This window comes from Acidovorax sp. GW458-11-26-14-TSB4 (assembly GCF_059423865.1).
Window position 1 is genome coordinate 55,899 of the sequence record NZ_JBWKYR010000012.1, and the last position, 112,119, is coordinate 168,017.

111 protein-coding genes, 2 tRNA genes and 6 pseudogenes (2 of these 119 running past the window's edge) are annotated in these 112,119 nt (G+C 62.1%); 55 read left to right on the forward strand and 64 right to left on the reverse strand.

Features of this window, described 5'->3' with window-relative positions; translation table 11 throughout:
• A protein-coding gene (locus AC07X5_RS21970; protein WP_409956833.1) for a serine/threonine protein kinase crosses the window boundary here: on the reverse strand, positions 1-602 show its 5' portion. Its footprint begins 415 nt before the window's first position; 602 of the gene's 1,017 nt are visible here — the first part of the coding sequence; its start codon is at positions 600-602; its stop codon lies off the left edge, out of view.
• A 75-nt stretch (positions 603-677) separates the two neighbouring features.
• On the opposite strand from AC07X5_RS21970, the gene AC07X5_RS21975 reads away from it, so the two are divergent.
• From AC07X5_RS21975 to AC07X5_RS21990, 4 genes are all read left to right on the forward strand, one after another.
• Positions 678-1,595: a YicC/YloC family endoribonuclease gene (locus AC07X5_RS21975; RefSeq protein WP_494771824.1), complete on the forward strand. Its 918-nt coding sequence runs from the start codon at positions 678-680 to the stop codon at positions 1,593-1,595.
• Positions 1,596-1,631: 36 nt separating this feature from the next.
• Positions 1,632-2,252, forward strand: a complete 621-nt coding sequence (gene gmk, locus AC07X5_RS21980; protein ID WP_409956837.1) for a guanylate kinase — start codon at positions 1,632-1,634, stop codon at positions 2,250-2,252.
• 17 nt (positions 2,253-2,269) lie between these two features.
• Positions 2,270-2,473, forward strand: a complete 204-nt coding sequence (gene rpoZ, locus AC07X5_RS21985; protein ID WP_005794722.1) for a DNA-directed RNA polymerase subunit omega — start codon at positions 2,270-2,272, stop codon at positions 2,471-2,473.
• Between the two features lie 97 nt (positions 2,474-2,570).
• On the forward strand, positions 2,571-4,847 hold the full coding sequence (locus AC07X5_RS21990; protein ID WP_494771825.1) for a RelA/SpoT family protein: 2,277 nt from the start codon (positions 2,571-2,573) through the stop codon (positions 4,845-4,847).
• 8 nt (positions 4,848-4,855) lie between these two features.
• On the opposite strand, the gene greB is transcribed toward AC07X5_RS21990, so the two are convergent.
• The 6 genes from greB to AC07X5_RS22020 all read right to left on the reverse strand — a co-directional run bounded on the left by greB (position 4,856) and on the right by AC07X5_RS22020 (position 8,456).
• Complete coding sequence (gene greB / locus AC07X5_RS21995; RefSeq protein ID WP_494771826.1) at positions 4,856-5,449, reverse strand: transcription elongation factor GreB; 594 nt, start codon at positions 5,447-5,449, stop codon at positions 4,856-4,858.
• A gap of 62 nt (positions 5,450-5,511) precedes the next feature.
• A complete protein-coding gene (locus tag AC07X5_RS22000) occupies positions 5,512-5,958 on the reverse strand; it encodes a hypothetical protein (RefSeq protein WP_494771827.1) in 447 nt (148 codons plus the stop codon).
• Between the two features lie 387 nt (positions 5,959-6,345).
• Entirely contained in the window at positions 6,346-6,543 is a 198-nt protein-coding gene (locus AC07X5_RS22005; RefSeq protein ID WP_494771828.1) for a hypothetical protein, read from the reverse strand.
• On the reverse strand, positions 6,533-6,889 hold the full coding sequence (locus AC07X5_RS22010) for a hypothetical protein (protein ID WP_494771829.1): 357 nt from the start codon (positions 6,887-6,889) through the stop codon (positions 6,533-6,535). The genes AC07X5_RS22005 and AC07X5_RS22010 overlap by 11 nt, the downstream gene beginning before the upstream one ends.
• 166 nt (positions 6,890-7,055) lie before the next feature.
• A tRNA-Arg gene (locus tag AC07X5_RS22015) sits at positions 7,056-7,132 on the reverse strand.
• A gap of 265 nt (positions 7,133-7,397) precedes the next feature.
• Positions 7,398-8,456 carry a hypothetical protein gene (locus AC07X5_RS22020; protein ID WP_409956849.1) on the reverse strand — a complete coding sequence of 353 codons (1,059 nt, stop codon included), beginning with the start codon at positions 8,454-8,456 and terminating at the stop codon, positions 7,398-7,400.
• A gap of 399 nt (positions 8,457-8,855) precedes the next feature.
• Here AC07X5_RS22020 and AC07X5_RS22025 point away from each other — a divergent pair, with 399 nt between their 5' ends.
• The 5 genes and pseudogenes from AC07X5_RS22025 (at position 8,856) to AC07X5_RS22045 (ending at position 13,455) form a co-directional block, all read left to right on the forward strand.
• Positions 8,856-9,434, forward strand: coding sequence for a hypothetical protein (locus tag AC07X5_RS22025; protein WP_494771830.1), 579 nt, complete (start codon positions 8,856-8,858; stop codon positions 9,432-9,434).
• 320 nt (positions 9,435-9,754) lie between these two features.
• Positions 9,755-10,033: pseudogene (locus tag AC07X5_RS22030) on the forward strand (Arm DNA-binding domain-containing protein); the annotation flags it as partial.
• Between the two features lie 480 nt (positions 10,034-10,513).
• Entirely contained in the window at positions 10,514-11,101 is a 588-nt protein-coding gene (locus AC07X5_RS22035) for a site-specific integrase (protein ID WP_494771923.1), read from the forward strand.
• 26 nt (positions 11,102-11,127) lie between these two features.
• Positions 11,128-12,039 carry a hypothetical protein gene (locus AC07X5_RS22040; protein WP_494771831.1) on the forward strand — a complete coding sequence of 304 codons (912 nt, stop codon included), beginning with the start codon at positions 11,128-11,130 and terminating at the stop codon, positions 12,037-12,039.
• A gap of 246 nt (positions 12,040-12,285) precedes the next feature.
• On the forward strand, positions 12,286-13,455 hold the full coding sequence (locus tag AC07X5_RS22045) for an IS5 family transposase (RefSeq protein WP_494771832.1): 1,170 nt from the start codon (positions 12,286-12,288) through the stop codon (positions 13,453-13,455).
• A gap of 499 nt (positions 13,456-13,954) precedes the next feature.
• Here AC07X5_RS22045 and AC07X5_RS22050 read toward each other — a convergent pair whose 3' ends face one another.
• The 3 genes from AC07X5_RS22050 to AC07X5_RS22060 all read right to left on the reverse strand — a co-directional run bounded on the left by AC07X5_RS22050 (position 13,955) and on the right by AC07X5_RS22060 (position 16,699).
• On the reverse strand, positions 13,955-14,962 hold the full coding sequence (locus AC07X5_RS22050) for a hypothetical protein (protein WP_494771833.1): 1,008 nt from the start codon (positions 14,960-14,962) through the stop codon (positions 13,955-13,957).
• A 12-nt stretch (positions 14,963-14,974) separates the two neighbouring features.
• Positions 14,975-15,271, reverse strand: a complete 297-nt coding sequence (locus AC07X5_RS22055) for a helix-turn-helix transcriptional regulator (protein ID WP_494771834.1) — start codon at positions 15,269-15,271, stop codon at positions 14,975-14,977.
• A 411-nt stretch (positions 15,272-15,682) separates the two neighbouring features.
• A complete protein-coding gene (locus AC07X5_RS22060) occupies positions 15,683-16,699 on the reverse strand; it encodes a YagK/YfjJ domain-containing protein (RefSeq protein WP_494771835.1) in 1,017 nt (338 codons plus the stop codon).
• Between the two features lie 535 nt (positions 16,700-17,234).
• On the opposite strand from AC07X5_RS22060, the gene AC07X5_RS22065 reads away from it, so the two are divergent.
• The 8 genes from AC07X5_RS22065 (at position 17,235) to AC07X5_RS22100 (ending at position 23,029) form a co-directional block, all read left to right on the forward strand.
• Entirely contained in the window at positions 17,235-17,513 is a 279-nt protein-coding gene (locus tag AC07X5_RS22065; protein WP_494771920.1) for a tyrosine-type recombinase/integrase, read from the forward strand.
• Positions 17,514-17,950: 437 nt separating this feature from the next.
• Entirely contained in the window at positions 17,951-18,100 is a 150-nt protein-coding gene (locus AC07X5_RS22070) for a hypothetical protein (protein WP_494771836.1), read from the forward strand.
• Between the two features lie 2 nt (positions 18,101-18,102).
• Positions 18,103-18,516 (forward strand): hypothetical protein, encoded by a 414-nt coding sequence (locus AC07X5_RS22075; protein WP_494771837.1) that lies wholly within the window; start codon positions 18,103-18,105, stop codon positions 18,514-18,516.
• Positions 18,517-18,597: 81 nt separating this feature from the next.
• Positions 18,598-19,107, forward strand: coding sequence for a RadC family protein (radC, locus tag AC07X5_RS22080; RefSeq protein WP_494771838.1), 510 nt, complete (start codon positions 18,598-18,600; stop codon positions 19,105-19,107).
• A gap of 81 nt (positions 19,108-19,188) precedes the next feature.
• Positions 19,189-20,175 (forward strand): DUF932 domain-containing protein, encoded by a 987-nt coding sequence (locus tag AC07X5_RS22085; RefSeq protein WP_494771839.1) that lies wholly within the window; start codon positions 19,189-19,191, stop codon positions 20,173-20,175.
• 124 nt (positions 20,176-20,299) lie between these two features.
• Positions 20,300-21,319 carry a YqaJ viral recombinase family nuclease gene (locus AC07X5_RS22090; RefSeq protein WP_494771840.1) on the forward strand — a complete coding sequence of 340 codons (1,020 nt, stop codon included), beginning with the start codon at positions 20,300-20,302 and terminating at the stop codon, positions 21,317-21,319.
• Between the two features lie 116 nt (positions 21,320-21,435).
• Complete coding sequence (locus AC07X5_RS22095; RefSeq protein WP_494771841.1) at positions 21,436-22,386, forward strand: recombination directionality factor; 951 nt, start codon at positions 21,436-21,438, stop codon at positions 22,384-22,386.
• Positions 22,379-23,029, forward strand: coding sequence for a hypothetical protein (locus AC07X5_RS22100; protein WP_494771842.1), 651 nt, complete (start codon positions 22,379-22,381; stop codon positions 23,027-23,029). Before AC07X5_RS22095 ends, AC07X5_RS22100 begins: the two co-directional genes overlap by 8 nt.
• A gap of 8 nt (positions 23,030-23,037) precedes the next feature.
• Here AC07X5_RS22100 and AC07X5_RS22105 read toward each other — a convergent pair whose 3' ends face one another.
• Positions 23,038-23,328 carry a helix-turn-helix domain-containing protein gene (locus AC07X5_RS22105; RefSeq protein ID WP_494771843.1) on the reverse strand — a complete coding sequence of 97 codons (291 nt, stop codon included), beginning with the start codon at positions 23,326-23,328 and terminating at the stop codon, positions 23,038-23,040.
• A 230-nt stretch (positions 23,329-23,558) separates the two neighbouring features.
• On the opposite strand from AC07X5_RS22105, the gene AC07X5_RS22110 reads away from it, so the two are divergent.
• The gene (locus AC07X5_RS22110) at positions 23,559-24,650 is read left to right on the forward strand and encodes a DUF3472 domain-containing protein (protein ID WP_494771844.1); all 1,092 of its coding nucleotides are present in this window, start codon (positions 23,559-23,561) and stop codon (positions 24,648-24,650) included.
• 218 nt (positions 24,651-24,868) lie between these two features.
• On the forward strand, positions 24,869-25,699 hold the full coding sequence (locus AC07X5_RS22115) for a hypothetical protein (protein ID WP_494771845.1): 831 nt from the start codon (positions 24,869-24,871) through the stop codon (positions 25,697-25,699).
• A gap of 72 nt (positions 25,700-25,771) precedes the next feature.
• Here the strand turns inward: AC07X5_RS22115 and ligD are convergent, their stop codons facing one another.
• The 4 genes from ligD to AC07X5_RS22135 form a co-directional block, all read right to left on the reverse strand.
• Positions 25,772-29,176 carry a DNA ligase D gene (gene ligD, locus AC07X5_RS22120; protein ID WP_494771846.1) on the reverse strand — a complete coding sequence of 1,135 codons (3,405 nt, stop codon included), beginning with the start codon at positions 29,174-29,176 and terminating at the stop codon, positions 25,772-25,774.
• Between the two features lie 17 nt (positions 29,177-29,193).
• Positions 29,194-29,379 (reverse strand): DUF3606 domain-containing protein, encoded by a 186-nt coding sequence (locus tag AC07X5_RS22125; protein ID WP_494771847.1) that lies wholly within the window; start codon positions 29,377-29,379, stop codon positions 29,194-29,196.
• Positions 29,380-29,465: 86 nt separating this feature from the next.
• Positions 29,466-29,711 (reverse strand): hypothetical protein, encoded by a 246-nt coding sequence (locus tag AC07X5_RS22130; RefSeq protein WP_409954927.1) that lies wholly within the window; start codon positions 29,709-29,711, stop codon positions 29,466-29,468.
• Between the two features lie 59 nt (positions 29,712-29,770).
• Complete coding sequence (locus AC07X5_RS22135; protein WP_494771848.1) at positions 29,771-30,268, reverse strand: hypothetical protein; 498 nt, start codon at positions 30,266-30,268, stop codon at positions 29,771-29,773.
• A 265-nt stretch (positions 30,269-30,533) separates the two neighbouring features.
• Between AC07X5_RS22135 and AC07X5_RS22140 the strand changes: the two genes are divergently transcribed.
• The gene (locus AC07X5_RS22140; protein WP_494771849.1) at positions 30,534-30,848 is read left to right on the forward strand and encodes a hypothetical protein; all 315 of its coding nucleotides are present in this window, start codon (positions 30,534-30,536) and stop codon (positions 30,846-30,848) included.
• Between the two features lie 77 nt (positions 30,849-30,925).
• Here AC07X5_RS22140 and AC07X5_RS22145 read toward each other — a convergent pair whose 3' ends face one another.
• From AC07X5_RS22145 to AC07X5_RS22160, 4 genes are all read right to left on the reverse strand, one after another.
• Positions 30,926-31,237, reverse strand: a complete 312-nt coding sequence (locus tag AC07X5_RS22145) for a hypothetical protein (protein WP_494771850.1) — start codon at positions 31,235-31,237, stop codon at positions 30,926-30,928.
• 464 nt (positions 31,238-31,701) lie between these two features.
• Entirely contained in the window at positions 31,702-32,334 is a 633-nt protein-coding gene (locus AC07X5_RS22150) for a response regulator (RefSeq protein WP_494771851.1), read from the reverse strand.
• Between the two features lie 789 nt (positions 32,335-33,123).
• The gene (locus AC07X5_RS22155) at positions 33,124-33,543 is read right to left on the reverse strand and encodes a response regulator (protein WP_494771852.1); all 420 of its coding nucleotides are present in this window, start codon (positions 33,541-33,543) and stop codon (positions 33,124-33,126) included.
• A gap of 106 nt (positions 33,544-33,649) precedes the next feature.
• Positions 33,650-35,116 carry a hybrid sensor histidine kinase/response regulator gene (locus AC07X5_RS22160; RefSeq protein WP_494771853.1) on the reverse strand — a complete coding sequence of 489 codons (1,467 nt, stop codon included), beginning with the start codon at positions 35,114-35,116 and terminating at the stop codon, positions 33,650-33,652.
• Positions 35,117-35,509: 393 nt separating this feature from the next.
• Here AC07X5_RS22160 and AC07X5_RS22165 point away from each other — a divergent pair, with 393 nt between their 5' ends.
• The 3 genes from AC07X5_RS22165 to AC07X5_RS22175 all read left to right on the forward strand — a co-directional run bounded on the left by AC07X5_RS22165 (position 35,510) and on the right by AC07X5_RS22175 (position 40,782).
• On the forward strand, positions 35,510-36,955 hold the full coding sequence (locus tag AC07X5_RS22165) for an IS1182 family transposase (protein WP_494771854.1): 1,446 nt from the start codon (positions 35,510-35,512) through the stop codon (positions 36,953-36,955).
• A gap of 602 nt (positions 36,956-37,557) precedes the next feature.
• Entirely contained in the window at positions 37,558-38,025 is a 468-nt protein-coding gene (locus AC07X5_RS22170; RefSeq protein ID WP_057203496.1) for a MerR family transcriptional regulator, read from the forward strand.
• A gap of 588 nt (positions 38,026-38,613) precedes the next feature.
• Positions 38,614-40,782: a hybrid sensor histidine kinase/response regulator family protein gene (locus tag AC07X5_RS22175; RefSeq protein WP_494771855.1), complete on the forward strand. Its 2,169-nt coding sequence runs from the start codon at positions 38,614-38,616 to the stop codon at positions 40,780-40,782.
• Positions 40,783-40,845: 63 nt separating this feature from the next.
• Here AC07X5_RS22175 and AC07X5_RS22180 read toward each other — a convergent pair whose 3' ends face one another.
• The gene (locus tag AC07X5_RS22180; protein WP_494771856.1) at positions 40,846-41,250 is read right to left on the reverse strand and encodes a response regulator; all 405 of its coding nucleotides are present in this window, start codon (positions 41,248-41,250) and stop codon (positions 40,846-40,848) included.
• A 659-nt stretch (positions 41,251-41,909) separates the two neighbouring features.
• On the opposite strand from AC07X5_RS22180, the pseudogene AC07X5_RS22185 reads away from it, so the two are divergent.
• Positions 41,910-43,654, forward strand: a pseudogene (locus AC07X5_RS22185) (methyl-accepting chemotaxis protein).
• Positions 43,655-43,765: 111 nt separating this feature from the next.
• Here the strand turns inward: AC07X5_RS22185 and AC07X5_RS22190 are convergent.
• From AC07X5_RS22190 to AC07X5_RS22200, 3 genes are all read right to left on the reverse strand, one after another.
• A complete protein-coding gene (locus AC07X5_RS22190; protein WP_494771857.1) occupies positions 43,766-43,993 on the reverse strand; it encodes a hypothetical protein in 228 nt (75 codons plus the stop codon).
• Between the two features lie 58 nt (positions 43,994-44,051).
• On the reverse strand, positions 44,052-45,749 hold the full coding sequence (locus AC07X5_RS22195) for a sensor domain-containing diguanylate cyclase (RefSeq protein ID WP_494771858.1): 1,698 nt from the start codon (positions 45,747-45,749) through the stop codon (positions 44,052-44,054).
• Positions 45,750-46,101: 352 nt separating this feature from the next.
• Complete coding sequence (locus AC07X5_RS22200; RefSeq protein WP_494771859.1) at positions 46,102-46,437, reverse strand: hypothetical protein; 336 nt, start codon at positions 46,435-46,437, stop codon at positions 46,102-46,104.
• 202 nt (positions 46,438-46,639) lie between these two features.
• Between AC07X5_RS22200 and AC07X5_RS22205 the strand changes: the two genes are divergently transcribed.
• A complete protein-coding gene (locus tag AC07X5_RS22205; RefSeq protein ID WP_494771860.1) occupies positions 46,640-47,110 on the forward strand; it encodes a hypothetical protein in 471 nt (156 codons plus the stop codon).
• Positions 47,111-47,655: 545 nt separating this feature from the next.
• On the opposite strand, the gene AC07X5_RS22210 is transcribed toward AC07X5_RS22205, so the two are convergent.
• A complete protein-coding gene (locus AC07X5_RS22210; RefSeq protein WP_494771861.1) occupies positions 47,656-48,441 on the reverse strand; it encodes a hypothetical protein in 786 nt (261 codons plus the stop codon).
• A gap of 591 nt (positions 48,442-49,032) precedes the next feature.
• Between AC07X5_RS22210 and AC07X5_RS22215 the strand changes: the two genes are divergently transcribed.
• Both AC07X5_RS22215 and AC07X5_RS22220 read left to right on the forward strand, forming a co-directional pair.
• Positions 49,033-49,428: a RidA family protein gene (locus AC07X5_RS22215; RefSeq protein WP_494771862.1), complete on the forward strand. Its 396-nt coding sequence runs from the start codon at positions 49,033-49,035 to the stop codon at positions 49,426-49,428.
• A gap of 107 nt (positions 49,429-49,535) precedes the next feature.
• Positions 49,536-49,758 (forward strand): annotated as a pseudogene (locus AC07X5_RS22220) (transposase); the annotation flags it as partial.
• A 191-nt stretch (positions 49,759-49,949) separates the two neighbouring features.
• Here the strand turns inward: AC07X5_RS22220 and AC07X5_RS22225 are convergent.
• Together AC07X5_RS22225 and AC07X5_RS22230 are read right to left on the reverse strand one after the other, a co-directional pair.
• On the reverse strand, positions 49,950-50,627 hold the full coding sequence (locus AC07X5_RS22225) for a glycosyltransferase family 2 protein (RefSeq protein WP_494771863.1): 678 nt from the start codon (positions 50,625-50,627) through the stop codon (positions 49,950-49,952).
• Positions 50,624-50,872 (reverse strand): hypothetical protein, encoded by a 249-nt coding sequence (locus AC07X5_RS22230; protein WP_494771864.1) that lies wholly within the window; start codon positions 50,870-50,872, stop codon positions 50,624-50,626. The genes AC07X5_RS22225 and AC07X5_RS22230 overlap by 4 nt, the downstream gene beginning before the upstream one ends.
• Before the next feature lie 306 nt (positions 50,873-51,178).
• Between AC07X5_RS22230 and AC07X5_RS22235 the strand changes: the two genes are divergently transcribed.
• The 3 genes from AC07X5_RS22235 to AC07X5_RS22245 are packed head-to-tail and all read left to right on the forward strand — an operon-like array spanning position 51,179 to position 53,585.
• A complete protein-coding gene (locus AC07X5_RS22235; protein WP_494771865.1) occupies positions 51,179-52,177 on the forward strand; it encodes an acyl-CoA dehydrogenase family protein in 999 nt (332 codons plus the stop codon).
• On the forward strand, positions 52,165-52,965 hold the full coding sequence (locus AC07X5_RS22240) for a PIG-L deacetylase family protein (RefSeq protein WP_494771866.1): 801 nt from the start codon (positions 52,165-52,167) through the stop codon (positions 52,963-52,965). The genes AC07X5_RS22235 and AC07X5_RS22240 overlap by 13 nt, the downstream gene beginning before the upstream one ends.
• Positions 52,962-53,585, forward strand: a complete 624-nt coding sequence (locus AC07X5_RS22245) for an SAM-dependent methyltransferase (protein ID WP_494771867.1) — start codon at positions 52,962-52,964, stop codon at positions 53,583-53,585. The genes AC07X5_RS22240 and AC07X5_RS22245 overlap by 4 nt, the downstream gene beginning before the upstream one ends.
• A gap of 25 nt (positions 53,586-53,610) precedes the next feature.
• Here the strand turns inward: AC07X5_RS22245 and AC07X5_RS22250 are convergent, their stop codons facing one another.
• The 4 genes from AC07X5_RS22250 to AC07X5_RS22265 all read right to left on the reverse strand — a co-directional run bounded on the left by AC07X5_RS22250 (position 53,611) and on the right by AC07X5_RS22265 (position 58,173).
• Complete coding sequence (locus AC07X5_RS22250) at positions 53,611-54,207, reverse strand: exopolysaccharide biosynthesis protein (protein WP_494771868.1); 597 nt, start codon at positions 54,205-54,207, stop codon at positions 53,611-53,613.
• A 95-nt stretch (positions 54,208-54,302) separates the two neighbouring features.
• On the reverse strand, positions 54,303-56,858 hold the full coding sequence (locus AC07X5_RS22255; protein ID WP_494771869.1) for a cbb3-type cytochrome c oxidase subunit I: 2,556 nt from the start codon (positions 56,856-56,858) through the stop codon (positions 54,303-54,305).
• A gap of 2 nt (positions 56,859-56,860) precedes the next feature.
• Positions 56,861-57,730, reverse strand: a complete 870-nt coding sequence (locus AC07X5_RS22260; protein ID WP_494771870.1) for a cytochrome c oxidase subunit II — start codon at positions 57,728-57,730, stop codon at positions 56,861-56,863.
• Between the two features lie 86 nt (positions 57,731-57,816).
• Positions 57,817-58,173, reverse strand: a complete 357-nt coding sequence (locus tag AC07X5_RS22265) for a c-type cytochrome (RefSeq protein ID WP_494771871.1) — start codon at positions 58,171-58,173, stop codon at positions 57,817-57,819.
• Between the two features lie 92 nt (positions 58,174-58,265).
• Here AC07X5_RS22265 and AC07X5_RS22270 point away from each other — a divergent pair, with 92 nt between their 5' ends.
• A complete protein-coding gene (locus tag AC07X5_RS22270) occupies positions 58,266-59,150 on the forward strand; it encodes a c-type cytochrome (protein ID WP_494771872.1) in 885 nt (294 codons plus the stop codon).
• A gap of 8 nt (positions 59,151-59,158) precedes the next feature.
• Here the strand turns inward: AC07X5_RS22270 and AC07X5_RS22275 are convergent, their stop codons facing one another.
• The 7 genes and pseudogenes from AC07X5_RS22275 to AC07X5_RS22305 all read right to left on the reverse strand — a co-directional run bounded on the left by AC07X5_RS22275 (position 59,159) and on the right by AC07X5_RS22305 (position 65,542).
• Positions 59,159-60,289 (reverse strand): catalase family protein, encoded by a 1,131-nt coding sequence (locus AC07X5_RS22275; RefSeq protein WP_494771873.1) that lies wholly within the window; start codon positions 60,287-60,289, stop codon positions 59,159-59,161.
• Positions 60,286-62,658, reverse strand: coding sequence for an FdhF/YdeP family oxidoreductase (locus tag AC07X5_RS22280; RefSeq protein WP_494771921.1), 2,373 nt, complete (start codon positions 62,656-62,658; stop codon positions 60,286-60,288). The genes AC07X5_RS22275 and AC07X5_RS22280 overlap by 4 nt, the downstream gene beginning before the upstream one ends.
• Before the next feature lie 582 nt (positions 62,659-63,240).
• Positions 63,241-63,696, reverse strand: a pseudogene (locus AC07X5_RS22285) (histidine kinase); the annotation flags it as partial.
• Between the two features lie 48 nt (positions 63,697-63,744).
• The gene (locus tag AC07X5_RS22290; RefSeq protein WP_494771874.1) at positions 63,745-64,146 is read right to left on the reverse strand and encodes a hypothetical protein; all 402 of its coding nucleotides are present in this window, start codon (positions 64,144-64,146) and stop codon (positions 63,745-63,747) included.
• Between the two features lie 226 nt (positions 64,147-64,372).
• Positions 64,373-64,966: a cysteine hydrolase family protein gene (locus AC07X5_RS22295; RefSeq protein ID WP_494771875.1), complete on the reverse strand. Its 594-nt coding sequence runs from the start codon at positions 64,964-64,966 to the stop codon at positions 64,373-64,375.
• 13 nt (positions 64,967-64,979) lie between these two features.
• Complete coding sequence (locus tag AC07X5_RS22300) at positions 64,980-65,228, reverse strand: hypothetical protein (protein ID WP_494771876.1); 249 nt, start codon at positions 65,226-65,228, stop codon at positions 64,980-64,982.
• Between the two features lie 80 nt (positions 65,229-65,308).
• Positions 65,309-65,542, reverse strand: coding sequence for a DUF3072 domain-containing protein (locus AC07X5_RS22305; protein WP_494771877.1), 234 nt, complete (start codon positions 65,540-65,542; stop codon positions 65,309-65,311).
• Between the two features lie 235 nt (positions 65,543-65,777).
• Here AC07X5_RS22305 and AC07X5_RS22310 point away from each other — a divergent pair, with 235 nt between their 5' ends.
• Positions 65,778-65,981 carry a DUF3606 domain-containing protein gene (locus AC07X5_RS22310; RefSeq protein WP_494771878.1) on the forward strand — a complete coding sequence of 68 codons (204 nt, stop codon included), beginning with the start codon at positions 65,778-65,780 and terminating at the stop codon, positions 65,979-65,981.
• Positions 65,982-66,109: 128 nt separating this feature from the next.
• Here AC07X5_RS22310 and AC07X5_RS22315 read toward each other — a convergent pair whose 3' ends face one another.
• From AC07X5_RS22315 to AC07X5_RS22345, 7 genes are all read right to left on the reverse strand, one after another.
• A complete protein-coding gene (locus AC07X5_RS22315; RefSeq protein ID WP_494771879.1) occupies positions 66,110-66,418 on the reverse strand; it encodes a hypothetical protein in 309 nt (102 codons plus the stop codon).
• A gap of 13 nt (positions 66,419-66,431) precedes the next feature.
• Entirely contained in the window at positions 66,432-66,626 is a 195-nt protein-coding gene (locus AC07X5_RS22320) for a hypothetical protein (RefSeq protein ID WP_494771880.1), read from the reverse strand.
• A 370-nt stretch (positions 66,627-66,996) separates the two neighbouring features.
• A complete protein-coding gene (locus AC07X5_RS22325) occupies positions 66,997-67,149 on the reverse strand; it encodes a hypothetical protein (RefSeq protein ID WP_494771922.1) in 153 nt (50 codons plus the stop codon).
• Between the two features lie 282 nt (positions 67,150-67,431).
• Complete coding sequence (tnpC, locus tag AC07X5_RS22330) at positions 67,432-68,985, reverse strand: IS66 family transposase (RefSeq protein WP_494771881.1); 1,554 nt, start codon at positions 68,983-68,985, stop codon at positions 67,432-67,434.
• 77 nt (positions 68,986-69,062) lie between these two features.
• Entirely contained in the window at positions 69,063-69,398 is a 336-nt protein-coding gene (tnpB, locus tag AC07X5_RS22335) for an IS66 family insertion sequence element accessory protein TnpB (RefSeq protein ID WP_494771882.1), read from the reverse strand.
• Positions 69,395-69,763, reverse strand: a complete 369-nt coding sequence (locus tag AC07X5_RS22340) for a transposase (RefSeq protein WP_494771883.1) — start codon at positions 69,761-69,763, stop codon at positions 69,395-69,397. The genes tnpB and AC07X5_RS22340 overlap by 4 nt, the downstream gene beginning before the upstream one ends.
• 204 nt (positions 69,764-69,967) lie before the next feature.
• The gene (locus AC07X5_RS22345; RefSeq protein ID WP_494771884.1) at positions 69,968-70,168 is read right to left on the reverse strand and encodes a hypothetical protein; all 201 of its coding nucleotides are present in this window, start codon (positions 70,166-70,168) and stop codon (positions 69,968-69,970) included.
• 262 nt (positions 70,169-70,430) lie between these two features.
• Here AC07X5_RS22345 and AC07X5_RS22350 point away from each other — a divergent pair, with 262 nt between their 5' ends.
• The gene (locus tag AC07X5_RS22350; RefSeq protein ID WP_494771885.1) at positions 70,431-72,851 is read left to right on the forward strand and encodes a catalase; all 2,421 of its coding nucleotides are present in this window, start codon (positions 70,431-70,433) and stop codon (positions 72,849-72,851) included.
• A 55-nt stretch (positions 72,852-72,906) separates the two neighbouring features.
• Positions 72,907-73,239, forward strand: coding sequence for a hypothetical protein (locus tag AC07X5_RS22355; RefSeq protein WP_494771886.1), 333 nt, complete (start codon positions 72,907-72,909; stop codon positions 73,237-73,239).
• Positions 73,240-73,403: 164 nt separating this feature from the next.
• Here AC07X5_RS22355 and AC07X5_RS22360 read toward each other — a convergent pair.
• Both AC07X5_RS22360 and AC07X5_RS22365 read right to left on the reverse strand, forming a co-directional pair.
• Positions 73,404-73,692, reverse strand: a pseudogene (locus tag AC07X5_RS22360) (GlgC family sugar phosphate nucleotidyltransferase); the annotation flags it as partial.
• Positions 73,693-74,749: 1,057 nt separating this feature from the next.
• A complete protein-coding gene (locus tag AC07X5_RS22365) occupies positions 74,750-74,962 on the reverse strand; it encodes a DUF3606 domain-containing protein (RefSeq protein WP_494771887.1) in 213 nt (70 codons plus the stop codon).
• A 218-nt stretch (positions 74,963-75,180) separates the two neighbouring features.
• Here AC07X5_RS22365 and AC07X5_RS22370 point away from each other — a divergent pair, with 218 nt between their 5' ends.
• The 3 genes from AC07X5_RS22370 (at position 75,181) to AC07X5_RS22380 (ending at position 78,535) form a co-directional block, all read left to right on the forward strand.
• Positions 75,181-76,467: a PQQ-dependent sugar dehydrogenase gene (locus AC07X5_RS22370; protein ID WP_494771888.1), complete on the forward strand. Its 1,287-nt coding sequence runs from the start codon at positions 75,181-75,183 to the stop codon at positions 76,465-76,467.
• A 48-nt stretch (positions 76,468-76,515) separates the two neighbouring features.
• On the forward strand, positions 76,516-77,979 hold the full coding sequence (locus tag AC07X5_RS22375) for a superoxide dismutase family protein (protein WP_494771889.1): 1,464 nt from the start codon (positions 76,516-76,518) through the stop codon (positions 77,977-77,979).
• 76 nt (positions 77,980-78,055) lie between these two features.
• Positions 78,056-78,535, forward strand: a complete 480-nt coding sequence (locus AC07X5_RS22380) for a guanylate cyclase (protein ID WP_494771890.1) — start codon at positions 78,056-78,058, stop codon at positions 78,533-78,535.
• 50 nt (positions 78,536-78,585) lie between these two features.
• Here the strand turns inward: AC07X5_RS22380 and AC07X5_RS22385 are convergent, their stop codons facing one another.
• The 4 genes and pseudogenes from AC07X5_RS22385 to AC07X5_RS22400 form a co-directional block, all read right to left on the reverse strand.
• A complete protein-coding gene (locus AC07X5_RS22385; protein ID WP_494771891.1) occupies positions 78,586-78,942 on the reverse strand; it encodes a hypothetical protein in 357 nt (118 codons plus the stop codon).
• Between the two features lie 224 nt (positions 78,943-79,166).
• Positions 79,167-80,459, reverse strand: coding sequence for a phosphoribosylamine--glycine ligase (locus tag AC07X5_RS22390; RefSeq protein ID WP_494771892.1), 1,293 nt, complete (start codon positions 80,457-80,459; stop codon positions 79,167-79,169).
• Positions 80,460-80,500: 41 nt separating this feature from the next.
• A complete protein-coding gene (locus AC07X5_RS22395; protein ID WP_494771893.1) occupies positions 80,501-81,454 on the reverse strand; it encodes a methyltransferase in 954 nt (317 codons plus the stop codon).
• Positions 81,455-81,793: 339 nt separating this feature from the next.
• Positions 81,794-82,282 (reverse strand): annotated as a pseudogene (locus AC07X5_RS22400) (DUF892 family protein); the annotation flags it as partial.
• Between the two features lie 177 nt (positions 82,283-82,459).
• Here AC07X5_RS22400 and AC07X5_RS22405 point away from each other — a divergent pair.
• The 7 genes from AC07X5_RS22405 to AC07X5_RS22435 all read left to right on the forward strand — a co-directional run bounded on the left by AC07X5_RS22405 (position 82,460) and on the right by AC07X5_RS22435 (position 88,792).
• A complete protein-coding gene (locus AC07X5_RS22405; RefSeq protein ID WP_409960764.1) occupies positions 82,460-82,936 on the forward strand; it encodes a (2Fe-2S)-binding protein in 477 nt (158 codons plus the stop codon).
• Positions 82,933-83,970, forward strand: a complete 1,038-nt coding sequence (locus AC07X5_RS22410; protein WP_494771894.1) for an FAD binding domain-containing protein — start codon at positions 82,933-82,935, stop codon at positions 83,968-83,970. Before AC07X5_RS22405 ends, AC07X5_RS22410 begins: the two co-directional genes overlap by 4 nt.
• Positions 83,967-86,312: a xanthine dehydrogenase family protein molybdopterin-binding subunit gene (locus AC07X5_RS22415; RefSeq protein WP_494771895.1), complete on the forward strand. Its 2,346-nt coding sequence runs from the start codon at positions 83,967-83,969 to the stop codon at positions 86,310-86,312. The genes AC07X5_RS22410 and AC07X5_RS22415 overlap by 4 nt, the downstream gene beginning before the upstream one ends.
• Positions 86,313-86,455: 143 nt before the next feature.
• Entirely contained in the window at positions 86,456-86,869 is a 414-nt protein-coding gene (locus AC07X5_RS22420; protein WP_494771896.1) for a hypothetical protein, read from the forward strand.
• Complete coding sequence (locus AC07X5_RS22425; protein WP_494771897.1) at positions 86,866-87,885, forward strand: patatin-like phospholipase family protein; 1,020 nt, start codon at positions 86,866-86,868, stop codon at positions 87,883-87,885. Before AC07X5_RS22420 ends, AC07X5_RS22425 begins: the two co-directional genes overlap by 4 nt.
• Positions 87,886-88,113: 228 nt before the next feature.
• Positions 88,114-88,464 (forward strand): nuclear transport factor 2 family protein, encoded by a 351-nt coding sequence (locus AC07X5_RS22430; RefSeq protein ID WP_494771898.1) that lies wholly within the window; start codon positions 88,114-88,116, stop codon positions 88,462-88,464.
• Positions 88,465-88,522: 58 nt separating this feature from the next.
• A complete protein-coding gene (locus tag AC07X5_RS22435) occupies positions 88,523-88,792 on the forward strand; it encodes a hypothetical protein (protein WP_409961008.1) in 270 nt (89 codons plus the stop codon).
• A 56-nt stretch (positions 88,793-88,848) separates the two neighbouring features.
• Here AC07X5_RS22435 and xseB read toward each other — a convergent pair whose 3' ends face one another.
• Positions 88,849-89,130 (reverse strand): exodeoxyribonuclease VII small subunit, encoded by a 282-nt coding sequence (gene xseB / locus AC07X5_RS22440; RefSeq protein ID WP_409961009.1) that lies wholly within the window; start codon positions 89,128-89,130, stop codon positions 88,849-88,851.
• Positions 89,127-90,872, reverse strand: coding sequence for an exodeoxyribonuclease VII large subunit (locus tag AC07X5_RS22445; protein WP_494771899.1), 1,746 nt, complete (start codon positions 90,870-90,872; stop codon positions 89,127-89,129). Before AC07X5_RS22445 ends, xseB begins: the two co-directional genes overlap by 4 nt.
• 473 nt (positions 90,873-91,345) lie before the next feature.
• Here AC07X5_RS22445 and imuA point away from each other — a divergent pair, with 473 nt between their 5' ends.
• The 5 genes from imuA to AC07X5_RS22470 all read left to right on the forward strand — a co-directional run bounded on the left by imuA (position 91,346) and on the right by AC07X5_RS22470 (position 97,480).
• On the forward strand, positions 91,346-92,131 hold the full coding sequence (gene imuA, locus AC07X5_RS22450) for a translesion DNA synthesis-associated protein ImuA (RefSeq protein ID WP_409961011.1): 786 nt from the start codon (positions 91,346-91,348) through the stop codon (positions 92,129-92,131).
• Entirely contained in the window at positions 92,067-93,383 is a 1,317-nt protein-coding gene (locus AC07X5_RS22455; RefSeq protein ID WP_409961012.1) for a Y-family DNA polymerase, read from the forward strand. Before imuA ends, AC07X5_RS22455 begins: the two co-directional genes overlap by 65 nt.
• Before the next feature lie 28 nt (positions 93,384-93,411).
• Positions 93,412-96,513, forward strand: coding sequence for an error-prone DNA polymerase (locus tag AC07X5_RS22460; protein ID WP_494771900.1), 3,102 nt, complete (start codon positions 93,412-93,414; stop codon positions 96,511-96,513).
• Positions 96,514-96,609: 96 nt separating this feature from the next.
• Positions 96,610-96,921 (forward strand): HU family DNA-binding protein, encoded by a 312-nt coding sequence (locus AC07X5_RS22465; RefSeq protein ID WP_409961014.1) that lies wholly within the window; start codon positions 96,610-96,612, stop codon positions 96,919-96,921.
• Between the two features lie 103 nt (positions 96,922-97,024).
• Positions 97,025-97,480 (forward strand): helix-turn-helix domain-containing protein, encoded by a 456-nt coding sequence (locus AC07X5_RS22470; protein WP_494771901.1) that lies wholly within the window; start codon positions 97,025-97,027, stop codon positions 97,478-97,480.
• A 21-nt stretch (positions 97,481-97,501) separates the two neighbouring features.
• On the opposite strand, the gene AC07X5_RS22475 is transcribed toward AC07X5_RS22470, so the two are convergent.
• The 3 genes from AC07X5_RS22475 to AC07X5_RS22485 all read right to left on the reverse strand — a co-directional run bounded on the left by AC07X5_RS22475 (position 97,502) and on the right by AC07X5_RS22485 (position 99,204).
• The gene (locus AC07X5_RS22475; protein WP_007852765.1) at positions 97,502-97,795 is read right to left on the reverse strand and encodes a hypothetical protein; all 294 of its coding nucleotides are present in this window, start codon (positions 97,793-97,795) and stop codon (positions 97,502-97,504) included.
• Positions 97,796-97,865: 70 nt separating this feature from the next.
• Positions 97,866-98,363, reverse strand: a complete 498-nt coding sequence (locus AC07X5_RS22480) for an ATP-binding protein (RefSeq protein ID WP_494771902.1) — start codon at positions 98,361-98,363, stop codon at positions 97,866-97,868.
• A 163-nt stretch (positions 98,364-98,526) separates the two neighbouring features.
• Positions 98,527-99,204, reverse strand: a complete 678-nt coding sequence (locus tag AC07X5_RS22485) for a cation:proton antiporter domain-containing protein (protein ID WP_494771903.1) — start codon at positions 99,202-99,204, stop codon at positions 98,527-98,529.
• A 434-nt stretch (positions 99,205-99,638) separates the two neighbouring features.
• Here AC07X5_RS22485 and AC07X5_RS22490 point away from each other — a divergent pair, with 434 nt between their 5' ends.
• Positions 99,639-99,896 carry a hypothetical protein gene (locus AC07X5_RS22490; RefSeq protein WP_409956235.1) on the forward strand — a complete coding sequence of 86 codons (258 nt, stop codon included), beginning with the start codon at positions 99,639-99,641 and terminating at the stop codon, positions 99,894-99,896.
• Between the two features lie 621 nt (positions 99,897-100,517).
• On the opposite strand, the gene AC07X5_RS22495 is transcribed toward AC07X5_RS22490, so the two are convergent.
• Positions 100,518-100,754: a hypothetical protein gene (locus AC07X5_RS22495; RefSeq protein WP_494771904.1), complete on the reverse strand. Its 237-nt coding sequence runs from the start codon at positions 100,752-100,754 to the stop codon at positions 100,518-100,520.
• A gap of 178 nt (positions 100,755-100,932) precedes the next feature.
• On the opposite strand from AC07X5_RS22495, the gene AC07X5_RS22500 reads away from it, so the two are divergent.
• Positions 100,933-101,232 carry a hypothetical protein gene (locus AC07X5_RS22500; RefSeq protein ID WP_494771905.1) on the forward strand — a complete coding sequence of 100 codons (300 nt, stop codon included), beginning with the start codon at positions 100,933-100,935 and terminating at the stop codon, positions 101,230-101,232.
• Positions 101,233-101,594: 362 nt separating this feature from the next.
• On the opposite strand, the gene AC07X5_RS22505 is transcribed toward AC07X5_RS22500, so the two are convergent.
• The 4 genes from AC07X5_RS22505 to AC07X5_RS22520 all read right to left on the reverse strand — a co-directional run bounded on the left by AC07X5_RS22505 (position 101,595) and on the right by AC07X5_RS22520 (position 104,090).
• Complete coding sequence (locus AC07X5_RS22505; RefSeq protein WP_409956238.1) at positions 101,595-101,804, reverse strand: hypothetical protein; 210 nt, start codon at positions 101,802-101,804, stop codon at positions 101,595-101,597.
• Positions 101,805-101,896: 92 nt separating this feature from the next.
• The gene (locus AC07X5_RS22510; RefSeq protein ID WP_494771906.1) at positions 101,897-102,400 is read right to left on the reverse strand and encodes a hypothetical protein; all 504 of its coding nucleotides are present in this window, start codon (positions 102,398-102,400) and stop codon (positions 101,897-101,899) included.
• Positions 102,397-103,065: an IS66 family transposase gene (gene tnpC / locus AC07X5_RS22515; protein WP_494771907.1), complete on the reverse strand. Its 669-nt coding sequence runs from the start codon at positions 103,063-103,065 to the stop codon at positions 102,397-102,399. The genes AC07X5_RS22510 and tnpC (AC07X5_RS22515) overlap by 4 nt, the downstream gene beginning before the upstream one ends.
• A 470-nt stretch (positions 103,066-103,535) precedes the next feature.
• Entirely contained in the window at positions 103,536-104,090 is a 555-nt protein-coding gene (locus AC07X5_RS22520) for a hypothetical protein (protein ID WP_494771908.1), read from the reverse strand.
• Positions 104,091-104,248: 158 nt separating this feature from the next.
• Between AC07X5_RS22520 and AC07X5_RS22525 the strand changes: the two genes are divergently transcribed.
• Positions 104,249-104,596: a hypothetical protein gene (locus AC07X5_RS22525; protein ID WP_494771909.1), complete on the forward strand. Its 348-nt coding sequence runs from the start codon at positions 104,249-104,251 to the stop codon at positions 104,594-104,596.
• A gap of 883 nt (positions 104,597-105,479) precedes the next feature.
• Here AC07X5_RS22525 and AC07X5_RS22530 read toward each other — a convergent pair.
• Together AC07X5_RS22530 and hrcA are read right to left on the reverse strand one after the other, a co-directional pair.
• Positions 105,480-105,556: transfer RNA gene (locus AC07X5_RS22530), tRNA-Ile, on the reverse strand.
• 51 nt (positions 105,557-105,607) lie between these two features.
• Positions 105,608-106,606 (reverse strand): heat-inducible transcriptional repressor HrcA, encoded by a 999-nt coding sequence (hrcA, locus tag AC07X5_RS22535; protein WP_409956853.1) that lies wholly within the window; start codon positions 106,604-106,606, stop codon positions 105,608-105,610.
• 179 nt (positions 106,607-106,785) lie between these two features.
• Here hrcA and AC07X5_RS22540 point away from each other — a divergent pair, with 179 nt between their 5' ends.
• Genes AC07X5_RS22540 through rapZ form a run of 3 tightly spaced genes read left to right on the forward strand, consistent with a single transcriptional unit; the run spans position 106,786 to position 110,271 of the window.
• Complete coding sequence (locus AC07X5_RS22540) at positions 106,786-107,688, forward strand: NAD kinase (RefSeq protein ID WP_409956855.1); 903 nt, start codon at positions 106,786-106,788, stop codon at positions 107,686-107,688.
• A 2-nt stretch (positions 107,689-107,690) separates the two neighbouring features.
• The gene (recN, locus tag AC07X5_RS22545) at positions 107,691-109,403 is read left to right on the forward strand and encodes a DNA repair protein RecN (RefSeq protein ID WP_494771910.1); all 1,713 of its coding nucleotides are present in this window, start codon (positions 107,691-107,693) and stop codon (positions 109,401-109,403) included.
• A complete protein-coding gene (gene rapZ, locus AC07X5_RS22550; RefSeq protein WP_494771911.1) occupies positions 109,393-110,271 on the forward strand; it encodes an RNase adapter RapZ in 879 nt (292 codons plus the stop codon). Before recN ends, rapZ begins: the two co-directional genes overlap by 11 nt.
• A 9-nt stretch (positions 110,272-110,280) precedes the next feature.
• On the opposite strand, the gene mutY is transcribed toward rapZ, so the two are convergent.
• A complete protein-coding gene (gene mutY / locus AC07X5_RS22555) occupies positions 110,281-111,351 on the reverse strand; it encodes an A/G-specific adenine glycosylase (RefSeq protein WP_409956860.1) in 1,071 nt (356 codons plus the stop codon).
• Positions 111,348-112,119, reverse strand: partial view of a dynamin family protein gene (locus AC07X5_RS22560; protein ID WP_494771912.1) — the end only. Its footprint extends 1,205 nt past the window's final position; the window shows 772 of its 1,977 coding nt (coding positions 1,206-1,977); its start codon lies beyond the right edge, outside the window; it ends in the stop codon at positions 111,348-111,350. The genes mutY and AC07X5_RS22560 overlap by 4 nt, the downstream gene beginning before the upstream one ends.

Below are 112,119 nucleotides of genomic sequence, written 5' to 3' on the forward strand. Positions count from 1 at the left end.
TACATGGGGCGGATGAAGTTGCCCTCCTTGGACAGCACCTCGCGTGCGGCGCCGAAGTCGATCATCACGGCCTTGTTGTCGTCGGTGATGAAGATGTTGGCCGGCTTGATATCGAGGTGCAGCATCTTGTGCTGGTGCACGATGCGCAGGCCGCGCAGCACTTCGTCGAAGAGGGAGCGGATGGTGGACTCGCGGAAGACCTTCTGCGTCTTGAGGTCGCGCGCGGTAATGATGAAGTCCTGCAGGGTGGCGCCCTCCAGGTAGTTCATCACCATGTAGACGGTTTCGTTCTCGCGGAAGAAGTTGAGCACGCTCACCACGGAGGCGTGCGAGATCTGCGCGAGCGCGCGGCCTTCTTCAAAGAAGCTCTTGAGGCCCAGGCGGTACAGGGACAACTTCTCGGACGGCACCTTGGGCAGCAGTTCGCCCGGTGCCCGTGTGGCCAGGGACGAGGGCAGGTATTCCTTGATGGCGACTTGCTGGCCTTCACTGTCCAGCGCCAGGTACACGACCCCAAAACCGCCCGACGACAACCGGCGCACCACACGATAACCACCAATCGCGGTATCGGGTGGCAAAGGGGCCGGTTTGATTTTTGACATATTTTGCGAAGATGATTCTGGGGTAAGGCGGAACCCGGATAATCGCCGGATCGCAAGCAACCATCAAAAAGTCCAATGCCAGTTTACAGCATGACCGGCTATGCCAGCGCGCAGCACGGCACATCCGCCACCGGCGCTGAAACCGAGGGCCGCGCCACCCAGGCGCGCCGCCTGGGCCTGGAGATCCGCTCGGTCAACAGCCGCTTTCTGGACCTGTCGTTCAGGCTGCCCGACGAACTGCGTGCCATGGAACCCGCACTGCGGGCCCTGCTGACCGCACGCCTCAAGCGCGGCAAGGTGGAAGTGCGCGCCGCGCTGGAGAACGAAGACAGCAACACCCTGCAGGACCCGCCCGCCCGGCTGTTGCAGCGCCTCAATTCCCTGCAGGACTCGGTCAAGTCCTGGCTGCCCAACGCCGCGCCCCTGAGCGTGGCCGACGCGCTGCGCCTGTGCGCCAACGCCCATTCGGGCACGGAGGACTGGAGCGAGGCCGTGCCCGCCCTTGCCGAAGAGGCCCTCACGGCGCTGATGTCCGCCCGCGAACGCGAAGGCAAGCGCCTGGCCGCCATGCTGCAGGACCGCGTGAAGCAGTTGCGCGAACTGGCCCAGCAGGCCGTGCCCCTGGTGCCGCAGTTGGTGGAACAGCAGCGCCAGCGCTTCATGGAGCGCTGGAAGGAGGCCATGGCCCTGACCGACGGCGCCACCCCGCCCGAGGCCGCCCGCGACCGCGCCCTGACCGAAGCGACGGCATTCGCTATCCGCATCGACGTGGCCGAGGAGATCACGCGCCTGGATTCGCACCTGGACGAGATCGAGCGCCTGCTCAAGAAGGGCGGCGAAGTCGGCAAGCGCCTGGATTTCCTGATCCAGGAACTGCACCGCGAAGCCAACACCCTGGGCTCCAAGTCGGCCGCGCTGGACCTCACGCGCATCAGCGTGGACATGAAGGTCCTGATCGAGCAGATGCGCGAGCAGGTGCAAAATATCGAGTAATACTCAGTTTTTGATAGCGCCCGGCGCACACCATCCATGGACTATCCCGGAAACCTCTTCGTAGTGGCGGCCCCCAGTGGCGCCGGCAAATCCAGCCTGGTCAAGGCCCTGCTGGAGCTGGACTCGCACGTGCACCTGTCCATTTCGCACACCACCCGCCCCCCGCGCGGCCAGGAAAAGCACGGCCGCGACTACTATTTCGCGTCGCAGTCCGAATTCGACGCGATGGTCGAAGGCAATGCCTTCGTCGAATGGGCCCACGTGCATGGCAACCGCTACGGCACCTCCAAGAAGGCCATCGAGGAGCGCATCGCCCAGGGCTCGGACGTGATCCTGGAAATCGACTTCCAGGGCGCGCTGCAGATCCGGGAAGCATTTGCCAATGCCATCCTGGTCTTCATCCTGCCGCCGAGCTGGGAAGAACTGCGCTCACGCCTGGAGCGCCGCGGCGAGGATTCGCCCGAGGTGATCGAAGTACGCTTGAAAAATGCGGCCACCGAGATGGCGGAAGTAGGGAAATTCGACTTCGTTATAATCAATGAGTTGTTTGAGCGCGCGCTTTTCGACCTGAAAGCCGTAGTTCACGCCCAGCGACTCAAGTACGCCGCACAGCGCCGCGCCCGTGCTGACACCTTCCAGTCGCTCAATATCACCTGAATCCCCGGAGTACACCGATGGCACGCATCACCGTAGAAGATTGTCTGGAAAAGATCCCCAACCGCTTCCAGCTCGTGCTGGCGGCCACCTACCGTGCCCGCATGCTGAGCCAGGGCCATGCGCCCCGCATCGAAAGCCGCAACAAGCCCGCCGTGACCGCCCTGCGCGAAATCGCCGAAGGCAAGGTCGGCCTGGAGATGCTCAAGAAGGTTCCTGGTTGATTCTGACCAAGGGCCCCGGCCCCGAGAGCACCGCTGCCATGCGGTGCTTTTTTTTGCCCTGCCGACCCGTATCGCGCACCCGCGCTACATTTAAGGCATGAACGCGGTGTTCAACACTCCTTCGGCAGCACCTGCCCGGCCTGGCGACACCATCCACGCTCCGGCCAGTGCATCTGCGGCAGCGGCCAATGCCGCAGCCGCCAGCTTTGCCGCGCTCACCGACAACCTGGACTACCTGGACGCCCACAGCATCGAGCAGGTGCGCCAAGCCTACCGCTTTGCCGACGAGGCCCACCTGGGCCAGTTGCGCAACAGCGGCGAGCCCTACATCACCCACCCCATCGCAGTGGCAGCCCAGTGCGCCACCTGGAAGCTCGACGCCCAGGCCCTGATGGCCGCGCTGCTGCACGACGCCATGGAAGACTGCGGCGTGACCAAGGTCGATTTGATCGAGCGCTTCGGTGCGCCGGTGGCGGAACTGGTGGACGGCCTGACCAAGCTCGACAAGCTGCAGTTCAACACGCGCGAGGAAAACCAGGCCGAGTCGTTCCGCAAGATGCTGCTGGCCATGGCGCGCGACGTGCGCGTCATCCTCATCAAGCTGGCCGACCGCACGCACAACATGCGCACCCTGTCGGACATGCCACGCAGCAAGTGGGGCCGCATCTCGTCGGAAACGCTGGAGATCTACGCCCCCATTGCCCACCGCCTGGGGCTGAACCAGACCTACCGCGAGCTGCAGGACCTGTCGTTCCGCCACCTGCACCCCTGGCGCTACGCCACGCTGGCCAAGGCGGTGAACAAGTCGCGCAACCGCCGCCGCGATCTGGTGCAGCGGGTGCAGAGCGAGGTGGATGCGGCCTTTTCCCGCATCGGCATGCAGGTGCGCCTGGCCGGCCGCGAAAAGACGCTGTACGCCATCTACCAGAAGATGGACCAGAAGCACCTGAGCTTTGCCCAGGTGACGGACATGTATGGCTTTCGCGTCATCGTGCCCACGGTGACGGACTGCTACACGGCCCTCGGTGTGCTGCACCAGATGTACAAGCCGGTGCCCGGCAAATTCAAAGACCACATCGCCATCGCCAAGCTCAACGGCTACCAGTCGTTGCACACCACGCTGGTGGGCCCCTCGGGCGTGAACATCGAGTTCCAGATGCGCACCGACGAGATGCATGTCATTGCCGAGGCCGGTGTGGCCGCGCACTGGCTGTACAAGGCACAGGATGGCGACGGCACGGCGGCCGAGCGCTTGGGCACCAAGTGGCTGCAGTCGCTGCTGGATATCCAGAACGAAACGCGCGACGCCGCCGAGTTCTGGGACCACGTCAAGGTGGACCTGTTCCCCGACGCGGTCTACGTGTTCACGCCCAAGAGCCAGATCATGGCCCTGCCCCGGGGCGCGACCGTGGTGGATTTTGCCTACGCCATCCACAGCAACGTGGGCGACCGCACCACGGCCGCCAAGATCAACAACGAGCAGGTGCCGCTTCGCACCGAGCTCAAGAACGGCGACGTGGTGGAGATCATCACCGCCCCCGTGTCCACGCCCAATCCGGCCTGGCTGGGCTTTGTGCGCACCGGCCGCGCGCGCTCCAAGATCCGCCACTACCTCAAGACCCTGGCGCATGCCGAGTCCGAAGGCCTGGGCGAGAAGCTGCTGACCCAGGCCATCCGCGCCGAAGGCCTGGAGCAGTTGCCCCCGGTGAATGCCGAAACCCAACCCATCTGGGACAAGCTGCTGCGCTTCACCGGCAACCGCACGCGCACCGAGCTCATGACAGACCTGGGCCTGGGCAAGCGCATCGCGAGCATCGTGGCCAAGCGGCTCATGGTGCTGATGAGCGAACACGGCCATCGGCCTGACGCCCTGCTGCTGAGCCGCGAGCGCTACACCTCGCACGAGCGCGTGTCGCAGGGCGCCGTCACGCTGGACGGCAGTGAGAACGCCTCGGTGCAGTACGCCCATTGCTGCCGCCCCGTGCCGGGCGATTCCATTGTGGGCTACCTGGGCCGAGGCGAAGGCCTGGTGGTGCACAACGCCCACTGCGGCGTGGCCAAGCGCCTGCAGCACAAGGACAGCGAGCGCTTCATCGCCGTGGACTGGGCCGACGAGCCCGTGCGCATGTTTGAGACCGGCATCGTCGTCACCATCACCAACAGCAAGGGTGTGCTGGCCCGCGTGGCTGCCGACCTGGCAAGCGCCGAAGCCGACATCACCCATGTGGACATGGACGACGAGGTGGCGCTGGACACCACGGATCTGCGCTTCATCGTGGCCGTGCGCGACCAGGCCCACGTGGAGGCCGCGCTGCGCAACCTGCGGCGCACGCCTGCGGTGATTCGCGCCAGCCGCATCACGCCCGCGGCCTGAGCCAGTGGTCAGGAGGCCGTTGCGGCCTCCTGCGCTGGCGGCGCATCGTGCCGCTCATAGCGCACCTCCAGCACCTCCAGCGAGCGCACACCGCCCGGCGTGGGCAGCGGCACCTCGTCGCCCACCCGGCTCTTGAGCAGCGCGCGCGCCACGGGCGAGACCCAGCTCACCTGGCCTCGGCCGCTGTCGGCCTCGTCGATGCCCATGATGGTGATGGTGCTGGTCACATCTTCTTCGTCCACATAGGTCACGGTGGCGCCGAAGAACACCTGGTCACTGCCGGCATGGACAAGCGGGTCCACCACCTCGGCCACTTCCAGCCGCTTGGTGAGGAAGCGGATGCGCCGGTCGATCTCGCGCAGGCGCTTCTTGCCGTAGAGGTAGTCGCCGTTCTCCGATCGGTCGCCGTTGCTGGCCGCCCAGTGCACCACCTCGACGATCTTCGGGCGCTCGTTGTCGATCAGGTCCAGCAGTTCGCCGCGCAGCCGGGCATAGCCCGCAGGCGTCATGTAATTGCGCGACCCGGCAGGGATGGGAGGCAGCGCCGGCCCTTCGTCGTCATCGGCCTGCGCGTCGGATTCCTTGGTGAAAGCCTTGCTCATGGCGGCATGTTACCCGCGCAACGGCCCGGCCTGCCGGGTATCCAAGACCTCCACCTTCGGCTTCAGCTGTTCGCGGGGCAGGCGGATGCCTTGTTGCCGAACTCCACGAAGTTCTCGTTCATGAGGCGCGTCTTGGCATTGGTGTAGGCGTTCAGGGCCTCCTTGCTCATGTCGGCGCGGATGAACGCCACGATGCCTTCGAGCTGTGCGTCCATGCCCGCCACGAAATACCCCCGGCTTTTTTCCAGGCACCTGGGCAGCGCCAGGGCCTGCACTTCCTGGCGCAAGGCCTGCATGGTGAGCACGGGCGTGGACAGCCCGACGCGCGGCGTGGTCCGGACCACCTGCATGGCCTCCATCCACTGCTTGTGCGCCTTGTCCAGGCGTTCGTTGGCCGCCACGATGGCATGGGCCGCCTCGGCCTTGCGCTGCGCCTTCTGGTAGCCGCCCCAGGCAACGGCGGCCACCAGCAACACGGCCAGGCCACCCATGAAGGCCAGCGTGGACATGCCCCTTGATCCTTGTTCCTTGCCCATTCCCATCCCTCTCGTTGGCGGCAACTCGAAGCGGCTGCGCACCTTGCTGGAGCAGCAGCATAAGGCAGCCAGGGCGGTCCGGGTGCGCCACACGCATCCCCCAAAGAGGTCATGTGCCCCATGCCCAAACACAAATACAAGACCCTCGACATCGAATGGAAGCAAGGTTTTCTGGCGGGCATGAAGGCCGCGCCCCTGCCCGACTTCCATGCCATCCTCAACCGCGAAGGGCAGGAGGGGTCGCGCCTGGTCCAGATACTGTCGCCCGATCTGCAGATGCCATCCAAAAAAAGTACAGACCATGGTGGCCGTCCTCGTGCGGCCGTTTGCCGTCTGACACTCCCGCTGGCTGGCTGGCGCTCACAACCGGGGCGGCTTGCCCACCGGGTCCCCGGCTTCGTTCTCCACTTCGCCCGCATAGGGCCCGGTGCCATCAGGGGACGGTACCTCCGCAGGTGGTGGCTGCGATGGCGCGCTGCCAGGCGGCAGATCACCGGGTGGCCGGGGCAGGTGCTCCGGTACCTTGTGCAGTGGGTGGTCCTTGGGATCAATGGCCATGGTGGAAAGCTCCTGTGGCAAAGGTGTCCTCGGGCACGGCGCCGAATGCGCCCGCTGCGGGCAGGGGCCAGGCAGCATCCTCCACAAAGGCCGTCGCCCGCCACATCAGCCCGAGCGCGCGGCACTGCAGGTCAAGCTCCTGGGTGGCGATCGTGTGCTCCTGCAGATCGCAGCGGAGCATGGCCACCAGCCGCTCGCGGCCGCGCAGCAGCACCTGGTAGCCACGGCCTTCCCGGTCGGTCCAGCTGAACAGCACGGCTTCCGCGTCGACCACCACCGGGGTGGACGCCAGGTGCTCCGTGGCAGGGTCGCGCTGAAATTGGCAGGTGAGGACGTGGGTGGCCATGGGTGAGCGAAGGCAGTGGGTGATTCCGAGAGATCACCCACAGCGTGCGCCGGCCGCGGCCATGGGGGTGTAGGAATACGGCGCAAGGTGCGCTTGGCGCACGGCGCGAGAACACGCGGCACAAAGGAAAAAGCCCTGATACCTTGCGATATCAGGGCTTACCTGTTGGTGCGGCTGGCAGGAATCGAACCCACGACCCCTTGGTTCGTAGCCAAGTACTCTATCCAGCTGAGCTACAGCCGCTAAGCTTCGAATTATAGCATGGATTTTTCAACATTTCAAAAAATCACCGCTTGCTGTGCTTGCCTCCAGTGTAAAACTCCAAGGGCAATCACAGAACTCGTCTGCTGCACGTATTGTAATGCACGCGGAAGGTGCCTCCGGGCAAAACACCAAATTTATTGGCCAGAAGCCCTGGTCGGCAGACTGCCGCTGTGAAGGGAGCCCATGGAAAAAGGCCCCGAAGGGCCTTTTGTACAACAAGAGGACGCGTTGTGCGCCAACCCGGTTACTGGGGCCAGATCTTGCCCTTGCTCACAAAGGTACCGTTGCTGGTCTTGTAGCCGAAGTAGATCTCAATGTTGAAGGCGCGCAGGTCCGTGTCCGCCAGGTCCAGCGTGGGCGTGAACTTCAGGCTGGCGGCATTGGTCCCCAGGCTGGTGTAGGCCACGGTTTCAGGGAAAGGCAGCACCAGTTGGGCCCAGGAATCGGCCTTGCGGAAGAACCAGACGTCCGTCGTATAGAACAGGCCATTGGCGGGGATGCGGGCTGCCACCCAGGTGCTGATCCGCGGGTTGGCAGCGACATCTGCGGCCGCCTGCGTCATCGTGATGTCGAGCTTGAGGGGCTGGCCGGCGGCCGAGACCACCGAGGTGGTGATCGTCGTGCCCGCGGGCGGTGGGTTGGTGGTGCCACCGCCGCCAGGGCTGGCAGCATCCACGGGGTCCGGGAAGGGGCTGGTAGTCCAGCTGATGGCGTTGTAGCCGGCCGCGTACTTGGGCATGTCCACGTCAATGGCGCCCTGGTAGTCGAACAGCGCTGCGCCGCTCAGCTGGCGCACGTAGAGCCACTTGCCCTGGTCGGTGCTGCCGCGGTTGGCGTCGAGCTGGCCGCCCACGAAGCGCAGGGTGCCGCCACCGTCGTGCACGACGAAGTGGTCGACGTCTTCCTTGATCAGGCGCGAGAACGAGGTGTCGATGCGCTCACCGGTCTGCGCATTCTGGTACTCGGCACCGCTCAGGGCAGCGACGCGGGTGGGCTCCTTGCCGTAGCGCAGCACAAAGGCCGATTGGGTACCCTGGGGTGCGTAGCCCGAGAACAGGAACGAACGCGTGCCTGCGGGGATGAAGATCTTGAATTCCTGGTTCTGCATCTGGAAGCCTGTGAATTCAGGCAGGGAGAGAGAACCGCCACCGGGGAACGCACAGCCGCCGGTGCCAAAGCCGATCGCACAGCCTGTCACACCCGTCGGAGCGTACTGCTCCTTGAAGCCGACCTTGGTGTCAAAGGAGTAGACAAAGGTGCCAGGCGCCGGAGGCAGCGCGATCTTGTGCGCCGTCTGGTGCATCGAAACGAAGTTTGCAGCCTGGGCAACCGTGGCCAACGCCGATAAGAACAAAACAATTAGATACCGCATCGAATGGACTCCAAAAATAAAAATAGCCAGGCAAGCGCCCATGGCCTCTTCACCAAAAGGCCACTACTTGCGCAAGAAAGCAGCGCTTGCCAAGGCCGTTCGGCCTATCGCTCTGACATACCCCTGCACACCGACGCACCATCCCCAGGCCCCGAGGGTAGGACAGCAGCGTGACATGGCGTGCGGTTGCATCGTAACGGTAACGTTGCAATGTGGCAGTGATGCGGCGCACAAGTTACGCTCGGCTACCAAATAGCGAGAATCACGCCAGACCAGGGGGCCAGGCATCCGAGGCGGTGCAAAATGGCCAGAACAACGGAGAAATCGACCATGGGGAAGATCATCGGAGCCCTGTTGCTGGCCATGGCGTCCAGCGCCATGGCAGGGCCATTCGGGTTCACGCAGGGGGAGAAACTGGGCGACTTGCAGAAACGCCTGCAGCTCAAACGCGAGAGCCCGACCACCTTCAGCACCGCCCGGGCACCGTCAGGGCACCCGGACCTGGAGGAATACCGCCTGCTCATCACACCAGGAACGGGCCTGTGCAAGATCACCGGCTGGACCACCGACAAGCAGACCAATTCGCAGGGCGTTCAGGTCCAGGACGAGTTCGACCTATGGTTCCAGGCCCTGAGCGAAAAGTACGGGCCAGGCAAGAAGTACGATTTCCTGGAGCAAGGAAGTATCTGGAACGACCCGCAGGACTGGCTCACCGCACTCGCCAAGGAGGAGCGGACACTGGCCGCCTTCTGGACTTCACTGCCCTCCAATGCGGACAACATTTCCGCCATCCGCCTGAAGGCCCATGGCCTGGTGAACGGCAAATTCATGATCAGCATCGGCTATGAGTACAGCAACCACGACCAATGCCTGCGCGAAGCCAAGGCCAAAAAGAACAGCAACCTGTGAGGCTGGAGGGTGGGACCGCCGAGCCGCGTTCCGCAGAGCAGATCGCTGCGAAAAATAGCAAAAGAGCTCGGCGGAATATGGTAGGGCGTGAGGGACTTGAACCCGCGACCAAAGGATTATGAGTCACTTGATCCGACATTCAATGGCGTTTTAAGCTGCCCACGCATGTGTACAACCATCAAATATTTCCAATACAATCAATAGCTTAGAGAGTTTTTCTGTCCAAGATCGATTGAAGAGAAGCTCTTTCATCCAACAACAAACGGCAACCATACGGCAACGAAGTTGCCTGATGTGCTGATCGATGTAGAGAGCTACAAATGGCGGACCTCACGGATAGACAGATTCAGGCAGCGCGCCCCAAGGAACTGGATGGACGGCTGTCAGACAACTGGATTTCAGACGGCGGCGCGAGGGGTAGCGGGAGGCTGTACTTGCGGGTGCAGCCGAATGGGCGAAAGAGTTTCTTCTACCGATATGCGGGACCGTCGGGTGCGCGCGGCGCACTACCGCTGGGTGAGTACCAACAGCGCACTGGGCGCGCTGGCCTCACTTTGAACGAGGCACGTGTCAAGGCTAGCGAATTTTCGCGGCTCTACTTGGATGGAGTGCGCGATCTCCGCGGCTATCTCGAAGCACGCGTCGAAGCCCAGGCGCGCGAGGCAGCAGAGGCTCAAAGGGCGGCGACTGAGAAGACTGAGAACGATCAGCGGGGAAGCCTTCGAAGCCTAGTCGAGGCCTACCTAACATCTCTTACGCAAGCCGGCGCGTCGGACGTCCCAAACGTGCGTAGCCTCTTTAGGCTTCACCTGCTAGAAGCTTTTCCCGATCTGGTTGACTTAAGAGCGTCGGACGTCAGGCCGAAAGACCTTCGAGCACCTCTGGCGCGGCTTGTCGAAGCGAAAAAGGGGCGCACTGCTGGCAAACTTCGCAGTTACTTGAGAGCCGCGTACGCGCAAGCGATTAAAGCCGATTATGACCCAACGGCGCCAGCTTGTATGCTAGGGTTCGGCATTGAAACCAATCCGTGCGAAGCTCTTCCTCCACTGTCCCAATTCAATCGCACTCGCGCGAGAAATTTGAACGAAGTTGAGCTCAAGCTATACATTCAAGAAGTTGAGAAGCTTAACGAGGCGACACGCGACGCGCTGCTCCTTTCATTGTTTTTAGGGGGACAACGGCCAACACAACTTCTACGGACGAGGATGGAAGACATAACTTTGGGCGGAAGATATCCAGAATTGAGAATGCGAGATCCTAAGGGAGCCCGCCAGCAGGCCCGCCTCCACGTCCTGCCACTGACGGGCGTTGCACTTGAAATGGTAACTAGGCTTGTTGAAGATAAAGAGGGCTATATCCTTACAAGTGCCAAACAGAACGGCCAGGTGCCCATACGCATCGAAACATTGTCAAACGCTGTCACAGAAGTTTCAAACCGCTTGATCAGTGCGAAGCGGATCAGTTCACCTTTCAAACTGGGTGATATTCGCCGAACTGCAGAAACAATGCTAGCGCGTGCCGGAGTGTCAAAGGATGTTCGCGCGCAACTGCTAAGTCACGGGCTAGGCGGCGTGCAAGATAGAAATTACGACAGGCATGAATATATGGATGAAAAGCGCGATGCTTTAATAAAGTGGCATGTCACTTTAAAACGCTTAGATACCTGAAATAAAATTTGACACAAGAGAATTAAATGAATTTCAATCAAATTCGAGCTCTGATGGAAATCGATGAGCTGAGCGTCAATGCACCACCACCTGGATCTCGCGCCGTTCAGGTGGCGGAGATGGTCAATGCACATCTGGATGCCTACAGATCGTACAATCTTCCCCTTGAGTATCTCTATTGTGAAAAAGGCCGCCAAAGGCGAAAATTTAATAATGAGGTCAAACGGCTTCTACAAGAGGTCGTGGCCAGCAACCTCTCCTTTCACAAAAAAAGGATGCCCAAGATGCAGACAGCCTTAAAGGAAATTTCGGCGGAAGATATATTAAACAATGAAGAACAGACAATTCATAAAATTGTCTTCCCCGAACTATCCAAAACAGAAGTCGCTGGCGACGCATTTTTCTACTTTTTGAATGCCTTCACCCAGGGTGAAATTTCCATAAAACAATATGCTGAGGACATGGCAAAGCAAGATAGGGGACCTTATGAGACGGTGCTATCTTGGTTCGCTGCGTTGGGACTGATCTCCCAAGCTCAGAGTAAGCGTGCAGCTGGCCGAACCGATGAAGCATGGATTAATTTGATTGATGCTTCTTTTGTGATTGGCTGCCAACATGGATCCGAGGTAACAATGAAAATTGAAGATCTTTCACGTACCGCAAGAACTGCCGCATTGAATGCACTCATAAAAAATGCACCGCTGACCGAACTCAAAGAGTATGCAATGGATCTTTATATAAAGTCCCGAAATGGAGGCGAGAAAAAAAGTGTGCGAAAATTCACAGACGAGGTTTTCCCAATACTAGAGATTAGATTAAAGGAACTATCTCAGTCGCAAATAAATAAACAAAGGAAGGCAATCTCAGTTTCAAAGCCTACAATTTACAAATTTCTTTGCAAAGTTGAAAACACGTTTCGAAATCATTCGATCACTTAGAATTCGGAGTATATTCCAACAATCGTGGTTATTCCGGTACAGCCGCACCTTCTGAAGCATCAATCGCGCGACCGCAAAATTCAAGCTCTCGTTGTTGAAGTTGTTGCTCATACTTTTACGGCCTCACCTCCCGATAAGTTAAGCGGCGGGCACCGTCGCGCATAGCGCCCTAGCAGGCTGAAGAAATACCTCCAGCCCAGCATCCCAACCCGGTAAGCTCACGGCCCTCCCCCCATTGCCAGACCCATGCGCGGCGCCGACACCTTCACCGAGAGCCTGTTCTCTGTTCGCAAGCTGGAAGACTTTGTCCCCGCCTCGCACCCCCTGCGCCCCATCCGCAAGATGGTCAACGCAGCCTTGGCCAGGATGGATGCCCTGTTCTCGCGCATGTACGAAGCAGACATCAAGGGCGGGCGTCCCAACATCGCCCCCGAGAAGCTGCTGCGCGCCATGCTGCTGCAGGTGCTGTACAGCGTGCGCTCGGAACGCCAGTTAATGGAGCAGGTGCAGTACAACCTCTTGTTCCGATGGTTCATCGGCCTGTCCATGGACGATGAGGTCTGGGTGCCCAGCGTGTTCACCAAGAACCGCGAGCGCCTGATCGAACACGACGCCGTGATCGAATTCTTCAACGAAGTGCTCAGGATCGCCGACAAGAAGCACTGGCTCTCGGGCGAGCACTTCAGCGTGGACGGAACGCTCATCCAGGCCTGGGCGGGCCACAAGAGCTTCGTGCGCAAGGGCGACGATGACGCGGGTGGTGATGGTGGTGGCGCAGATGATGGCCCTGGTGCAGATGCCAAAGCCCATAGCGATGGCGGCAACTTCAAGGGCCAGCGGCGCAGCAACGACACCCATGAATCCACAACGGATGCCGACGCCAGGCTGTACCGCAAAGGCAATACCGCCAGCGAACTGCGCTACATGGGACACACCCTGAGCGACAACCGCCAGGGCTTGGTGGCCAATGCGGTGGTCACGCTGGCCGATGGCTACGCAGAGCGCGAAGCGGCCAAGGCCATGGTCAACGACGCCCGGCAGGCGCAGGCCGATCCCACGCGAACCATCACGCTGGGAGCGGACAAAGGCTATGACGCACGCGAATTCATTGAGGCATGCCAGGCCATGAACGTCACGCCCCACGTGGCCCAGAACAAGTCAGGCAGAAGCTCGGCCGTACCCGATGCGATTGCGCAAAGCGAAGGCTACGCGGTATCGCAGCAAAAGAGAAAGCTCATCGAGCAAGGCTTTGGCTGGGCCAAGACCGTGGGCGGCATGAGGCAGGTGATGGTGCGAGGCCTTGAGCGGGTGGACCAGATGTTCGTGCTAACGATGGCGGCCTACAACCTGGTGCGCATGCGCACCCTGGGGCAATTGGAGCAATGGGGGCAGGTGCGTCCGCAGGGCGCATATTGAGGGCAAATGGACGTCGAAGTGGCTCAAATCGAGCGCTAAAGAGCCCGATAGGCCCCTTGCATCCCGGGATGTGAAAACAAGAGAGCCCGCAGGCTGCTGCGGGGCGAGAAGGGCTTGCAATCTGGGAAGTATTTCTTCAGCCTGCTAGGCGTTGCCGATACGCTAGCTCAGCAAATGGTGTTCTACCCATCGATACCAGATAGCTGTCGCGACTTGGCGCCGAACGCGTGGCGCTCAAATCGCCACACCCCGTACCTGCCCTTCGCAGGCGAACGATATTTTGAGTCAACGTCATCGCCCCTCGCCTACTTCAAGGTATTTGGCTCGCTGGCTTCTTCCCAAATAGGCATTGCTCTGCATGCCCTATGCTGTGACGGTACGTATTCCAGCGTCGAGATGAAATGCACCGTGTTGGTCAACGAGCCCCGGGGTTTTTGTCTGGGGCACCATCTGTCAGATAACCAATAGGGCAGGCCGCATTAGCGGCCTGCCAATCTGACTATGGATGTGAAAAGGTAGCTCCCACAGACAAGTGCTTCGAATACAGCGCAGTTGCGCCCATGAACACTGCTGTTCGGCGGATGAACTCAGCTGAGCTACTCTGGAAGTAGGGGCCCAACGGGATAGACAACCCGCGGAATTGGAAAGCCGAATTCGGCATACGGGCGTCATACAGACAGCCAATGCCGGCAGAGATTTCCTTCCAGGCCTGAGCAATCGTCGGTACCGGGTCAGGTGCCGCCTGATCGGTAGACACGAGGATCGCCCAGTAGACTTCGTGTCCGCGGCGTTGGGAGTAGTCACGCGCCCAGACCCGCCCCAGAAGCCGGTTGCCCAAAATCCCCCTGATGGCGGCATCGAAATTGTCAATGTCTATGCTGATTTTTGGCTTGCCGCCCGTCACCGCGTCGAGTCCGCTCGCATCCTGCCCTGAGTAGTTGCAATCGAAACGCACCAGCGTTGCGGCCCCCTGGACTTGGTCGTTGAGGCCGTTGAAGTACTGGTAGACGCGGCGAGCCCGCAGGTGCGCATCAGCGACGAAACGCTTGACGTTCGCCTTAAATGTGGGCCCAGATCCCAGCCGCCCGATTTCGCGCAGGCACCCGTTCATGATGTCAGCAATGCACACCATGGACGCAAGTCCCGGGGAAGTCTGCTCGAGGATGGCGCGGAGATTACGGCGAACCACACATTCCAGCAACAAGCCGAAGCGGGGATCCCACACCGATTGCGCCTCAGCAAGTGTCGTGTCTGTCGTGACACGTTCAACCAGTTGGTGGAAGCGATCACCCAGAGGCGTCACCTGGGTTTCGGGTTGGACAGACGTGCGGCGTACGGTGAACTGATCAACCTTCGTCCGGCCGCTGGCCTCGACGAAATCGCACGCTGAGATCAGTACATTCGCAACAGCAATCTCTTCGTGGATAGGCACGATCGCCTGTCCGCGGAAGGTGTGGAACCGCTCGAAGAAGGCCTTATTCATCTCGTCGTTGGTGTAAAACTTCACGATGTCAAACCCTTATTCAGAGACGGAAGATGCACCAGCAACGCTGCTCGATGCGACCGTCGACTCCGAGGCCGTTTGGACAGGCTGCGCATTGGCAGCCTTGGCATCGACCCAGCTGTTCAAGTCGCACAAGCGCCATGCGTTGCTGCCTGCACCGGCTCCCAGTTTGAAGGGCTTCGGGAAAGTGGGGTCGAAGTAGCGGGACTTAGGATTGAGTGCCTGGAAAACGCTCGAGCGGCTGCGTTTCAGGAATGCGCAGGTCTCCTTGGTGTTCAGGATGGGAGACGGCGGGCTGCTGTGTGCTTGCATGTGTTTTCTTTCGGTTCAGGTTGGTTGTGTCCGTACAACCTGACTCTGCTCTCAACCGACTTTGAAAACTAGGCGCTCTGCTAGCAAACGCCTAACTCTAAGTATCCTGCTCGGGCAGCCGTGAATGAGGCTGGGTAGTAACGGAACACGGAATTAAGCGCATGCAGGTGGTAGGACACGTTTCGACCCCGTGGCATGGCGGAGCTTTGAGCTGGACATACGTTGACCGAGACCTTCGAGAGACGTACGCGGCCATCCAAGCCACCTTTGCACACCTCGCCTTGCAAGAAACGCTATGTCCCACCCGTCCGCGAGATGTCTGCAGACGGTGTCCATTGGCGCACGGTGAGGATGAGCATCCGAAAAAGCACATAGTTGACAGCGAGCAGCGCTTGCATGGCCGGTCAAACATCAAGCGGACCGATCCGAAGACACCGCTTTTCGACGTCGCCCTCGCCGCTTGGTTTCATGGGCGCTAGAGATTTCGCCCCTGCGCAGCAGTCGCATCTGTCCATCGTCAGCCTCTATGGCCTGCTCGACTTTGCAGATGTATGAAATCAACCGCCGCATGTTCTGCCGCTTTTCGTCGTCGGAATGATCAACTATTCCGATAGCTGAATACTTGTACTGTCTTCTGTTGCAGTTTTCAAAAGTACCACTCCCGCCCGTTATCTCATTTCGCCAGTAGAGACCGATCTTGTCTGCGCGCCACTCGTGCTTTATTACGTGAGCACCATCGAAAAAGAAGATGCAATGCATATGCACACCTCGATCATGACCGCTTTCTAGCTTGAATATATATCCAACCTTATGCCTAAAAACTGAAGGCTTGTGACGGCCATTGTTTAACATCAATGCGACATCTCTATTAATCCGTTCCACATCTGAAATCAACTCAGAACCACATTCAGGTTCAAGTTTTTGGTAGTGAAGATCAATTCGCACTATCGCCAATCGCGAGTAGCGTTCATATAGATTATCTACATAATCAAGACATGATTTCTCCCGGCGCCTAGTCTTCTTTTTCAAAGCGCTTGCCATTTCCTTAAACTCGCTACTTGCGCCCCTCAGGCGAATTTCTTCGATGACTTGGTTAAAATTTTTACCTGCAACCAGGTAATCAGCAACCAGGTCATTCGCATTCGCAGTCCAAGAACGATCTTTCCATTTTTCGGACATCACGTCGAAGAACAACTGAATAAACAAGCTGTGAGGAATCGGTCGGAACGCCTTCCTTACTTGGGGGAGTTCCCTAAAAAATCCAGAGAGACTTTCCGAAGCCGATACAAAGTGCCCACGCTTGTTCTGCGCAAAAGCAATGTCTTTAGAAGAAAGTACATTCTTCACAAAGTCATCTATCTTGGCCAGTTGGTTCTTTATGAACTTGGACTCTCTATAACCATCTATTTTCTCGCCATCAAGTAACATCTTAAGATCCTCTTATCCCTAGAAACCACAAGTCAATAAATCTACTCTAATTAATAATACTAATAACCAAAATTCATCGCCGCAAGAATACCCCCATAAGAAAAGCGGAAGTCAATTTAACGCCCCGTGAGCACGGTGCATTTTCAAATCGGCAACTGTACTAAGTTACGTTCTGATCAACGTCATCCAGCCAATCATCAAATGACCTGGACAGGTAAATTTTGCACCGTACGCTCTATCTTAGAAATTGAGCGAGACAGTGGCCTCGAAGGCACGCCGCACGAAGGGAGGGAACGCAACTTGTACATAGAGAATTTTACAACGCTAGAGCGCGCAAGGCTCGCTTTCTCCCATCAGGAGCTTGGGATCTTGAGCAACCCGGCCCGCCCATTCCTTCCTAGATCTGAAGCGAAGTATGAGCTTCCCTGAAACTGTTTTAGCATAGGTACGCGAAATCAGTGCTCGGCTAGCGCAAATCAATATGACGAAGGGTCAAGCGCCACGAGCACTCGATGTGAGAGACATGAACGTCTTAATGTCAGATCTTAGCCAGCACAAAGGAGTTTTCGGAGGTTTTTGGATTTCGCGATCTGAGCTTGCAAATGACCAAATTTGTGGGGCAACGTGGTCAGAGATTGATTTTTGGAAGCGCATTTGGACGATCCCAGGCGACCGCATGAAAGCAAAGAATGAACATTTGGTGTCCCTTAGTGGGGCAGCAATAATATTGCTCAAGCGCATTCAACGAGGAGCTCAAGCCGATTTCATTTTCCCTAGACAAGGGGGAAAGCAGCTGTCTGATGCGTCCATGTGAAAGTGCTGAAGTCGATGAACGTCGATGCAATGCCTCACTGGTTTAGGTCGACGTTCAGAGATTGGGTAGACGACGAAACGGAATTTTCTGAAGAGGTTGCAGAGCGCGCACTTGCGCACTTAGTTGGAAGCAAAACCCAAAAGGCCTACAGATGCAAGACACCGCTGGAAAAGTGACATGCTCTGAAGTAAGCGTGGGCAACATTCTGCGCTGGGCCCGTCAAAGATGTGTCCATCAATGAATGGAGCCGGTGGCTACCGGATTTGGCAGGTGGAAATGACCTGTATGTGGTCGCGGGAGCATTTGATTCCATTATTTTTTGGCGATATATCGTGACCTTGAGCCAGAGCAAGCCACACGCTTGCTCTGGCTTTCGTCCGTCTGGGGCTGCCATTTTTATGAACTCCAGACATATCAGCCACGCTCAAGGAGTCATCATGATAGAAACCCCCTCCCCCCTCGAAAACCTCGCCGCTTGCGCCATCGCATACTTAGCCGGCATCCTCTTCACCCTGGCATTAATCGCCTATATCGACGCCGCCATCGAAGGCAAGCAGCCGCGCCCCGCGCTGCCCCCCGAGGCCTGACCATGTGGGACCCCGACGACCGTGACCAGGATCACTGCCACCCCGTCTTTCCAAGGGACCCACGCTACCCGCACTGCCCCCAATGCCAATCCGCTCGCGTCAAGCCCCGGCACATCGCCCGCAAGATCGGCAGCGCCATCGGCACCCTCGCAGGTGCCGCCACGCTGTCGATGCACGGGGGCGCAGCAGCCAGTATCGGTGCGGGCATGGGCTTGCGCTTTGGCTCCGTGACCGATTCCACAAGCCCATGGGGCCGGGGTGTTGGTGCAGTGGCAGGCGCAGTCTTAGGCGCGATGGCGGGTGCCGCGGCTGGCTGCGGCGCGGGTGCATCCCTCGGCAGCGCCATCGATGCCAACGTGCTCGACAACCACAAGTGCCTGTCATGCGGTCACTGCTTCTGCGCTGACATGGACTGAACCCAGTCAGCGAACCTCCCCCATCCACCACTAGCCCCGCGTGCTTCGGCACCGGGGCTTTTTGCTTTCTGGAGACCCCTTATGTGTTCTATCCTGTCGTGCGCCCGTGCGCACGTATCTTTGCCGGCCGTCATCACCGATGACCGCTTCACGTACACCCGCCCTCCCCTGGTCCAAAAAGCCCTGGACCTGCTGGAGGGCGACGTGCGCAACTCCGACGTCCTGAGCTCGCCAGGCGCCGTGCGGGACTACCTTCGCCTCCTGCTGGGTGATCGCCCCCACGAGGTCTTCACGGTGGTGTTCCTCGATGCCCAGCACCGCGTACTCGACACCCTGGAGATGTTCCGCGGCACCTTGACCCAGTCCTCGGTCTACCCCCGCGAGATCCTCGTCGAAGCCCTCGCCCGCAAGGCCGCTGCCGTGATCCTTGCTCATAACCACCCGAGCGGAGTTGCCGAGCCATCTGGCGCCGACCAGGCGCTGACCCAGACGCTGCAAGCCGCCCTTTCCATGGTCGACGTGCGCGTGCTGGATCACTACGTCATCGCACGCGGTGAGCTGGTCAGCTTTGCGGAACGTGGGCTGCTGTAGCGGTTGTTCGCGCTTGTCGTTCGCTCTTCTCTTTTCGATCCGTCTCTTCATCCATCCACTTTTTATCAAGGAGCCTTTTTCATGGCACACCTCATTCAAACCATGGCGTACGCGGGCGAAACCCCCTGGCACAACCTGGGCCAGAAGCTTCCCGCCAAACAGTCTCTCGACGTCTGGGCCCGCGAAGCCGGCATGGACTGGAACATTCGCGAGACCCCCGTCCGCTACATGGCCTCCGATACCGACGCTTCGGGCGTGGCCGGTCTCTACGGCGAGGCCATGGAATTCCCCGACCAGAAGGTCCTGTACCGCAGCGACACCAAAGCTCCGCTGTCGGTGGTCTCCGGCCGATACCAGGTGGTCCAGCCCCGCGAGGTCCTGGAGTTTTATCGCGACCTGACCGAGGTCTCCGGCTACGAGCTGGAAACAGCCGGTGTGCTCAAGGCCGGCAAGAAGTTCTGGGCCCTGGCCCGCACCGGCAAGGAAGCCACCCTCAAGGGCAACGATACGGTCAAGGGCTACCTGCTCCTGGCCACCTCGTGTGATGGGACGCTGGCGACAACCGCGACCCCCACCACGATCCGGGTGGTCTGCAACAACACGCTGTCGATTGCCCTGCAGGGCGCAAGCAGCGCCATCAAGGTGCCCCACAGCACCAGCTTCGACGCCCAAGCGGTCAAGAAGCAACTGGGTGTGGCGGTCTCGCAGTGGGACAGTTTCATGTACAGGATGAAGACCTTGTCCGAGCGCAAGGTCAAGAACCACGAGGCGATGAATTTCTTCCTGCGAGTGCTGTGCCAGCATGATCCCCAGTCCGAACTGGCTCCGGCACTTGTCAACGAACGCGCCTTGAAGAAAGTTCAAGCGATGTACGACGGCCATGGCCGCGGTGCGGAGCTGGCAGCAGCCAAGGGCACCGCCTGGGGTCTGCTGTCAGCGGTCACCGAGTACGTCGACCACGAACGCCGTGCGCGCAGCCAGGAATACCGCCTGGACAGTGCCTGGTTCGGTCAAGGTGCCGCCCTCAAGCAGCGAGCCCTTGACCAGGCGCTGCAGTTGGCGTCATGAGGCACACTTGTTGGTGCAGTAGTTCTGCGCATTCACCACCCCACGGCATAGAGCCCCGGTCCCTTCATTGGGCCGGGGCTTTGTGTTTTGGGAGATTCGTTCTTTCAACATGAAGGAGTTCTTGATGGCAATCCTAGAGACACCAAGCTCTGCTGATAGAGCGCCAGCAACAGGTCGGCCTCGCCCGGCCTTGAAGCTGGTACGCACCCAACAGTTGCCGCGCGAACAGTGGCTGCAGGTGCGCCAGGGCGGTATTGGCAGTTCAGACGCGGCGGCGTCAGTAGGGCTCAACCCCTTCAAGTCGCAGCTCGAACTGTGGATGGAAAAGACCGACCGGGGTGATCGGCTGCCGGCGATCAATCCACAGGACGACACCACCCCGATGTACTGGGGAACCCTGCTGGAGCCCATCGTCGCGGCGCACTACACCCGGCGCACCGGAAACCGCGTGCGGCGCATCAATGCCGTGCTGCAGCACCCGGACCACCCCTGGATGCTGGCCAACATCGACCGAGAGGTCATGGGATCGCCGGCCGTCCAGTTGCTAGAGTGCAAGACCGCCGGCATCCATGGCGCCTGGCTCTGGAGGAATGGTGTTCCGGAGTATGTGCATCTGCAGGTCATGCACCAGCTGGCAGTGACGGGCAAGCGAGCTGCAGACGTGGCAGTGCTCATCGGCGGTCAGGAGCTCAAGGTATTCCGCATCGAAAGGGACGAGACCATGATCGCCCAGCTCATCACCCTGGAGCGTCAGTTCTGGGGGTATGTGGAGCGGGATCAAGAGCCCCCGGCCGATGGAACCGACTCCGCCGACGTGGCCCTGCGGGCGCTGTATCCCCGGGACTCGGGCGGGACGCTGGATCTGCGGCAGGACCTGGTCATGTCGGCGGTGTTCTCTGACCTGGTCGCAGTGCGTGACGCGCTGTCCACCAACACGGCGCTCGAAGCCCAGCTCAAGCAATCCATCCAGCAGCGCATGGGCGAAGCCAGCCATGCCCTGTTCGATGGGGGCGAGGTGAGCTTCAAGCGCAGCAAGGACGGTACGGTGATCGACACCGAGCGGCTGGAGAAGGACCACCCCGCACTGGTCCAGCGGTACCGGGTGGACCGGCCAGGGAGCAGAAGGTTTCTGGTGCACACCTGAAGAGTTCGACAACGCACATTGCGCCAACACACACGCCCCAGACGACGGGCTCCACCCGCAAAGGTGGAGCCCGTTTGCATTGGGGAACACGATTTCAAACAAAGGAAGGAGTCAAAATGCTCAAGGGATTGGCCTTGACGCCGCCTGTCATCGGGCGGATTTCTATTGGTCGGGTGGTGGAGAAGAACGGACGTCGGATGCCGGAGGCGGACGACGGTTTCACCATCACCAGCCAGGTCCAGAACTGGGAGGGATGGGAGCCCCACCCGGTGGACATTCAACTTCGCGGTGAAAGTGGCGAAGACGGACAAACCAAACTGCGGCGCATTCCGGTGCGGCTGCTGTTTGACGATCCCGACCTGAACTTGCGGGCCAAGTACACGATGTTCGAGCGGTCCACGGGTCGGCCTCTGTGCGTGGGAGACGGGGAAACCTGCAAGCGGGTCTCGCTGGAGGGCATGCAGTCCCTGCACTGCCCTGGGCCCCAAGCCTGTGCGGTGGGAGTGGCCGGGCATTGCAAGCCGTATGGGCGGCTGCATGTGCGCATCGAGGCGCAAGACGTTTCAGACGACCTGGGAAGCTTTGTGTTCCGGACCACGGGGTTCAACAGCATCCGAACGCTCTCGGCCAGGCTGCGCTACCTGCATGCGGCATCGGGAGGGCTGCTTGCCAGCCTGCCGCTGGAGCTTCGGCTTGAGGGGAAGTCGACCAGGCTGTCGCACGGCGCACCGATCTATTACGTAGACCTGGCTCTACGGCCAGGTGGCAGCCTGACCCAGGCCGTGGCAATGGTGCGCAAGGAGCGGGAGCAGCAGGCTGCCATGGGGTTTGACCAGGCCGCGCTGGATGAAGCGGCCAGGCAGGGCCTTGCTCTGGGCGAGTTCGAGGAATCCCCCGAAGAAGGTGCGGCCGTGGTCGAAGAGTTTTACGCCGTGGAGTTCGAGTCCGACGTGCCGGCCGTCCGGCCCGTGGCTGAGCCGAAGGCACCGCTGGCCAGCAAGCTCAAGCGCAAGCTGGAGGATGCGGGCTTGGCGGACAGCCAGAGGCAACGGGGGCAGCATGGATGAGCCGGAGGTGGCACCAGGCTGTGTCCAGCATCTGTTTGCGCGTGGTCTGCGCTTCACCACCGAGCTGGAGTACCGGGTCAGAGATGCGAACGGCAAATCCGGGTTCAGGCGTCTGCTGCGTGAGCCATCGCCCTATGTGCGGCAACGTCTGGATCGTGATGGGCAGTGGACGTGTGCGTCACTGGCCGTCGCGGTGCTCACGCAGTCGCCGGCCCAACCACCGAGCTTGGGCGCGATCGCGAACACCGACCACAATGCCATCACCGACGCGCTCACGAGGCAGCTTCCGGAGTGGCAGGTCGATATCCTCGACGCGCAAGGCCTGGCGGGATGGGGAGAGGCGGCGCACGAAGCCCTGCGCCTTGGCGGGCTCGGCCTCGTCGAGCTACTGCCGAAGCCACAGCCTCGCTGGGCATTGGTGGTGGGGGTTGAATGGTGCTCCGGTGCCGGACCACCGATGCAGCATCGACCAGCGCTGCTGTTGTTGGATGTGGGCGTGGATCCCGCCTGGGGCTGCGGGCACAACGCACGCTTAACACTCACCGCGCGCATTCCCGACAGCCCCCTAAAACTTAGCACCCTACACGGCGGCTTGCTTTCTGTGCGGCCTGGCAAGCTTGTTGTGTTGCGTCCGTCGCGCTGAGCCAGAAGTTAAGCCGATCTAGATGTTTTTGGCTTGCGAGTTGCCTCTGCTGGAGGGCACAACAGTTGCCAAGGCAGCACGTCCAGGGCAGTGGCGAGACGTTCGATGTTGGACAGCGAAATGTTCCACTTCAGTCGCTCCACAGCAGAGACGTAAGTGCGATCCAACCCGCTCTCCAACGCCAGCCGTTCCTGTGACCACCCCTTCTCCACCCGCTTGAGGCGGATCCAATACCCAAGCACATCCCGCACGTTCTGGGGATCCGGCAAATGGGTGGGTGGAGTGGGTTGAGCAGACACGATGTAAGCATGCGTGTCTGATACATTTGCATCTACGGAGTTTGCTTCACATATCGAATTGATAGAGAAGCTTTTCCCGGGATGTAAACGCTACCGCCGTGCTTGCATGGCGGGTCGTGAAGGGTGCTGTAGGTTCCAGAAGCGAGCCAATGCAGTGCCCCTTTCTTGTCGGTTCCAAAGACGGGATGGGCCGGGGGGCCCGTCTCTAAACCATTCAAACGGAGAAGACTATGAAGTTCATCTACGCAAGTGCCTTGGCGCTGTGCTCGTTCGCGGCGCAGGCGGTGAGTATTCCCAACCAGGTTCAGATCACCCGGATCTTCTTTGACGGAGGCAAGTACCACAACTCGGGGCTGAGCGATCTGCAAATCGACGTCAACTGGCTCAAGGAGCCTGATTCGAACTGGGGCTACTACGCCCAGTTCTTCTGGCAATTCCAAGCGGAGCACGGAGCCTATACGGGGCTGCAGCAGGACAGCTACAGCAAGGAAAAAAAGAAGGCCATCTTCTCCATCTGGGACAAGAGCAGCGGGCACAAGGTGAAGATGGTGTCGCCCTGGTGCAAAAGGTTCGACTGGGAAGGTGACGGCGCGCAGTGCATCATTCAGTTCAACTGGAAGGCGGGCCGCACCTACAGCTTTCGGGTGCAAAAGGAGTCCGGTGGCGAGGGACAGCGCTGGGCCTCCTATGTGGTGGACAACGTGACGGACGACAAGACGCTTATCGGTGTGCTTGAGGTCCCGAACTACCTGAACTACCGAGGGTCGGGAAACATCTCGCCGTACAACCTGGCGACCACCATGGAGTTCTATGACGGCGACCGAAGTGCACCCTGCTCGGGGATGCCCTACTTTGGGTTGGAGTGGAACGGGCCGTTTGCAAACAACAGCACAGCAAGTCCATTCGCTGCGTCCACTGACTACACAGGCGGCGTAAACGCCGGATGTCCCAACGTGAACAACATCCTTGCTGGGCCTTTTGCCACGCGCCAGGAAGTCGGCCCCAACGTCAGCCACAGCAACCGCAACGGGGAGAACCTCTTCGCCCCGAACAACAAGGCAAAGATCGACAAGATGGACTGCCTGTTCAACTGGGTGGAAAGGGCCTTTCCAGCCGCGACGGGTCAGCGGGAAGTGCGGCGACTGTCGTCGATCCAGAACGGCACCAAATACATGCGCGACTACCGCCGCAATGGGCATGGGTTTCAGCTGGGTGCGGACATCAACACCGACGAAGTCTTCTTCGTTGACGACTCGGGGGCGCGCTACAGCCTTGGGGACATGAAGCAGTACCTGCCTGGGGTTGGCTGCAGTGCTCCTTGATATCGGCTTTCACAGCTAAGCCCGGAAGCCATTCATCAGGTCATTCCGCGTATTCATTTGCTGCATTTACTTCACATATCGAGGCGCGAAGAGCGTCCTCGTCCGCCAACGCAGTTGCCGACTCGTCGCGGAAATGAAGAGAGGGTGTTGTTTGTGTCCCCTGGGACCGACGCAACACCCTTTTGTTTTTGTTCACCAACTTCTGATGGAGATAGAAGATGAAGAATTGTGTATATAGAGTTGCTCCCCTCGCAGTTGCCGCGTTGCTCGCCGGCTGCTTTGAAGGAGATGTAGGAAAAGTCAAGGATTCGAGGATGCAGGGGTGGCCCGACTTCACCGTGGGGCAACTGCTGAACAAGCGACAGGCATGCTCCAAGATCGACTGGGAAAGCTTCAAGGACACGCGTGATCGCAAGATCGTCCAGTACACCTGCGAGAACCAACGCATCAGAAGCAGTTTCAAGCGCGTAACCGAAGAAGATGTCTCGCGCGAAAACATGTACAAAGGTCTGGTTATCGAGAGTGCACAAAAGGACCTCAAGCAGGCAGAGGACTACGTAGCATCGGTGGCCGAGCGACTTCAGGAAGACAGAGCTGCGGTTGCCTTGCTGGAGTCGGGGCAAGGCGCCGACCACCCCCTGTATGAATCAAACCTCCGGCAGCGGCGCCAGTACCTTCTTCAAAGTGAAGGAGATGTGGGCACCGCAGCGGCGAAGCTTGAACAGGCCAAAGCCAAAATGGCAGACGCTCCCAATGATCCGAACATGGCCAAGCATGATGCGAACATCGAGGAGCTCAATCAGAAGTTCGCCAGCTTGAAATCGGTGCGCGAAGTTTCGCAGTGGACGATTCAGGATGGGGAGCCGGTGTATTTGGGCTCGAAGATCGAGATCGAGTTTCCGGACACGACGAAAGAAGAGTTGATCAAGGCAGAGTACGTTTTTGGCCAAGCCGCCAAGGACGGCAATGCCGAAGCCAGCCTGCACGGCTTTTACGGCATGCAGTACACCGCACTCTGGCGCAGCTATCGATTGCCGTCTAGAAAATAGCCTCTTGGGGCACTGAAGGATCATGCCCCCGCGACGGGTTCATGATCTTTTTTTTGCTTGATGGATGTGGTTCTAACTCAGAGCCTTGATCGCGCGCGTTATTGACTGCTTCTTCTTCCAGTAGTCGAACCATGGATCCTCTCTCTGGAAGCTGAGGTATTCGCAAGCCGTGCTTATCGTCCATTGCGCACCACCCTTGAGTTCTCGCAGCTGTTCCCACGCCACCGGCATCGAGACCCCCATCCCCGGCCGCGACCGCGCTGAGAACGCGCATGCCGTCGTCTGCCCATGCCCGTTGCGCTGGTAGTCGATGAAGATCTTGCCCACCCGGTTCTTGGGGCCCATCACCGCGACGAACTTGGAAGGAATGACTTTGGCCATGTGCTTGACCACTGCCTGCGAGAAGGCCTTGACCTCGTCGAAGTCCAGCTTGGGCGTGATCGGTACCACCACATGGAGGCCCTTGCCCCCGCTGGTCTTGAGCCAGCTCTCCAGGCCCAGCTCGGTGAGCATCACCCGCGTGAGTTCCGCCGCTTCCTGCAGCATGGGCCAGGTCACACCCTCGCCGGGGTCCAGGTCCAGCACAAAGCGGTCCGGCTGGTCGATGCGTGCGGCCTTCGAGTTCCAGGTGTGGAACTCCACCACGTTCATCTGGGCCGCGGAGATCAGGGCTTCGACGGAGTCCACCTCCAGCAGCGCCGCATGGTCCGGCCACAGCGCGGGATCCAGTTCCTTCATGCCTGGCATCTTGCTCTCGGGGTGCTTCTGGAAGAACAGCTGTCCGCTGATGCCCGTGGGCGCGCGAACGAGCGAGACAGGCCGGCCCTTGAGGTGCGGCAGTATCCAGTCGGCGATGCTCTCGTAGTAGTGCACCAGGTCGATCTTGCGCAGACCCGTCGAGGGGTCGATGACCCGCTCGGCGTTGGTGATTTTCACCTGCGTGTTGGTGGCCGGCGCTTTCCGGCGGGTTGCCGCTGCTGCCGGCTGGGCCTTGGGCCGTTCGCGCACGATAGCGCTGGCCGGTTTGTCCGTGCGGATGCCGCGGAGTACCGCATGGCGGATGCGGCGGTCAGGCGTCCATTCGCCGAATGCTACCTCGACCACGAGCGAAGGCTTCACCCAGCGCTCGCTGCCCGCCCTGCGTTTGGACCACCGTCCCGGCTTGACCTCTTCTGCGCTCACAGGCGCCGCATTCACTTCGAGCCTGGACAGCTTGGTGTGCAGTTCTCGACCGCCGGCGGAATCCCAGCCCGTGCCAACGGAGCCGGCATGGCGGAGTTCCCCGTTCTCGTAGTAGCCGAGCAGCAGACTGCCCACTTCCTTGGCCGCATTGGTGCGGTCCGTGAAGCCCAGCACCACGAATTCCTGCCGGTGTTGGCACTTGAGCTTCACCCAGGTCTCTGTTCGGCCCGAGACATAGGGCGCATCGGCGCGCTTGGCCATCACCCCTTCCAGTCCCATCTGACAGGCCGCGCCCAGGAGCTGGGTGGGAGCCACCTCAAACGCCTGGCTGAAACGCACGATCTCGCTCTCCCGTTCGGCGAAGAGCTCTTCGAGGACCTTCCTTCTGGATGCCAGCGGCACCGAACGCAGGTCCATGCCGCCCAGGAAAGGCACGTCGAAGACGAAGAGGACGATCTCCGCAGTGCGCGCGTTGTCGATCGCGTTCTGCAGGCGGTTGAAGTCGGGGATGCCGGGGTCATTGAGCACCACGATTTCGCCATCCAGCCAGGCGCTGGTCAGGCCCAATTGCGCAAGCCCATCGGCGATGGGTTGCAGTTTCTCCGTCCAATCGTTTCCGTTGCGCGTGAAGATGCGCACATCGTCGCCATCGATGCGCCCGAGGACCCGGTAGCCGTCGAACTTGGTCTCGATGATCCAGTCGCCCTCTGGCACTGCGGAGACAAGGGTGGCCAGTTGCGGCGCCAGCTTGGCAGGGAGCTTGCCTTTCTTGGCCGCGGCCAGGTCGCTGGCGCCGGTGTTGCGGCGCGGAGCCATCGAAGCCTCGGCCCTGGGCTCTCGTTCCTCTACCAAGCCCAAAGGCTTCTCAACAACGCTGTCGGGCAGCGCGGTGATGACGTTGTACTCCGCGCTCGGCCGCGCCCAGGCGTCGCCGCGCTTCTTGAACAGCATCCACTGGTCCTGCTTCTTCTCTCCGGGCTTGGAGATGCGCACCAGTTCCCACAGGCCCGCGAGCTTCTGGCCATGCAGGTGGAACATGATCTTGCCTTTGACCAGGCCATCGCGAGGATCGTCCACTGGCTCCCAGGTGCCATGGTCCCAGATGATGACTGTGCCGGCCCCATACTCCCCCTTTGGAATCGAGCCTTCGAAGGTGTTGTAGTCAATGGGATGGTCCTCGACATGGATGGCCATGGACTTCACCTTCGGATCGTAGGAAGGGCCTTTCGGCACGGCCCAGCTCACCATCACGCCATCGAGTTCCAGGCGGAAGTCGTAGTGCAGGCGGGACGCCCAGTGTTTCTGGATGACGAACTGCAGAGGGTCGGGCAAAGCCCCTCCTCGCTTGCGCTTCGCCGGGACGACGCCAGCAGGCTCCGCGGTCTTGCCGAAGTTGCGCTTTGCGTTGTACGTGGACAGAGGCTCAGGAGGGCTCTCCGGCGCGGGTTGGGCGTTGGGCTTTTTCGTGCGTGCCGTAGAGACCCTGGCGGCGGGCGCCTTGGCCATGATGGGTGTCTTCCTCTTGAGCGTGAGTTCCGCCCAGACAGGGGCGTGGTCGCTGGCCCCCTCTCGCCCCCGCTCTTCGCGGTCCACGCCTGCATCTGATACCTTAAAAGAGGTGTTCACCAGGATGTGGTCGATGCGCAGGCCCGCATTCCGCTCCCAGCGCTTGCGGCGGTAGTCCCAGAACGTGAATGGCACGTCCTTCGCCTTGCGATGGACCTCGGCGATGGCATCGGTCCAGCCTTGTTCCAGGATGGACGCGAAGGCTGCGCGAGCCTCGGGCTGCAGCAAGGCGTTGTCGCGCCACGTGTCGGGCTTGTAGATGTCCGCGTCCGTCGGGACGACGTTCCAGTCCCCCATCAGTACCACCGGGTAGCCGGAGTTCCAGAGTTCCTGCGTGCGCAGCCGCAGGCGCTCGAACCATCGCAGCTTGTAATCGAATTTGGGACCGGGTTGCGGGTTGCCATTGGGCAGGTAGAGGCACGCGAAGAGCACGCCGTCGATGGCGGCCTCCACGTAGCGCGCCTGCGTGTCGGCGGGATCTCCCGGAAGCGCAGTCACGACCGGGAGAGGCTCGCTCCCGCGACATAAGAGCGCCACGCCATTCCATGTGCGCTGACCGACCACCACTGTCTGGTAACCGGCCGCCTGCAGTACATCCGTGGGAAAGTCAGCGGTCGGGGCCTTAAGTTCCTGCAACGCGACCACATCGGGCTGGGTGCGCTGCAGCCAATCGACAAGCAGGTCGATCCGCTTGTTTACGTTGTTGATGTTCCAGCTCGCGACGCGCACAGCGCCACCCATTCACATCAGCGCTTGCCGCCCTTCAGATGCTCTTCCACGGTACTGGCGTCATTGCCCACGGCCTGCACTGCGGCCTTGAGCTGGTCGGCGGTGACGCCAAATTTGGCGGCCCAGTCGCGCACCTCGTAGTCCTCACTGAGGCTGATTCGGGAGCGGTCCTGCCCGCCGGTCTTGGTTTTGTCGTCTGCCATGGTGGTCTCCAGTTCGGTTGTAGAGTTCAAATCGGATACCGCCGCGCGCCACAGGCGCGCAGGCTATGCCGCATTCGCTTTGCTGCCTACTTGGCAGCTCCCATCTTCCCTTGGAGCACTGCCAGCAAATGTTGCTTGGCCTCAGCTAGCTGAGCCTTGTCGGTGTCGTGGACCTTCTTGAAGAACGCAGCGCATTCTTGCGAGCCGGCAGCTTCGGCGTCCTTGATGTACTGGTCGTAGGCCATCAATGCCTGGGCCTTGTTCTGGATCAAAGTGATCCAGTCGTAGGCGAGGTCGCTGAGGGGATGGGGATCATTGGCTTTCTCTTGCATGGGTTTCTCCACAAATTGAACGAGACGATGAGGCATCGGCGACGCCTCGTGGATGTTTGTTAGCGGCCATCCTTGTCAGAGTCACCGGGGATTGCCCGCTCCACCGCGTTGCTCACCCGGTGCCAGGCGTCGCGGGTTGCGTGCTTTGCCTTCTCCCAGTCCAGCGACGAACGCCCTCGCACGCCGCCCCATTCCCTGCCAAGCTCAGGCTCGATGTCCTCGAACGCGCGATTCGGGTACTTGGAATAGGAGTCCACGCCGTACCGAAAGGCAGGTTGGAACTCGTCGTAGGTCGAGCCGCTGGCATAGGGCCGCGAGGCAAAGTTCTCGCGCCAGTAGGTTTCCTCGACAGCGGGATCCGCCGCCTTGCGGCCCATCACCGCGCCGGCCACGGCGCCGACAACAGCTCCTACAGCTGCGCCGGCCGGCCCTGTCAGGCCTCCTGCCAGGGCGCCTGCTGCGGCCCCGCCGGCAATTCCTCCGGCAGCGCCACCTACGACGGCGCCAGCGCCGGGGCTGTTCTCGGGATCAAGTGGACTGGTGCGAAGTTCGCTCATGATGGTCTCCTTCGATGTCGGCCGCAGACCGAACGATTCAGGCCTACAGCGGGGTGGTTACATAAACACCCAACGTACGATCTGCAATGGAAGGAAGGCCTAGGCCGACACGCCGGTTTACTCGCAGGGATCTCCTACAGCTACAGTCCCGCTGCGCCCATTCCTACGCTTCAGCCCGCGTCGTGCCGACATATGACGACTTGGGTACTGCGCACCATGAATGCGTTCGCTTGCCACTGTGGTCAGCACCTAACCAGGAAACGCCATGTCCCAGCAACCCAGACACAACGAGGCCGAAGGCTCTGGCAACAACCAAGCCGCGGAAGTTGCACCAAGTGCCTTGAATAAAGGGGATCGTGGCGTCATCGATCTACCGCCCACCACGTCGGAGCAATTGAACTTCGAGGACGCAAGTGAAGACCACGCGCGCGGTAACACCATCCGCACTGGTGGAACCTGGGACACACCCGATCACAACACCGGAGACCAAGGCGAGCTTGGCAAGGCTCCAGGTGGGGGTTTGTCGGACAGAATTGGGCCCAGCGACCCGGATGCCAAGGGCGAATCGCCACCGGATTGAGACCCTGCCGAGAGCAGCAATCAGCGTCTGGGCCGCTGGTTGACCATCCACCCTGGGTTGTGGAGTCCGTGAGTTGGCTAGCCCCAGAAAGCGATGTCGGAAGAAATGGCATTGCCCCGACCATCACCGCCAATACGAAAGTATGCGGGCTGGCTGAGTATCTCGAGCCAAGACTGGAAAAGGGTTGCATGCAAAACTAGGGTGCCAACCGCCATTTGCTCGCTCAGCACAAACGAAGGCTCGGGGAGTTCATTCGCGAACGAGAAGCCGACCCACAGTGCGGTGGAATGTCGGCCCTGGCGGCCACCCGCAATCTCTATTACACCGGCGGCAGACACGACCTCAAGATAGTCCGATGTGAACTTGCCCTTACCGTCCAATCCAAGCACGCGCCGAGTCTTTACACGAATAGGCACATAGCCACTCCATTCTGGTCCCGTCTTCGTTGGTGTGAACTCCCCCAGTAGTCGCCTGGGGGATCTCGTTTCATCTCCGCGAGGTCTCACGCTCAATGCTCCTTACGAATCTGCTGCAGGTCTCCGCAGCCCATGGGGAGGGCTCGCAGCAAGCGCTGCCCGCCCATATCCCGTAATTCGTCGAACCACCGCAACCGCAGGCTTGCCCACTTCGGGCAATTCCGCCTCGACCATGTCTGCTGCAGCGAGCACACGCAGTTTGTCCAGTTCGGCCTGGCCAGTTACTTCCAACGGAAATGGCCCCACCGAAATTGCCCGAAGGAATTCCAGTGGCATACACCCACCTCTATTTTTGGTGGCTTATCGTACTGCATTCACTCCGTACGGCTCGCCCGCGCAGCCTTGTCGCCAGCCGCTTTTTACCAGCCCCGCCCTCGTCAGTCGATCAGGTTCTGCTTCAGCGCGTAGTACGTGAGATCGCTGTTCGATGCGAGGTTGAGTTTCTCCATCAGCCGCGTGCGATAGGTGCTCACAGTCTTGACGCTCAGCGAGAGCGCTTCTCCGATGTCGCTCACGGTGGCCCCCCGTGCGAGCTTGAGAAAGACCTGCATTTCTCGATCCGACAGCTGCTCGTGGAGCGGCGCGTCGCTCGGGCGGTTGAGTTGCTGCGCGAGCAGGTCGGCGACGGCTGGCGTAAGAAAGCGTTTGCCGAGTGCGATGACCCGGATCGCCTCCAAGATCTGGTTGGGGTCGCAATCCTTATTCAGGTAGCCACTGGCACCTTGGCGAATCAGGTTAAGCGCGTACTGTTCCTCAGGGTATCCCGACAGGATGAGGATGCCCATGTCCGGAGCCTTGGCACGCAGCATGCCCATGGCGTCCAGACCGCTCTGACCTGGCATGGACAAGTCCATTACGAGAACATCGATGTCATGCTTGCGAATCAGGTCGATGGCCTCGCGGCCGTTGGACGCCTCGCCCCCCACCCGAATGTCAACGTGGTCTGAAAGAAATTGGCGTAGACCTGATCGGACAATTTGATGGTCATCAACAACTCCCACACGGATCATGAAGCTCTCTCTCGCAAGGTGATTTCAAAAAATGGTGCAGCCGGCCGGTCGGTGGCTTGTGCGCGCGTCCCGCACTGGCGCGGCCTCATTCTCCGTAGGACTTCGTCGGCTCTTTGTCATCCTTTTTCCCGACTTGGAGGGACAGCATCGTGTCCAGCGCGGGTTAGCGCGAGCGGGGCGCGTCGCGTGTGACGGCCAGCGCAACAACGGCGACGCCTGCAGCCGCTACCAGAAGGTCTTCCACCAGCCCACTGCGGGTCTGGCCCACATGCCGCATCGCTCGCTTTCGCGCGTCCAGCGTTATGTAGGCCAGCGGCACGGCAGTAGCAATAGCAGCCGCCGCCCCTGCAGGCTCGCGTCCATGGGGCGCCAATGCGGCACCCGCAATACCGGCACTTGACACTCGCGCGATCAAGCCCAGCACCACGTTCGATCAGGCGCAGTCCTCATCTTGTCGCCAGCCAGTTCGCCAGCGCCCATCGCCAGGGCACCGAACTTGAATGCCTCTGCGCAGGTTAGCGATGGAAAGGCGCCCCCAGCCTTCGGCTCCGCGGGCGTCGCGGGGGCCGATGCTGCCACTGGCTTTTGCGGATGCAATTACGCAGTCACGGCTGCCCGCGTAAACAGGTCGCCCCAGCCGCCCTGTCCACCCCTGCGATCTGGTCGTTGCCGCGATCTCTCCACAAGCGGAGTATTTTGCTGCGTGGCCTAGTCCATCTGCTTGATCGCTGTAACCACCTGGCCCACAACCTGCGCATTGTCCGCTGCCGGCTGGCGTGTAATCTATGATCAGTTAAGTCGCCCCGCCTTTGGCTGATTGCAGTAGGCAAAAAACCCATCCAGCTCGCGCGATTTGTCGAAAAGTGCAACGGCCCCGGGCGTCATGCAACGCTCGCGGACGTCTTGCGTGGCATAGTTCGTCAACACGATGACCGGAACGATGATGCCTTGTGCGACCATTTCGCGTAGGACGCCCAAGCCCGAGCCTTCAGCAAGAAACAGGTCCAAAATGACGAAGTCTGCCTGACTGGCAAAACGGTTCAGCCACTCCACAGCCTCGCCTTCGCCCTCGGCGGTACCAATGACTTCCACGTCCGCAATTTCGGCCAGCGTGGGAATAAGGTTGTTGCGGATAGTCGGGCTGTCTTCGATCAAGTAGGCGTGCCGGGTAGGCATCTTGTCTCCAATGCGCAGCAAGGTATGCTGCATGGAATAAGGTTGCGCCAGATATAGGCGGACCTTTGTAAGACGTAACGCCGGTGGCACGCTCATGTATCCGCGCTGGCACGCATTCGCAATGAGGTTGCTTGATGGATCAAGACAAGTTGGCAATTGCTGAGAGAACCCGGCTGACCTCAACAGGCTTGACGAAGTGGCCTTCAAGGCCCTCAGCTACACTTCGCTCGCGATCAACGGGTTGGCCAAAGCCGGTAAGCGAGTAGATCTTTGGCGATGCCGGCCCCAATTCTTGGCGGATTTGCGCTGCCAATTCATAACCGTCCATCACTGGCAGACCCACGTCCAGCAAGGCCACCTCTGGTCTGAATGTGTTTACCAAGGCGAGCGCCGTTGCTGATTCGTAGGCCACGCGGACATCATCCCCACTTCTGCGCATCAGATCAGCAAGAAGGTTTGCCGCGTCTTCGTTGTCATCAACGATCAGGATCTTTCGTGAGGGGCCATGGTTGTTTGCAGGTTGCGCAGCGGGTTCCGTCTGCTCTTGTGCTGGCGATGCCAAGTGCACCCGCACGGTGAAGGTGCTCCCCAAGCCGGGGCCATCACTGTGCGCATGTACTGTTCCCCCATGGGCGGCCACCAAGCTCTTGACCAGCGCCAAACCGACTCCGAGACCGCCCTCTGCACGATGTACGTTACGAGTGCCCTGAAAAAGCAGGTCGAAGACGCGAGGAAGCACGTCCTCAGCGATGCGTTGGCCGTTGTCGGTTACGGTGATAACGGCCGTGTTCCCATCGGAATGCGCCGAAAGGCTGACGCGGCCTCCAGCAGGGGTATAACGGGCCGCAATGGTGAGCAGATGGCTCACCACTTGCGCCAGCCGCACCGGGTCACCGCGCCAGCGCATTTCAGAGGCTGGTATGTGTGTTTCAAGGGTGTGCCCACACTGCTCCATCAACAGGCCGACCATCTCAACAGCCTTGCTCAGAACGGTGCCCAACTCAACGGTCTCTTCGCGCAAGCTCACCGTTCCGCGTGTGATCCGCGACACGTCCATCAGGTCATCTACGAGGCGGATCAGGTGGCGCACTTGGCGATGAATGATGCCTTGCTCTTTGGAGGTTGTTAGGTCGCCACGACGCTTCATCAATTCCAACGCTGTCAGAATTGGAGCGAGCGGATTGCGAAGTTCATGGCCAAGCATGGCGAGAAACTCGTCCTTCGCGCTGGCCGCGATTTCAAGCTCTGCGAGTAAGACCTGTCGCTCAAGCTTGGACGACTCTGCTTGTCGTTTCGCAACCACCAGGTCTGTCACGTCCACAGCAACGGCCATCAGGCCTTGAACCCTGCCGGTTCCGCGGGTGACATGTTGAAGGTTGAATCGGAAAAAACATTCTTCCAAGTGACCGCTGCCCGTGCGATCAAGCAGCACGCGATGCTCTTGCGCCGCATAAGCCTCGCCGGTTGAAAACGCATGGTCCAGGGCCTTCAACGCTTCACTGCCATTGAGCTCAGAAAATGCCTCCAGGTAAGTCTTTCCCTCCAGGTCGGCACGCCCGACCATGGCTTTGTACAGCGCATTGGCAAGCTTGCATACACCGGACATGATCTATCACTAAACCAATTCACGCTGGCTCACCTCACCACACCTCGTGACCATGTCAACGACGAAGTCACTTCCTAAGCTAGTTTTTGATCAAAAGTTGCTTTCGTCGATGACGGTCCGCAGTTGCGTATTTCGGTCGCTACTGGACGGTGGGGACGAAGTGAGTTGGACAGCTGGAACGGCGGGAGCTGGACACACAATTCGGCTCTCGTGGTCATCTCCAGATTGCTGACATGAGCTTTTGTTTAGCTTTGCCGAGTCGCCGTATCGGGTGATGCAGAGCACTTGCGCGACCAAACTGAATTCCGCTATCGGCCGAGGCTGTGTGAAAACCCAACCCTAAACTGCTGCCCAAAACTAAAATAACGGCACCCGATTCAAGCGAGGTGCCCCATGAAGCGATTCATCGAAGGCGAAGACCGGCAACAGGTCACCATGCTACCGGAGTGCCTGGGCGACTACATCGCAGAGGACAACCCGGTGCGCGTTGTCGATGTCTTTGTCGAAGAGCTCAATCTTCGGGCACTGGGTTTCGATGGGATCAATCCGGCGGTCACTGGCCGGCCTGCGTACCACCCGGCCGTACTGCTCAAGCTCTACATCTACGGGTACTTGAACCGCATCCAGTCCAGCCGCCGGCTGGAGCGTGAAGCCCAGCGCAATGTCGAGCTGATGTGGCTGACGGGGCGCCTTGCGCCAGACTTCAAGACCATTGCGGACTTCCGTCGAAGCAACGGCGCTGGCATCCGCAACGTCTGCAAGCGCTTCATCGCCATGTGCCGGCAGTTGAACCTCTTCTCACAGGCCATCGTGGCCATCGATGGCAGCAAATTCAAGGCCGTCAACAGCCGTGACCGCAACTTCACGACCGGCAAGATCGAGGCCCGTCAGCAGCAGATTGAGCAGAGCATCCAGCGTTACCTGGACGCGCTGGAGACCGCAGACCGCACACAGCCCGCTGAGGTCGAAGCCAAGACAGAACGACTGCAGGAGAAGCTAAAAAAGCTGCGCGAACAGATGCGGCAACTCGATGGCATCAAAGAGCAATTGAAGAGCCTTCCCGACGGCCAGGTCTCCCTCACCGACCCTGATGCACGTTCGATGGCCACCCAGGCCAAGGGATCGGGCCTGGTGGGCTACAACGTGCAGACCGCTGTCGATGCCAGGCACCACCTGATCGTGGCGCACGAGGTCACGAACGTTGGCAATGACCGGGCACAGCTGCACAACATGGCCTGTGCCGCCGAGCAGGCCATGGGAAGCGAGAACCTGCAGGCCTTCGCCGACCGGGGCTACTTCAGTGGCCCACAGCTCAAGGCCTGCGAAGACGCTGGCATCACGACCTTCGTGCCCAAGCCGATGACATCCAACGCGAAAGCCGAGGGGCGCTTCGACAAAGGCGACTTCATCTACATCGCCAAGGATGACGAGTACCAGTGCCCTGCAGGCGAGCGTGCGATCCATCGGTTCATAACGGTCGAGAAAGGCCTGAGCCTGAGCATCTATTGGTCCAGTGCCTGTCCGCACTGCCCGCTGCGCGAGCAATGCACCACCAGCAAATACCGACGTGTCCGGCGATGGGAACACGAAGAAGTGCTGGAGCGCGTTCAGCAACGGCTGGACAGCAACCCCGAGGCGATGGCATTGCGCAGATCCACCGTGGAGCATGTCTTCGGCACGCTCAAGCACTGGATGGGCTCGACGCACTTCCTGATGAAGACCCTCAAGCACGTGGGCACCGAGATGAGCCTGCATGTGCTGGCCTACAACCTCAAGCGGGTGATGGGCGTGATGGGTATCGCGCAGATGATGCAGGCGATGCGGATGGCGAAGGCGTGAGGCCTTTGTTGGCTTTTTACAGGCCGATAGAGGCTTCGGGAAGGCGTCAAAAGGCCCCGGTGCGCCAAAAGCGATTCTGCAACAGCACTGATGGAAAATGCGGCTCAGTGCTGCAGGATGGGGCCGGCTCGCATACTCGTTGAGCGTTTCCACACAGCCTCGGCCCAAAGCAGCCGTTCGCCCCTTGCCCAAAGCTGCCTTTAATCATCCAAGAGCGAACATACTTCAAAACCGGCGCGATTTAGACCCGCATCCGCATCCGGCTTGGTCGATGGAGCACGCTGGGGCGCTATTGGTCGCGCAACCAGCATTTGTGCGTCGAACCTTCCAAGCCCATGCACCGCCAACAATCAACGCGGCCAACACCGTAGCGGTAATAGGTCCAGTCCATTCGCCCAGCAGCCGCCCCGCCAATCCAGCGGCGGACAGCCCGCTGAGCAGCGTAACGGCGATGGGGATGGAGCAGCACGCAACGCATGCGCCTGCCAATCCGAGCGCGGCCAAAATGGGTTTTTTCATGGTATTTCTCTCAAAGCTTACCGGGGACATTCCCGTACACTGACTCTAGAACCTCAAGCAACTTGAGATGCAAGGAGAATCGAATGAATACCCTGTCGAGCGATGGGCAATTGAGCATTGGTGTGCTGGCCCAGCGCACGGGGTTCAATGTGTCTGCGCTGAGGTACTACGAGGAAATCGGGTTGATACCTCCCGCCACACGGCGGCCGAGTGGCCACCGTGCGTATGACGAGAAAGTCCAGGAGGTGCTGACGCTCATACGGCACTGCCGGGACTTCGGGTTCTCGATAGAGGAAACCCGTGCCCTTGTGTCGCTCTCCACCAGCGATGAACGCGATTGCGTGGAAGCGCGAGACATTGCTCAACGGCATCTGAGCGCGGTGCAAGCGAAGTTGGAGGAGCTGAGAAACCTGGAGCGCAGCTTGGTCAAGTTCGTGCAGGCTTGTTCTGACGATTGCATCGGTGGGCCCGCCCCCAAATGCACCATCTTGACGGACCTGAGCCTGGGTGTTACCGGTCCAGCAAAGCCCAAAGGATGCTGCGGCTCTTAGGCTGCCCGTGCCTTAACGCGAGCAGACCCCATGCCAGTGGATAGACAAGCAGCTTGAACGCCCGCTGTTGGCCGGGTGGGGCGTGTCCCGATCGATCAGCCTCTTCAGGTGCGGTGTCAGCGCCCTGAACGTCATACAGCAATTTGCAAAACGGTCAGGCACCGACGACATGCCTCAGGTAGGCGATACAGCACTGGGGGTTAGTGAGTCACTTCGGCCTGGACCAACAAGCAGGGCACCGGGACAGACCCCGCGACTGCCTGGGAAGCAGCCCATAAGCGCGTGGGTGACTTTGCAGTTACCATTCATACCGATTGGTATTCGTACGAGGCAGCGTACGGGAAATTGCGAGCGCGCATGACGCGCTTACAGCCTCCTCCTGTGGAATGTCTGTACACCCAGACTACCAGTCACGACCGTGCAGCAGGCGCTAGGCGGCCGAACCGGGGTGGTCTGTACGGCCCCCCTCGTGAGTGGTACTCGGCATTTCTCGCTGGGGCGAGGTCCTGTGCGCCGTATTTCAACGTCGCGGCGCAGAACCGATCCGTCCATCCCGGTTTCATTGACCCCGCTCGCCAGGAACAACCTATGTGGACAATAAAAAGAGCCAGCGACAAGGGCTCCAACGAGGCAGCAGAGTCGGTGCGCTGGCTGCGCCGGATGGCGTTTCTGAGCGTGGCAGTGCCCCTGGTGATCTACGCCATTTTCGGGGTGGTGGGGTTCCTGCGTGCCACCGACGAGACCGATGCACGGGTGTCTCGGTCCCTTCGCGTTGCGCATGAGCATGCCTCCAAGGTGATGGCCACGTCCGAGGCGGTCGCCGAAAAGGCCTTCTCCCTGGTCAATGGCAAGAATCCGCAGGCGTTGCACAGCATCGAGGCCTTCCTGCACGAAGAGTTGCGCAGGCGCAGCATGGACCAGCCCCAAATCCAGTCCATCCTGGTGCTTGATGCCCAGGGCCGGCCGATTGCCAGCAGCCGCATGTTCCCGTTCCCGCGGGTCGATCTGTCCGATGGTGAGTATTTTCAGCAGCATCTGCGGGGCCGCACGGGGCCCCATCTTTCCAGGCCGCTCGTGACCCGCACGTCCAACGAGCGGGTGCTAAATGTCAGTATCCCCTTCGAGGACGACGTCGGCAAATTTGGCGGGGTCATCAACGTGGCCTTACTCACGTCGTACTTTTACGATTTCTATGGGGATCTGGTGGCAGACGAGCCCAACCTGGCGGTGAGTCTTTTCCGGGGAGACGGCGAGATCTACACCCGCTGGCCCTACAGCGCCGACATACCGGTGAAATTGCATCCCGACGCGCCGGTAATGCAGCGGCTGCGCGCTGGCGAGGACTCAGGGCGCCTGCGTGGCTCCTCGCCGATAGACCAGAAGGAGCGCGTCATCGCCTACCGCAAGGTGGGTGACTACCCCTTATACGTGTCCACGGCGATGCGGCTAAACGTGCCGCTGCGCGAGCTGTTTCAGCAGCTCGCGCTGTTATTCGCCATGGGGGCGCTGCCGGTGGCTGCCCTGGTCGTCACGGCGCGGGCGGCGCTGCGAAGCGCCCGCGCTGCGCACAACACGCTGCAGGACCTGGAGCGTGAAACCGAAAGCCGCCAGCGTGCCGAAGAGGCGCTGCGCCAGGCGCAAAAGCTCGAGGCGCTGGGCCGGCTGACCGGCGGCGTGGCGCACGACTTCAACAACGCGCTGATGGTGATAAGCAACAACCTGCACCTGCTCAAGCGCACGGCACCGGAGTCGGCCCTGCGGCAGATCGAATCCATTGCCCGGGCCGTGAAGTCGGCGACCAATCTCACCCGCCAGCTGCTGGCCTTCTCGCGGCGCCAGCCCCTGGTGGCCGAGTACGTGCAGCTGCAGCACAAGCTGCCGGCCATCCAGGACCTCATCGTTCCGGTGCTGGGCAGCCGGGTGCGCCTGGAAGTGCAGGTGGACCCCTCCACCGCACCGGTGTTCCTGGACATGAGCGAGCTGGAGCTGGCGCTGCTCAACCTGAGCATCAACGCGCGCGACGCGATGCCCTCGGGGGGCACGCTGTCGATCCAGGTGCGCAATGCCGGGCCCCGGCCCGCAGGGGCACAACCGGCGCAAGAAGCCCAAGGGGCGCAGGGTGCTCAAGCCGGGATGGTCGTCATTGAGGTATCCGACACCGGTAGCGGCATTGCGCAAGACAACCTGGACAAGGTGTTCGAACCCTTCTTCACCACCAAGCCCGTGGGCGAAGGCACGGGCCTGGGCCTGAGCCAGGTGTATGGCTTTTGCCAGGGCGTAGGTGGGTACGTGGAAATTGCCAGCGAGGTGGGCAAGGGGACCAAGGTCAGTTTGTACTTGCCCTGCACGGTCTACAGGGCATCCACGCAGGAGCCCGCCGTCGATCCCTCTTTCAAGCCCCTCGGCATGCGCCTGCTGGTGGTGGAGGACAACGACGAGGTGGCCGAGTCCCTCGTCCCCCTGCTGCAGTCGCTGGGGTGCACCGTTACCCGCGTGGACCGCGCCGATAAGGCCATCTACCTGCTGCAGGAGGGCCAGCGGCCCGACCTGGTGCTGACTGACGTGATGATGCCCGGCGAGCTCAACGGAGAGGGCCTGGCAAGGCTCATCCGCGAGAAATGGCCTGCGCAGCGGGTGCTGCTGATGACGGGGTATGCCGAGCAACTGGCGCGCATCTCGCAGCTGGGCTTTGATGTGCTGCCCAAGCCCTGCACGCCCCAAATGCTGCATGCCGCCATCGGCAAATCCGCAACCTAGACGCACCAAGCCGCGCACGGCGTGCGGATTGGTGGCCAGCGGTTGTCCTCCATGCGCGGTTAGCTACTGAAGTAAGCGCCTGTTGGGCACCGGGACATACCTGGCATCACAACAGTCTGCAATCAGCGCATCGAAAAGATCGAAATTGAGGGGTTTGAGCACAAGGTGGTCGGTCCCTGACCAGTCAGCGACCTCGCGGCGTTCGATGTCCCCCCGGATCGCGATCGTGATGCATTCGGCACCCCATGCTGCTTTGGCCGCGGCTTTAAGACGGTGAGACAACTCTACGCCGGTGCAATCCGGAAGGTCGTCGTCGATCAATACGACATTCGCAAGCCGCTGAAGCATGTGATCAAGAGCAGCCCGTCCGGTCGTGGCTTGACTCACGCCATAGCCAGACTGTTCCAGCAGTTCGACCATGAGCTCAAGCGACTCCTTCGAACTATCAACCACGAGAATGTCCTTCACAGCCCCCCCAAAAATGGCAGATTGTGCGCCTTGGGGCGGCTTTGGGACTGGCCAAATGGTTACATTTTTTATCTAGCGCGACGACTCAGAAACGGCCCTGAAGCAAAATGAATTTGGAGTGTGGCACCAATAACCAGAAGTTGCATCCCACCCAAGTCCAGCGCCGGAGAGTCGACTATTCAGTGCGCCAGGGGGAACGCTTCGAGGCGAATCCGCGCGACCTCGAGAGCCATTTGCAGCTGCGCTGCACGGTGTGGATCCGGCTCGCTACCGCGCAATATCCTGTGGATCTCTTCATGCTGTGCTTCCAGGGCAGAAGCCCAACTGGCTAAAGCGTCAGATCTACCGTTGCGAGGAGCATGGGAAGTGTGCATCGCTTATTTTGGCATGCCAATGTGATCACGCGGTGTAGGCTGCAATCTTGACTTGAGTTTGTGACTCCGAACCGACGCTAGTTCCTAGGCCAGTGTGCTCATGCCTACCAACGACAAGCACTTGCCTATTTGTTGGGGGTTGGGCGTAGACAGTCAACATTCGTCGAACGACATTGCTCTGGGCCATGAACCGGGTGTTCGCATGTCGATCAATAGATATTGGACCCTGGACATCCGCTCACTCCTCAGTCAAAGTAAATGCGGAACGGCATGAACGGAGAAACAATGAACAAGTTGTCAATTTCCGCCCGCTTGATGATGGCATTTGCAGCGATGGTGCCTTTCTGATCTCGCTGGGGGCGACCAGCCTTATACGTTCGTCCGCCCAACGGTCAAAACTGGTCGACGTTGTTGAAACCCGCGTGCCGATCACCAAGGCACTGGGCGTACTGGCCAACAGCGTGAACACGCAGGCCATTCAATTTCGCAATTTGGTCATCTTCAGTTCAGAACCGACTAGTAAGGCAGCGTACGACCAAATCACCTCTGCGCGGGCAGCGACTGCCGAGCAGTACAAGCTGCTGGACAGACTGGTTTCCTCCCCCAAGGGAAAGGAGCTACTTGCCAACATGCTCAAGGCGCGTTCCGAATTCTTTGCGCGCGGAGATGAGTTTTTGTCCTTGGTACAGAAGGGCCAGAAGGAGGAGGCAATCAAACTGCTTGAAGAAAAGCTGCGCCCCATCCAGCTCGACTACCAGAAGGCGCTGCGTGACCAGGTGGAATTCCAGGCGCAGCTCACCGACGAAGCGGGCAAGGAGGCCGAGGCGGCCGCCGCGGCCCTGCAGCGCGACGTGCTGATCGCCGGCGCCCTGACCATCGCCCTGGCGATCTTCCTGGCCATCACCATCATCCGCTCCATCACCCGCCCTCTGGCCCAGGCCGTGCAGGCGGCTGACCGCGTTGCCGCCGGCGACCTGAGCGGCGACATCGTCGTGCAGTCCCGCGATGAGACCGGCCACCTGCTCAGCGCCCTGCAGCGCATGCAGCAAAGCCTGGTGGCCACCGTGACCACGGTGCGCGGCAACGCCGAGAGCGTGGCCTCGGCGAGCGCGCAGATCGCCTCGGGCAACAACGACCTGTCGGCGCGCACCGAGCAGCAGGCCTCGGCACTGGAAGAGACCGCCGCCTCCATGGAAGAACTGGGTTCCACCGTGCGCCAGAACGCCGACAACGCACGCCAGGCCAACCAACTGGCCCTGAACGCCTCCACCGTGGCCGTGCAGGGCGGCGACGTGGTGGCCGAAGTGGTCGAGACCATGAAAGGCATCAACGCCAGCAGCAGCAAGATCGCCGACATCATCTCGGTCATCGACGGCATCGCCTTCCAGACCAACATCCTGGCGCTGAACGCCGCCGTGGAAGCCGCCCGCGCCGGAGAGCAAGGCCGGGGCTTTGCCGTGGTGGCCAGCGAAGTGCGCAGCCTGGCCGGGCGCAGCGCCGAAGCGGCCAAGGAAATCAAGAGCCTGATCACCGCCAGCGTGGAGCGGGTGGAGCAAGGCACGCAACTGGTGGACAAGGCAGGTGCCACCATGACCGAAGTGGTGGCGGCCATCCGGCGGGTGACGGACATCATGGGCGAGATCAGCGCCGCCAGCAGCGAGCAAAGCGCAGGCGTGGGCCAGGTGGGAGAAGCGGTCACGCAGATGGACCAGGCCACGCAGCAGAACGCGGCGCTGGTGGAAGAGATGGCAGCGGCGGCGAGCAGCCTAAACAGCCAGGCGGGCGAGCTGGTCAACGCGGTGGCGGTGTTCCGGCTGGCGCACGACGGGGGCGGCAGCAGCAGTGCCGCGAACAGCTACCGGGCACCGGCATCGACACCAGCGCCTGCGGTGCGCAAGCCGGTGGCCATGGCGGCGCGCACGCCCGTGAAGGCGCCGGTGGGCAAGGCCCCGGTGGCCAGCCGGCTGGCTGCGCCCGCAGGCGCGCGCACGACGGGCAAGGGCGGCGACGAGGAGTGGGAAAGCTTTTAGCGCGCACAACCGTTCGTGGCAAGGAGCCTTTGCCGAAGCAAGAGTCGATTTCTGTGTGTTTGGCGAGATAGCGCAGTTATGCGACGAGTTTCTTCGGCACTCACTGGACGCTTACTTCTTCGCTAGGCCTTGAATGCGCGGCGTTGGCGCCGAGATTGCAGCACGTCCATATCCGGTGATTTTGCGCACTACGGCCACTCCCGTTGATCCAACGGCGGGTAAGTCCACCTCGATCATCTGCGCAGCAGCCAACACACGCAACTTATCGATCTCCTGCGGGTCGCTGATCGTCAAAGGCAACACTTCGTGCGAGATCTGTCGAAGGTAATCTAATGGCATTTGCTCTCCATGGATGTTCGACGCCAACCCTATCCGTCCCGGAATAGTTATGCGCCAATCACGCTACGTCCTGCACGCACACCTGATTGCGGCCTTGTGCCTTGGCCTCATAGAGCGCGGCGTCGCTTCTGCGCAGAAGCGCCCTGGACGAATCCTGCGGCGCGCGAAAGCTCGCCACGCCCGCACTTACGGTTATTCGCCCAACGAGTGGCATTTCTTGTGCCGCGACACTGTCAACGATCGCCTGGGCGAGAGTTTGCGCGCCAACGCTGTCCGTGTCAGGCAAGATAACTGCGAATTCCTCACCGCCTAGCCGGCCAATGATGTCGCAGGCCCTTACGCGCTGCTCGAGTACTTGAGCTAATCGTCGCAGCACTTCGTCGCCCGCGTCATGACCAAACGTGTCGTTCACTTTTTTGAAATAGTCCACGTCCACCGATACGAGGCTTAACGGCCGTCCACTTCGCGTCGCCAGGGCCACTGCAAATTCGATCTGTGTAGTAAACCCTCGCCTATTCAACAAGCCTGTCAGCGCATCTGTACGCGCCTGGAGGTCCAACGCCCGGTTCGCCGCTTCCAGCTCAGCAGTCCGAACGAGGACCTGCTTTTCCATTTCTGTGTTGGCCGTGAGCAGTCGCGCTGTCATCCCTCGCAAAGCAAATGACAGCTGCTTCACATCGCGATTTCGGTCGACAAGCGGGATCATCGCGCCAAGTTTTCCGGCTTCCACCTCGCTCGCTGCTTCACACAGAGTTTTGATGTCTTCGCTAAGGCGTCGTGCAGCAAACCATGCCACCACGATTGCAGCCAACGCCGCGAACGCGCCGAAAAAAAGCGTGGCATTGACGGCCCTATTGGCATCTGCAAAGGCTATGTCCACAGGTTGCCTGGCAACAATAGTCCATCCAAGATCACTCGCTTGGTTTCGCGGCCGCAAAGGTACCGACGAGGTAAGGTAACTCTTTCCATCGACCCACGATGACACCGCTGCGGGCTTCTTCAATCCATCTGTGAAGGACGGCGGTACAGGCAGTCGTTGCTTTCCACGCTCCAGCTCACTTCTGTACGCCGGAGGTGAGTAGATCAGCGCACCTGAGCGGTCGAAAACAAACAATTCAATCGACGAAGCTTGGGTGACCGTGGGCGCAAGACTTTCCAACACATCTCTCGTCCATTCCCAACTGCCGTGCATCCCGAGCACCCCCACGGTCGTGCCGCCCAGTTCGATCGGAGCGGCAAAATCGACGAAGCGATGAGGCTCGCCGGACGCATTGGGCGGCAAAAGCTTCTCCAACAGCTTTGCAGGGTGCACGTCGCCAACGTGAAGGTCAGCAAGGCCAGCGATGAACCATGGACGCTCTCGAACGCTATTGCCTTCCAGCAAACCCTGGGTTGCGGCCTTCACGTGCCCTTCAGCGTCAGCGACTCCGATCCACAAACTGTAGGGGTCAATTGCCTGATTGCGGGCAAGAAGCTCGCGTACCTCTGGCGAGTCAAGGCCCTTCTCCCAGATGCCTCTCGCTTTGGAAAGCACCTGTACCACGCGACTACGTTCAAAAAGGCCTTGTGACAGCTGTCGACTTGCGTTTTCAGCCACGGTATGGAGCACCTGGCTCGCGTCCTTTTGCACGCTAGAGCGAAGCATCCCGCCCAACCCTGCCGAGAGAACCAATGTCAGGACAACGACAAGAGCAGCGAAGACCAAAGAGAGTTGGGTCCGCAGGCCTAGTTGGCGAAATAGCGCGAGTTTTGTCATGCTGACCTCACTGAAGCGGCCAAAACATCCTCTGGCACATGGACCTTCCCAAGGCTGTTTCTGCAGAGACTACCGAGAATCAGACGTAAGATCCTAGCACTATGGACTGGCCGATTCCAAGAATGTTGTCAAGAAATAAATGGCAATGAAAATCATATCGATCTGGCAGCAGTTCAAGCGAGGGCGCGCCCTTTCTGATATTTTCGATTGCATGAGAATCATCACTACTGAGCACAGGCTTCGATGCGATGCGTACAACAGTTGTTGGGTGCTCCTCATGCGGCAAACGAAGTGGTCTGTCGCTTCCGTGGAGCTGCCAGATGGCAAGACGGAGTTCGTCTCCCCTGCTGAATCATTCGACACCGAAGAGGAGGCGCTGGATCACGCCAGAACCTGGGTATGCGCTTTCAGTGGGAAGCAATTCCAATAACGAAATCTTCTGTAGCGTTTGGGCGCTCGTGAACTGGCAGCGTCCAGTCGCCTTATCTTGTGGCAGCCAAGCTACGGTGTTAAGTGGGCTGCCAAGGATGCGGCTGTAGGTCCTCGATGCGGCTGTTGAGCTGCGCCCGCAAGATTTGAGAACATCGCGCAGATAGATACAGCGCTCGCGGCGACACATGCGGGCCGACTGCACCAAGCTCATCATCACAGCCGCGCGTTGTCCGGCCAGTTCAATGACTGCGAACATCCAAGCCTTGCGCCCCATTGCCAAGGGCTTGAGCTGACGCTACAGGAGTCTGTTGTCGATGCGCACCGCACCGTCTTGGAGTTGACGCGCAAGTGCAGGTCTGTGTTTGGCCGGGGCCCATGCTACCCATCACCGTGGATGCAACGCAGCCCGATGGCCTGACCTTCACGCCCCTGGGCTTGCTTCGCTGGTGCGTGGCGGCGTGGTGGTGCAATTTGCGCCTGAGGTGGCGGACCTGGCGGGTCTGGTCAGCGCTGTGACCACGGCATTGCCAGGTGCCACGCTGAAGCTGGGTGCCGAGGGTGTACTGCAACTGGGCTTTAACGGCACCACCTATGTGCTCAAGCCCGACTGGACGGGCGCGGGTGTCGGCACAGGTGCAGGCACGCACCGCATCGGGGTAGACGAACAGGGCCGCATCGTGTTCCAGGTAGGCACTGGGCCCAAGCAACTGCTGCTGCCTGCGCTGCTTAGCACCGCTCAGGCACAGGGCATTTTCAGCGCGGCGATGCCTGGTTCGACGCTGGCCGTGCAGCCAGGCAGCAGCGACGGGCGTTCACGCTCACTCTGGGCGGGCAGGCATGGCGACTGGTGCCGCGTTTGGCACTGCCTACTGGCGCGGCAGGCCAGAGGGAGCCCTGGCGTATGGGCGCGGACGGGGTGCTTTACCTGAAGCTGGGAACGCAGGTTCAGGTGGCTGCGAGTGGCGGACTGACTTGCCTGCGCAGACGTTCCGCTACATGTAGCGACTTAGCGAGCCCATCACCATGCGCTACTGGTGCCGCATGTCGGTGACCTGATAGCGAAGTGTTGGTTTGAGGGCTCAGCAATGGCGGTGTACGCAGGCCTATTGACCGCCAGGGACGTATTGCGCTCCGATCGCATGGGGATCATGAATAAGGAATAGTGCGTACTTCTAGAGTGGCGAAAGACCTCTGCGACAACCAAAATTGCCGCAACGTGGAAGGGTGATCCTGCCTGACATGACGATCCGCGATCACGTGCTGCACATCATCGCAAACGGAATTGCGTATGTGTCGCTAAGGAAGTTTTCGGTCACAGCCAATAGCCTCAACTGCTCATTTGAAACACGTGACTTTGAAACGCCTGGCTGCACTATGTAGATCTTGAGCTTGACCTCCGCCTGCCGGCTCATATCGCGAATCTGTAGGAGCTGGGCTTCTGTGCCACGCTCAAATCGCGTCGATGTACCCCGGCTCACCCGTTGATCGTTGCGACTGAGCAAATGCGTAAAGAGGCCCGTACGACGCCCATGGAAATCAGCCAAGAGGTACTGCGCTGGGCTTGTCCGCAGACAACATACAGGTCATCGATACGCGCGCCCGGTTCGCCTCCCGCATACTTGAGGTCGTAAAACTCGACTTCAATGATCGGCAAAGCTGGTCTGGTTCGGTCAACCTTGATCGCCACGATATCGGCTGCTTCGCCGGCCCCATCGTCATCAAAAATTATTTCGTACGCCTGCTCCTGCTGAAGGAGCCCTATGACGTAATGCTGGATTGTTCCGGGCAAACGATCTGGGCCTTGCGACTCAATACGAATGTTGACGCCTGCCCAGTTCAAGACCTGGAGTAGATCTGGACTGTATGGTCGCAATGTCTCTGGCGGAAGTTGCGTGAATTCGCAGCCTTCAAGTGAAGAGCCGTCTGCGAACCAAATAGTCGGAGGATGTTCGTTTAAGAAGTCCACAAGATGTTGCTCCCTGGAACCGAAGGCAATCTTGAGAACAACCCCTCGCTGCTGCACGAAGCGGAAATCAAAACTATCCTCGTCTGAGACCAACTCAAGACGTAGAACACACTCCCATTGATCCGAGAACACTCGAATCAGAAGTGGGGCGTCGAGTTCACGAGCCAGTGGCTCGATGTCGACATTCGTTGAAGGTACTCCAACCACACTGACACCCCAGAACCTGCAGCCTGACTCCGGTCGCTCAAGAATCTCCTTGGGCCAATCTGCCGCTATGGCGGGAATCGCGGGCACTCGTCCAACTGGCTCGGGCTCAGTGTTCCTCGTAGTACCTGATCCGGGTCGATGGATTCATCAATGAACTTCGCGCCAACACCGCGCGCCCACTTCGCAAAGGTGTCCACCCGCAGCCTCAAATTGGACCAGACACGCCCTCTCTTCGCAGTTCCGATGGAAACCATTGCGCCATGCTCAAAGCCGCCACCAGAGAGTACTGCGCGCTTGGATCCATCCAGTACTGCGCTCTCAAGCCCTTTTCCGACTTCGAGAAACTCGCATCTACCTGACAGAGGAATATCTGGGTGAGCTATTTTGATAGCCATCTCTCCGCGAAGCCACCGTCTCTTCAACATTCTGATCGGCTACTTCTATTCAGAGTCGCAGTCTCTTACCGGTCCGATCAAAAACTGGCAGCTGCACGCCTTCAGTCATAGGGTACTAGGTACTGGCCGAAGTCTCACTACTGTCAGCCAGGCGTCAAGAGTCTCAGTCGAAGGCACCAAGTGCGCCACGTGAGCGGTGGAAAGGCATTCTGTCTGCATCGCAGCTGCCAATTTTTGGTTCAAGACCAGACATTCGTTACACAGATTTATAAAGGAAATACCAATGTCACTCCAATGCATACAACCGGAAGGTTTGTGGGACTCATCCCCCTATCTATTCAGTCAGGTGGTGAAAGCGAGCAGTCCGCGAGGCATTGCATTCATCGCAGGCCAAGTGGCAATCGATCCCAACGGATCGCTGGTCGGAGTCGGTGATGTTGACGCCCAACTAAGGCAGATTTTTTCAAATCTCCGCGCTGCAGTTGAGGCAGCTGGCGGCAGCGTCAGCCACATCGCGAGCCTGACGGTATATGTCAAGGATATCGGGTACCACCGCAACTACCTTAAGGTTTTGGCGCACGAGTTCGCAGGACATCGGCCAGCGGAGACTCTGGTGCAGGTAGCCGCCTTAGGCCTGCCTGAGCTTGAAGCAGAGATTCAAGCAGTTGCAATTCTGTAAGGAAGGGCTTCGTAACTGTGGATCGCCCTTGCTCGCTAACGGCCGCGTCTACTGATCCACATCGGCATGAAGCATGCAAGCTTTGGATGGGGTAGCGGAGCGAACTCACGCGCAAGCGTGAGTTCCTGGCGAGATGGAACGCGTGATTCCTTGGGGTGAGCTTGTCTGTCTATTGACCCCAGGACTGCCAGATGCCAGTGGGGACGGCCACAGTTTTCCTTCGAGGCGATGCTGTGCATCTGGTTCATGCAGTAGTGTTTCACCCTGAGCGAGCCCGCGGTTGAGGAGGCCTCTCATGATGTTCCCATGTTTGGGACCTTTGCGGGTCTGGGTGCCGTCGACAACGAAAAGTGGACGCAGTTTAATGAGCGTGTGGACATTAGTGAACAACAGCACCCAGAATCCCATGTTGCGCCGCCGCGCGTCGTTGGACCCCACCAACCAGGCGGCCAACACCGAAGCCGCGAAGGCAGTCCATTGCGCCGCGTCCATCCAGTTGTTCCTTGAGCGCCTTCCTACTTTTACGATGCAGGGACGGCTACCATGGCCCCGTCCCATCGCATCAGCGTGGCACCGAAGCCGCCGGGCGCCCGGAAGTGCTTGCGGGCACTGGTGGTCACGCGCGCGGCGGCTGTCCAGGCGATCAAGTGGCCTCGTTCCTGCAGGCGTTGCACCAGGGCGACATCCTCGCCTGTGGCCAGCGGCGGGAAGCCGCCGGCAGCATGGTAGGCCTGGGCCGTGACGCCGAGGTTGGCACCATGGATGTGGCGGTGCCCGTCACGGTCTTGGTACAGAGCCTGGAAGTGCGCGCGCACCGCGTCGCCGTGCGCGCTCCAGTCGCGCACCTGCACAGTGCCGCACACCGCATCGGCGTGCAGGCGCAGCTGCTGGCTGATCCAATCGGGCGCTACTTCGCTGTCGGCGTCCGTGAATGCCAGCCAGCGCGCGCCGGCGGCCAGTGCGGCCTGGGCACCGACCGCTCGCGCCGTGCCGACATTGCGCGCCCGGCTCTCCAGGCAGCGTACCTGCGCAAAGCCGCGGGCGATGCCTCCCGTGCCATCGCTGCAATCGTCCAGCACGACGATCACCACCACCGGCTCACCCGTCAGCGCGGGGCAGGCCGCGGCCACCGCCAGGGACTGCAGGCACCGCGCCATGTGCTCTTCTTCGTTGTGCGCAGGGACGATGACCGCGATCATGGATGGGCCTGCACGGGGGTGGCCGCGACCGTGGTGGCGGGCGCCGCCACCGCCTGCGGGTAACCCGTTTCCACCTTGACGGCATCCACGGGAGCCATGCCGCCCGCGAGCAGCCAGGCGGCGAATGCCATAGCCGCCAGCAGCTCTGTCAACAGCAGACGCGGGCTTTCCCACGGCGAGACGGGTTGCGGAAACTCTCCGGACAAGCGCCGGGTGCGATAGGCCTGGGTCGATTCGGAATCCATCACAGCCTCCGTGGGTGGGGTGGATCCAAAGCTAAGCTTTGCACCTGCGCCCCAATGTCGGATGGACACCCCAGCCGATGTCATGCCATGGCGCACCAGCGAAGGACCGCCCGGCTGCGCGCGCGTGGGGGCGACAGTCCCACAACGCTGCCCGCTCTCGGCCGACAGGCTCTGCGGGCTCGCGTGCCCACAGTGCTTGCACGACACCGCCCCACAGCGATACCCATCATGCACGGCACCGCCCCTTTTCCCCTCCCTTCTCCCGCCGGTCGCCCACCGCTTCCAACAGCGCAGCAGCTTTGCCAGGTGCTCACCGCGATCACCGCTCTGCCCGCGGCGCAAAAATTGCGGCACTTGGTGGACATGGGCCTTGGGCAACTGCCACCACCGGGCGAGGGCGCCACCCTGGCGCGCTGGCAGGCCCTGGCAGAGGTGGCGCGGCACAGCTTGGCGCTGGCCAAGCTGTACGAAGGCCACACCGACGCGCTGGCTATCCTGGGCGAGCTTGGCTCACACGCCGCCCGCTCGGGCCAGACCTGGGCCATGTGGGCCGCCGAAGCGCCCGGTCTGCGCGTGCAGGTAACCCCTTTCAACAGTGGCGACTACAGCGCGGAGCTGTCGGGCATCAAGGCATGGTGCTCCGGGGCGCAGGGCGTAAGCCACGCCCTGCTGACCGTATGGCTGCCCGGGGAGGCGCAGAGCCAGCTGGTGGCAGTGGATCTGTCGCACCCTGGCATCCGAGTGGACACCGGGCCATGGCAGGCGGTGGGCATGGCGGACACGCTGAGCGCGGACGTGTGCTTCGACCGCACACCCGCAACGCTGGTGGGCAAGCCAGGCGACTACCTGCGCCGCCCCGGGTTTTGGCACGGAGGCGCGGGCATCGCCGCGTGCTGGTACGGCGGCACCTGTGCGGTGGCCGACGCGCTTTTCGAGGCCACGCGGTCAGCCGACCCGACACACCCCGCTTGGCCCTACCGGGCCGCAGCCCTGGGCCGGGTGGACCGCAGCCTCGCCGGCCTGGCGGCGCTGCTGCAGCGCAGCGCCGGCTGGATCGATGCGAACCCGCAGGCAGACGCCCAGGCCGTGGCCCTGCGCCTGCGCCAGGCGGCCGAGGCTGCAGCCCAGGCGGTGCTGGAAGAAACCGGGCGCGCGCTGGGAGCAACACCGTTCTGCCGCGACGCGGGGTTCGCGCGCGCAGCGGCGGACCTGCCGGTCTTCATTCGCCAAAGCCATGGCGACCGCGACGATGCGGCCCTGGCGCGTGCCATCCTGACGATGGAGGAGTCCCCATGGGATCTGTGAACCATATGGCGAATGCCGAGGAACTGGATGCGGCTACCCGCTTTATCAGTATTCCGCGCGTGGCGGCGCACGCCTGGCAGGCCTGGCTGCATGAGGAAGGCATCGCACGTTTCCCGGCCTCGGAACTGGTGGGCAAATGGCAACGCTTGGTGGTGGTGGCGCCCCACCCCGACGACGAGGTGCTTGCCTGCGGCGCGCTTCTGCACACCCACGTCCTCCATGGGGGCGAATGCCTCGTTCTCGCCGTGACCGATGGCGAGGCTAGCCACGCCGGCAGCCCGGGGCACGATGCCACCGCGCTTGCCTGGCAGCGGCGGCAGGAGAGCGGCACCGGCCTGCAACGCCTGGGCGTGCCGTCAGGCGCCCTGCTGCGCCTGGGCCTGCCCGATGGTGGTGTCCAGAGCCATGCCGAGACCTTGCGTGCCAAGCTCGCCGCGCTCGTCCACCCGGGCGACGTGGTGCTAACCACCTGGCGGCGCGATGGACACCCCGACCACGAAGCCTGCGGCCGGGCCGCAGCCCACGTCTGCAGCACCAATAGCGCGGTACTGCTGGAGGCGCCGGTGTGGATGTGGCACTGGGCGGAACCCTGGGACTCGCAGGTGGACTGGACACGCCTGGCCGGCGTGGGCATGGAAGGCGGCACCCTGGCGACCAAGCTGCACGCCCTAGCCGCGCACCGCTCTCAGCTGGCACCGCGGCCGCCTCATCGGCCCGCCGTGCTGGACTCGGGCATCATCGAACGCGCCGGCTGGGACACCGAGTACTTCTTCGTCAACACCCCATGACCACCGCCGCAATCAACGACCTGTTCGACCCCCTGTTCGCCCTCGGCCCGGACCCCTGGCACTTCGAGGGCAGCTGGTACGAGGAACGCAAGGCCAACCTGCTCCTGGCCAGCCTGCCCCGCGCCCGCTACGGTGCAATCTTCGAGCCCGGCTGTGCGAGCGGCTTTCTGTCGGAACGCCTGGCGCAGCGCTGCGATCGGCTGCTGGCCTGGGACGGCGCACAGCGGGCCGAGGAGTACGCCGCACGGCGGCTTGTGCCCTTTGCTCATGCCCGGGTGGAACACGGCTGGGTGCCGCGGCGTTGGCCCGCAGAGCCATTCGATCTCATCGTGCTGAGCGAGTTGCTCTACTACCTGGACGAGGCGGCCATCGAACACCTGGCACATTGCTGCAGGAACACCTTGCGGGCGTCCGGCGCGCAGGCCGGCATCGTCGCTTGCCACTGGCTGCACCCGTTCGACGGATCGCCCCTCGGCGGTGCCCGGGTGCACGAGCTCCTGCACCAGCACCTGCAGGTACCACGTGTGGCCCAGTGGCGCGACGCCGATTTCTGCCTGGATATCTGGTCGGCAGCCCCGCTCAGCGTGGCACAGCGAGAAGGTCGCCGGCCGGCCTCTTGACCACCGCTATCGGTCCGGGGGATTCTCAGAGTAGGCTGCTGACCACCAGCCAGGCGGCCCCGCAGGACAGCAGCGAGGCGACCACCATCAACACCCCATCGCGTACCAGCAAGGCCAGCCCGATCAGTGCGATGGCCGCCATGGGCACCGAACTGGCAAAAGGAAATAGTTCCAGCGGCGGGACCATGCACGCCAGCGCAATGCATGCCAAGGCAGCCAAACGAATCGACAGGCCAGCAGTCAGCCACCTAAGCCGGCCATGGAACCAACGGTCCAGTCGGATGGCTATGGGGCGGGTACTGGTCACCAGGCGATTCATCTTGGCGGAAGGCACACCGTGTCGTGCCAGCCAGGCAGGGATCCACAGTCGCTTGCGTCCCCAGAGCATCTGCAGCGCAAACAGCACCACCACGGCGGCCAGCGCCGTGGGGACACCCGGAACACCGCCAAGAGGTGATATTTCCGACAGCGCGGGAACCAGAAGAAAGGGCCCATAGCTGCGCGGGCCGACCGCGTCCACCAGTTCGGCCACAGCAACCCGCCCATGGGACTGGGCAAGAGCCTCGAATTCGTCGAGTATCTCGCCCAGGGTGTCGGGCTGCTGAGTGGTGGAAGCGGTCAAGGGCAGCGGTTTGTCAGCAGTAGGGTTCATGCCCCAGCATGCGTTCGCGCCTCTGCGCTGCGTGCCGGACAGAGCCGCGTCCTTCGGTGAGAGGCTCACGCCATCAACCGGGGCAGTACCTGCACGAGCAGTGCCCCCGCCATGGCCTGGGCCGTCACGTAGTGCCAGAACAGCACGGTGTTGTCCAGCGTGGCCCGGGCCCCCTGCTGCAGCCTGCCGCTGAGCGAGCGTGCCAGCAGGTAGCTGCCCATGAGGGCAAGGATGCCCACATGCAGGGCCTGCCAGCCGAGCAGTGCCGCCACGGTGGCGCTCCAGGCATCCGCGCGCGGATCCAGGCCAGCCTGCACATGGCCCGCAAGCTGCAGCGCCATGGCACCGCCGGCGCAGGCCAGGGCGAGCACGGTGGCCACCCGCAGCCCTCCCTGGGTTGTCGCGTCCGCAAACGAGCGCTGCACCCTCCACAGAAGCAATGAGCCGAGGATGAGCAGCATGGCCGATGCCACGGGCCAGGCAGCGCGAGGCAATGCCGCCCCGGCCGGCGGGCAGATGTCCGCCGCCATGGAGACATGGATGTGGGCAAAACTGGCCGATGCGAACACGCTCGCATCGACGCAGATCAGCACCACTACGGCCCACCAGGAGTGGGAATAGCGCCCCACCAGTTGCGTGGGCAGCCAGACGCCCTCGGCCACCTCGGCCCGGGCCGTGCCCGTGGGCCGGTCAGATTGCCAGAGCCACACCACCATGGCCACCAGTGCGACCACCGCGCACAGCACCGCCGGCAACACCATCGAAACCGTGAGCAACAGAAAGAAGCCCGCCGTGCCGACTGCCGCAATGAAGGGCGACCAGCCATCACCCGGCAGCAGCAACAACTGGCGCGGCATGGCCGACATCGGGCTGGTGACCAGCGCCTCGCGCCCGCCGAACACCGTGCGGGGTAGCCAGTAGGCTCCTTGCTCGGCGGCCTCGCGTAGCCTGGGGTGGTGCCACAGCGGCTCGCGCGAATACACCGGCGGGATGCTGCGCAGCCCGTATTCACCGCCAGTGGCCCATTCCAGCGTGGGTGCGTTCCACACATTCTCGTGTTTGTCCTTGGTGGTGCCACAGAAGCTGCGAATGAGATCGGCAAAGCACAGCACCACGCCGAGCGCGAATACGAAGGCGCCGGCCGTGGACAGCAGGTTGGGCCACTCCCAGCCCAGGCCGGCGTCGTAGGTGTATACCCGCCGCGGCATGCCCATGAGCCCGGCGATGTGCATGGGAAAGAAGGCCAGGTTGAAGCCGCCGAACATCAGGCCGAACACCCAGCGCCCGAGCCGCTCCGACAGGCGCCGGCCCGGGGCGACCAGCGGCAGCCAGTAGTACAGCCCCGCAAAGACAGGGAAAACCATGCCCCCGATCAGCACGTAGTGCAGGTGGGCCACGATGAAGTAGGTGTCGTGCACCTGCCAGTCGAAGGGTAGCACGGCCACCATGATGCCCGTGAGCCCGCCCAGCACAAAGATGGCGTGGAAGCCCACGAGGAACAGCGTGGGCGTGTTCGCCTCGACGCGCCCGCGCCAGAAGGTGGCAATCCAGCCGAACACCTGCACCGCGCTGGGCACGGCGACCGCAAAGCTCGCGGCCGACACCAAGTGCATGGTGAACGAACCCAGCCCGGCCGTGAACATGTGGTGCACCCACAGCGCAAAGCTCAGGATGCCCACACCCAGCAGCGCGGCCACCACCCAGCGGTAGCCTACGATGGGCGTGCGCGCGAGCGCCGGCACCATCATGGACACCATGCCCGCGGCCGGCAGGAAGATGATGTACACCTCTGGGTGGCCAAAGAACCAGAAAAGGTGCTGCCACAGCAGCGGGTCGCCCCCGCGCGAGGGGATGAAAAAGGGCCAGTCGAACGCCCGCTCCATCTCCAGCAGCAGCGTGCCCGCGATGATGGCCGGGAACGCGAACACGATCATCAGCGCCGTGACCAGCATGGCCCAGGCGTAGATGGGCATGCGCATCAATGACATGCCCGGCGCGCGCGTGAACAGGATGCCGATGATGATCTCGATGGCCCCGGCGATGGCCGATATCTCGATGAACCCGATGCCCAGCAGCCACCAGTCGGCTCCCACCCCGGGCGAGTGTTCTTTGCCCGTGAGCGGCGGGTACATGAACCAGCCGCCGTCAGGCGAAGCACCAAAGAAGATGGTGCCGAAGAACACTATGCCGCCGATGGCGTACGCCCAGAAGCCATAGGCCGACAGCCGCGGAAAAGGCATGTCGCGCGCGCCCAGCATGCCGGGCAGCAGGTACACGGCCATGGCCTCCACCACCGGCACGGCGAACAGGAACATCATCACTGTGCCGTGCATGGTGAAGATCTGGTTGTATGTGGCCGCCGAGACCAAGTTGGCCTGCGGCACGGCGAGCTGGGCGCGCATGATGAGGCCGAGCACGCCCGCCAGGACGAAGAACAGCAGGGCCGTGGCGATATAGAACAGGCCGATGTGGGTGTTGTTGACGGCAGAAAGCCTACGCCATCCGGCGGGCGGCGGCTCCCAGGCCTTTTCCAGGGCCTCGCGCTCGCCTGCGGGGCGCGGCAGACGGCTGAGGGCCGCTGGTGCTGCTCCATCGTGGCGGTCGCCGCGTTCTGCCGACATGCTCATTTCAGCGATCCCAGCCAATGCACGAGTGCATCGATATCGCCTTCCGGCAGGCGTGCATACGAAGGCATGCGCGCCCCCGGCTTGACCGCGTGAACCTGCGTGAGCCACTCCTTCATCTGCTCCGGCTGGTTCTTCAATGTGCCCGCAGCCAGGTGCAGGCGGCTGCCCAGGTGCGTCAAGTCCGGGCCGAGCTTCGACTCGGCTGCCACGCCTCGCACCGTATGGCACGCGGCACATTTTTGCGCCTTGAAAACAGTCAGGCCTGCCCGCGCGATGGAGGATGCGGGCGCCTTGGCCGCACTCTCCTGCCCCGCCAGCCAGGTATCGAACGCCGCTGAGTCCATCGCCACCGCATGCAAGGCCATGCGTGCATGCGCCTCGCCGCAGAACTCCGCGCATTGCCCGCGGAACACGCCAGCACTTGAAGCCTGCAGCAGCGGATGGTTCACGCGGCCGGGCACCATGTCCATCTTGCCGCCCAGCTCAGGGATCCACAGGCTGTGGATGACCTCGATGCTCGACAGCCCCAGATACACAGGCCGTCCCACGGGAAGCCGCAATTCATTGGCCGTGACGATGGTGGCGCCCGTGGAGGGATCGCGGTAGCGGATCTCCCACCACCACATGCGGCCTGTGACGGAGATGACCAGCGCATCAGCTGGCGGTTTTGCCTTCCAGGGCGGCGCACGGTGAAGGCTGTAAAAGAATAAGGCAGTGAGCACCACCAGCGGCAACACCAAGCCGCCACCGGCCAGCCACCACAGCATCGATCTCTCGCTGCCTTCCGACACCTTCTTTCTGAACAAGGCCCATCCCAGCAAGGCCATGGTGCCCAGGAAGAGCAATGCGGCGCCGCCGATCAGCACCCAGCTGACCTCGGCAATTGCGGCTGCGGCCGGTCCTGCGGGCGACAGCACGGCAATGGTGGAACCGGCCTCTGTGCGCACACCCATCACCGCAGCCCCGTGAGCCAAGCGGCCATGTCGCGCGCATCTTGCGCAGGCACGCCCATGTCCGGCATGGTGGCGGACGGCACCAGGTCCGATGGCCGCGCAATCCACCGGGCCAACAGATCAGGACGGTTGGGTACCCGCCCGGCGATGTAGCTGCGCAGGCCAAAGGACGTGAGCGGCGGTCCCTCAGCGCCGCGCGCCGCGGCCATACCGGGGATCACGTGGCAGGCACCACACTGGTACTGAGCGATCAGCAATGCTCCGCGCCGGGCATCACCCATTTCCCCGGCCTGGGCCAGCGCAAGCGTTGGCAAAGTCACCAGTCCTACAAGCGCCAGGGCTTGAAACGCTGTCACGGCAGACTTCCTTGGCCCAAAGGCCACTGGCGATGCAAGGAACAAAGTGCAACGGCACTGGAACCCTGTGGCATCGCCCACATAATGAATCGATGTCCCAGAACAAGACCCGCACCGTCTACGCCGCTGTGTTCGCCACTTTGCTGGGTGTGGCGGCCTTGGCGGCGGTAGCGGGCTTGGCCACCGTGTACCTGGGTCTGTATAACGTGGCGGCCAGCGAGCAGCATTGGAAGCCGGTGTACCAGTTGCTCGAAAACGCCATGCACCAGTCCGTGCGCCTGCGCGCGCGCAACGTGGAGCAGCCACCCGAGTTCACCGAGACCATGGTGCTGCGCGGCGCAGGCTGCTACCGCGACCAGTGCCTTCAATGCCATGGCGGTCCGGGAACGGCGCAGGGTGACATCGGCAAGAGCATGCAGCCGCTGCCCGGCCCGCTGGTGGACGCGGCCCGACGCTGGAGCACGAAAGAGATGTATTGGCTGACCAGGCACGGCATTCGCATGAGCGGCATGCCTGCCTGGGAGCATCGGTTGGACGAGGAGGAGCTCTGGTCCACCGTGGCCTTTCTTGAACGCTTGCCCGGTCTGGACGTGGCTGCCTTCAAGGCCATCGCGTTCGAAGAGGTGGACGGCGCGCGCCGTGCAGGCACCATCGGGGCCTGCGGTGCGGCACGCATGGTCATGGCACCGCCCGCCGCCGGCAACCCGGTGCTCGGGCGCCAGGCGCTGTACCAGCACGCCTGCAACGCCTGCCACATGATCCCTGGCATCACGGGGCCCGAGACCCATGTGGGTCCGTCGCTCGCAGGGTTTGCGGGTCGTGCCAACATTGCTGGAGTGCTGCCGCACACCACCGAGAACCTGGAACGCTGGCTGCGCGAACCGCAAGCCGTCAAGCCCGGCACCGCGATGCCTGCGATGGACGTTAGCCCTGCTGACGCGCGGCACATCGCCGCCTACCTTGCAGACCTCAAGTGAAGCCAGGTTCATGGCAACGACGCTGCAGGTGCCACGCCGAATTTCTGGGCTGCTTCAGGGTCAGCGACCGCCGCATTGAAAGCCTGGCGGAACTGCGCCCCGGCTGCGTAGGCACGCCGGCGCACACGCATGATCGAGCCCAGGGGCCGGTGCTCGGCCAGACCGTGCCACGGGCTGAATGCCAGGGCATTTTCTTCGGCTGGTGAAGTGGCTTCGTTCCACGACGCCTGGGCCGGGGCGCTGATCCGTGCCACGGTGATGAAGGGGGACAGCTCCTCAGGCCATTCGACCGAGGCGTCTTCTACAGGCATGCGCGCAAGGTCCACGCAAAGTTGGGCGCGCAGCTCCCATGCGCCACCAGCCTGGGTGAAATGGGCCGCCACTGCATCGCGCAGTGCTTCCGGCCTGTTCGAAAGTTGTAGAGGTGCATCGTGCAACGCCTGCAATTCGGGGGACACCGGCACCAGCGAGAACTTGGCCATGTACGGGCCGAACAGCATGGGCACCTGTGTGAAATAGCGTTCTCCGAGCGGGTGCGTGGCCGGGTGGCCGCCCAACGCCTTGAGCGTGGCACTTTCCCCACCAGCCTTCTCAACCACGGCCTCCAGACCCCGCAGGGCCGCCGAAAGAAGTGCCTTGGCGGCGGGCGATTTGTCGGTGGTGGCAGCCAGCAGCTTGAGGCTCTTGAGGAACCTGCGCGCTGTGGACGCACTGAACACGGGGCCGTTGACCATGAGGAAGTCCTGGCAGCGCGAGCAATCGGCGGGCTCGAGCGGCACGCCATGCACCTCGCCGACCTGGATGGCCAAGCCGCGCGGCGTAGACACGGCATCGTCCAGCAGGTCGCCAGGCGTGCTGGACAAGCGCATCACCACGGGATAGCTGCCGGGTCGGGCGAACAGGCCCTGCGCGAGCACAGGCGGCAACGCCGGAACCTCCATGCGCCCATGCAGAATACCGTGGCTCTTGGCATGCACACTGCGGAACGCGTGCCCTTCATCGGCAGCCACCTTCTCGCGGATGCCGCGCAGGGTCTCCAGCAGTTCGGCCGAGGTCTGCGCCTCGTCCTCCTCCTGGAACTCGCATTCAGGGGTATAGGTGAGGGGCACAATGCGGGGAATGGCGAGCTCTGGATTCATGGCGATGGGGTGGTGAAAGCCAAGGAGTTGTGGGCGAGCCGCGCTACCCGTATGGGAACGCACTTGCCCGCAGGCACATGGCTCTTCTTCGCATGGTGCGCCAGAGGCACCAGAGGATTGCATTCAGGGAAGTAGCCCGCCACCGATCCCCGGGGCAGGTCGTAAGCCAGCGCGCGCAGGCCGGCCAGTTGCCGGTTGTGGCCATCGGTTTGGCCCGTGGTGGTGGCCAGCAGTTCGTCACCTTGCGCAATGCCACGCGCGACCATGTCCTCGGGGTGCATGAGCAGGACCATTCGCGTGCCCCACACATTGCGAAAGCGGTCGTCCAGGCTGTAGACGGTGGTGTTGAACTGGTCGTCGCTGCGCACCGTCATCAGGCGCAGCACATCGGGCCCCATTGCAGCATATTCGCTGTCCATGGCGGGCGGGACGACAAAGCGGGCTTTGCCCGATGGCGTCTTCCACACCCTCTCGCGCGCCGGGTTGGGCCTGGGCATGCCGGCGGGCGCATGTATGCGCTTGTTGAAACCTTCAAACACGGCAGGCCAGGTGGCTTCTATGGCATCGCGCACCACTGCGTAATCGTCCACCCACCGGTCCCAGGGTACATGCTGGTTGGACGTCAGCGTGGCGCGCGCAATGCCGGCGACGATGGCAGCCTCGGAGCGCAAGGTGCGTGCTGCCGGTTCGGCCACGCCATGCGACGCATGAAAGCACCCCGTCGAATCCTCCACAGCCACTGTCTGCGGCCCCGACGCCTGCTCATCCACCTCGATGCGGCCCAGGCAGGGCAGCAGCCAGCCCTGCTGCCCTGGCAGCATGTGGGTATGGTTGGGGCGCGTGGCGATGTGCACGGTGAGCTGCAGGCGCGACCACGCGGCTTCCAGCCGTGCAGTGTCGGGTGCTGCGCGCAGGAAATTGCCGCCCAGGCCGATGAAGGCATGCACGGAGCCGTCGATCACTCCTTGGCAGGTGCCCACAGTGTCCAGCCCCTTGGTGCGCGGAGGCTCGAATTGGTAGAGCGCGGCCAGTTGATCCAGGGGCGCGAGTTCCGGCTTTTCAGTGATGCCCACGGTGCGCTGGCCCTGCACGTTGGAGTGCCCACGGACCGGGCAGATGCCGGCGCCACGCTTGCCGATGTTGCCGCGCAGCAGCAGTAGGTTGCTCACCATCTGGACGTTTGCCACGCCCTCGCGGTGCTGGGTCAGGCCCATGCCGTAGATGCCGATCACGGCGCGCGCGGCGGCATACGTCTTTGCCGCCTGCTCCAGCGCCGCGCGCGCAAGCCCACTTTCACGCTCGATGTCGCTCCAGCTTGCAGCGCGCATGGCATCCGCAAACGCGCCAAAGCCCTCGGTGTGCGAGGCGATAAAGTCGGCGTCCAGTACCCGCACACCTCCCATACCCTGCACTGCATCGTCAGCCTCCACCAACCACTTGCACATGCCTGTCAGGGCCGCGATGTCGCCGCCATTGCGCACCTGCAGGTACTGGGTGCTGATCACCGTTTCGGCTGTGCTCAGCATCTCGCGTGGGGATTGCGGGTTGGCGAAATGCACCAGGCCCACCTCCTTCATGGGGTTGAAGGTAACGATGGGGACGCCGCGCTGGCGGGCTTTCTGCAGCTGATGCAGCATGCGCGGGCTGTTAACGCCGACGTTCTGGCCGAAGAAGAAGATCGCGTCGGTCTGCTCGAAATCGTCGAGCCGCACCGTGCCCACGGGCACGCCAATGGTCTCAGGGAGCGCCACCGAGGTACTCTCGTGGCACATGTTGGAGCTGTCGGGCAGGTTGTTGTTGCCGTACAGCCGTGCCAGCAACTGGTACATGTAACTGGTTTCCAGCGATGCACGGCCGGAGGCATAGAACACAGTGGCCTGCGGATCTTTATCGCGCAAGCCCTGCAATGCCGCACCGATGGCGGCAAACGCCTCATCCCATGCGGTGGGCACATATCGGTCACTTGCCTCATCGTAGCGCATGGGTTCCACTAGGCGACCAGTGGCTTCAATTTCGTGGTCGCTCCAGCCGCGCAGGTCGGTCACCGCGTGCTGCGCGAAGAACGCTGAATCCGCGCGCTTTTCCGTTAATTCCCAGGCGGTCGCCTTGGCGCCGTTCTCGCAGAATTCGGCCAAATGCGGCTTGCCCGGCTTGGCCCAGGCGCAGCTTACGCAGGCAAAGCCCCCCGGCTTGTTCTGCTGCCGCAATGCATTGGCCGTGCGCAGGGTTGCGCCCTCACGCACCACGCTGACCGCCACGGCCTTGAGCGACCCCCAACCACCAGCGGGTTGTCCGTAAGGAGGTAGCGGCTCCGGTAATTTCTCTTCAGCCGGCGTGTCGAAGGGGCGACTGGCGGTGTTGGGATGCATCCGCCCACTGTCAGCGTTGCAACCCGGCAGCCAAGTCGGCCAGGAACCCTGCGGCCTGTAGGAGAGCTGCCGCTGAACTCCCCGCAGGTCTCGTGAGCAGTTACGCGGCTTCAAGCAGTGGACCAGAAGTATTCGGCGGGAGGGGAAACGCCGCAGAGACCAGGCTACCGCGTCCCACATGAGATGAAATGACCAGCCTGCCCCGGCGGCCTGAACCCGGTGGCGCATGCCCAACAGGCGGTGGGAGGAAAGCCGAACAGCTTCGGTGTCGAAGCCCTTTCCGTTGTCTCGAACCCTGGAACCTTCACGCCTGGGCTGGGTATGCATGGACACGAAAATTCGCGTCGCTTCGGCATCCTTTGCGATGTTGGTCAGCGCCTCCTGCACTCGACGATACACGGTGAGATGGGTGTAATTGGGCAAATCCACGGCCTTCTCCAGGCTGCATTCCACCTCCATCGCCGCGCGCCCTGCGTACTCTATCATCAGGAATTTCAACGCCGCTTCGAGCCCGAGATTGGACAAGGTGGACGGCCTCAAATCCTCGATGATCCGGCGCTTCAGCGCAATGCCGCTGTCCAGTGACTGCACTAGGTGGTCAAGGCGCGTGCGCACCTCGTCGCTGTTCGGGAGAATTTGCGCTTTGAGGCGCGAAACATCCAGCTTGGCCGCGGTAAGCAAGGCACCCAGCTCGTCATGCAGTTCGCGGGCCAGGTGGGCCCGCTCCTCTTCACGTATCTCCTGCAGGTAGTTGGCCAATTCGGAAAGGCTGGCACTCCGCTCCCTCACCAGTTCCTCCAGCCGGTCGCGCTCATGCGAAAGAGTCTCCTGTTCACGCTGTGCCATGTCTCTGAGAACAGCCGCCTGCCGCACGTACATGTAGAAAGCGGCGAGTCCAATGACGGCAATCAGCGCGACCCCGACCCGCGACGTCATCAACGAACGCAACACCTGGATCTGCCCTGTCTTCACGTCGGCAGAACTACAATCAATGAGCGTGTGGGTCTGCTGGCGCACCGCATACACGCATGCCCACATCGGTGCGCAGCACGAACCTCCATGCGTCCTCGTTGCCTTGGCGACGCATCAGCAGGCTGAGCTCGATCTCTGCAAGCTTGCGGGAGATCTGGTGAGACAGCTTGGCCAAGTCGGCCGCCGGCCATGGAGGTCGGTGAGCTGCTTGAGCTCGCTGTCCGTGCCCGCGCGGCCCACCACACTGGACCACGGCGTCTGCGTAATCTGCGTGGGCGTGCTTGCCCCCAGGAGCTGCAGCCCTATCACCGCGATGGTCTTGCCGGTGACCCCGGCATCGAGCAGGCGGAGCACCTCGCCCACCACGCCCTTGTTGCCCAGCAGGGCCGAGCCGCCCAGGGCGCCCAGCAGCTTGGCTGCCTGGCCGGCGTTGCCGTTCAGGTCCAGCGCCAGCTTGGTGTCGCTGAAGGTCACGCGCTCGACCCGGGTCACATCCAGCATCGCCCCATCGGTCATGCGCTGCAGCGAGAAGCTGCCATTGCCCTAGGTCTGCACATGGGTCTGCGAGAGGGTGGCCGGGATCGCACTTGCTCGACATCCACCAGCCAGTTTGAGATGCCTGAGGCGGTGTGCGTGAGCTTGATGCCGGCCCCGTCCGGGGTCTCGATCTAGTCCGTGTAATGCCTTTGCTGAACGGCAACGTCAAAGCCCGTGCCCCATTTAGACCGCCTAGCTTGCGCAGCTATTCAGATCGGCCGGTAGACTTTCTCACCGAGCACTTGAGCACCTGCGACATTTGCCGCAGCGCAGCCACTTTGAACTCCTCGTTCTCCGCGGCGGTGCAGTCACGCGGCACCCATACCTTAAAGCCACGCATGTACGCATCCATCGCGGTAAGGTGCACACATATATCGGCAGCCAACCCGGCAACGATCAAGTCGCGCGCCTTGAGCTGCTTGAGCAGGTGCTCTAGCGGTGTGCTATGGAACGCAGAATGCAAAGGTTTGAGGATGGTGAGGTCATTGTCCCCAGGCTCCAGCAGCGTGGCCATTTCCCCGCGCGCACCGGGCAGAGCCTTGCAGGCGGTTAGAAGGTCCTTGAATTCCGAGCGCCAGATCCCGTAATTGTCGTTGGCGTAGATGGCCGTCACGCCGCTGGCGGCCAAGCGCTTCTTGAGCCGGGCCGTGGCTTGCGCGGCCTTCAGTGCGGCCGGCACCAGCTTTTCAGCCCCAGGAAACTGCATGGGGTTGATGAAGTCCACCAGCAGCAGCACCCTCGGGCTGGGCCGAAGGTGCGGCTTTTCGGCCTGTTGAAAGAAGCTTGGCTGCGTTGACATGGCTGCATCGTCCTCAAATCTCCTTGCTCTCGTCATCGGTTTTCGCCAAGCCGCGGATGTTCATAATTGCAAGGCAGATTTGCAGTGCAATCAGCGCAATGGCGTGCGAGTAAAGGCCCCAGGCTACCCAGAGGACATTGCTGAATAGGAATACCCAAAACCCTGCATTGCGGCGACTGGCCGCCTTAGAACCAACAAGCCAGGCGGCAAGCACAGATGCAGCAAACGCGGGCCACTGAATCCAGTCAAGCCAATCGCTCATGATGGAGTTCTTTCAGGATAGGTGTCACTCGAAGTCGGGATGGTCTGGTTCACGAAGCTCTTCCAGCCAATCATGAAGCGCTAGACTTTTGCCTGATCACGTCCACGCCCAGTGGCGGCCTGCAACTCTTCAATGCGCATAGAGGCTTCAGCCTTGGTCAGCGAATCGTCTGCTTCCTCGCCGGCCTCTTCTGCAAGCGTGTGCAGATACGACCGTTGCGCCCCAGTCATGGCCTCATCGCCTGTCACCCAATTTTTGGGGTCCTTTTCCATGTTGCCTTGGTCGGCAGTGGACTGAGTGGATTTGTCTGTCATGTGTTCGCTCCGGAGGATCTGTTAGAGCCTCCAGCATGCGGCGCGCGCTCTGGGCAAGATGTAGGAAATAAGCCAATACTGTCATTACATACAGTTATTGTTATGCCGACGGTCAACGCTCGCGCCTCAGTTTTGCTCTCATGGTTGGCCAACGCCCACGGTATTGATGTCAGCGTTTTCCTACGTCCACGCGGCGCCTGCAGGAATAGGATGGCTGGCTTCGAAAGGAGCCATCATGGCCAAAAGTTCGACTGTCCCCGCACGCGCATGTGTGCGCATCACTCTTCGCCATGGCGGTGACGCTTGGAACTGGGCTCACAACCTTCGATGCACCGAAACCGACTTGCGCAAGGCTTTGCAGGTGGTTGGTGACTCGGAGAACGACGTGCGCCAGTACCTGCAGCAAGCTACCGCGAAGGTGTCCTCAAAACCTTCCTGAGGTGCTCCGTGCTGAACATCGAGCCGAAGGGATTTCTTCCATCCGCGCTCGGGTCTATCATTCAGTCGCCAGGTACTCCAACACCCTCCCTTCCGCCCGCCGCGAGCGGGCCTCTTGTTGCTCGTCTTCTAACGCTTGAGGTGTGCAAACATGGACTGCCGCACCATGTCCTGGAAGGCGAGCTCTTCGGACGTTCGCTTCTGATTGATAGGGCTGGCATCCAGCTGCCGGCATATGTGTGAGTAGCTTTTGAGTACTGCTTTGCGGTGGCTTGGCGTTGATGCTTCCATGATAGAGATCAGCATTGCGTTATTGGATTCCGCAGCGATCAGCGCCTGATTGGATTTGTCGATCAGCACAAAGACCTGTTTTTTGAGCTCACCAACTTCGTGTTGAAGTACCTTGATTTGCTCGTCTGGAGTCAGTTCAGTGGGCATCGTCTCTCCTGTTTCAATGCGGTGGTGGTTCAGGCTTTTCAACCATGCGCAGGCGCACTTCGTTTCCGCAGATCACGCGCAGGACGGCATCTGCTTCCAGCCAAGTAGTAGCAGCCTTGCCCATTCCCCCGAAAAAGTTATGCATCCTTCCTGGTGGCACCTCCTCGAAGGGTTTGGTCGCCACCGCTGCGCATTCCTCCATCGTCACGGCGTAGTGCTCCAGCACCCCCTGGGCAGCAGATATGGCGCGCCTTCACACGTCGTCCCTGAGGCGGCCTGTGGAGTCTTCGATCACGAGTGTGAGTTCTGACATGTCTACCTCTTATTAGCCTGCTGGCACGTGTTCAACAGCTTCGACGGCTGGCAGCACCAGGTGGTTCCTAGCCTCAGCAATCGACAGTCGTGCCACACATCAATCACCACCGGTGCGCTGAATTCCGACGGCAGCGGCCGGTTTGAGATCGCCCGTTCAGGCGAGCCGTTCTTTGCGCATGGGCAGCGCCGTGGAGAAGGCTTGAACCCGATACTCCGCGCTGGCAGCGCTGCGGCGGTGGTGTAGACGCGTCTCGTACTGGTCTTTACGACGGTGCTATCGCTGAACCTGACTCCTTAAGGATGCTGATTTGTCCATCGGCTTCAAGAAACGCAAAGCGCATATCCGACTGATCGCAGTCTGCTTCGCGAAGCGCCCGTTCTACATCACACAGAGGCACATGGTGACGTTTGAGCACGTCTTCAAAGAGATCGCCGTTTCGGCCGACCAAATGGCCCGTCCTTCGACCAAGGCCTGAGCCCGAGGACTGCGCGCAGTGATGAATGCCACAAGAACGTTAAGGCCTACCAGCGTGGCAGCGGACAGCAATCCCCCCGTCAAAGACTTCTCTTCCCCACTAAGCCCATTCGAAACGGCCTCGCTCAGCAGCATCACAACCAGGAGGTCAAAGGGGGTGAACTGGCCGACGGTGGTAAGCGCGCGGCCAACGCACGTTGCGCGAGCGGCAGACCGTCGGGGATTACGCAGTGGCGTCGGTAGGCCGCCAGAGGTGGGGCAGCAGCTCGTCGATGTCGCGCGCCTTGTGAGTGGGCAGGCGCGTGAGCACGTCCTTCAGATAGGCGTAGGGGTCGTGGCCGTTGAGCTTTGCCGATTGGATCAAGCTGGTGATCGCAGCCGCTCGCTGGCCAGCCAATAGCGTCCCGGCGAACAGCCAGTTGCGCCGTCCCGTGGCCCAGGTCCTGATCTGCTGCTCGTCATGGTTGTTGTCGATGGGCAGTGCCGCATCGTCCAGGTACCGCGTCAACGCCGCCCAGCGCTTGAGGCTGTAGTCGATCGCCCTGGCCGTTGCACCGCCGTCCACGACCTTCGTGCGCTGGGCGGTAAGCCAGGCGTGCAACGCCAGGGTGATTGGCCGCGCGCGCAGTTGGCGCTGTTCGAGCCGCTGTGCAGGGGGCATGCACTTCAATTCGCGTTCGATGCCGTACAACTGGCCAATGAAGTCCACCGCTGTCGCGGCGATCACGCTCTTGTCGGTCTTCACCAGATCGACGAAGTACCGACGCGCGTGCGCCATGCAACCCGCTTCGGTGACCCCGCGCTCCCACAGCGCCTTGTACCCGCCGTAGTCGTCACAGACTAGGCTACCCTTCCAATCTCCGAGGAAGTTTCTCGCATGCTCACCAGCGCGGCTAATCGTGAAGTCGTAGACCACCGCCCGTAGTGGCTCGAAGGCCCCTGCTGCATAGGCCCAGAGGTAGGCGCGATGCGTCTTGCCCTTGCCAGGGGCCAGCATGGCCACCGGCGTCTCGTCTGCGTGGACAACAGGGCAGGCCAACACGTGACGCTTCAGGGCATCCACCAGCGGCTGCAGGCGAACGCCGCATATGCCCACCCATGCTGCCAGTGTCGAGCGCGGGATGGCCAGGCCAGCACGACCGAAGATCGCTTCTTGCCTGTAAAGCGGCAGATGATCCGAGTGCTTGGCCACCAGTACATGGGCGAGCAGTCCGGCCGTGGGAATGCCCTTGTCGATGATCTCGGCAGGAACGGGGGCCTGTGTCAGCGTACGACAGCCGCGGCACGCCCACTTGCCGCGCACATGGTTCTGCACGGTGAAGGCCCCGGGTGTGTAGTCGAGCTTCTGAGTCACATCCTCTCCCACACGTTGCAATGCACAACCGCAGACGCATGTCGTGCAAGCCGGTTCGTGGATGATCTCGATGTGAGGCAGATCTTGCGGGAGCGGCGTGCGCTTTGGATGTGCTTGCTTCTTGTCGACAGGCGGTGGCGTGTTGAGTGTTTCGAGCTCGGCTTCGAGCGCCGCAATGTCGGCATCCACCGACTCGTCGAACAGCGCCTTCTGCTGCGCGTTGAGCTGCTCGCTGCTGGCACTGAACTTCATGCGCCGCAACTGCGCGATCTCGTAGGCGAGCTTCTCGAGCTTGGCGTCACGCCAGTCGATCTCATGCTTGCTGCGCTGCACCTGCTCCAGCAACCTGGTCGCAAGTTCACGCAGTTGGCTCTCGCCCAAGGCGCTCAGCTGTGAGGGGTCGATCTGCGAGGCATCAAGCATCGACGCCAGTATTGCCGCACGTCGGCTTACCAGCCATCGGCAGATCTACGGATTGCCCGAAGCCTTCCCTCCCGGGTCTACACCACGCTGATCACGCCGGCCTCTCCCAGACGATGCCACGGCAGGCCCAGGACAAGCGCATCAAGCTGCTCACGGGTAAGTGACTGCGGTGCGCCACACCCTCCCCCAGGCCAGACGAAGCGGCCTTGGTGCAGCCGTCGTGCTGCCAGCCAGATGCCTATGCCATCGTGGACCAAGACCTTCAGCCGGGTCGAGCGCTTGTTGGCGAATACATAGGCATGGTGCGGTCGCGCGGCGCCAAAGACCTTCACGACCCGGGCAAGGGTTGTGTCGGTTCCGGCGCGCATGTCCATCGGCTCGACACACAGCCATACCGCTTCGACGCGAATCATCGAAGCCAGTCGCTCAGCCAAGCTGCGCAATCGCGGGCGGCGCTGGCAGGCCAAACCACCGTGACGGTAGTGCCAGCTCGCTGCAACTCGATGCGGATGTCACCTTCCACTGAGGCTGCGGGCAGCGCAAGCGGCACGAACGTTGGGCCCGGCATTGGCGCTTCGCGCAACGGTGGCTCGGCCTTGGGCTTGGGTGGCAACGCATGCTCCGCGTCGATCACCCACTTGCGCAGCATGTTCGCGTTCAAGCTGTGTGCCAGCGCCACCGCGGCCATTGATACCCCAGGGCGCATGCACTCTTGGATCACCGCCTCCTTGAATTGCGCGCTGTGTCGCCGCCGGCGACGCCGTCCCATCAAATCCATTCCGTAAGTGTCCATCTGTCCGCCTAAGTTAAGCGGACACGAGCCTCCTACATCGGCCGCCTGACATCAACGTGTGTTCGCTGCGCGCTTACCGACGGTGCGGTGGCCCGAAACTCGCACAAGTACTAGTAGTACTCCATACACGAGCGTTGCCCGCAGCGGTAACTCCCACCAGGGGCCACTTAGTTCAAACATGGCTACACATCAGGAAGTCAACATCGCCAGTCGGCATTCCAGACGACGGCCAACGCACTCGCTGAGGTATTGGTCGGTCTGTGCTTCAGATACGCTCTCTTCGCCAGGTTGTGCACTTGCCTGCGACTCGGCCTCTGAGGCCTGCACCAGACCTACCGCGGCTGCAGCTCCGTAGGCAACCATGGACAGGCCAGCAGCGATGAAGTTCACGGGACTGAACGATTGGTGGGGCGTTACGAGCATGAATAACCTCCAGTTGGAGTTGGATGAATCATGTCGATGACTAGACGCGATAGCCTGTAGGAAGACAGGCAGAAACCAACCTCACTCATAACGGCGGTCTATGCCATACAGGGGGAACGAGCCTTGCACGATTCCTCGGTTTGTCCCCGATCAAGCAGAAGTCCTACATCGCTTTGTGGCAGGAACCTTAACCTGTACCGTCCCCCACAACCTGTGATGAAGGTCCACTATGCCCAAAGATCCCAAGAGTCAAGCCAAAGGCGCAGCTACGCGCGCGCCGTCGGCGACGAAGGCGCCTGCAAGGAACACAGATAGCGCGCCTGCTTCACCCGGCGCCGCCAGTGACGTGCTCTCCACAAGGGCGGGAGAAACCAACGATCTCGCCGCAGCACGGCCTTACAACCCCAACAAGGCTGGCGAGCACGGGTTCAAGAACGGGGTGAGTCCCGCTCCCGGTGCCACCGCCGAACCTGCATCTCGCCTCCCATCCGGCAGCACCGTGTCCGAAGCGAATGGCTCAAACAAGACCGGCACCGTCGCCGCCGAGGGGGTGAACGCCACCATCGCTCCGCTCGACCGGGTGCGCGTCGATTCCGCCGGCCAGGTGCTCACCACCAACCAGGGGGTACCGATCGCCGACAACCAGAACTCGCTCAAGTACGGCGAGCGTGGGCCGGTGCTGCTCGAAGACTTCATCCTGCGCGAGAAGATCACGCACTTCGACCACGAGCGCATTCCCGAGCGCATCGTGCATGCGCGCGGCTCGGGTGCCCACGGCTTTTTCGAAGCGTATGAGCCCTTGACGGACCTCACGCGCGCCGCGCCGTTCAAGGAGGCCGGCAAGATCACCCCCGTGTTCGTGCGCTTCTCCACCGTGCAGGGCGAGCGCGGCTCCAAGGACACGGCGCGCGACGTGCGCGGCTTCGCCGTGAAGTTCTACACCGACGAAGGCAACTGGGACCTGGTGGGCAACAACATGCCGGTGTTCTTCATCCAGGACGCGATGAAGTTCCCAGACCTGGTGCATGCCGTCAAGCCCGAGCCGCACCATGCGATGCCCCAGGCGGCTAGCGCGCACGACACCTTCTGGGACTTCGTCTCGCTCATGCCCGAGTCCACCCACATGCTGATGTGGGCCATGTCCGATCGCGGCATCCCGCGCAGCTATGCCACCATGCAGGGCTTTGGCGTGCACACCTTCCGCTTCGTGAATGCGGCGGGCGAGTCGGTGTTCGTCAAGTTCCACTGGAACCCGAAGGCCGGCACCCATTCGCTGGTGTGGGACGAGGCGGTGAAGATCTCCGGTGCCGACCCAGATTTCCACCGCCGCGACCTGTGGGAGCGCATCGAGGCCGGCGCGTACCCCGAGTACGAACTCGGGGTGCAGGTGTTCACCGAGGAGCAAGCCGACAAGTTCAGCTTCGACATCCTGGATGCGACCAAGATCATCCCCGAAGAGTTGATTCCTGTGCGCCCCATCGGCCGCATGGTGCTCAACCGCAATCCCGACAACTTCTTTGCCGAGACCGAGCAGGTCGCGTTCTGCACAGCCCACGTGGTGCCGGGCATCGATTTCTCGAACGATCCGCTGCTGGCCGGACGCATTCACTCGTATGTGGACACACAGATCTCGCGCCTTGGCGGCCCTAACTTCCACGAGCTGCCCATCAATTCGCCCATCGCCCCCGTCCACAATAACCAGCGCGACGGTATGCACCGCCAGGCTATCCATCGCGGCAAGGTGGCGTATGAGCCTAACTCGCTGGGCGGCGGCTGCCCCTTCCAGGCCGGTGCGGCGCAAGGCTTTGTCTCGGTGCCCGCCCGCATCGAGGCCAAGGAGGCCCAGGGCAAGGTGCGCGCCAAGCCCGAGAAGTTTGCCGATCACTACACCCAGGCCACGCTGTTCTTCAACAGCCAGACCCCGGTGGAGCAGGCCCACATCGCGGCGGCTTTCCGCTTCGAGCTGAGCAAGGTCACCGTGCCCGCTATCCGCGAGCGAATGGTTGCCTCTCTGCGCAACGCTTCGGAAGATCTGGCCGCCCAGGTGGCTGCAGGCCTTGGCATGAAGGAACTGCCCGAGGCCATGCCCCGCGCACTGGCCAACCCGCCCAAGCCCGAGATTGCCAACTCTCCCGCCCTGTCGCTGCTCGCACGCCCCGGCGACGGCAGCATCCAGGGGCGCAAGGTCGCCATCCTGGTGGCCGATGGAATTGTGGGCCAGAGCGCTTTGGACCTTCACCAAGCCCTGTTTGCGCAAGGCGCTGTACCGCGCTTCGTGGCCCCTCGCATCGGGCCGGTGACCACTGCCGACCAGGTGCCCATTGATGCCGATGCGTCGCTGGAGAACGAGCCCGGCTTCCTGTTCGACGCGCTGGCCCTGCCCGATGGCGATGAAGGCGTGAAGATGCTTGCAGCCGATGGCCACACCATGGAGTTCATCAAGGACCAGCACCGGCATTGCAAGACCATCCTGGTGATGCCGGCCTCTGCGGCGTTGATGCTCAAGGCGCAAGTCCCTGCGACGCTGCCCTCTGGCGACCCCGATCCAGGTATGTTCATGGGGGCCGCGCCTGCAGACTTCAAAGCGTTCATCCAGGGCATCGCCCGCCACCGCCATCCCGAGCGCGAGACGGACCCTCCGTTGGTGTAACCCGACCTGCCAGGCAGCGAAGGCAATACTGCCATCGCTGCCTGGGGACCCCACCATGACCGCTTTTGAAGCCGCTGGAACCGACCGCGATCGCCTCCAAGCCGTGGAGAAGCTGCTCGAGCAGCAAACGGAGCTACTGGGCAAGCTGGCGGGCCAAGTGCAAAGAAGCCACTCGGCCATGGCGGCGGTGATCGCTCTGGCCCAGGCCCTCATCGAGTCGCACCCCGAGCCGGCTGTTCTGTCCAGCCATTTCATGGACCAGATGGACACCATGGGAAGCGTGCTGTCTGCTGATGAAATCACCTTGTACCGCGACGACATGCAAAAGCTGCACCTCCATATCCTTTATGCAGCCAACCGCCGGAATCCGCCTGGCGGTGCGGGCTAGGGGCGGCAAGCCGACTTGCCCTGCGCTCGAGTTGCAGGCGCCGCTCGGCATCGCGCAACCGTTCGAGTTTGTCCTTAAAAAGGCTCTGCGGGGACTGCCTCCCCGCCACGCAGGTCAGGGTCTGGCAGCACCGCAACGTTCCGCTCGCTTCCCGAGTCCGATGGCTGTGATCCTTGGCCAATGAAGAACCGGCGCGGCACCACCACGACACCGCTCTCTGTGACCAAGAAACGTTCGCGGTCCCGCCGGATCGAGGCCGATGCGTTCGCCCGGCGTAATGTCGTTGTCCTGGTCAATGATGGCCCTGCGAACATGGGCGCCGCGGCCTATGCGGGTGCGCTCCATCACGAAGCAGTGCTCTAGTTGCGCATCGCGCTCCACCATCACCGAGCGGCGCAGCATGGCGTGGTCCAGGTTCGCACCATCGACTACTCACCCAGAGCCCACTATGGACGGCGCACGCTTTAACGCCAATCACTGGCAAACAAGCGCACCAAGCGAGCGCGGGATAGTCCTACATATGGAAAAAATCGGGTTAAGTACGACTTCGCCGGCTTGCACCTCCCGCTCTGTCCCTCTCAGCGCCCGCCTCCTGCGGGCGCCTTTTTTTTTGTCACGCCGGATCGAAAACTTCCAATACGGGTTGCCTGTAGGACCACAGCTTGTCTCCCTCGACCTGCATCACATGTAGATAGTCACGCAGCAGAACGCCGGCGTCCTGGCGAAGTTGGCTGACGACATCCTGCTGCGCCTTCGCTTCGTGTGCCTCGCCCGCTCGCAGGTGCTACAGCATCAAATGCGTGGCGTTGTGAACGTCTTGCTCCGCTGCGAGCCAGCGGGCGAATGCCTTAGAAACGGGCGACATAGGATTTCCTCCCACGGTGCGAAAGCACGCTGATTGAGCAGGTGCCCGGTGGTCGCGACACGAATGCGGCCAGATCAGTAAAGTCGAGATTGTGCGCAGCAAAAGCTGTGACAGCTTCAGGCAACACTCCTACAAGCGTGGCTTTTTGGCAGATGTCAAATCTTTGCGCTGCTCAAGAGTTCACAGATGCCATACCTACCCATCCTTCACGCCTTCACTCACGAGAGTGAAACCGCATACCTCCAAATCGACACCGACAACTTTTTGCGGGTCGCCTACGATGGTGTCCTTTCAGAACCGCGCAAGATTGCCGGCGCCTTACCTGTTAACACTTGCAGCCGATGCTGGGGCCAGTGGTGCTAGCACCTTATTCCCTCCCACCGGCCGAGCGCCGGGGTCCAAATCGTCCTGGCTTTTAGGTCCGAAGTAGTAGAAGGCCACGAATGCAAAAAATACGCATAAAGCCGCTGCCGCCCACACCATGACCTTTCGTGGCGTGCGTACCGTTTGGAATGGCTTTGAAGCCTGCGTGTCCCCGTTTGACACTTGTGGATTAGATTTCACTCTTTGCTCTTCGGCTATTCGACTAGATCACACCAAGGGCGAGGTTCCACGGCCGCAAGATGCAAGCATGAAGCTGGTTGCTCAGCTCTTGGCATCTGCTTGTTGGACGCGGTCCACATTGGTGGTACTGCGCGCCCCCTTGAGATGCATTTCAATGTCTGCCGCTTTGTCCCCGACCTGTGCCACCGCGTCTCGAAGCTGTTCTTCCGTGGTATCAAGCTCACGCGTCCATCGAGTGAGCGATTGGGCGTCTTCAACATCAATGCGATCTGGTGGTTGGTTCGATTGCGTCATCGGAATGTCTCCTGAGTAGTCGGCGTGTTGTTCAGATGCTAGCTACGCAACCCGGCGCGCGATGTAGGCAAATAGCACCAGTTGACCGGGACAGGCAGGACCAACCGTGCTGCGAGGTTGATCTATTTGAGAGTGCTGCCCAGCACTAGCGATTCAAGCGGTCTTCCTACACCGCCGAGCAGTGCCTGCCCGCAGGATGGCGCACCCCAGGAGACCCCATGAGCCAACCCGAACGCCCCACTCTTCGCCCACGCAGCGCTCTGGCACTGTTCATGGCGATGTTTGCGCCCATCGCATTCGCGCAACTGCCTCCCGGTGACGGCCCGATTTCCGTCACAGTGAATGTGACCGAGCCTTCGCCAACCCGATTCGATGAATCGATGGTCGGCCGGCTGAAGGTACCCACGGGCTTTCGCATCACCGTCTTCGCCAAAGACATGGCCAACGTTCGCTGGCTGCAGACCATGCCCAACGGCGACGTTTACGCCAGCCGTCGCGACCAAGGCGATGTGCTGCTGCTGCGCGATACCAACCGCGACGGCGTGGTGGATGCCAGTGAGCGCAAGATCGTGGCGCAAAACCTGAAGTTTGCACACGGCCTGGCGCACCGCAACGGCCAGTTGTACATCACCTCTGACAAGAAGGTGCTGGTAGCGGACATCCAGTCCGATGGCACGCTTGGAACGCCGCGGTTGATCATCGATGACCTGCCCGACGCGGGCCAGCACCCCAACCGCACCATCGGATTCGGGCCCGACGGCATGCTCTATATCACCGCCGGCTCCACCTGCAACGATTGCCGCGACGCCAATCCCGAGAGCGCCACCATGCTGCGCGCCCAGCCCGACGGCAGCGCGCGCGGTGTTTTCGCACGCGGCCTGCGCAACACTATCGGCTTCGGCTGGCACCCGATAAGCGGCGTGCTCTACGGCTTCGACAATGGATCGGATTACCACGGGGACGAACTTCCACCCGAGGAACTCAATGCCATACAGGCCAACAAGCACTACGGCTGGCCCTACTGCTACGGCAACCGCCAGGTGGACGCGCAGGTATTCAACGACCCTCCCAACACCACCAAGGGCGACTTCTGCCCCACCACCGAGGGTGCGCTGCTCACCTACTCCGCGCATGCAGCACCGATTGGCTTCACCTTCTACACCGGAAGCCAGTTCCCTGCTTCTTATCGCAACGACGCCTTCGTGGCGTTCCGCGGCTCATGGAACCGCGCACAACCCAGCGGCTTTCGCGTGGTTCGCGTGCGCTTTGACTCGCAGGGCAAGCCGGTGGGCACCGAGGACTTCGCCACCGGCTGGTTGATGCCCACACCTGCGCCTGCGCTCACGCAACTTGGGCCCACCGCCCCGGCGGCCGAGCAGACCAAGGCGCGCCGTCCAGCACAGTTTGGCCGCCTGGCGGGCCTGGCAGTCGCGGCCGACGGCGCGCTGTTGGTGGCCGAGGATCAGAACGGCGTTATCTACCGCATCAGCCACAGCGGCCTGTGACGCAAAGGAAACACGATGCCTCACGTACCTACGCCAACGCCCAAGTCCATGGCCATGGTCGCCGTGCTGGCACCAGCGATGTTCTGCACACTGCTGACCGGCTGCGCAACACCCTCCGGGCCTTCGCACACCGTCCTCAGCAGCGGACCGTCTGCCATGGGGACACCGGCAAGTGGCGGCAGTGCCGCAGTGGCGCAATTGTTCACGCCCGAAGGCCAACCCGCAGGGCGGGCCGATTTGGCGCAAGCCGCTGGCGGTACGGAAATCATCGTGCATGTGCGCGGCCTGTCCCCAGGTGCGCATGGCTTTCACGTGCACGCCAATGGCGCCTGCGCACCCGGACCCGATGCGGCCACCGGGCAGGTCGTGGCCTTCGGTGCTGCTGGCGGGCATTTTGACCCTGGCCATTCACGTTACCACGGCAGCCCCGGCCAAGCGCCGCACGAAGCGCATGCGGGCGAGTTGCCCAACATCCCCGTTCAAGCTGACGGCACGGGCACGCTGCGCTATGTGAACCCGCATGTCACTCTGGCGCCGGGCAAGGCGTCGGTCCTCGGCCGCACCATCGTCGTGCACGAAAAAGCAGACGACTACGAGAGCGACCCCGCTGGCAATTCAGGCGGCCGCCTGCTGTGCGGTCTGATCGAGTCCACAGCGCGCGGTGCCGTGGCCGGCCGTACCACCATCGAGGGTGCCAATTCCTTCCCCGAGGGCATTGCGGTCGATGCGCGTGACGGCAGTGCCTATGTAGGATCGAGCAGCGAGGGCCATATCTGGCTTATCACCCCAGGCGCGCAGCAGGCCCAGATGCTGCAGGCCGGCGGCTCCGCCGGGCGCCAGGCAGCCTACGGCATGAAGGTGGATGGCGCGGGCCGCTTGTGGGTGGCTGGCGGTGCCCAGGGCAGCGTGGCGGTGGTGGACCTCTCCACCGCCAGCACGCTCGCAGTGCTCAAGGGCCCTTCAGGCTCCCAAACCTTCCTCAACGACCTGGTACTGGCTGCCGATGGGTATGCCTACGTGACCGACTCGCTGCGCCCTGTGCTGCTGCGTGCGCGCCATGCGGGTGGCACGCCCGGCCCGCTGGAGCTCTGGCTGGACTTGTCGGCCACACCGATGCGCCATCACCCCAACGAACTCAATCAACGGTATTGTGTCCTCGCCCGACGGACGCTTGTTGGTGGCCGTCCAACTCGTCACCGGCCAACTATGGCGCATCGACACGACCACACGTGCAGTGGCCGAAGTGCGCGTGGAAGGCGCCCCGCCTGGCGGCCTGCGCAACGGGGACGGCCTGGTGCTGCAGGGGCAGGACTTATACGTGCTGCGCAACGAGGACAACGAGATTGTTCGCCTGGCGCTAGCCGATGGATGGGGCAGTGCCCGCGTTACGCAGCGCATCACGGACCCGCGCCTGCGCTTTCCCACCACGGCAGCAGCCGTGAGCGGCGGGTTGATGGTGGTGAACGGCCAGCTCAACAAGCTCAAGGAGCCGCCACCGCTGTTGCCTTTTGATGTGGTGACTGTTCGACTCGTACCATAACCCGTTGCCGTTTATATTTCCACCCTTCTCTCCTCAACCTGCACCTCAATGCCTGCTCCTGACGTCCGCATCCTTCTCGACCAGTACGAGTCGATCCTGCAACGCGACGGTCCTGCGGGACTGCAGTTTCTCAATGCCAGAGTTCCCCACCGGTACACCGCCGTCTACCGGTTGCACGGCGGGGTGCTGAATAACCTGCATGTTTTTGACAAACGGGGCGAAGTGGTACCTGAGTTTCTGGCGGCCGTGCCGCTGGAAGACAGCTTTTGCCAGTTTGTGCTGAAGGATGGCGTTTTTCGCACCGTAGGTACCGCGCAGGATCGCAGGCTGGACGGGCACCGATACCAAGGCGCTATCGGCTCCTACCATGGCTTGCCGTTGCTGGACAACGCGGGGGAACTGTCGGGTACTCTGTGCCACTTCGACGAGGAGGCCCATCCAATCGCGGACGACGAATTCGAACTCTTTCGCCAGGCGGCCAAGTTGCTACCAAAGTACCTTTATAAGGCGGCATTGCGGCTGTCGTGAACAGTCGGCTTGCCGCCGCGCAGTCGCCGACTCACCCGGACGCATCCGTATCAGGGGGCGGGCATCTTGCCATTCGGCCCAGTTGCAGCGAGTGCTTCACGCCCGCGGGGGGTGATCGACAGCACCACGGCCCAATCGCTTGCGGGGTCGGCTTCCACGGTGAACTCAGCCTCGAGCAATCCTTGCAGACGGAGTTGCTCTGCCCAGCCAGCCTGTTCGCCGACGATGAGGAACAGAAGTTCCCGCGCAGCGAGCGCCGCCAGTAGTTCATCGCTTGAATGCAGTACGGGCAGCGGTGCGGGGGTGTCCACCCCGGCCAACCGGCTGCGAATCCAGTGTTCTCCGCCAAGCAGGGAGAGTTTGGAAAATTCGTCCTGAGACAGCAGCATATGGAACGAGACAGGCATGCCCCCCCCCGCCTTCCGACCATGGGGCTGCAATGAGGTCCGGCCCGCCGAGTCGCCGGCTTTTGGAGAAGACCACCTCGCCACTCTCCAGGTCCACCACCTGGGCCCAGTCTGCCTTTGAGCCGACGACCTTCGTCGATGCACCGGCCCAGCGTGCCCCTGAAAACCAGATCGAACCAACCGCCTGTTGGGTCTCGGACGGGCCAACGCCCTCCTTGCCGTCGTCATCCTCCTACGGTGCTTGCGCGAGCTGGCACGCCATCCAGGTAACCCCATTGCCGCAGCAGGTCCAGCTGCGGGTCCGACACGCGCGCCCCAATGTCGTTGCGATAGCGCAAATTCGGCACATAGACCTTGCTCGCCACCTCCAGAGCTCTCAGGCGGGCCGCATCCACCGTAGCGGCGCACCCTGTGGCTACGCCTACATAACCGCATGTGCCGCTGGTGACCATGGCGCCATGGCGCATCTCCACCTCGGCGAAGGCAATAGCTTCGCGGTCAACGGGCGCGAGGTCGTGGTCCAGGATGATGGGGACCCCCTTGGATAGTTCGGCGTAGCCCTGGCGGTAGGGGAAAGGCGGCACCGTCAGCACCACACCAACGGCGAAACCGGGTGCAGTGGCGAAACGGGTGGCCGAGCGGCGGGCCATGGCCAGGAAAATGCTCTCCCACGGCTGGCGATGCAACTGCTCGCAAATGGCGTAGCCCGGGTAGCCGAAGCGGCTGGTGAACTCCAGCGGCCACAACCCATCAGCATTGGCCATCAGATTGACGTTGATGTAACCGCAGTACCCGCCGTCACGCAGCACGCCAGCAAGCGGCCGCAGCACGAAGTCGCGCAGCGCGGCACTGCCGTCGTAGCTGACCACAGTCCCCATCTCGCCGGTCAGCTCGCCGAGCTCACCGGGGAAGAACCGCTTGTGCTCGAAGTCAATGCAGGCCGTATCCAGGAAAACGCTGCCATTGAAATACCCGCCTACGCCGATCTCGATACCTTCAATGTATTCCATGAGAACGAAGTCCAGCAGCTCGTGCGCGGCTTCGCTATTGGCGTGAAACTGCAGCAGTGCCGCCAGGTCGCGGCTGTCGCTGGCCTGTGCGATGTAGTTCTTGGTGCGCAGGCTGTGGGTGCCGTTGAATTTGAGGACGTAGCGCTGGTGCCTGCCGGCCAAGAAATCCAACGCCTCGCGGTACGAGCTGAAAGTGTGGCTGCTGGCGGTGCGCAGGCCTGCCTGCCGAAGAATGGACTGGCCGTACTCCCGATCGCCCTCCAGCCGGTCACCAAGCGCACTGCCACCGATCACCTGGAAGCCCTGCGCACGCAAATCGTCCTGCACGGCGCCCTGGTCAGCAGTCTCGAAGACGATGAGACCCTGCTCCGCAGCCTCTGCGATCCAACCCAGCTCTTGCTGCCAATCGTCGGTGCGCGCCACTATGCCGCTGAAGACGCCGTGGCTGGCCTCGTCGCGCACGAACACCCGGACCTCGTGCCCGCGTGCCGCCATGCCGGCGTACATGGCGGCTAGGTCGTTGCATTCGCCGACACCCAAAATCCTCATCAGCCAGCCCTTTGCACCACCATGCCGATGGCGGCGATGCGCTCCACGTCACCGTACACATCGCGGTCCAACTCTTCGCCGAAAACGTCCGGGTCGATTTCGCGCCGCACAAAGCCGCATCTGGCGGCAGCCGCCTTGCGGGCGGCCCATTCAGAAAATGGATCCACTCCCCGCACCACGGCACTGCCGGTATAGAGAATGAGGCGCCCACCCGAAGCAAGGTGGGCAATGGACTGCTCCAGAATGCGCTGCGAGAGCCCTTCCCCATAGTCTCCCCCGCCATGGCGGTAGGTGCGCTGGTCAGCGTCAACCAGGTACGGCGGGTTTGACACAATGAGATCGAACTCGCCGGAAACCTGGCTGAACAGGTCGGACTGAACAATGGCGCAACGTTCGTGCAACTGCGCAAGGCGGGCATTGGCCCGGCTCAGCGCAAGCGCTGCGGGGTTGATGTCGGCCAGCACCAGTTCTCGCACGGGCGCAACGCAAGCGCGCACCGCCGCCAAGCCGCCCGGTCCACCACCGCAGCCCATGTCGAGGATTCTGCTGCCGGCTTTCAGTGGACGTGCCGCGAGTTCGCCGGTCACCAGTGCGGCGAAGCGGTAGGTGTCAGGCCCGAAGAAGACGGCATCCTCCTGTGTGGTCGGGTACCCGGAATGAGCGTAGAGATCGGGACCCAATGTGCTGAAGCGCAGCGTGCTCCAGTAGCGCCCGTCGCCCGCATTTTCCAGCACTCCACCAGCAAACAGTGCCTCCAACAGCCCTGCTGGAAGAAGGTCGGCGTTGAAAGGCAGATTCCAGCCGAAGGCGTCGCGCAGGTCTCGCGCCGCCATGCTGCCAAGGTTGCGCAGAACGCGCTGGTGCGTCAGTGGAGTGACGGTGATGAATTGGTACTGGGTGGATTGGAGATGGCGGCCCAGTGCAATCACCTGCTCGATGTCCTGCTCATCCATGGTGCTCAACAGCCGCGGTGAGCGTACACATCGAGTCGCCGGCCAAGGCACTGCACGATGCCGTCGCTCTGTGTCGCTGCGGGCTGGGGCTGATCGCGACCGCCAAATGGGCGGTTCGCATCCCCTTCTTCAATCAAGCCCACCGCCGCCGATGCGCCGTAAGCGACCATGGCCAATCCGGCGCCGATGAACGATACCGCGTGACCAGTATGGGGAAGTTGCTGGATCATGGAAGCCTCCTAATGCATCGGGCGATCTTGTACCCGCGACTCCACCGGCGCTGTAGGAAGACTCCCCGCAAATTCTGCTTGAAGTCCGATGCCATCGAGCTTTACCGGCTGCAGCAGCATCTTTGATCGCAGCCGCTTGGCCCAATTTCCCCAACCTCTCGTCGGTCGCCCTCTCTTCGGCAAGCGAGGCCTGCAGCAAAGGCACCGCGGCGGTGTAGCGAAGTTTGGTGGTCAGGGTGGTCAACGTCGTATAGCTTGCGATCTCGTCATGCTCCACCTTTTGCGCCGCGCCGATCAGGGCAACATCAAGCACCGGACCCTTTTCGATTTCGTCGATCAGATCCTTGCCTTCTTCCACCAGGTCTTCCATGGCGGCGCATTTGATGCGCTTGAGCTTTAGGTTCAGCAACTCCACGACTTCATCAATGCGAGCCACTTGCCCCTGCGTTTCCTAGGGATGCTCTAGGAAGGCTTGAGAGGGCTGTGGATCGGCGGAGGCGCGTGCCATCCTGGGGAGCGATTTGATCAGCTGCTTCTCGGCGCTGTACGTGTCCGGGAGTTTGTGAAGATATAGGTGGGCGGCAGCCTTGACGGCCATGGTGGGCTTCCAGGTTGAATGCCGGAATTCTCAGATTCAGTTCCACTGCTTTTAGCAAGACAACACCTCGTTCGATGCATCTGCAAATGATGTCGCTCTCGGCCATTTGTCCGACACGTAATGCGACAGCCAACTCGCAATATCGGGGCCCGCGTTGCACGAAAGAGAGTTCCGCAAATGCCCCACTCCGTTTCCCTAACGGTCAATGACCGTGCTCGTACGTTGGAGGTTGAGCCCTCTGTCACGCTTCTGGATCTCTTGCATGACAAGCTGGGACTTACCGGCGTTAAGAAGGGGTGCGACCACGGCCAATGCGGCGCCTGCACGGTGCTCATCGATGGCGAGCGCATCAACTCCTGCCTCACGCTTGCCGTGATGAAAAATGGCGCCCGTGTGACTACAGTTGAAGGCTTGGCCAGAGGCAACGAGCTACACCCGCTGCAGAAGGCGTTCATCGAGCACGACGCCTTTCAGTGCGGCTATTGCACACCGGGTCAGCTCTGCTCTGCGCGAGGGCTGATGAACGAGGGGCGTGCGCGAACGCGTGAGGAGGTGCGGGAACTCATGAGCGGCAACCTGTGCCGCTGCGGGGCCTATGTACAGATTCTGGATGCGGTGGTCGAAGTGGCGCTTGCAGACAGGGGGCAGCAATGAGCCCATTCACCTTTGATGCCGCTGCAGATACCGCAACAGCCATCGCACGCGGGCGCGATGCAGCTTACATCGCGGGCGGTACGAACCTGCTGGATCTGATGAAGGAAGGGGTGGCGCGCCCGCAACGGCTGATAGATATCAACGCCCTTCCCCTGGCGACCATCGAGCCGTCGCCAAACGGCGGCCTGCTTCTTGGCGCACTCGCGCGCAATGCTGCAACAGCCTACCACCCACTGGTACGAGATGGCTACCCCCTCCTGGCCGCCGCCATCCTGTCTGGGGCCTCTCCGCAGATCCGCAATATGGCAACCGATGGCGGAAACCTGCTGCAGCGTACGCGCTGCTACTACTTCTACGATACCGGCACCCCCTGCAACAAGCGTGCTCCAGGCAGCGGATGCTCGGCCATCGGAAACCTGGCGCGCCAGCACGCGATCCTGGGCGCAAGCGCGCATTGCATTGCCACGCATCCTTCCGACATGTGCGTGGCCCTTGCAGCACTGGAAGCGATTGTCCATGTGGAATCATCCACCGGCCGCCGCAGCATCCCTTTCGTCGACTTCCATCGCCTCCCTGAAGACCACCCCGAGATCGACAATACACTGCAGCCGGGCGAGTTGATCACCCACATCGAGCTGCCTCCTGCGCAGGCGTTCGCGCCACACAGCGCCTACCTCAAGATCCGGGAGCGCGCCTCGTATGCCTTCGCCCTTGTATCGGTGGCCGCTGCACTGCAACTCGATTCGGACGGCCGCATAGCCCAGGCTCGCATTGCCCTGGGTGGGGTAGCCCACAAGCCTTGGCGCCGACCCGAAGCAGAAGTGTTGCTGCACGGGCAGCACCCGGAGTCCACAGTGTTTGCCAAAGCCGCCGAGACACTGATAGCCGGGGCACAGGTCCAGGGTAGGTCATTGGGCAGCAACGCCTTCAAGATTCCGATGGCGCAGCGCGCCGTGGTACGTGCACTCGAAATGGCCCTCGCAGGCCAGACCAGCATGCTGCTTGGCAGCGCGAACAAGGGGCAAAACGCATGACATTCGCGACGCAATCGTTCTCACTCTCCACGTCACAGCAACCAATGGCGGAGCCTGGGACAGGCTACGTCCAGATCGGTGACTCCATATCGCGTACGGATGGTCGCGCCAAGGTCACCGGGCAGGCGCTGTACGCGGCGGACCATTTCGTGGCTGGCATGCTGTTCGCGGTGGTGGTCAACAGCACCATCGCCCGGGGCCGCATCGTGCGCTTCGATCTGGAACGGGCAAGAGCCACGCCGCGCGTGCGCGACATCATCACACACGAGAACCGACCTCACAAGAGGTCAATGGACATCTTCTACAAGGACATGACTGCCCCGGGCGGCTCGCCCTTCAAGCCTCTGCACAGCGGCGCCATCCTGTACAGCGGTCAGCCTATCGCCGTGGTCCTGGCCGAGACCTTCGAGGCGGCCCGCGAGGCCTCTCAGTTGGTGCGGGTGGAGTACGAGGCCGAGCCACACGATACAGACCTGCTAGCGCAGCTGCACCGCGCACACGAACCTAAGGGCTTCAAGGCAGGCTATGTGCCACCACCGAAGCCCAAGGGCGATGCCGATGCAGCCTTCGCTTCAGCGCCCGTGAAAATCGATGCGCAGTATTACAGCGGCGCGGAACACCACAACCCCATGGAAATGCACGCCACCACCGTGGTGCGCGGCGAGGACGGCCACCTTACGGTGTACGACAAAACCCAGGGATCCCAAAACAGCCGCTGGGTTGTCTCGCGCGTTTTCGGCCTTGGAAAAAGCAAACTCACCGTCAAAAATCCGTTTGTGGGCGGCGCCTTCGGCTCTGGGCTGCGGCCTCAGTACAACCTCATACTGGCGGTGATGGCCTCGTTGCACACTAAGTGCTCCGTACGGTTGGTGCTTACCCGCCAGCAGATGTTCACGTTTGGACACAGGCCCGAGACCACGCAGCGCATCAGGCTGGGCGCCGAGCGCGACGGCAGGCTCACCTCCATCATCCATGAGGCCTTCGCGGAGACATCGCGACTGGAAGACTACGTGGAGGTGGTGGTGAACTGGTCAGGGCAGCTGTACACGAGCGACAGCGTGCGCCTTGAGTACAAGCTCGTGGACCTGGACCGCTACAGCCCCATTGACATGCGCGCGCCGGGAGCTGCCCATGGCGTGCATGCCATCGAGGTGGCCATGGACGAGCTCTCCTACGCGCTCGGCATGGATCCGTTGGCGTTGCGTCTGAAGAACTACGCGGAGCTAGACCCATCCACCGACCTTCCCCATTCCACAAAGGAACTCAAGGCCTGCTATGCCCAAGGCGCCGAACGCTTCGGCTGGGCCCGCAGGCCGCTTCAGCCGAGGTCGATGCGTGAGGGCAACGAACTGATTGGCTGGGGCATGGCTACAGGCGTGTGGGATGCCATGCAGATGTTCGCAAGGGCCCGCGCCGTGCTCTACCCTGATGGCCGGCTGGAGGTGAGCAGCGCCGCCAGTGACATCGGCACCGGAACCTATACCGTGATGGCGCAGATTGCTGCCGCGTCACTGGGGTTGCCACTCGAGAAGGTGACGTTCAAGCTGGGTGATTCGACGTTGCCGGTCGCGCCCATCGAGGGCGGCTCCTCGCACGTGGCCACGGTGGGATCGGCGGTGGAAGGTGTGTGCGAGAAGTTGCGCAAGACCTTGTTCAAGATCGCACGCAAGATCGATGGATCCCCCCTCGCGAAAGCGCGCTTTGCCGACGTGGAATTCCACCGAGGCACTGTTCGCCTCAAAGGGGTGGCGGGAGCACAACTGCCCCTGAGCGCCATTCTGGCGGCCACTGGTGGTGAACCCCTTGAGGAGAAGTACCTGATGCTGCCGCATATGCTCAAGCAGCGAAAGTATTCACGAGCGACCCATTCCGCTGTGTTCTGTGAGGTGCGCGTTGACGAGGCGCTGGGCACGGTGCGCGTGACACGCGTGGTGAGCGCGATCGCCGCAGGCCGCATCATCAACGCCAAGACAGCGCGCAGTCAGATCTATGGTGGCGTGGTCTGGGGTATCAGCCAGGCGCTGCATGAGGAGGCGCATTCGGACAATGCCCTCGGCCGCTTCATGAACCACAACTACGCGGAGTACCACATCCCCGTGCAGGCCGATGTGCATGATATCGATGTGATCTTTGTAGATGAGGACGACAGGATCGTCAGCCGCCTCGGGGCCAAGGGCGTGGGTGAAATCGGCCAGGTGGGTGTGGCTGCTGCCATCTCCAATGCCATTTTCCATGCCACCGGCAAGCGAGTGCGCAGCACGCCGATGACACCTGACAAGGTCATGCAGCTGCCAAACGCTTCCCTGCAGACGGACAGTGCTTATAGCCCGCCGCATGCTTGAGTACATGCGCTGAGCACTATCTCGACGGTGGGCTTCTCCTTCACATCGCCACGAAGCGCGTGACAAGTGACGCGCCTACACACGCTACGAAAGCGCAACCATAGCATCGCAGTACCTCAATACTCATTGCCAATAGCACGCCAATGAACACGAACACACAGAGCCCGGAAGAGCACAGCGACAAAAGCAGTTCACAGCTGCATCAGGCGCTGCGGTCCGTTTACCGAACCCTCATTGAGAAAGAGCGTGTGGAGTACGAACGGCTCCATGGCGAGCAGTCCGAAGTCGACTTCATTCAAGTCTTGGCATACGCGGATTCATTGCGATGGCTTGACGCGCTGACGCGCCTGATTGCGCTGCTCGATATGTTCGATGACAGCAACGAGTACTCTCCCAATGCATCACGCGTGATCGCCCGCAAGGTGAAAGGCATGGTCGCTAGCGATAGCTCGGCTGATGCAGCCTTCACCAGCCACTACCAGCACCACCTTGCTGGTTCCGAAGAATTCAATGCTTCGCACAACGCCTTACTCGCGGTGCTGGATCGCTACCATTGATTGGGGAAAAGATGGCAAAAAGATCACGTCTTTCGAGCAGCGGCGAAATTCGGTTGGATCTTGCACTGCAAGGGGGTGGCGCCCAAGGGGCGTTCACCTGGGGCGTGCTGGACAGGCTTCTCGATGAGGAGTCGATCCAAATCGGGCGCATCAGTGGAAGCAGTGCAGGGGCGCTCAATGGAGCAGCCTTGTTAACAGGGCTGGCACGCGGTGGGCGCGCAGGCGCCAAGCAAAACCTGCAAAGTCTTTGGGACCAAGTCGCCATGGCTGGCTCCCTGCTGACGTTCTTCTTGATGCCGTTTCGTAAACCCGGCATGGGCCTGTGGGACGATGCTTTGCCTATTCTCTCTCCCTACCAGACCAATCCCACGGCCATGGCGCCTTTGCGGGCTGTGCTTGAAACCGTTGTGGATGAAGGCGTACTGCGTGATGAAGGGGCTTCAAGCCTCCTGTTTGTCAATGCAGTACAGGTTCGGACGGGTCAGGCGCGGGTGTTCGGCCCGAAAGACATCAGCATCGAGGCCCTACTGGCTTCCGCATGCGCACCACTGACTTACCAAGCGGTGCAAATCGACGGAGAACCTTACTGGGATGGCAGCTATGCGGCGAACCCGGCACTCGGCCCGCTCTACGACAACAACCGCAACAGCGATATTCTGCTCGTCGAGCTAACGCCGATGCTGAGAACAGAACTGCCGATGTCGGCTAGAAATATCCTCAACCGCATTAACGAGCTGGCTTCAATCTTCGGTCTCGTGTCCGAGCTGCGGCACCTTGAAGCCGCAAGGCGCGTATCCGAGGGCGCAGACATCCGCATGCACGTCCTGCGTGTCTCGGACCAACCCGCCGGCCAGTTGGCAATCGAGCCCTCGATCAAGCGGACCGTGGATCGGGTCCTATTCGAAATGCTGCGGGAGGATGGACGGCGTGCATGCGAGGCTTGGCTGGCGAGTAACCGGACAAGCTTGGGTCGCCAGTCCACAATGGAGCTTTCTGAATACGGCGTGGCTGGCTGAAGGGATGCGGTAGCCTCAGTCCGGGAATATGCACTCGCGGAAGGGAGGGCCCGCCGACTGTGCCACACCAACACATCCATCACGGAGACCGCTCCGGCGCGCCGAGCATGTAAGGACATCGCAGTTTGCCTCCTCCGCGCCACGAGAGTAGGCCTATACCAGCCTGCAATGCGACCACGTGCCCCAAACTGGTTGCAGCAGAGAATCAATCACGGCAGGAGAACAAGCATGCAAGACACACACAAGGAAACTTTGAAACAAGCCAACGCAGCCATTTCTCAGCTCGATTTCGAAGGCTTTCTTGCCCTGTGCACTGAGGACACGGAGTGGACTTTCGTGGGCGATCAGACGCTGCGCGGTAAGGAAGCCGTTCGCCGATGGATGCCCACTGCGTACCCTGAGCCACCGGTGTTCAAGGTGCACCATATGGTGGCGGAGAACGATTGGCTCATCGCCATCGGCGAGATCACGCTGAAGAACGACGCAGGCCAACCCATGCGGCATTCCTACAGCGACGTCTGGCGCTTCAAGGACGGCAAGCTCGACAAACTGCAAGCCTTCGTGATTCCCACGGAGTGATGCGCTCGCTTGAACGGGGCGCATGGCATCAACGTAAAGGCGTGGTTACTATCACCTCATGCTGCTCACCCTGCACATCATCAAGATCGAATCCGGAGACTACCGCGCTCACGTGATGGAAGGTGCGCAGCATCTGGGCGACTATGAGACGACGCGCATTGCCGACGCAATCCGCCTGGCAGCAGAGAATCCTCTTCCCGACTTGGCGGGGGTTCACCTCTGGTACGAACATGTCTCAGTTGGCAGCGTGACTGTTGGCAACATGCGAAGCGATTCCGAGGCGCTGGCGCGACGCCTGGTTGAACTGCATGCGCTCTTCAAGAACTGACTTGGAAATGAATCGTTCTTAAAATAACGGATCAGGCGGCAGTTCATCAGAAGCGTTCAAAACGGGATATCGTCCTCGCTGTCTGGAACCTGCTGCTCCTTCGGCACACTGGCGCGGGATTTCGAGGCCTTGCCATCGGAGGCCTTTTGTTGCGCCCCACCCAGTGCCTTCTCCAAGGCCTTCTCCACCGCATCAATGCGCTCCTGGCACACCTTGTAGGCGGCCACGGACTCCTCGACGATGCTCAGCAGGTCATCGATGTTGGGCTCGGACTGCTGCCGCAGTGTTTGGGCATGGCGCTGCAAGACGCTGTACGACTGTTTGAACGTGGTGCTCATAACTTGTTGTCCTCTTGGAGCTGGGCATTCCGAACTCCGTCTCTGAATTGGATGGTGACCTGAGCTTCGGCGCTGGTGGCGCTGGTGATGGCATTGCCATCGGCGTCGCGCACGAGAGCGAAGCCCCGGCCCAAAGTCTTCTCCGGTCCCTGCCCTGCAATCTCGCGCAGCAGAGCCTGGGTATCAGTTTTGGCGGTGGCCACGGCTTGGCGGGACCGTGTCGCAACATCCTCAAATGCCCGGGTGGTTGCATCCCCCACGAAGCGCAGATCGGCTGCGGCCTTGTCGAGCACATTGGCTCGGTTGGTCTGGATGTTGGCACGGGCGGTCTGCAGCGACTGCCGTGCCTCGGCGCGAATCTCGGCCAGGGCTGCCGGCACGGCACTGCGCGCTTGTGATAGTTGCTGGGCCGCCAGACGGCGCACATCGTTGAACTGGCGTTCCGTGCCTTCCGCTGCTGTACGCACTGCCTGTGCAGCATCCAGCTGGGTCTGGGCCAGCAGGCCGCGAGCCTCCTGGCGGTTGCGCGCCACCTCCTGCCGAGCTCCCGATTCAATGGCGGCATAGCGCTCCACCACGGTACGCCTCGTCGCACCTACCATCTTGGTCGCATCGCGGATCACGTCGGCGAACAACGCCTTGGCTTCCTGGGCACGCTGGAGGATGAGTCGCTCGACCCCTGCAATGACCTTGGATGGCGTGTCGTAGCGGATGTGCGCAACCTCATCGAGCACCGTGTTGTCGCGCTCATGGCCAATGCCGGTGAGCACCGGAACTTCAAGCTCGCAGACGGCGCGCACCAGGGCATAGTCGTTGAGCCAGGCCATGTCGTTGATAGCGCCGCCACCACGAATGATCGCCACTGCGTCAGGCAACGGGTCACTGTCTTCATCCCCTGTGCCCATGCGGGCCATGGCGCCCAGCAACGCCCGCCGGATTTCCGCTGCGGCGCCGTCGCCTTGAAAGCGGCTGTGCACATACACAAATCGGCAGATGCCCAAGGCCTGCAGACGACTGGCTTCTGATTGAAAGTCTCCCAGGCCGGCACCACCTTCAGGAGCCACCACCAGGACCAGGTTGTAATCCCAGGGCGCTGGCAACTGGCGGTTGAGATCGAATAGACCTTCGCCCTGCAGGCGTTCACGGATCTCCCGCTTGCGGGCTTCCAGGTCGCCCAGCGTGTATTCGGAGTCGATGGCATCGACCTCGATGCTGAATCCGAACTGGGGTTTGAACACGGGCCGGGCTCGCACGAGCAGCTTGATGCCGGGACCGATCTGGGCACCTGTGGCTGACTCGAAATTGGGCAGGATCTGGCTGGCCGTGCTGGACCAGATGACGGCATTTGCTTTGGCCGTGATTACACCGGATGCATCGCGCTCGGACACCTCCAGGTAAACGTGGCCGTTGCGCACCCGGGTGTCCACCACCTCTACCAAGGTCCAAACCCCGGCCTTGAAGGCCTGGGAAACCGCTGCGGAGACGCCCTGCAGCAGTTGAGAAAGTGGCACACCCTTTTTGCTGGGCACGGCCAGATCATGGGACTCGGCAGCAGCTGGCGCGAGCAGATCCGTGGATGTGCTGGGGGCAGCAGCACCGCCATCCGGCACCCACTGCGCGAAAGGTGCCAGATCGCGCCCCTCAGGCACGTACCACTGCCGGCGGCTCGGATCCCATCGGGCGCCGAGCGCCTTCACGCGGTCCTTGTCCCCGAAGGAGGAGACGAGATAGGTGTCGCTCATGCCGCCGTCGGCAAAGCTGGCGGCGCGTCGGCTTGGCCTTGGCGCCAGGCCCCCATGTCAGCGAACTCCCTGGTGCAGCCGGAACAGACCAGCCTTTCGCCATAGCGCATCACCCCCTGGCCATCGCGCTCCACCACCCTGCGGTAGTTGGTCGATCCACAGTAGCCACAGCGGTTCACAGGTGCAATTCGTTCAGTTTCCATCGTTGGACACTTATACAGAAATCCGCCTCTACCGGCACTTGGGACAGTGGAGCACCCTGACCTTGCTGCAGGGTTTCAATCGCACGCGGCGGCCGGGCATCGCAAATATTTTTCCAGCGCGCTCGTTCCCTTGATCCTCCCGCGCCGGTCATGATTCACCCGCTATCGAATTGGATGCGGGCGGCTGGCAATGGCCTTCAACTGCCATCGGAACCCTCTTTTCTGTCAGTAGGCTTGTCCATATACTGGATTTAATTACAGTATTTTGCCATGCCTGCCGCCCCCGCCTTTCGCCCCCTCGACACCCAGGATCTGCCCACGGCCGTCCGGGAGTCGCTGTGGATGGGCGATGACCTGGCGCAGCAGAACCATCCCACGGTACCCACGGGGTTCGAGCTGCTGGATGCCTCTCTGCCTGGAGGTGGCTGGCCCACACGATCGCTGACCGAGGTGCTGTCCCCCCAGGCCCCGCTATGCGAATGGGCGCTGGTGGGCGAGTGCATTCCGTCCCTGATGCAGGGAGATGGCCAGATCCTGCTGGTGTCCCCTCCCCTGCAGCCCCATGCCGGCGGCCTGGCCCAACGCGGTGTGCACCCGGACCGCTTGGTCTGGATCCGCGCCAAGGCGCCGGCCGACCGGCTGTGGATCACCGAGCAGTTGGTGAAGTCCAACCCTCGGGGTGCCGTCTTCGCTTGGCTGCCGCAGGCGCGCGCTGACCAGATCCGGCGCCTGCAGGTGCACGCCCAGTCCTGCCAGTCCCCGGTGTTCCTGTTTCGGCCCACGGGGGCCCGGCGGGAGGCCTCGCCTGCGCCGCTGCGTGTGCTGGCATCGCTGGGCACTGGCTGGAACATCCGCGTGGAGATCCTCAAGCGCCGCGGCACACCGTGCACGGATGCCATGGAGCTGGAGGCCATCCCTCCCCAGTTGCGCAAGGTGCTGCCGCCTCGGCTGCTGCGCTCGTCTCTTTCTTTTTCTCGCGAGGAGGCCCCCGATGCTCGGGATCTGGGCCGCACTGCGACCTCAGCGCTCCACCCGCGAATCCTGCACCCCCATTGATCTGCAGTCTCTGGCCATATGGGCGCTGCAGTACTCACCGCGTGTGGCGGTACTGGAGGAGGCTGTCTTGATCGAGGTGGGGGCCAGTGCGCGCCTGTTTGGCGGCCTGGCTCAGCTTCGTTTGCGTATCGAGGCCGAAGGGACGGCGCTGGGGGTGGAGGCCGTTGCCTGGGCGCCATCCGCCACCGCTGCCCTGGCCCTGATGCGCGCGGGATTGTCGGATGGTTTTGCGGGTCCCCTGCCCTCCCTGCTGGACAAGCTGCCGCTGGAGACCATCACGGCGGTGGCCTCCCACCAGGGAACGCTGCAACGCCTGGGCTGCAGGACCCTGGGCGATGTGCGCAAGCTGCCGCGGGGCGGGTTGAGCCGGCGTTTCGACAAGGAGCTGCTCGCGAGGCTGGACCAGGCCTATGGGCTGCGGCCGGAGGTGTACGAGTGGGTGCAGTTGCCCGAGACCTTCAGCGCCAGACTGGAGTTTCAGTATCGGGTGGAGCATGCGCCTGCGTTGATGTACGGTGCCCGCCGGCTGCTAATGCAAATGTCGAGCTGGCTGGCCGCTCGGCACATGGGTGTGACGGCATTCACCCTGAGGTGGGCCCACGATGCCATGCGCGGCAAGACCGCCGGCACCGGTGGCGAGCTGACCGTGGGCACGGCCGAGCCCACGCAGTCCGTGGAGCACCTGAGCCGGTTGCTGAACGAGCACCTGGCGAAGGTGGAGCTGCTGGCCCCTGCCGGCGACATCGAGCTGCTCGCCTGCCAGACCATCCCCATCCAGCAGGAGAGCAAGTCCCTTTTGCCCGAGACCATCCGCCAGGGCGAGGCCACCTGGCTGGTGCTGGAGCGGGTGCAGGCGCGCATTGGCAAGGATGACGTGGTGCGGCCCCTACTGTGGGCGGACCATCGGCCCGAGTGGATGCAGCGCTGGCCTGGGGCGCAAGAGCCGCTGCCCCGGGCCACGCCAGGCGTCTACGAGCTGCCACTGCCGGACTGGGTGCTGGACGAGCCGCTGCGCCTGGCCGAGCGCGGCAATCGGCCCATCTACCAGGGGCCGCTTGTGCTTCTGCTCGGGCCGGACCGGGTTGAGGGTGGGTGGTGGCACCGCGTCGGGGACGGGGCCGAGGAAGACCAGTGCAATGTGCAGCGGGACTACTGGATTGCCCAGAGTGAGCATGCAGGAAGGTTGTGGATTTTTCAGCGGCGACTGGCCAATGATGAGACGGGCTGGTTTCTGCATGGGCGCTACACCTGAGTGATGAGGCGATTTGTCGATCACCGCCATGGCCCTTCATCTCTACGCAGAGCTGCGCTGCGTTTCCAATTTCACATTCTTGGTCGGAGCCAGTTGGCCTGACGAACTGGTCGAACGCGCCAAGGGCCTGGGCTACAGCGCCCTGGCCATCACCGATGAATGCACCATGGCGGGCGTGGTCCGGGCCCACGTGGCCGCCAAGAAGGCAGGGCTGCAGCTGCTGGTGGGCTCGCAGTTCAAGGTGCAGGCGGACTGCCCTTTCACGCTCGTGGTGCTGGCGCAGGACCTGGAGGGCTACGGCAACCTGTGCCAGTTCATCACGCGCTTGCGGCGGGGCACGGCAGAGAAAGGTTCCTACCTGCTGAACCGGGCAGACATCGAGGGCGAGGCGCTGGCGCACTGCCTGGTCATGGTGACGCCCTCGCGCGCGGCCACGGATGCGCAGTTGGAGGAGCTGGGCCGCTGGGCACTGACCCGCTTCACCGGCCGGATCTGGATCGGCGTGGAACTGAACCGCCGCATCGACGACGAACTGTGGCTGCACCGCATGCGCACCCTCTCCGTCCTCACCGCCATTCCGCTGGTGGCCATGGGCGACGTGCACATGCATATCCGCAGCCGCAAGCCGCTGCAGGACGTGCTGACCGCCACGCGCGTAGGCCGGCCGCTCACGGAATGCGGCTACGACCTGCAGCGCAGCGCGGAGCAGCACCTGCGCAGCCGGTTACGACTGGGGCAGACCTACCCCGATGACCTCCTGGCCGAGACCATCCGGGTTGCAGAGCGCTGCACCTTCAGCCTGGACGAGCTCAAGTACCAGTACCCCGATGAAGTCGTGCCTGCGGGCCACACGCCCGCCAGCTACCTGCGCCAGGCCACCTACGAAGGGGCTGGGCGCAGGTGGCCGCGTGGCATCCCCGCCAAGGTGCAATCCCAGATCGAGCACGAACTGGAACTGATCTGCGAGCTGCGCTACGAGCACTACTTCCTGACCGTCTACGACATCGTGTCCTATGCACGGTCCGAACACATCCTCTGCCAGGGCCGGGGCTCTGCCGCCAACAGCGTGGTCTGCTATTGCCTGGGCGTGACCGAGGTGGACCCAGAACGCATGTCGGTGCTGTTCGAGCGCTTCATCAGCCGGGAGCGCAACGAACCGCCGGACATCGACATCGACTTCGAACACCAGCGGAGAGAGGAGGTCATCCAGTACCTGTACCGCAAGTACGGCAGGGACCGCGCAGCCCTCGCCGCCATCGCGGTGACCTACGGCCCCAAGCTGGCCATCCGCGATGTGGGCAAGGCATTGGGGTTCAGCCTGGAGACGGTCGATGCCCTGGCCAAGGGGCACCACTGGTGGGATGGGGACGGAGTGCGGCTGGAGCGGTTCGAAGAACTGGGCCTCTCCGAGAACAGCCTGGCCGTGAAGCAGCTGATCCTGCTGACGAGCCAGCTCATTGGGTTTCCGCGTCACCTGTCACAGCACCCGGGGGGCTTTGTGCTCACGCGCGGGCTGCTCAGCCGGATGGTCCCGATCCAGAACGCGAGCATGGAGGACCGCACGGTCATCGAGTGGGACAAGGACGACCTGGATGCCGTGGGCCTGCTCAAGGTCGATGTGCTGGCGCTGGGCATGCTGACGGCCATCCGCAAGGCGCTGGTGCTGGTGGGCATGCGCAGGGGCTATGACTTCGGCATGCAGGACATCCCGGTGGAAGACCGCGAGACCTACAAGATGATCTCGCGCGCGGACACGGTGGGTGTGTTCCAGGTGGAGAGCCGGGCCCAAATGAGCATGCTGCCGCGGCTCAGACCCAAATGTTTTTATGACTTGGTGATCTCCGTGTCCATCGTCCGGCCCGGCCCGATCCAGGGCGGCATGGTGCACCCGTACCTCAACCGCAGACAGGGCCTGGAGCCCGTGGTATATCCGAGCGAAGAGTTGAAGGAGGTGCTCAGCCGCACGCTGGGGGTGACGCTGTTCCAGGAACAGGTCATGCAGGTGGCCATGGTGGCAGCAGGATTCACCGCGGGCGAAGCCGATGACCTGCGCCGGGCCATGGCGGCGTGGAAGAAGCGCGGGGGGCTGGAGAAGTACCAGACCAAGGTCGTGGAGGGGATGAAGGCACGGGGGTATGAAGATGCGTTCGCGCAATCGATCTTCCAACAGATCAAGGGGTTCAGTGGGTATGGGTTTCCCGAAAGCCACGCCGCGAGTTTTGCGCTGCTGGTCTACGCATCGTGCTGGCTCAAGCGGCATGAGCCGGCGGCATTTCTCACTGCCCTGCTGAACAGCCAGCCGATGGGGTTCTACAGCCCCAGCCAGTTGGTGCAGGACGCCAGGCGGCACCGGGTCGAGGTGCGCAGGATTGATGTGATGTACAGCGCGGTGGAATCCACGCTGGAAGACTTGCCGGCGATCCCCGCGGTGCGGCTGGGCCTGCACATGGTGGCGGGCCTGCATGCCAGCTCGGCCGCACGCATCGTCGAAGCCCGGCTGAACGGCTCCTTCGACAGCGCGGAGGACCTGGCCATGCGGGCCAGGCTGGAACAGCACGAGATGAAGCTGCTGGCAGCGGCAGATGCGCTGCTCAGCCTGTCGGGGCATAGGCGCCAGCAGGTGTGGGATGCGGCGGGGCTGCACTCAACGCCCGAGCTGTTGCAGGAAGCGCCGATCAACGAAGAATTCCTGGAGCTGCCCGAGGCACCGGAGGGCGAGGAGATCGTCTGGGACTACGCGTCCACCGGGCTCACGCTGCGCCGGCATCCGCTGGCACTGCTGCGGCCGCGCATGGCTGCCAAGAAGCTGCTGTCATCCAGGGACCTGCGGCACATCCCCGATGGCCGGGTGATTCGCACAGCGGGGATCGTCACGCTGAGGCAGCAACCCTCGACGGCGAAGGGAACCATCTTCGTGAGCCTTGAGGATGAGTTTGGATCCGTGCAGGTGATCGTGTGGTCTTCGGTCCGCGATGAGCAGCGGCAGGTGCTGCTGGAGTCGCGGCTGCTGGCCGTCAAAGGAGTGTGGGAGCGGCGGGGGCCGGTGGCCAATCTGATTGCGGACAGGTTGGTGGATCTGACGCCGTGGCTGGGCAGGCTGGGAAGATTGGAGAGTCGGGATTTCAAGTAAGCGAAGCTACGCTCAGCCTTCGGGGCACGGGCTCCATCGCCACGCCGTTGCGCCGATTGCGATATAAATCGCGCTTCACTCTTTTCCTGGGAATGTATGAATCGCGCTGACCTCATCGAAATCCTGGCAACCAAGCATGACCTGTCCAAGGTCGCAGCCGGAGCCATCCTGGAAACCCTGATCGACACCATCCAGACCGCCGTCAAGAAGGACGACCCCGTTCAACTGGTGGGCTTCGGCACATTCAAGTCGGCCAAGCGCTCCGCACGCACCGGCAAGAATCCGTCCACTGGCGCTGCCCTGAAGATCCCCGCGTCCACCGTGCCTAAGTTCGTCCCAGGCGCCAAGTTCAAGGCCGTGGTTGATCCGAAGGCTGCCAAGCGCAAGGCCGAAAAGGCAGGCAAGTAAGCTCTAGCTTCGAATAACAATGCCGCCAGGTCAATTGGCCTGGCGGCTTTTTCATTTCTGCAACAGTGCCACTCTTTGACACTGGCTCGTAGACAATGCGCCCATGACTACCTTCTCTGATGCATTCCGTTCTGAAGTCGTCCGCATGGCCCGCAAGGAGCTCAAGCCTGAACTCCAGGGCATGCGCAAAGCGCTTTCGTCACATCGTTCGGAGATCGCGGCGCTCAAGCGTGAAGTGAAGTCACTGACGTCGCAACTCAAGGCCGCCCAGCGCGTGGTCAAGGAGACTGCAGCGCCTGCTGACGATGAGCCAGCCCCAGCACGCAAGGGCGGCAGAAAGTGGGTCTTCAAGCCAGAGGCTCTGGCAGCAAAACGCGCCGAACTTGGCATCTCGACGAAAGAAATGATCACGCTGCTGCAGGCCTCACCTGCATCTCTTAACCGTTGGGAAACCGGCACATCGAGCCCACGCGCAGCGCAGCTGGAACGCATCCGCCTGGTGCTTGGCCTAGGCAAACGCAAAGCCCTTGCCCTGCTGGCAGAAGGCGAGGGCAAATAGCGGTTTGAGCGCCGCACTACGTCAGGCTGCCGCTGCGGCGCTCAACACCTTCGCCCCCGTGAAAATGCACTCCAGCTTCTCATTGATGTAATCCGACATCACTGGGTGCAATGGCAACGTCTGCCCGTTGTGCACATTGCATTGCGTGAAATCAATCCCATCCCTGTGCGCAGCCCGGCAGGCCGTGATGTACTCATTCATTAGCCCAGCGAACTCGATAAATGGATGGTTGCCGATGGAGACCGCGCTGCGATAAAACGCGTCTGATGCATCCTGCATGCGGGCCAGAGCTACGAGGCGTTCGTTGGCGTCCATGTTCACTTCATCCTTCAAAATTTGACGCAGGCAGCATACCAGCGAGCCATTGCGATTCAGCGATATCTCGTCACAGTGTGACCACGTTGAGATCACTCCCCAGCACCTCCCTGGCCAGCGGCACCAGGTGATCATGGCGGGTCAGGAAGATCACCTGCATCTTCGTCGACAGCTCTCCAAGTACCCGCAACCCAGCCGCCGTGCGCTGGTCATCAAAATTGATGAACAGGTCATCCGCAACGAGCGGCATATTGAGCCCTTGCTCGATCTGCAGCTCAAGTGCCGCCAGGCGCACTGCCAGGTAGAGCTGGTCCCGGGACCCCTCGCTCATTCCCGAGACTTCCACCTGCGCCCCGCCGTGCCGGATACCGTAGAGCCGAGGCGTCTGGTCGCCAGAGTCGACCAGCAGGCGCTCGAACGAGCCCAGCGTCAGTGCGCTGAACGTCGATGACGCCTTGGCCAGCATCGGACCCTGGCGGGTCTCGCGGAATTTCTCCATCGACCATTTCAGCGGGCGCGCGGTGGTGTGCAGCTTGAGGTATCGCTCGGCACGTTCGATGTCCGGCAAGGCCTGCTCGCCAGACAACGCGGCTCTCTCTGCCCCATCAAATACCGGGTGAGCTTTGGACTTGCGGCGTAAAACCAGTCCAAGTTTTCATCCGCACTCCCAGTAGGTCATTTCTGGATGGAAATCAACAGGCCGAGCTTAGACAAGCCGCACACATGAACCCTTACTCATTCACCACACTTTTCTCTTCCTTGCGCTTTTCGTACCGCCGCATCAGTGGCGTTACCGAGACCCCGTGCAACAACATCGACATCACGACCACAGCCAACGTGATGGCAAGCAACCGCTGCGCGATAACGGGTTCCAGGTCGTGGGTGATTGCGTACATCAGGTAGTACACCGAGCCGATGCCGCGGATGCCAAACCAGGCGATCAGACGGCGCTGCGAGCGCTGCATCCGCACGCCCACCAGCCCGGCGTAAACCGATAGCGGCCGAATCACGAACAGCAGCAGGGGCACAAACCACAGTACTTCGGCACCAAAGTCCACCACGGTGAGCAAAGCACCGACTACCAGCACCACTGCCACTTCGGCAAGTCGTCCAAGCTGGGCGTTGAAGCGCTCGACTGATTTCATCAGGTAGGTGGGCAATTCTTCGATAGGAGGCGTCTCGGTGGAGCGCTCGGGGGCCTGCCCATCGTCCTTGGCCCTTTGTTGCTTCTTGACAGTCTCAGCGTCTTCCACCAGCCACGGCGCCACCTCAGCCACCGGCTGTGCGGCCACGCGTCTCAGCGCCAGTCCCGCCGCAAACACGGCCAAAAAACCGTACGCGTGGCATAGCAAAGTCACACCGTAGGCCAGCGCGATGAGGCCGAGGACTATGAATTCGTCCGGCCCCAACGCCTCTCGCCTGCGGATGCGCGCGCCACTTACGGGTTTTCATCTCTTGAACTGCCCATGTAGGGCCATCAACCGCTGGGCCAGCTTTCAGGGTCAATGCGCATATTGCTAGGCGTGCAACTCCCAGCGCAGACGTGTTCATACCAAACGTGGTAACCGGACAGGTCAGGCAGCGCGTGGCCGGCGGCCTCGCGGACGGCGGCGCTGATGCTCATCGTGTCGAAGGTGCCTAGCTCTTCCCGTCCGTCCATGACGTGGGCGCGATAGTGGCAGGGTTCGAAATTGACGATGTGCAGGGACAGCAGTATCAAGTCATCGTAGCTGACTAGGTTACAGACTGGCACAGACAAGCGGATCTGTAGCAGTTCATACTTCCTGCCTTGATGCGGTAATGGCGCCGTTTCCGACAGGTTTCAACCCAAGGGAGCAGCTTTATGACAACAGCATCCGACGCGTTTGAACGCTGGCGCACTGCAGAGACCGAGGTGGAAGAAGCAACGCTTCTAGTGCTCGATGCCGTACGCCATGGCGATGCTTTCGACGTAATAGCGCAGCAAAAGGTAGTCCAGATCCTTCAGCGTGAGGCTGCCGAGCGCCTTCGCGAGTATCTTCGACTCGTGAAACTTGAAACTTCCCGTCTGCTGGCAGACCAAACACCTAAAGTGACGGGTCCGAAGGCGGGGGTGCGCTGACACGCTCCGCAAGTGCTTTGAGCACGAAGTGCCCCGCCCACGTCACAGCGTGCACCTCGGCGCATTGCACCCCATCCAATGAACTTTTGAACTCGGCAAGCACCCAGCCTGAGCCTGCCAGCCCTCTTATCAGTGCCACCTCTTCAGCGTTCGTGACCACACAGGGAAGTTCTGTCGTCGTCAAAGCCATCAAGTACCTTAGCACCATGTTTTTCACCCAATGCCTATGACTACATAGTAATAAAAAAACTGCCCGGTCGCGAGTCGGGGTTTTCTTGGGCAATGACTGGGCCTCTGCCGGGCGGCCAAACGTCGAAGCAGCTATGGGCTCTGCAGCAATGGAGGATGTATGGTGGGAAGTTTTTTGGGAGTGACTATCGTTACCGCTTCAGTTGAACAGTCTGACGGCATGTGGCACTCAAGAGCGCTGCTCTATGCTGACGATGGTGCCACCGAAGTCGAGATGTGGGGCTGGCCTTTGAAGCACGACTCGGAACAAGCGGCCAATGTCACAGCTATTGCGACTGCCAAGCGCCGCATTCATCGCGGCCAATGGCGCGACAACGAACCGTCAGATTTCGCGTCCCTATAGCGAGGTTCATAGGGCAAAAAAATGCACGCTTATCGGTTATTTTCCGCCGCTTGAATCCCCACTCGCGCCGTGCGCCAAGCGTTCACCTTCTCAGTGAACGCAGTGACCAGCAGTCCCGGCCGCCCCATATGATCCGTATGTTCGGATGCCTGCAGGCACCCTTGCGCCTTTAGTTCTGCCACCGCCAAAAGGTGCAGTGGCTCGTGCACAAACACGGGAAGCTGCCTTCTTACGATTTGCTCAAGAATCGAGTTCGGTTCGATCATGCACAAGAGTGACTTCTGATTCGACCTTGCCGTGTCGGAATTTCACCCGACACGCTCCTTCCGTTCTCCGACATTCCGCGCCAGAAGCTTGCTTAGCATGGAGGCATGAGAGGTGCCCTCAATGCGTAGAGTCTTGGCAGTGGCGTTAATGGCAGTCGCGGGCTTCGGTCTGGCAGCGATGTATCGTACCTACTTGGTATCTGAACTGCGCAAGCCCGTGCTGGCAAGCCTGGGCAACCCAAAGTCCCCTGTTTTCAAAAACGAGCTGTACGTGGGAAATTGGACGACCGAAGGCATTTTGTGCGGTCAGGTAGAGGCGGGAGCACGCACCAAGGGCTTCCAGTGGTACGCCGTTGCTAACGGCAAGGTCTTCATCGAAAACGAGGATATACGAAGGCAACTGGATGACGCAGGCATCAGGCGGTGCACTGAAAGCGCCGCGGCCAATGATGTCCCTTGGTGGTGGTTGGAATGGTGAACGAAGTCCCGCGCGCATTGCAGTTCCTGAAACCACGCAAATTTCAATCTGAAAAGAGGAGCCGACGCTCCGAATGCTCCCCGCAGCCGTGGCACCGCATCCTGGCCCAGCCGAAGGGCAGCGACGGCTGAAACAGGAAGTGGGTCGGCTGCTCTCCTTGCGCGTGGTCGGCCACGGTTTCGGTGGTGCCGCAGGTTCACACCGTAGGTGCAGCGCGTCGCCCTCGCGCCCCAGGAGACATGCGCTTCGCGCTGGGTGTACATGTCAGCTCTTGAAGTGTAAGCGGCTGCCGAAGGCATCTCGACGGGTGGGGCCCAGGGTTGTGATGTCAGGCTCGCGGTGACCAGCGATGCGGCTGCAGCTCACCGATCCGACTGGCCGGGTGAGTGGGCAAGCGATCCAGCACGTCCGTCCTTCATCCCCGGGAACTTGCCGCGGTAGATGTGCAGATCCGAGCCGCAGATGGCCGTGGCCGTCACGCGCAGTAGGATGTCGTCATCGGTGACCATGATGGGATCGGGAACGGTTTCGACGCGTACATCCTTGGCGCCTTGATAGGTAAGAGCTCGCATGGTGTTCCGTATGTTCGATGACGAAGAGACGGGCGATATGCCATAAGCACCGTGAGCGTCCAGTTAACCCATCTTGATCGAGGGCATGCAGCTCATTTGGCCTGCAGGCGTGCTCCGATGTAGGCCACGCATTCAACGAGGTTGAGGCAGGCCAGCAGTAGGTACTTCTCGGCATCAGTTCTCACGCGCAGCAGGTCGTGCTCGCCCAGGTGGCCGTACACAAACGCGAGCAGGTACCGCTCCGGGTGGTCGATGCAAGACTTCGTGATCATCTGCTCGACTAGGTCTGGCGGCACGCCTTCGGTGAACCTCATCGTCGCCGTCAGCCGTTGCAAGCAGGCTTCCTGGACGTCATCAGAGATCGTTGGCAAGGCGTACCCGCAGTGCTTCATTGCCTGGAACGCAACCAGCAAGACGTGGATTGGCACCTCAAGCTGCAGCATGTCGACCCCGTAGCGGGGCAACACGAGGATTGAGGCGAGCAAGTTTGGCTGGCGGGCGTGGATGTCGTCGGCCAGTGCAACCTTCTGTTGCGCGCTCATGCGGTTGACCTCGATGGTCGCCCGGACCATCACGGCCTGCGTCAACAAGGTCATGGCGCCGCGTCGGACGCCGGTTGCCATCGGTGCGGCAGCAAGTCCTCGAGTTGGCTGCTGCGCTGCGTCGGCAGGCGCTGCAGCACGTCGCGCAGGTAGGCCCAGGGATCATGCCCGTTGAGCCGTGCCGACTGCACCAGGCTCATCACGATGGCCGTGCGCTGACCGGCGAGTTCACTGCCGGCGAAGAGCCATGCCCGGCGCCCCATGGCCCACGGCTTGATCTGCCGTCCCAGGTGGTTGTTGTCGATCGCGACCGCGCCGTCTTCGAGGTACTGCGTCAGCGGGCTCCAGTGGCCCAGTGTGTAGTCGATGGCGCCCGCTGCGCCGCCACCGTCCGCGACCAGCCGCCGTTCGAGTGCGAGCCACGTCTTGAGCTTGTTCCAGAGCGGCTTGGCGAGTTCCTGCCGCTGGGCCCTGCGCTCGCCCTCGCTCATGTCCTTGAGCTCTGCCTCGACCGCATAAATTTGCGCATAGCGCCGTATCGTCTCGTCTCCGATTGGGCTTGTGCCATCGCGAGCCAGTTCATCGAACTTCCGACGCGCATGGGCAACACATCCCGCGCTGAGACGGTCGGGATGGATGCGGGGATCGATCACGCTGTCGTAGCCGCCATAGCGGTCGGTGAGCAGCGTTCCCGACCATCGGCCCAGGCCGCGTTGCACGTCGCCCGCGACACCGCGCCACCGTTCCGGTCATGCTGTTCGAGCCGAAGAACGCCAGCCATCCAACGCAGCGTAGGGCCGTGCGCACTTGCCCAATCGACCAGGTGGTCCCCAACAATTCTCGACCCGTCCATCGTTTCACCTCACGAATTTACTGCTTACTGCTCACTTCCTCCCCAAACGTGGAGGGCTACTCGTAAGGCAGTCCGCTCAGAGTGCACACCCAAGAGCGGGCATGCGTCAGCGCCTCTTCTTCGGTTTCGAAGATTGCAGGGAGATCGACACGGACAATTCTCCCGTCGGTAAATTCAACCGACAACACTGACCACTTTTCCATCTAAGCCTGTGCGCTAGTTGAGAAAGCGCTAGCGGGTCAATGATGGCAAATTCAGGGACCAGTGAGAGTTGACCTTCCGCCCTTACTCTCCAGGGTTCAATATCGGCTAGCAAAGCATCCAAGGGGGCTTTCGTTAACGACGCCGCGACATCATTTGCAGTGAGAATCCGATCGATCTCGTTAGAGGCTGCATTCCACATTGAGTCCTATCAGCATCTGGAACTGACTTATCGAACACTTTTGGTTCTATGCGCACCGCCTCTTGAAACAAGGCTTTTAGTGCATCATCGAATTGACTTTGAATCCAAGCGTCTCTTAATGTTTTTGGAAACAGTTTCGAATTGGCATTTAGATATGTCAGAAGTGCAGAACCATATTCGCCTGCGTAGTCAAATTTGGCACCACCAAGTTGACTCCGAAATATCTTCAGAGCCAATTCCCATGGCACTCCATCCACCGATGCACCCTCATAAATAGCAGCCGCTACATTTCCGTTCTGACTTAATTCAAAAATCTTGTTTGCAGTCTTTGAATAGCGAGGGTGCTCTCCCCCAGAGGTTGTCACAGCACTATCTGCGCCGATAACGATTGCCCGCTTATTCAGAATTAGAACTTCACTTGTCATGTCGCCCCTCCACAGTTCGGCCATTATGAAGTAAGCAGCACTGGCAATGATCGATGCGATCACTGCTACATTGTTGAACGTCGCAGCCCAACCGTGGGAACGTTCAACCCCACACACTGGTTCATTGTCCTACTGATGATCGCGCCTTTTATGGCGCTTCTTGTCGCGCCCTCGTGGCGACCCGGCGACGCGCCGGCTTCAACGGCGCCTGGGCCCTGCTGATGCTGATGCTGATGCTGATGCTGATGCTGATGCTGATGCTGATGCTGATGCTGATGCTGATGCTGATGCTGACGCCGATGCCGATGCCGATGCCGATGCCGATGCCGATGCCGATGTTGGTGCCGGTGGTGGGCCTGCTGTCGCACTGGGTCGCGTCCTTCTTGAAATGGCCGCCTAGCCGCGAGTACCGCACGGAGACTTCGCGCGGCTGGCAGATTGCTAGGGTGCTGCTGCCCCCAACGCTGCTGACGCTGGACCCCAGAAATAAGCGGCAAGGTTGGCCTGGGCGCTGGCATGGGTCGGTGCGCGAGCGCCTGGCGACCTGCCTCCGCCAAAGATGGCGGTAGTGTTTCCCCCAGTCGCACCGGCTGCCACCACGCCGGCACCGGCTTTCACGCCGCACATTCCAGACGCGGCCGCTCCTGACAGCCGAAGGCGTTCTCTTTCGACGAAGCGTTCCCGCCCGCCAAGTGGCGTATCAGACTGCTACGAACTGCTTGTCGTCCAACCATGCGAGGCCGCGGGCGATTTCGTACACCTGTCCCACTACCACGGTGCTCTCGTCGGTGTGGCTGGCCGCCAAGCCAGTGCCGATTTCGTCCGCGCCCCCCTTGCGCCGTTTGTAATTTAGCCGGCAGCGTATAGGCAGGGCCCGTCTTCGCGTCCGCCGTCTGCTCGCCGGGCGAGTGTGCCTAAGTGTCTTAATCTGTCTTCCCCGTCAGCGCCAACAGGCGCGCACGGGCGCGGTGCGCTGGGCCTGTGGCGTGGTGGCGCGCTCCTGATCTAGCTGCGCGACCTCCATTCGGTCATTCGCCCGATTGAAGTACCCAGCTGCGATCTGCGCCAGCGTGAGCCGCCGCAGTCAGTCTCGTGCCCGCGGCCGCGCGCTGGGTCGGTCCGGCCTGCTGCCGGGCTTCCCGCCGTAGCGCCACCTAAATGCCAAGCCTCGAGCAAAGCGCCGGGCTCGTTCTGGCGTATCTGCCCTGCTAAATGGCTGCACGGTGTCCCTCATCGCAGCCCAGTTGCCGAAATCAGGCCCACCGCAGCGGTGGCTGTCAGTGATGCTGATGTCCCACACCTCGGCGCCGCTGGGCTGCAGCTCAGGCTTGCGACCGCGCAGGTTGCCGTAGCCAAAGCGAACTGCCACCAACGAACGGCAACCATACGGCAACGAAATCTTGAAAAACAAAAGCCTGATATCTATTCGATAGCAGGCATTCCTGAGTTTACTGGTAGGGCGTGAGGGACTTGAACCCGCGACCAAAGGATTATGAGTCCTCTGCTCTAACCAACTGAGCTAACGCCCCCTGTACCTGACCAAAGATGGGGCACACGGTATTGTAGGGGTATCCAGCGGCTCAGCGGCGGTGGCTGAGCGCGTTGGAGACCAGCTTGGAGGTGATGTCCACGATCTGGATCATGCGGTCATAGGGCATGCGGGTGGGGCCGATCACGCCCAGGGTGCCCACCACCTTGCCGTCCACCTCGTAGGGCGCGCTGACCACGGACAGCTCTTCGAACGGCACCACCTGGCTTTCGCCACCAATGTAAATGCGCACGCCCTCGGCCTGGTTGGAGAAATCGAGCAGGCGCAGGATCTGTGTCTTCTGCTCGAACAGATCGAACGCCCGGCGCAAATTGCCCATGTCGCTGGAAAAGTCGCTCACGGCCAGCAGGTTGCGCTCGCCGGAGATGACCACCTCGTCCTGGGCCTCGCCCTCGGAGCCCACGTTCACGGCGGCCTGCATGAGCGAGCCGATCTCGCCGCGCAGCGCGTCCACCTCGGACTTGAGGCGCTCGCGCACCTGCTCCATGGCCAGGCCTGCGTAGTTGGCGTTGAGGAAATTGGCGGCCTCGACCAGTTGCGACTGGGAGTGGTCGATGTCGGTGAAGATCACCCGGTTCTGCACGTCGCCCTCGGGCGAGACGATGATCACCAGGAAGCGCCGCTCCGACAGCCTGAGGAATTCGATGTGCCGGAACACCGAAGTGCGCCGTGGCGCCATGACAACACCCACGAACTGCGAGAGGTTGGACAGCAGGTTGGCCGCGTTGGCGATGACCTTCTGCGGCTGCTCTGGCGCCAGCGGGGGTGAAATCAAGGGGTCACGCTGCACGGTCAGCATGGTGTCCACGAAAAGCCGGTAGCCCTTGGCCGTGGGAATGCGCCCGGCAGAGGTGTGCGGGCTGGCGATCAGGCCCAGGTCCTCCAGATCGGCCATCACGTTGCGGATGGTGGCCGGCGACAGGTCCATGCCCGAGGCGCGCGACAGCGTGCGCGAGCCAATGGGCTGGCCATCGGCTATGTAACGCTCCACGAGCGCCTTGAGCAGCAACTTGGCACGGTCATCCATCATGGACCTGATTTTAATGAGGGAAGCAGCCCGATCTCTGTCGGGTTTCGCCTATCGTTGTGCGCACAAGCATCCCACGGGATGCACTAGCATCGGGCAATGGGCACCCGCGCGGCCACCGTTCACCAGGTACAAGGCCCCGCCGGATCCCCGTGTTCCAACAACAATGATGTAATTTCGCGATGACGTCCAATTTCCGCCATGTCGCGCTGATCGGCAAATACCAGCATGCCTCGGCCACGGGCTCGACCATGACCGAGGCCTCGCGCCAGGCCCTGCAGGACATCGCCCAGTTCCTGCAGAGCCAGGGCTGCTCTGTGGTGCTGGAGTCCGAGACCGCAGCCAACAGCGGCCTGGGCGACTACCCGGCCATGGACGTGGACACCATCGGCGCGCGCTGCGACCTGGGTCTGGTGGTCGGCGGCGACGGCACCATGCTGGGCATAGGCCGGCAACTGGCGCGCCACAGGACCCCGTTGATCGGCATCAACCAGGGGCGGCTGGGCTTCATCACCGACATCCCCTTCGGCACCTACCAGACCACCCTGCCCCCCATGCTGCAAGGGGAGTACGAGGAGGACCTGCGCCCGCTGATGCATGCCCGCGTGGTGCGCGATGGCCAGGTGGTCTTCGAGGCCCTGGCCATGAACGACGTGGTGGTGAACCGGGGCGCCACCTCGGGCATGGTGGAGCTGCGCGTGGAGGTGGGCGGCCGCTTCGTGGCCAACCAGCGCGCCGACGGCCTGATCATCGCCTCTCCGACAGGCTCCACGGCGTATGCGCTGTCGGCCGGCGGCCCCATGCTGCACCCCTCGATTCCCGGCTGGGTGCTGGTGCCGATTGCGCCGCACACCCTGTCCAACCGCCCCATCGTGCTCTCGGACGCGACCGAGATCGCGGTCGAGGTGGTCAGCGGCCGCGACGTGAGTGCCAACTTCGACATGCAGTCGCTGGCCTCGCTGCTGCACGGCGACCGCATCCTGGTGCAGCGCTCCGAGCACTGCGTGCGCTTTCTGCACCCGCTGGGCTGGAACTACTTCGCCACCCTGCGCAAGAAGCTGCGCTGGAACGAAGGGGGCTCCTGACCATGGCCCTGAGGCGCATCACGCTGCGTGATTTCGTCATCGTCGAGGCGCTGGAGCTGGAGCTTCAGGGCGGATTCACCGTGCTCACCGGCGAGACCGGCGCTGGCAAATCCATCCTGATCGACGCCGTTCAGCTGGTGCTCGGCGCCCGCGCCGATGCCGCCCTGGTGCGCGAGGGATGCGCCCGCACCGATGTGTGCGCGGAATTCGACGCCCCGGCCCATATCCGCCCCTGGCTCGAAGAGGCCGGGCTCGAGGGCGAGGACTTGCTGTTGCTGCGCCGCACGGTGGACACCCAGGGCAAGAGCCGCGGCTGGATCAACGGCACGCCCGCCACGGCCACACAGCTGCGCGCGCTGGGCGAGCTGCTGCTCGACATCCACGGCCAGCACGCCTGGCAGAGCCTGACCCGGCCCGAATCGGTGCGCGGCCTGCTCGACGCCTACGCCGGCACCAGCGACCGCCCCACAGTGGAGCGCTGGAACCAGTGGCGTCAGGACCAGAAGGCCCTGGCCCAGGCGCGCGCCGCGCAGGCCACCCTGCAGCAGGAGCGCGAGCGCCTGCAGTGGCAGATCGCCGAAGTGGACAAGCTGGCCCCGGGCGATGACGAATGGCCCGAGCTCGACGCCCAGCACAAGCGCCTGTCCAACGCCTCGGCGCTGATGGACGCGGCCAACGCCGCCATTGCAGCCCTCACGGGCGGCGACGCAGAAGGCGGGGGCGGAGCGCTCGACGGCCTGTCGCGTGCGCAAGACCTGCTGCAGGGCCATGAGCACCTGGAAGCCGAGTTCGCCAGCGCCGCCGACATCCTCAACTCCGCCGTGGCCCAGGCCGGGGATGTGGTGCATTCGCTGCACGCCTATCTGCGCCACAACGACCTGGACCCCGAGCGCCTGGCCGCCGTGGATGCGCGCCTGTCGCTGTGGATGACGCTGGCGCGGCGCTACAAGCGCAGTCCGGTGGAGCTGCCCGCCTTGCTGCACGGCTGGAAGGCCGAGCTGCAGCGGCTCGACGCCGCGGCCGACCTGGGGGCCCTGGAAAAGGCCGAGGCCGCCAGTGCCCGGGCCTACCAGGCCGCGGCGCGCGCCCTGTCGCTGGCGCGGGCCAAGGGGGCGCCCCGGCTGTCGGCCGCCATCACCCAGGCCATGCAGGGCCTGGGCATGGCCGGCGGCCAGTTCGCGGTGGCCCTGGACAAGCTGGCCGAGCCCACCGCCCACGGCACGGACGACGTCGCCTTTCTCGTGGCCGGCCACCCGGGCACGAGCCCCCGGCCCATCGGCAAGGTGGCCTCGGGCGGCGAGCTGTCGCGCATTTCGCTGGCCATCGCCGTCACCACCAGCGCCCTGGGCGAGGCGCCCACCCTGATCTTCGACGAGGTGGACTCGGGCGTGGGCGGGGCCGTGGCCGACACCGTGGGACGGCTCATGCAGCAGCTCGGGCGCGACCGCCAGGTGCTCACCGTCACCCATTTGCCCAAGGTGGCCGCGCGCGCCGACCACCACCTGCTGGTCTCCAAGCGCAGCAGCGCCCGGGGCACGGCCAGCCAGGTAGTGGCCGTGCAGGGCGAGGACCGCATTGCCGAGATGGCGCGCATGCTGGGCGGCGATGCCTCCAGCAAGGCGACCGTGGCCCACGCGCGCGAGATGCTGGCCATCGCGCCGCCCGCCGCCCCCGCTCGCCGATCCAAGAAGAGGAAGCAGACCGATGGCGCTTGAGATCGTGCTGATCACCGGCATGTCCGGTTCGGGCAAGTCGGTGGCCCTGCATGCCCTGGAGGATGCGGGCTACTACTGCGTGGACAACCTGCCGCCCGAACTGCTGCCGGCCTTCGTGGCGCTGGAGCACCGCCACCATGGCAACCGCGTGGCCATCGCCATGGACGTGCGCAGCGCCACCTCGCTGCCGCTGGTGCCGCTGGAACTTGACCGGCTGCGCAAACAGGGCGTGGTGGTGCACTCGCTGTTCCTGGACGCGACCATCGACACCCTGGTGCGGCGCTTTTCCGAAACGCGCCGGCGCCACCCGCTGTCGCATGACGAGCTGACCCCCGATGCGCTCAAGCAGGGCCGGCGCGCGCTGGTGCAGATCATCGAGCTGGAGCGGGAACTGCTGGCCGAATTGCGCGAGGAGGCGCACGTCATCGACACCAGCGCCATCCGTGCCTCGCAATTGCAAAGTTACGTAAAGACCTTGATGGCGACCGCACCCGGGCAGCTGACCCTGGTGTTCCAGTCCTTCGCCTTCAAGCGCGGCCTGCCCGTGGATTCGGACTACGTGTTCGACGTGCGCATGCTGCCCAATCCGCATTACGAACCCGAGCTGCGCGAGAAAACCGGACTGGATGCCCCCGTGGCCGATTTCCTGCGTGCGCAACCCGATGTGGCGCTGATGCAAAGCCACATCGAAGGCTTTCTGGCGCACTGGCTGGAGATGCTGGACCGCAACCACCGCAGCTACGTGACGGTGGCCATTGGCTGCACAGGTGGCCAGCACCGCTCGGTGTACCTGGTGGAGCGGCTGGCCGAGGCCTTTGGCCGGCGCTGGGCCACGCTGCGACGCCACCGCGAGCTGGACGGGCGCTGACCCGGCGCCTTACAACAGGCCGCCGAACAGATTTCCCAGCAGCTTGCGGATGGGCGCAGGCAGCCCCATGGCTTCCCACTCGCTGGCGCCGTACCAGCCGCCCTCCCCGGTCGCTTCGCGGTCCATGGGCACGCTGAGCACCACGGGGTGCAGGTGCAAATCCCGATGGGTCAGCACATGCAGGAAGGCGCCCAGTGCCTCGGTCTGCCCCGGGGCCACCGGAGCGGGCAGGTGCGCCAGATGGTCGTGCAGGTGCGCCTCGTCGGCGAACACCGGCAGGCAGAACAGTCCGGCCCAGATGCCCGAATCGGGCCGGCGCTCCAGCCAGACACGGCCTTGCGCGTCGCGCATCACCAGCAGCCACCACGATTCAGCCCGGCGCTTGAGCTTGCGCGTGCGCACCGGGTAGCGCTCGGCATCGCCCGCCTGGCCGGCCACGCAGATGTCCACCAGCGGGCAGGGCGGGCAATCGGGCGCGCGCGGGCTGCACAGCGAAGCGCCCAGGTCCATCAAGCCCTGGGTGTAGCGCGGCATCGCGTTGGCGAGGTCGTCCGTGGGCAGCAGCGCCTCGGCTTCGTCCCACAGCAGGCGCTCGTTCTTCGCCACCGCCAGGTCGGCATCGAAACCCAGCACCCGCGTGAGGACGCGGCGCACGTTGGCGTCGAGGATGGGCGTGCGTTCGGCAAAGCAGAAGGATGCGATGGCGCCGGCCGTGGACCGGCCTATGCCCGGCAGGGTGGCCAGCACCTCGGCCGTGCGCGGAAAAGCACCGCCATGCAGGGCCACCACGGCCTGGGCGCAGGCGTGCAGGTTGCGCGCCCGGCTGTAGTAGCCCAGGCCGCTCCACAGGCCCATGACCTCATCCTGCGGTGCGCGGGCCAGGGCCTGCACGTCGGGGAATCGCTCCAGGAAGCGCGCGTAGTAGCCCAGCACCGTGCTCACCTGGGTCTGCTGCAGCATGATCTCGGACAGCCAGACCCGGTACGGGTCGCGCGTGTTCTGCCAGGGCAGGTGGTTGCGCCCGGCCGTCGCCTGCCAGCGCACCACGCGCCGGGCGACCTCCCCAGCCGCCACACTCATGGAAGCGGCAAGGCCACGTCCACGGCGGACTCTTCGATCACGGCCGGATCGGCGTCGAGCGGCGCGATCAGCTGCGAAGTCAGCTCCTGCAGGCGGTGCTCAAGCTGGATCAGCTCGCCCTCGCCCTCCTCGATCTCCGCGATGCGCTCCACCAGCCCGCTGGCGGCCTGCTGGATGCGGTCCACCGCCTCCATGCGGCGGGCAAAGCTGCGGCGGCGTTCGCGCAGCTGCGCGTCGAGCTGTGCGGTGGCGGACTTGCTCCACAGCTCCAGGTCATTGGCAGCGGATTCATACACCGTGCGCAGGCGCATGGCCAGGGCGCGCACCAGGCGTTCGGAAAACTCGGGCTGGGCCAGCTTGAGCGAATTGCCCAGGCCCAGGTACTGCAGGTGGCTCTGCTCGATCTGCGACAGGTCGTGCCCGAAGTGCTCGAGCTGCGGCGGCGGCGGCACCTGCAGCGAGAAGCCGAACTCGGCATTGAGCTGGCGGAAGGTGCCGCCCAGCATGGCCTGGATCTCGGTGCCCGAGGCCTGGGCCTTGTCCAGCGTACCGCGCAGCTTGTCGAAGGTCTGCATGTAGATCTTCTTGACGCCGAGCTTGAGACCCTTTTGCTGCAGCAGCTGGGCCAGCTCGGCCAGTTCCACCTTGAGCGCCTTGGAGCCCAGTTGCTGGAACACGTCGCGCAGGAGCTTGAGGTGCACGGCACGCACCGCCTGGATCTTGGAGGCGGAGAGGTCGAACTCGTGCTGCTCCTGCTCGATGCGCTGG

Bases quoted from the DNA above. Each gene is read 5' to 3' on its own strand.
- AC07X5_RS21975 (WP_494771824.1), top strand. From the start codon at position 678: ATGCCAGTTTACAGCATGACCGGCTATGCCAGCGCGCAGCACGGCACA.
- gmk (WP_409956837.1), top strand. From the start codon at position 1,632: ATGGACTATCCCGGAAACCTCTTCGTAGTGGCGGCCCCCAGTGGCGCC.
- rpoZ (WP_005794722.1), top strand. From the start codon at position 2,270: ATGGCACGCATCACCGTAGAAGATTGTCTGGAAAAGATCCCCAACCGC.
- AC07X5_RS21990 (WP_494771825.1), top strand. From the start codon at position 2,571: ATGAACGCGGTGTTCAACACTCCTTCGGCAGCACCTGCCCGGCCTGGC.
- greB (WP_494771826.1), bottom strand. From the start codon at position 5,449: ATGAGCAAGGCTTTCACCAAGGAATCCGACGCGCAGGCCGATGACGAC.
- AC07X5_RS22000 (WP_494771827.1), bottom strand. From the start codon at position 5,958: ATGTCCACGCTGGCCTTCATGGGTGGCCTGGCCGTGTTGCTGGTGGCC.
- AC07X5_RS22005 (WP_494771828.1), bottom strand. From the start codon at position 6,543: ATGGCCATTGATCCCAAGGACCACCCACTGCACAAGGTACCGGAGCAC.
- AC07X5_RS22010 (WP_494771829.1), bottom strand. From the start codon at position 6,889: ATGGCCACCCACGTCCTCACCTGCCAATTTCAGCGCGACCCTGCCACG.
- AC07X5_RS22020 (WP_409956849.1), bottom strand. From the start codon at position 8,456: ATGCACCAGACGGCGCACAAGATCGCGCTGCCTCCGGCGCCTGGCACC.
- AC07X5_RS22025 (WP_494771830.1), top strand. From the start codon at position 8,856: ATGGGGAAGATCATCGGAGCCCTGTTGCTGGCCATGGCGTCCAGCGCC.
- AC07X5_RS22040 (WP_494771831.1), top strand. From the start codon at position 11,128: ATGAATTTCAATCAAATTCGAGCTCTGATGGAAATCGATGAGCTGAGC.
- AC07X5_RS22045 (WP_494771832.1), top strand. From the start codon at position 12,286: ATGCGCGGCGCCGACACCTTCACCGAGAGCCTGTTCTCTGTTCGCAAG.
- AC07X5_RS22055 (WP_494771834.1), bottom strand. From the start codon at position 15,271: ATGCAAGCACACAGCAGCCCGCCGTCTCCCATCCTGAACACCAAGGAG.
- AC07X5_RS22060 (WP_494771835.1), bottom strand. From the start codon at position 16,699: ATGTTACTTGATGGCGAGAAAATAGATGGTTATAGAGAGTCCAAGTTC.
- AC07X5_RS22065 (WP_494771920.1), top strand. From the start codon at position 17,235: ATGTCAGATCTTAGCCAGCACAAAGGAGTTTTCGGAGGTTTTTGGATT.
- AC07X5_RS22070 (WP_494771836.1), top strand. From the start codon at position 17,951: ATGATAGAAACCCCCTCCCCCCTCGAAAACCTCGCCGCTTGCGCCATC.
- AC07X5_RS22075 (WP_494771837.1), top strand. From the start codon at position 18,103: ATGTGGGACCCCGACGACCGTGACCAGGATCACTGCCACCCCGTCTTT.
- radC (WP_494771838.1), top strand. From the start codon at position 18,598: ATGTGTTCTATCCTGTCGTGCGCCCGTGCGCACGTATCTTTGCCGGCC.
- AC07X5_RS22085 (WP_494771839.1), top strand. From the start codon at position 19,189: ATGGCACACCTCATTCAAACCATGGCGTACGCGGGCGAAACCCCCTGG.
- AC07X5_RS22090 (WP_494771840.1), top strand. From the start codon at position 20,300: ATGGCAATCCTAGAGACACCAAGCTCTGCTGATAGAGCGCCAGCAACA.
- AC07X5_RS22095 (WP_494771841.1), top strand. From the start codon at position 21,436: ATGCTCAAGGGATTGGCCTTGACGCCGCCTGTCATCGGGCGGATTTCT.
- AC07X5_RS22100 (WP_494771842.1), top strand. From the start codon at position 22,379: ATGGATGAGCCGGAGGTGGCACCAGGCTGTGTCCAGCATCTGTTTGCG.
- AC07X5_RS22110 (WP_494771844.1), top strand. From the start codon at position 23,559: ATGAAGTTCATCTACGCAAGTGCCTTGGCGCTGTGCTCGTTCGCGGCG.
- AC07X5_RS22115 (WP_494771845.1), top strand. From the start codon at position 24,869: ATGAAGAATTGTGTATATAGAGTTGCTCCCCTCGCAGTTGCCGCGTTG.
- AC07X5_RS22125 (WP_494771847.1), bottom strand. From the start codon at position 29,379: ATGGCAGACGACAAAACCAAGACCGGCGGGCAGGACCGCTCCCGAATC.
- AC07X5_RS22130 (WP_409954927.1), bottom strand. From the start codon at position 29,711: ATGCAAGAGAAAGCCAATGATCCCCATCCCCTCAGCGACCTCGCCTAC.
- AC07X5_RS22135 (WP_494771848.1), bottom strand. From the start codon at position 30,268: ATGAGCGAACTTCGCACCAGTCCACTTGATCCCGAGAACAGCCCCGGC.
- AC07X5_RS22140 (WP_494771849.1), top strand. From the start codon at position 30,534: ATGTCCCAGCAACCCAGACACAACGAGGCCGAAGGCTCTGGCAACAAC.
- AC07X5_RS22150 (WP_494771851.1), bottom strand. From the start codon at position 32,334: ATGATCCGTGTGGGAGTTGTTGATGACCATCAAATTGTCCGATCAGGT.
- AC07X5_RS22155 (WP_494771852.1), bottom strand. From the start codon at position 33,543: ATGCAGCATACCTTGCTGCGCATTGGAGACAAGATGCCTACCCGGCAC.
- AC07X5_RS22160 (WP_494771853.1), bottom strand. From the start codon at position 35,116: ATGTCCGGTGTATGCAAGCTTGCCAATGCGCTGTACAAAGCCATGGTC.
- AC07X5_RS22165 (WP_494771854.1), top strand. From the start codon at position 35,510: ATGAAGCGATTCATCGAAGGCGAAGACCGGCAACAGGTCACCATGCTA.
- AC07X5_RS22170 (WP_057203496.1), top strand. From the start codon at position 37,558: ATGAATACCCTGTCGAGCGATGGGCAATTGAGCATTGGTGTGCTGGCC.
- AC07X5_RS22175 (WP_494771855.1), top strand. From the start codon at position 38,614: ATGTGGACAATAAAAAGAGCCAGCGACAAGGGCTCCAACGAGGCAGCA.
- AC07X5_RS22190 (WP_494771857.1), bottom strand. From the start codon at position 43,993: ATGCCATTAGATTACCTTCGACAGATCTCGCACGAAGTGTTGCCTTTG.
- AC07X5_RS22195 (WP_494771858.1), bottom strand. From the start codon at position 45,749: ATGACAAAACTCGCGCTATTTCGCCAACTAGGCCTGCGGACCCAACTC.
- AC07X5_RS22200 (WP_494771859.1), bottom strand. From the start codon at position 46,437: ATGTTCGCAGTCATTGAACTGGCCGGACAACGCGCGGCTGTGATGATG.
- AC07X5_RS22215 (WP_494771862.1), top strand. From the start codon at position 49,033: ATGTCACTCCAATGCATACAACCGGAAGGTTTGTGGGACTCATCCCCC.
- AC07X5_RS22225 (WP_494771863.1), bottom strand. From the start codon at position 50,627: ATGATCGCGGTCATCGTCCCTGCGCACAACGAAGAAGAGCACATGGCG.
- AC07X5_RS22230 (WP_494771864.1), bottom strand. From the start codon at position 50,872: ATGGATTCCGAATCGACCCAGGCCTATCGCACCCGGCGCTTGTCCGGA.
- AC07X5_RS22240 (WP_494771866.1), top strand. From the start codon at position 52,165: ATGGGATCTGTGAACCATATGGCGAATGCCGAGGAACTGGATGCGGCT.
- AC07X5_RS22245 (WP_494771867.1), top strand. From the start codon at position 52,962: ATGACCACCGCCGCAATCAACGACCTGTTCGACCCCCTGTTCGCCCTC.
- AC07X5_RS22255 (WP_494771869.1), bottom strand. From the start codon at position 56,858: ATGTCGGCAGAACGCGGCGACCGCCACGATGGAGCAGCACCAGCGGCC.
- AC07X5_RS22270 (WP_494771872.1), top strand. From the start codon at position 58,266: ATGTCCCAGAACAAGACCCGCACCGTCTACGCCGCTGTGTTCGCCACT.
- AC07X5_RS22275 (WP_494771873.1), bottom strand. From the start codon at position 60,289: ATGAATCCAGAGCTCGCCATTCCCCGCATTGTGCCCCTCACCTATACC.
- AC07X5_RS22280 (WP_494771921.1), bottom strand. From the start codon at position 62,658: ATGCATCCCAACACCGCCAGTCGCCCCTTCGACACGCCGGCTGAAGAG.
- AC07X5_RS22290 (WP_494771874.1), bottom strand. From the start codon at position 64,146: ATGACCGATGGGGCGATGCTGGATGTGACCCGGGTCGAGCGCGTGACC.
- AC07X5_RS22295 (WP_494771875.1), bottom strand. From the start codon at position 64,966: ATGTCAACGCAGCCAAGCTTCTTTCAACAGGCCGAAAAGCCGCACCTT.
- AC07X5_RS22300 (WP_494771876.1), bottom strand. From the start codon at position 65,228: ATGAGCGATTGGCTTGACTGGATTCAGTGGCCCGCGTTTGCTGCATCT.
- AC07X5_RS22305 (WP_494771877.1), bottom strand. From the start codon at position 65,542: ATGACAGACAAATCCACTCAGTCCACTGCCGACCAAGGCAACATGGAA.
- AC07X5_RS22310 (WP_494771878.1), top strand. From the start codon at position 65,778: ATGGCCAAAAGTTCGACTGTCCCCGCACGCGCATGTGTGCGCATCACT.
- AC07X5_RS22315 (WP_494771879.1), bottom strand. From the start codon at position 66,418: ATGCCCACTGAACTGACTCCAGACGAGCAAATCAAGGTACTTCAACAC.
- tnpC (WP_494771881.1), bottom strand. From the start codon at position 68,985: ATGCTTGATGCCTCGCAGATCGACCCCTCACAGCTGAGCGCCTTGGGC.
- tnpB (WP_494771882.1), bottom strand. From the start codon at position 69,398: ATGATTCGCGTCGAAGCGGTATGGCTGTGTGTCGAGCCGATGGACATG.
- AC07X5_RS22340 (WP_494771883.1), bottom strand. From the start codon at position 69,763: ATGGATTTGATGGGACGGCGTCGCCGGCGGCGACACAGCGCGCAATTC.
- AC07X5_RS22350 (WP_494771885.1), top strand. From the start codon at position 70,431: ATGCCCAAAGATCCCAAGAGTCAAGCCAAAGGCGCAGCTACGCGCGCG.
- AC07X5_RS22355 (WP_494771886.1), top strand. From the start codon at position 72,907: ATGACCGCTTTTGAAGCCGCTGGAACCGACCGCGATCGCCTCCAAGCC.
- AC07X5_RS22365 (WP_494771887.1), bottom strand. From the start codon at position 74,962: ATGACGCAATCGAACCAACCACCAGATCGCATTGATGTTGAAGACGCC.
- AC07X5_RS22370 (WP_494771888.1), top strand. From the start codon at position 75,181: ATGAGCCAACCCGAACGCCCCACTCTTCGCCCACGCAGCGCTCTGGCA.
- AC07X5_RS22375 (WP_494771889.1), top strand. From the start codon at position 76,516: ATGGCCATGGTCGCCGTGCTGGCACCAGCGATGTTCTGCACACTGCTG.
- AC07X5_RS22380 (WP_494771890.1), top strand. From the start codon at position 78,056: ATGCCTGCTCCTGACGTCCGCATCCTTCTCGACCAGTACGAGTCGATC.
- AC07X5_RS22385 (WP_494771891.1), bottom strand. From the start codon at position 78,942: ATGCCTGTCTCGTTCCATATGCTGCTGTCTCAGGACGAATTTTCCAAA.
- AC07X5_RS22390 (WP_494771892.1), bottom strand. From the start codon at position 80,459: ATGTACGCCGGCATGGCGGCACGCGGGCACGAGGTCCGGGTGTTCGTG.
- AC07X5_RS22395 (WP_494771893.1), bottom strand. From the start codon at position 81,454: ATGGATGAGCAGGACATCGAGCAGGTGATTGCACTGGGCCGCCATCTC.
- AC07X5_RS22405 (WP_409960764.1), top strand. From the start codon at position 82,460: ATGCCCCACTCCGTTTCCCTAACGGTCAATGACCGTGCTCGTACGTTG.
- AC07X5_RS22410 (WP_494771894.1), top strand. From the start codon at position 82,933: ATGAGCCCATTCACCTTTGATGCCGCTGCAGATACCGCAACAGCCATC.
- AC07X5_RS22415 (WP_494771895.1), top strand. From the start codon at position 83,967: ATGACATTCGCGACGCAATCGTTCTCACTCTCCACGTCACAGCAACCA.
- AC07X5_RS22420 (WP_494771896.1), top strand. From the start codon at position 86,456: ATGAACACGAACACACAGAGCCCGGAAGAGCACAGCGACAAAAGCAGT.
- AC07X5_RS22430 (WP_494771898.1), top strand. From the start codon at position 88,114: ATGCAAGACACACACAAGGAAACTTTGAAACAAGCCAACGCAGCCATT.
- AC07X5_RS22435 (WP_409961008.1), top strand. From the start codon at position 88,523: ATGCTGCTCACCCTGCACATCATCAAGATCGAATCCGGAGACTACCGC.
- xseB (WP_409961009.1), bottom strand. From the start codon at position 89,130: ATGAGCACCACGTTCAAACAGTCGTACAGCGTCTTGCAGCGCCATGCC.
- AC07X5_RS22445 (WP_494771899.1), bottom strand. From the start codon at position 90,872: ATGAGCGACACCTATCTCGTCTCCTCCTTCGGGGACAAGGACCGCGTG.
- imuA (WP_409961011.1), top strand. From the start codon at position 91,346: ATGCCTGCCGCCCCCGCCTTTCGCCCCCTCGACACCCAGGATCTGCCC.
- AC07X5_RS22455 (WP_409961012.1), top strand. From the start codon at position 92,067: ATGCTCGGGATCTGGGCCGCACTGCGACCTCAGCGCTCCACCCGCGAA.
- AC07X5_RS22460 (WP_494771900.1), top strand. From the start codon at position 93,412: ATGGCCCTTCATCTCTACGCAGAGCTGCGCTGCGTTTCCAATTTCACA.
- AC07X5_RS22465 (WP_409961014.1), top strand. From the start codon at position 96,610: ATGAATCGCGCTGACCTCATCGAAATCCTGGCAACCAAGCATGACCTG.
- AC07X5_RS22470 (WP_494771901.1), top strand. From the start codon at position 97,025: ATGACTACCTTCTCTGATGCATTCCGTTCTGAAGTCGTCCGCATGGCC.
- AC07X5_RS22475 (WP_007852765.1), bottom strand. From the start codon at position 97,795: ATGGACGCCAACGAACGCCTCGTAGCTCTGGCCCGCATGCAGGATGCA.
- AC07X5_RS22490 (WP_409956235.1), top strand. From the start codon at position 99,639: ATGACAACAGCATCCGACGCGTTTGAACGCTGGCGCACTGCAGAGACC.
- AC07X5_RS22495 (WP_494771904.1), bottom strand. From the start codon at position 100,754: ATGATCGAACCGAACTCGATTCTTGAGCAAATCGTAAGAAGGCAGCTT.
- AC07X5_RS22500 (WP_494771905.1), top strand. From the start codon at position 100,933: ATGTATCGTACCTACTTGGTATCTGAACTGCGCAAGCCCGTGCTGGCA.
- AC07X5_RS22505 (WP_409956238.1), bottom strand. From the start codon at position 101,804: ATGCGAGCTCTTACCTATCAAGGCGCCAAGGATGTACGCGTCGAAACC.
- AC07X5_RS22510 (WP_494771906.1), bottom strand. From the start codon at position 102,400: ATGACCTTGTTGACGCAGGCCGTGATGGTCCGGGCGACCATCGAGGTC.
- AC07X5_RS22525 (WP_494771909.1), top strand. From the start codon at position 104,249: ATGCTGATGCTGATGCTGATGCTGATGCTGATGCTGATGCTGATGCTG.
- hrcA (WP_409956853.1), bottom strand. From the start codon at position 106,606: ATGATGGATGACCGTGCCAAGTTGCTGCTCAAGGCGCTCGTGGAGCGT.
- AC07X5_RS22540 (WP_409956855.1), top strand. From the start codon at position 106,786: ATGACGTCCAATTTCCGCCATGTCGCGCTGATCGGCAAATACCAGCAT.
- recN (WP_494771910.1), top strand. From the start codon at position 107,691: ATGGCCCTGAGGCGCATCACGCTGCGTGATTTCGTCATCGTCGAGGCG.
- rapZ (WP_494771911.1), top strand. From the start codon at position 109,393: ATGGCGCTTGAGATCGTGCTGATCACCGGCATGTCCGGTTCGGGCAAG.
- mutY (WP_409956860.1), bottom strand. From the start codon at position 111,351: ATGAGTGTGGCGGCTGGGGAGGTCGCCCGGCGCGTGGTGCGCTGGCAG.